The organism is Pseudoalteromonas sp. CNC9-20 (assembly GCF_022347875.1).
Classification (GTDB): domain Bacteria; phylum Pseudomonadota; class Gammaproteobacteria; order Enterobacterales; family Alteromonadaceae; genus Pseudoalteromonas; species Pseudoalteromonas ruthenica.
Genome location: NZ_JAKRFS010000003.1, coordinates 57,672 through 173,014, shown reverse-complemented (window position 1 = coordinate 173,014; position 115,343 = coordinate 57,672). Strand labels below are relative to the sequence as shown.

Genomic DNA, 115,343 nt, shown 5'->3' with positions numbered 1-115,343 from the left:
AAAACAAATTGAATGGCGTAGTGAGTGAGCAGTCCGGAGTTTTCCGACAGCCAGTTTGTTATTGCTTCCATTAGCGCTCCTAATTATATGCTGATAGCCCATGACACCTTACAACTTTATGCTTTGTACCTATGCGCCGTAAAGTACCTAATCTATTATTTTCTCAAGCTGAACCTAAACGCCAACTGAACATTAGTGCAACTCAAGCAATAATAAGCCTAGCATATGCTTTTTGTGCTGTAATACTCCGTGGTTAAGCGGCTTTCATTGTGTTCACTGAACAAATTTGCAGCGAATGAATAATTATCTTAAATTTACACTTCACAAGGTGGCGGAAACTATGTATTATGCGCGCCACACATCACGAGGTGATGTATCCCCTTTGTGGCGGCTGTAGCTCAGTTGGTAGAGCCCTGGATTGTGATTCCGGTTGTCGTGGGTTCAAGTCCCATCAGTCGCCCCATTCTTTTCTTTCTTATTTTTATTCCTTATTTAAATCAAACAGCTATCAGCCCGTTTTTATTCCGTATTACGCCAATATTGTGCCTAATAGCTTGCTTTGCAAGGCTGAAGCCTTGCCTACTACACATCTTTCTGAACCTGTGGGTTGGGCTTTAGCCCAATCACGAGCTTTGCAAGGCTGAAGCCTTGCCGACAACACACCGACCGGCATCTGTAGGTTGGGCTTTAGCCCAATAACACCTTCACCCCAACACAGGCAACCTTGTAACTCTCGAGCTATAATTAAATGTCCACCATATTCAAAGGAGCTGAATATGCCTTATAGTGATTTATTAAAAGGACGTTATTCGCAAATTCACCGCGAGTATTTTATTACTTTTTGTTGTTACAAACGCACACCATTTTTTGCCTCTGCGAAACTAGCACAGCTATTTTGCACCACGATTACAACGAATGAGCAGGCTTGCGGCTGCCAATGGTTAACCTGGGTCTTAATGCCAGACCACTTCCATGGGCTTGTGTTGCTGCACCATAGCGATCTTAGCGCTTGTATACGGCACCTAAAAGGTTGCACCGCAGCCATGGTTAATCGTCAATTACAGCGTCGCGGTAAAGTTTGGCAAAGCGGGTTTTATGATCACGCTTTGCGTGAGGATGAGCAGCGCATTCACATAGCCAGGTACATCGTTGCCAACCCATTGCGAAAAGGGATTGTCTCTAGTGTGCGATTATACCCGTACTGGAATTCGATTTATTTATAGGTTGCAAGGCTGAAGCCTTGCCTACAACAAACCTACCTGCACCTGTAGGTTGGGCTTTAGCCCAATCTCGATCTTTGCAAGGCTGAAGCCTTGCCTACAACACATCTGCCTGAAATTGTGGGTTAGGCTTTAGCCCAATCTCGTGCTTTGCAAGGCTGAAGCCTTGTCTACAACACATCTGGCGGAACCTGTAGGTTGGGCTTTAGCCCAATCCCGTGCTTTGCAAGGCTTCAGCCTTGCCTACAGTAATTTGAGGTTAGGCGCGTTCGATGTCGAAACTAAGCACTTCGCGAATATGCTTTTTGCCGCAGGCAATCATCACGAGACGATCCACTCCGAGAGCGACTCCGGCACATTGTGGTAGGCCGGCATCCAATGCTGCTAACAAGCTTTCATCCAAGGCTACGGGCTCAAGACCTTTGGCAATACGTTTGTTGTTATCATTGGCAAAGCGCTGGCGCTGTTCATTGGCGTCGGTCAGCTCATTAAAGCCATTAGCGAGCTCTTGCCCTTGGTAATACAGCTCAAAACGCCCGGCAACGCGTGGGTCTTGCTCATGAAGACGCGCTAGTGCCGCTTGCGAGGCCGGAAAGTGATACACAAAACACGGCTGTTGCTGGCCAATCGTCGGCTCTATCACCATGCAAAATAGCAGCTGTAATAGGGTATCAGCATCTTCTTCATTCGCGGCGATATCGGCAAAGCCATGAATGCTTGCAAGCTGCTTCAATTCACGCAAACTTGCCGTTAACGGATCCACACCCAGCACCTGTATAAACACCTGCTGATAGCTTATATATTGGGCTTTTTCACAATCCAGTAGCTGTTGCATCAATTCGTCGATTTCAGCCATAAGGTCAAACTCATCAAAGCCTGGACGATACCACTCAAGCATAGTGAACTCAGGGTTATGATGACGGCCATTTTCCTCGTTACGAAAGGCTTTACAGATTTGGAAAATAGCCCCACTGCCTGCTGCAAGAAGGCGCTTCATCGCATATTCGGGAGAGGTTTGTAAATACAGTGGCAAGCCCTCGGCATAGCCTTGGCCCACAAACCGTGTGACAAAGCTATGTAAGTGTTCATCAGTCACTGACGCCTTACTTAGCGACGGGGTATCCACCTCCATCACATCACGTTGATAAAAGAACTGCCTAATCTGCTGAATGAGCTTAGCGCGCTGCTGCAAAGTATGAATATCGGCACTGGGCTGCCACATCACAAAAATCTCCCATAAAAAATCCCAGCGCGGCTGCCCGGGCTGGGATATACACGTATAAGGTGCTTATTTTACGCGACCCACGTACTCAGCTGAGCGGGTATCAACCTTGATCACTTCACCAATTTGGATGAACAAAGGAACACGTACCACGGCACCGGTACTTAAAGTAGCAGGCTTGCCACCGGTACCAGCCGTGTCGCCTTTTAGGCCTGGATCGGTTTCAGTTACTTCAAGTTCAACGAAGTTGGGTGGCGTTACTGCAATCGGGTTGCCGTCCCATAAAGTAATGGTGCACACATCGTTTTCTACAAGCCATTTTACGTTGTCGCCTACAGCTTTTTCATCAGCAGCGATTTGCTCAAAGGTTTCGTTGTTCATGAAGTGCCAGAATTCGCCATCTGTGTATAGATAAGCTAGGTCGGTATCCATTACATCAGCCGCTTCCACACTTTCGCCTGACTTAAAGGTTTTCTCTAATACCTTACCTGAGATCAGTTTGCGGATACGAACGCGGTTAAATGCCTGGCCTTTACCCGGCTTAACCACTTCGTTTTCTAGGATGCTGCAAGGCTCACCATCCAACATAAATTTTAGGCCACCCTTGAATTCGTTGGTGCTATAATTCGCCATCTTGTCCTCTAATAACCGTTTTTCGAGTAATTAATCCGTCAATGATACAAAGAATCGAAGTAAATTTGCATAAAAACTGGCAAAAAGAATTAGCCGATGTAGTCACTCGCCCCGAAGAACTGCTGAGTATGTTGGATTTACCCCCCGATGCGTATCAACCAGATAGTGAGGCCAAAAGCTTATTTAATCTACGAGTACCGCGCCCCTTTATCGCCAAAATGGCCAAGGGTGACGCCCGCGACCCCTTGTTATTACAAGTGCTGCCACGACGACAAGAGTTTCAGCAACACTCGCAGTACAGTGTCGACCCGTTGCAAGAACAAGATAACAACGAGCCGGGTTTATTGCACAAATACCGCTCCCGTGTCTTGTTGATGTTTAAAACCGCGTGCGCAATCAACTGCCGATATTGTTTTCGTCGCCATTTCCCGTACCAAGATAACCAACTCAATAAAGCCGCTTTGGCAGATAAACTAACCTACATTGGTAATCATTCAGAGATCAATGAAGTGATCCTCAGCGGTGGCGACCCGCTCATGGCAAAAGACGAAGCACTGGCATGGTTTTTAGATAAGCTAGAGCAACTCCCCAACATTAAGCGTTTACGCATTCACTCGCGCTTGCCGGTGACCATCCCGGCACGCATTACCGAGCAGTTATGTCAGCGTTTTGCCCAATCGCCCTTACAAATAGTCTTTGTGCACCATATTAATCATGCCAACGAGGTCGATGAGGTTTTTAGCCACGCCTGTAAAAAGCTGACCCAAGCGGGAGTAACGCAGTTGAATCAAGCGGTGTTATTGAAAGAGGTCAATGCCAATGCGGCTGCGCAAATCGCCTTAAGTGAGAGCTTATTTGCCGCCGGGATACTCCCCTACTACCTGCACCAATTAGACAAAGTGCAAGGCGCCGCACATTTTGAGGTAAGCGATGATGAAGCCCGCACTATCATGACAGAGGTACTTAGCGAACTGCCTGGCTTTTTAGTGCCAAAGTTGGTGCGTGAGGTCGGTGGCGAACGCAGTAAAACCCCCATTGATCTGCATTTAGAGCCATAAAAAAACCCGCTTAACGCGGGTTGCTTGGGGTTCATTTACGACGCGCTGCCTTGCTATTACACGTGGATATTAATGTTATTACCCAAGGTTGCCGTAGTCGAGGCGGCTGGGCTCTGCGCTGCTTTGGTCACATTACCTGCTGACTCAATCAACGCCAATGCAGCCTGGCCATCGGCTTGCTGTCGTTTCTTAGCAAGGGCCGCGCTATAAACCTCGGCGCCTTGATCGGCTCCACTCATGGCGGGAAGTGAACTTCCTGATATATTCATAACGCTACCTGACATTTTAAATGAATCCACGTACCATATCGGCCATCTGCTCTAAAGCTTTAGAAAAAAATGCACGCAATTATCGAAAAGTTAAACGAAAACCTTAAACTCGCCTATCGTCAGGCCTTAGACGCCGATCAAAAACTGGATCAGCTACAAAAAGAAGGCCATGGTAAGTTTCAAGCCTTGTTCAATCGCGACGCGGGATTCGACTTTGAAGCAAAGCGCTTTAAACCCTATGTATTAGACGTGGCCGCCGATGTCGAGGCACTTTCCCAAGCCGAGCAACTTGATGAACAAAAGTTGAAACAAACCGTGGTTAAACTGCAACATATACTCACTTTGCTGGCGACTTTTAAAGACCAGTAAAGTCCTGTTTAAAACAAGGATGTTAAAATGCAATTACCTCACTCGCTGACTTGGGTTGGCTTTGATTTAGACGGCACTTTAGTCAATACCGCTGCCGATATCTGCGCCGCCATTAATACCACGCTGGAGCATTACCAAGTCGGTCAAGTCACCGTGGACGACGTGCAAACTTGGATAGGCAACGGTATTGATAAAGCCACCGAGCGCGCCTTAGCAAAAGTGGGCGCCACGCATATTGATGTTAGCGCGGCGGCGGCGAAAGTCAGTGCTGCTTACAACCAATGTGTGACCGATTCCTCGACTTTATATGTTGATGCCAAAGCGACCCTACAAGCACTGCAGCAGCAAGGGTTAAAGTTATTACTTGTCACTAATAAAAATGAAAGCCACACTCATGCTCTGGTAAATGCACTGGGCGTTGCCGATTACTTTGATGCCATTGTCTGTGGTGACACTCTGCCCCAGCGCAAGCCAGACCCAGCCATGCTGTTTAGTGCCTTAAATAATCTCAGTCTTGATATTAGCGAAGGCGTGTATGTGGGAGATTCAAAAAATGATGTGGCAACCGCCAGAAGCGCCGGCTGCCCGGTGATCTGCGTTAATTATGGCTACAACCACGGGTTAGATATTGCCGATGCTAATCCGGATAAAATCATCACCCGCCTTGGAGAGGTCGAAACATTGCTCGCGGCGCGTTAAGCGCCTTTTGCCTTCACCCACCGCTCAGGGAGTATGCCCCCGCGTTGGCGCAATGCAAGTACAACCACCGCGAGCGTTGCCGCCACCAATAGCACCTTCAATGCCAGCGAAAATTGTAATATCACCACCGTTGAGCACACCTCAACGAATATCAACGCATAAATAAAGCGTAATACGTACTTTTCGTTGATTTTACTCATTACATACCCTCCTAGCGGTGCGCCTATGGCGACCACGGGAGCGGCGAAAAACCACGGTTCAAAGGCCACATGAGCGCCGCTTAGCTGCCCTTGTAAAATGAGCAGTACACTGCCAGTCACAGAAAGTATCGCCATAAAACACACTGTGGTTGGGATCAGTGCTTTGGCATCGAACTTTTGCCGCAATACCAGGTAGAAAAACAGCAAGGTATCGGCTCCGGCGCCAATATATGCCGAGAGTAACCCGCCCAGTGTGGCGATAAGATACAGCGACCAGCTGTTTCGCCACTGCAGCAACCGCGTATCACAGCGCTGCATCAATAAGTAACTACAAGCCAATAGCAAGAAACTAAAGGTGATCTTAAGTGGTTCACCGTCAACCGATAATGAAAACCCACACGCTAAACCAAATAAAGCAAAGGGCATTAATCGCGCCAGCAGTGACCAATATATGCGGACCCCGCGAGAAACAAAAAAAATGGTGGCAAAGGTCATTCCCACAGACTGAATCGCCAATGAGAAGACCTTTGCGCTGTGTGCTTCAAACCCGAATAACTTAGTGAAGACCGGAAAAGCAACAGCTCCGCCACCTAAGGGCGTCGCACCTGCGACAAAGGATCCTAATACCATAGTCAACGATGTTCCCCAGTTATGCACAGCATCAGTGACACTGAACTGCGTCGCAAATGCTGAACTCCACGCTATAAAAAATAGCGTCAGTAAAGTGGGGTAAAGATAAGCTCTTTTCATCGTTATTGGTTGCTCGTTACAAAATATGAACACGCTTAAGGTGTCGCGTTAACCCTTCACCTTGAAAGCGGTGGCGACCATGCAACATGGCATGGTTATCCACCAGCAAGTAATCGCCTTGTGTCCACTGATGGGCGTAGAAGCTATCGCTGCCATATAGGTGAGCTATCAGCTCACGCAAAAAAGCGTCACCTTGCGACGAGGACATGCCCTGCACCTGGGTCTCCACTGGATTAACGGCCATATTATCCTCATTGAAGGGTTCAATAAAGCGCATTCGCTGACGTTTAGTCGCTGGATGCGGGCTAATCAGTGGCTCCTCAATAGCCCCACCATAATGCGCTTTTTTCTCAGCAAAATAGCGGATCACCTTGTCTTGATACTGCTGCAACTGCTGGGGTGAACAGCTCTCAAGCAACCTACAGGTATTCACAAAGGTGGTTTCACCGCCACCACTCATGGCACTACTTTGTAGACACTGAAAGAAGTTAAATCGCGGCGTTGCCCCTGCAAAGGCACCATCCCAATGCAGCTCAACCTTTCCTTGACTAAAAATATGATTTTGCGGCTGTTGGTTTATTTTTAAATCCAGCACATAGCCAAAATCCCACGCCAGCAGCGGCCCCAGCTTTTTCGCAAAGGCCACCATTTGCTCATCGCTGCTGGGGTCAAAGCCACGCAGCAGCACCATACCTTGGTTCAAGATCACTTGCTCAAGTTCGGCAATGTTTAAATGTGCTAGTTTCTTAGCACCGCTTTCTCGTGCGTCAATCGTGAAGCACGCCGGTGAGACCTGTTCGCTGATCATAACTGTGGCTCTCTGTGCATACGCTCATAGTGGCTGGCTTGGCCATTAATGAACACTAAGACACAACCCAGCTGCTCGGCTTGCTCCCGAGGCATCAAACTGTGCTCGTCGCCATCTTTAACGAGTACCGAGTGCCAAGGCGTGGTCCACACGTCGTTTTGCGATACCAGTGAAATGCCGATTTTCTCAGAAACCAGATACTGCGGGTGAATCGATAATCGCAGCGCCTGAGGCAACTCCTGTTTCAACAATCGCCCCCACGCATTACTGCGCTGAATAACACGGTAAGCGGCGGTTTTAGCAACCTTTTGCAGCGCTGTGCGGCTATGTTGAGAAAACTTTTCGATACCCGAGAAATCTTCTAACATGAAACGGGTAATGCCCTTGTACATGGTGCTGGCTTCTTTCTCTGTTTTAATGCGCTGACGCAGAGATTTTAGCGTTTCACCGTATTCAATCATCAGCTCCTCACGCAATACCGCGAAGTCATTGACCTTGTCATATACATCTTCGAGGTTAAAGAAGTCGAAATAATCTGGATAATGTTGATTGGCAAAACGACGCAAGCCGTTTACATACTCACTGACATGGGCGTCGCTGACATGGATAATATCGGCGAAAACGCGCCCATCCGAGCAAATTGTTACTTTTGCACCTGGCTCATAAACCTCTTCAATTTGCTGACATAATTGCACCAGCCGCTCAAATGCAAAAAACTCTCCTTTATCTGGCAGATAGCCCAAGGTTTTGTTGCGATTGGGTGATTTTGCAGGAAAGGCTGGCAGCACCATATTGATGGGCTGCTGGCGGTGAACAAAATCCAACACCTTTTCATAATGACCGGCTATTTGCTCGTCAAACGCCACATCTTGCTCAATCGGTAGCAGCCGCCGCTGGGCAAAAATGAGTTCTAAAATAGCCCGCGCAGTGGCATCCGCCGTGTGTGCATTAACCCTGTTGTTGTTTGCTAAATTTTCCATTTTTGTGCTCTTTGTTCTGTCAGTATCAGTGTTTAAATAATTCCATCGCGTGGGTAAGCGATAGCTTGTCATTAATTGCTGCTTCGACCACTAGCGGCATTTTTTCTTCATCAAAGTCCATACGCTGAATTTCACACAGACTGCGTAAGAACCCTAAATAAGTGACTTCCAATAAGGCCTTATCGAGTTCGGCTATGGCCATCTCGTCTAACATGACGCCTCGGCTATGGGCGTGTTTCATGCGGCACTTGGTGAGCTCTATATCAAAGAAGTGACCGCGATTAAGGCGATACTCTTGGCCTTGGATCAGCTGGATAAACTCATCTTTAAGTTCATGAATGCGGGAAATCGCCGCCCCTTGCACCATGGCCAGCGCTTTTTCATTCAGCTGCTCTTGGCTCATTTCACTCATGCTCGGGCAATAACCAAAATGGCGCGCCATGGACGAAGGTAAAATAAAGCCGAACCAATGCATTAATAAGGCTTCAAAATGCGTGCGGTGCACCTCGTAGCTGCCGTGGTAGTTCCCGGTAATATGCAGCATAAAGCTCTCAAACCAGCCTAAGAGGTAGGCATTGAAGGCCTTGGTTTTGCCTGCAAACATGGCCTCGTTACCGGCTAAATCCGCCTCTATAAGTTCACCGATCATACGATTAGCATCGGTCAAATAGGCCGAGCCCGGCGATAACAAGGGGTCTAAAAAGGCCGATGACATGCCGGTGAGGAACCAACGATCAGTTGAGAACGACTGCTTGGCCCGCCGTGATAGCCGCTTCATGGCTTTGTAATCCTGCAATTCGAAGTGGCTGCCCAGAATTTCCTGCATACATTTATGCGAGCGTAAAAATTCCACGAAGTCGTCACTGGTTCTCACATTTAAGCTGACATCGGTATTTTTAGCGGTTACACCGATACTGACTGTGTGCTCATCCAATGGAATGAGCCATAACCAATACCCTTTATACATAAAGTGGTTGGTCGCTAATGCGCGGGTGGTAAAGTTGGTACGTGCACGCCACTGCTCACTGCCCAGGCTATCGAGTGGCGTGGTAAACTTAAACCGCGCCCAAGCTGAGCTCACAGAATGGCGATGATCTTGCGACTCGATTAAATCCAGCTTTTTACCCAGCGGCGCAGCAAACCCGGCGGCATCGACTAAATAACGACAGCGAAAGGATTTGTCTGCGGTTTTCACGCTGTGACCATGCTCGCCATCGAGTTCGATATCGCTGACCGTCTCACCCAGTAAAACGTCCACACCAATATCTCGGTTAAAGCGCACTAGGTCGTTATCAAACTTAGCGCGATCAATTTGGTGCGCCGGAATACCGTGATACCAGGTGCGCCCGAGCTCACTCATTTCCTCGACATTGAGATCACGGTCGACGCTGTCGAAGAAAAATCGCAAACCATGTTTGTACAAATGGTTGGTGTCTAGGTAAAAGCCCAGTTGCAGATCACTGGCGGCATAATCCCAAAACGATTCTAAGGTTGATTCCCCGACCCAAGAATTAAATGACTTTTTGCGCTCTAACACGGTGACCGATAGCTCGGGGTGTTTTAGTTTTAATTGTCGTGCTAAGCAACCACCAGCCATTGAACCACCGATGATCACAACATCACTATACTGACTTACCATACATGCTCCTTACAGGTAATAGGTCAATCTTACTTCTATAAAGTCATCATCTCGGTAGAGGTAAAGCGGCTGCTGTGGCTGTTGTTCAACAAACATCCGGGCCTCAATATCAAGACTCAACTGACTATGAATACGGGTTTCGAACTCACCCTTAATGGCGATGGAATCGCCGCCATTATCGATAAGGGCTCCCAATAACAAGGTGGTGGCATCGGTGTCGTTCCAAGCGAGGCGAGAGCCTACAAAGCTGCTATTACGATATATTTGATTTTCCCGAGCCTCGGCGTCGGTGTCGCGGTGCAGCTCCAGCAACAGACTGAGATCTTTACTGCTGCCCGCCACCCCATAAAAGTAATATTCTCCCCCTAGGGTATAAGCCCAGCTATTCCCACCGTAATCATGGTTGCGGTGCACCGCTTCGAGCTTACCGAGCCAACGCTCACTGGTGTATTGCGCATCAAGGCCCCATTGCTGCAAGGCGCTGTAAATGGCTTGTCCTTGGCCTTGCCCGGTGATTTCAAAGGCTGGGGTTTTATCTAAACCGTGGAAGAAATAAGCACCGACATCCCAATCATCGAGCACCGTGGCATAGCGCAGCGCCAGTGATTCCCGAGTGTGCTCAGATAAACCGACGAAGCGCTCTTGGCTAATGGCCACTGGCAATGAAAAGCGCTCATCGGGTTGGCTGTAATCGCGGGAGCGAAACCAAGGCATAGATAGCAGCGATAAGGTGCTGTTTTCGGTGAAGTAATCAACCTGCACCAGTAGTTCGCCAAGTTTCTCTTCGCCTTCAAAGTTACGTGCAGGAATACGTTGATTGACAATATCCACCAAATGACGAGACTCGGCGACGCCCCAAAATACCGTGTTCATACCGGCGCTTAGCTGCCAGTTATAGAAGGTTTTCTGTAAGTAAGCCTCTTGTAAATCCCATTCAGGCAGGGCGCTATTGGTCGCGGCCACAGTCACCACCGGCTTTATATGTGCTTGTATACCCGAGGCGCGGGAGCGGTAATCAAGCTCAAGCCATAGCCTTGGGTCCCAAGCAAAGTTATGCGTTTGCTGGACCCGAGCACTATCGCCGTTGTACTGCCGGGCGCCGAGCTCTACCGCAGGCGTTATTTGCCATTGACCATACACGCAAGGCGCAAACACACAGAGCAATAGCCACCACTTCCTGAACATCACTACATCCTTACTTCAATGACGATTTAACAAAATCGCGATTACTTAAGCGCACAGAGAAATCGTAATCAGAGAACACCAAGGTGGTTTTTTTACCGCTTTGATGGTTTTCCATATGCATGGTTTGTGGTCGCCAGAATTTGTCTTGATAGTGCTGATAATCAGACAAGGTCAGGGTTTTAAGATGGGCTTCTTTACGGTCGTAAAAGTCGATTTTGCGCACTTGGTAATGGCTTAAGTCAATTAAGGCGCGCTGGCGGGTATAGCCAGAATTTTCATACTTGGGAATACGATCGACCACCGCACAGGTGAACTCACCGCATTGCTGCTCATTAATATAGCGATATTCGTACTTATTGAGCTCTTGGGCGGTAAAATCTTCAAAAGCAAACTCACTGCCCACAAAGGGGCCCGATTTATTCGCCGAGGAAATGCGCTTTACGCGTTTTAGCGCAGGAAGATAAAGCCATTGATCGTCTGGCTCTAGTATTTGCGCATGCGATAACAGCTTGGTGTCTTGTACATCGGCCGGGGAGTTAAAGACAATAAGGCTTTTATCGCCTTTATTTTCGTCGGCCACTTCTTTGGTGAGCATGCTTAAGCTGCGGCTCGATTTACGCCCGCTGGCATCTTCAAGGTGCATCATGACATCGACACGACTCACGCCAAAGCCGCGATCGGAGCGGTCACTTTGTGCCGCAATTTCATAGCCTCGTTGTTGCGCATCACTGGAAGCTGCGGCAGCCCAAACTGGGGTGATAAATGTGACTGCCGATAGCACGGCAAAAGCACTAGGAATTAATGGCTTCATGCGGGTTCTCCTTAATAGCTGAAAGACTCGGTTGAGATGAGGTAGACGGGCGTGCCACAAGCATGAGCAGCGCCGGGAGTAATAAGAAATCAATGATCAGTGCCATCACAATGGCCAGCGCCGTTAACATGCCCATTTGCGCGTTGATCATAAAGGTGGAGTAAGCCAGCACCATAAAGCCGCCCGCTAAAATTAAGGTGGTTACGAAGATGGCCTCTCCGACAGTGGTAAACGCATATTCAATGGCCGCTTGCGGCGTAAGGCCGCGCTCTCGCCGAGCTCTTAGGTACTTGCTGAGGAAGTGCACGGTGTTATCGACAATGATCCCTAACGAAGTTGAGGTCACTGTGGCTGCCGCAACCCCCACTTGCCCCACTAACAGTGCCCATACGCCAAAGGTGAACAACATCGGAATGGTATTGGGGATCAAGCTTAAGAAGCCATACTTAAGGCTACGTAAGGTAAGGATCATAATCAGGCAAATCGCGATGATGGCAATGGCATTACCACTGAGCATGCTTTGTGCGTTACGTTGGAAAATATGTGAAAACATTACCGTAGCGCCAGTGGCTTTGGCATGCATCGCCGCTGGCGTGTTGCTTTGCAGCCAGCCTTCAGCGCGCTCAATAAAGGCCTGAATTTCTGCAGTAGACAAGTTATCCAGCGTCAGGCTTAACCGTGAAGCCGATTTATCCATACTGACGCGGTCAGTTAAATCGAGGCCAAAGGGCAGTGACATCTCGTACAGCAACAGATACTGCGCCGCCAACTGGCGATTATCAGGCAAGCGATATAGCGCCTCGTTATCCTGATGCATATTCTTATTTAAGCGTTTAATAATGTCGGTGTAGCTATACACATGGACTACTTCTGGCTGTTGACGTAACCATGTGGTGAAATCTGCCAGTCCCTGCTGGTACTCGGGTTTACTGACGCCGCCACTTTCACCACTTTGAATGTCAAACTCCACTACATAAATGCCTGTTAAGTGCTCCATGGTGAAGTCGGTATCGCGACGAAACTCAACACGCTGATCAAAGTAGTTTACGAACTCGTCATTGAGCTCAATTTGCGGAATAGCCAAGCCACAGCCAATGCTCAGTAGCACTGTCGCAGCAATAATCATTCGATACTTTTTCGCGACCTGATTACCAAAACGCCCTAACCACACATTCAGCCCGTTGCGCTTTTTCTTATAGGTTTTCTTATCCGGCAAAATAGCCAGTAAACAAGGCAGGAATACCAGTGAGAGCAACCAAGCAGCGGCGATGCCCATAGCAGTGATATTCCCTAAATCAGCAAATGGCGGCGCATCAGACATATTTAAGGTTAAAAAACCAACGATGGTGGTGATACTGGTAATGGACACGGCAACAAAATTGACCCGTAAGCTCTCTTTAATTGCAGCGAGCTTGTCCATGCCCTCTCTTCGCGCGCTAGCGTAAGACAACAGCACATGGATGCTATCGGCAATGGCCAAAGTGAGAATAATGGTCGGTGCGGTGATGGATATAGGCGTAAGCTCTATGCCGATATAGCCAGTTAGGCCCATGGCCGCAGCGCTGGCAAGGATCACTACGCCCACCGCAGCAATGGTACCGGGAATACTGCGCAGGCTCATATACATCACCACGATGAGCACTAGGTACATAATCGGCGTGAGGGTTTGCGCATCGGTTTGCCCAGCCTCACTAAAGGCGTTGTTGAGCATAGAAATGCCACTAATAGCAAAGGTAAGCTCAGGGTGCTGCTGCTTCATTTGCGCCACTAAATCACGCACATAATTCACCGCTTTTGGCACTTCCGCCAAAGACTCCCCTGGATATTGCACGGTAATATTAATACCCGAGGTGCGGCCATTGTTGGCAATCAACCGATTGGCCAGTAGCGGTTCATCAAGGGCTATGCGTGCTTTTTCTTGCAACGCTGGCCAAGATAATTGCTCGGCATTTTTGATCAGATCGGCGACGATAAGGTCGTCTTGCTCAGCATAGGTATGTTGGAAATTAGTGATAGAGTCGACACGACTCGCAAAAGGGGTTTTCCACGCCTGTTCGGTGAGCTGCTCCACCACCTTCGCATGATTAGGCGTTAACCCTTGACTTTGCTCGTCGTGCACGACGATCAGAATGTTGTCATTTTTACTGTATTTGTCTTGGAAGTTCTCAAAGGCAACGAGCTCTGGGTTCTCAGGGCTGAAAAACGCCCGGTAGTCGTTCGAGAAAGTGAGCCCTTTAGCTCCTATTGCCAGTGCGATGCAAATCAGCACACTGACAATAAGCAATAGCCAAGGGTAGCGTGTCACGCACTGCCCCCACCGCAGGGCTAAGTTGCTAATAAAGTGGTTCATTATCACTCCTTATAACAGAACACACATTCTGATAATAGTAAAAAATAACGCCTCAAGTGAGGCTCTTTATTTTCATAATAGCACAGTACCTTATTCGGGTTCAGCCATCATGTCGAATATAGTCGTCAAATATTGCCGTAATGTGTCACGATGAAAATCACTGCGAGCCATCACTGCTACGCCTTGCAACACACCGAGTAAGCACACGCTTAAATCAAATGCACTGAGCTCCTGGCGTACTTCGCTACGTGCTTGAGCTCGCTCAATAAAATGCTGAAACTGTGCGGTCAGCTTGGCATAAATATCACGCACAATGCTGTTCACATCCATATCTGTTTCACCAATCTCGGTAGCTGTATTGCAAATAAGACAGCCATTAGCGCCATGCTCAGCAATGTTCTCGCTGTACATGGAGAAAAAACAGCGTAGGTCTTCAAGCTCACCATCACTTTGCGCAATGCGCTTTAACCCTGGGCTAATTTTGCTGAGGGAATACTCTTGCAAACACCGTTTGAACAGTTCTTTCTTATTACCAAATTCTTGGTAAAAACCATACCTACTCACACCTGTTGCTTTAACCAACTGCTCCATTGATGTATCGCGGTAACCTTGGCGCCAAAACATAATAGTTGCCTTGCGCAGGGCTTCACTTACATCAAATTCTCTGGTTCGTGCCATAGGTTGTTCTCTGCTTAGCGTTTTTAAGAATGTACATTCTGAAATAGAAAAGATCAAGTTAAGATCAAAAAGAAAAAGCGCCCATTGGGCGCCTAACTTTGCCTTAATTAAATAGTGCTAGTCGCTAGCGATAGGCTTTCTTCGGCTCGATACCCAGCTCAGGCAACAAGGTTTTCTCAAACCACGAGCTTATCAAGCGAAAATCATAATAGTTGGCTTCGTTGGCTCGAGGTGAGCGAATGCGATCCATAAACTGCATGTCTTTTAAATCCGCTTCCCCTTCACTGACCACGTTACCCTCGGCATCGGTGACCGAGTAAGTAAAGTTAATCTTAGGCATGTAAATAGGTTTAATCACGCGGATCTCATTCATCCCAAAGCGCACATCGCCGGCCAAATCGAGGTTGGTGATCTCAGCGTTAAACACATACCCTTCAGGCAGATTTTCTGCTTCTCTACTAAAGTGCTTATTAAAGTTTTTAACCAGTCGCTTGTGAAACGGTCCTTTTACTTCATTAGCTGGACGCGCATCGGTGTAATCGTCTAAGTCATGCCATTTGATTTTTGCTTCGCCAGCATAGCTACTAAGGGATGTAACTAATGCCGCGATTGCCAAACTGTAGCTCAGTGATTTCATCATACTCTCCAATTGCGTACGTCTATCTACTATAGACCGCTTGTTGTGTTGTTTGATTACTAAAACACCGCCAAGTTCGTAACAATTAGTAATCATTAATAACTATTTGTAGCCTGTGTACCCAATCGAGTCAACGCCCAGCAACTAACCCCTCTGAGTTTAACAGTTTGCCTCGTCGAATCTCTCATTTAGCAGCAGCGACTTTTTATTGCTTGAGTCTAACGTTCGCTACTTTTTGAGCGCCCAACCAATAGGGGTTTCTAAGCCAATACTCGTTGCCGCTTTCAGCTTTCTCTCAGTACGCCAGAAGAACGAATGTTGCTGTCAGGGCCTAGTTTGGGATGAAATTCAGCAACCACGAAAAAACCCAGCCGAAGCTGGGTTTTTATTAAGCGAGATAGCTTGAGGGATGATTACATCATGCCGCCCATGCCACCCATTCCGCCCATGCCACCCATATCAGGTGCAGCTGGTGCGTCGTCTTTAGGTAGTTCAGCAACCATCGCTTCTGTGGTGATCATTAAACCGGCTACCGAAGCTGCGAACTGCAATGCAGAGCGTGTTACTTTCGTTGGGTCAAGGATACCCATCTCTAGCATGTCGCTGTACTCGCCTGTTGCCGCGTTGTAACCGTAGTTACCTTCACCACCTTTGACTGCGTTAACAACCACTGATGCTTCATCACCAGCGTTAGAAACGATTTGGCGAAGTGGCGCTTCCATAGCGCGTAGGGCTACATTGATACCATGATTTTGGTCTTCGTTGTCAGCGGTAAGTGAAGCAATCTTAGTTGCCACACGAACCAGCGCTACACCACCACCAGGTACAACACCCTCTTCAACCGCAGCACGCGTTGCGTGTAACGCATCTTCTACGCGGTCTTTCTTCTCTTTCATTTCAACTTCGGTCGCAGCGCCGACTTTGATTACCGCAACACCGCCAGCTAGTTTCGCCATGCGCTCTTGTAGTTTCTCTTTATCGTAATCAGACGTCGCTTCTTCGATTTGCGCTTTGATTTGACCAACACGGCCATCAATCGCTTCTTGCTCACCAGCACCATCAATAATGGTGGTGTCATCTTTGGTGATTACTACGCGCTTCGCTGTACCTAAGTCTTCTAGTGTCGCTTTTTCAAGCTCAAGACCGATTTCTTCAGAAATCACCGTACCACCGGTTAGGATGGCGATGTCTTGTAGCATCGCTTTACGACGGTCACCAAAACCAGGCGCTTTAACCGCAGCTACTTTAACGATGCCACGCATGTTGTTAACAACCAGTGTTGCCAGTGCCTCACCTTCTAGATCTTCAGCAACAATCAGCAATGGCTTGCTAGTTTTCGCTACCGCTTCTAGGGTAGGTAGAAGCTCACGGATGTTTGATACTTTTTTGTCGACCAATAGGATGTGTGGGTTATCTAGTTCAACAACACCTTTTTCTGAGTTATTGATGAAGTAAGGAGAAAGATAACCACGGTCGAACTGCATACCTTCAACAACATCCAGTTCATTCTGTAGTGATTGACCTTCTTCAACAGTGATAACACCAGACTCACGGCCTACTTTTTCCATTGCTTCAGCAATGATTTCACCAATTTCTTTGTCAGAGTTGGCTGAGATAGTACCCACCTGAGCAATGGCTTTGTTATCTGCACAAGGCACAGAAAGGGTTTTCAATTCCTCTACTGCAGCGGTAACGGCTTTGTCGATACCGCGCTTAAGGTCCATTGGATTCATACCCGCAGCAACAGCTTTAAGGCCTTCGTTAACAATTGACTGTGCTAGTACGGTTGCAGTCGTGGTACCGTCACCGGCAGCGTCATTCGCTTTTGAGGCTACTTCTTTAACCATCTGCGCGCCCATGTTCTCGAACTTGTCTTCAAGCTCAATTTCTTTCGCTACAGAAACACCATCTTTAGTGATTGTGGGTGAGCCAAAAGACTTATCTAGAACAACGTTACGGCCTTTAGGACCTAAAGTTACTTTTACTGCATCTGCTAATACATTTACGCCTTTAAGCATTTTAGTGCGGGCGTCATTTGCAAAACGTACTTCTTTTGCTGCCATTGTTTCTTTCCTCTAAATTCTGTTTAAACCAAGTGTGTCAACATCAAGGGGTGAGTTAGCTCACGATACCTAGGATGTTGTCTTCACGCATAATTAGGTACTCTTGACCGTCGATTTTTTCAGTCTTCTCAACGTAAGAGCCGAACAACACAGTGTCGCCCGCTTTTACTTCCAATGCGCGTACTTCGCCGCTATCCAATACTCGGCCGTTACCTACTGCCACTACTTCACCTCGCGATGATTTTTCAGCCGCAGAACCAGTCAGCACGATACCGCCAGCAGACTTGGTTTCTTCTTCTAGACGCTTAACGATCACGCGATCATGTAAAGGACGAATGTTCATTTGTTTGTTTCTCCTAACAGTTTCTGAACAACTACAGAAAAGTCATTAAAATTTAGTTGCCATATCTAATGGGGGTCGAGGTTTTAAAACCCAAGAGTAAAAATTAAAATTTTTTACTCTTTTCGTTCATATTCACCTTCGATGGTGGTGTGCTCTTCGCGACGCTCACTGTGTTGATGCTGTTGGTGGCTGTGAAATTCAGCACTGAAGGTGCTTTGCCCCATACCTTGGCTCATGCGCACTTGCGCCTGAGAAGCAAAGGTTGCGGCCATTTTATTGCGCACTGCTGGCGTCAGTAATAAGAAGCCGAATACGTCGGTCACTATACCGGGCGTCAACAACAGAACGCCAGCAATGATGACACAGATACCAGTAAACATTTGTTTTGCCGGCATTTGCCCTTGTGCCATTTGCACCTGCGCCTCACGCATTGCACCAACGCCTTGTTGCTTCACCAGCTTAGCGCCCAAAATCGCGGTAACGATAATTAAGGCAATGGTGGCAACGCCGCCAATCACCTCGCTTAATTGAATCAATAGCGCGATTTCAATGATTGGAACAATGATAAATAGTAAAAAAAGTGCTCTGAACATAACGGCTCTCATAAAAGTCGATGAAATAGAATTGAGGTTGATAAGGTCAGATTTCAAGTCATCTGTTGTCGCTCTATGGGCTTTGCCCTTGCTATCAGCTAGTATGGGGGTTAGAAACGGGACTCACAAAAAGGTTCAGTATGACTACTCACTACCGGCTTATCTTTACAACTTGTGCAAATAAACAAGAAGCACGCGCGATGGCAGAACAATTGGTGCAGTTAAAACTCGCCGCCTGTGTCAACATTCTTCCCGAAGTAGAGTCAATCTACATGTGGCAAGGAGAAGTGACCAGCGAAAACGAGACCAAACTGCTAATTAAAACCAAGTCTGAGAAAATGAACCAGGTGATCCAAACCATTAAACAGCTACATAGTTATGAAGTGCCTGAAATTCAGGTTGTTGATGTGGCCACCGGAAACCTGGCGTATTTTAATTGGATGGATGAGGTATTAAATTAATGCGTTATGTGCTGTTTTTGCTCACCTTAGCGTTTAGCTCGCTAAGTTGGGCGAACAACTCCGTTTTAAATAGCTTATTAGAGCCCTCTAAAAGCACTTTTCTCCCCGTTGAGCAGGCATTTAAGCTCGACTTTGACCAACAAGGCGACACCTTATTTGTAGGCTGGGATATTGAGCCAGGTTATTACCTCTACAAACACAAGTTAGAGTTCGTCGGTAAGGGCGCCACCATCACTCCACCCAGTGACCTTCCCCAAGGGGACATGATTGAAGACGAGTTTTTCGGTCGCACTGAGGTCTATTTTGATAGTGTGAGTATTATTTCCAAACTCAGTGATGTGGGTGATAATGCCAGTGTCAAAGTACGCTATCAGGGCTGCGCCGAAGCAGGCCTTTGCTACCCCCCTGAAGTGGTGGAAATTCCGCTTACGGCCCTTGCTACCAGCACGGCGACTACCGCTGCGCCAACCAGCGAGGTCCCGGTTAACAAAGCCACCAGTGATGAGGGTGAACAATCACTCACTGAGCGTTTAGCCAGCCAAAGCTTGGTCACGAATTTAGTATTCTTTTTTGTTGTCGGTATCGGCCTGGCGTTTACACCTTGTGTGTTCCCCATGTTCCCGATTCTTTCTAGCTTAATCGCTGGGCAGAAAAACCTCTCTACGAAAAAAGCCTTTAGCCTGTCGTTTGTTTATGTACAGGGCATGGCCGTTACCTACGCGCTACTAGGTTTAGTGGTTGCCTATTTCGGCGGGCATATTCAAGGCTATTTACAGCACCCCTATGTATTAATCAGCTTTAGTTTGCTGTTTGTATTGCTGGCGCTATCGATGTTTGGGCTTTACGAAATTCGTTTACCCCAAAGTTTGATGAGCCGCCTAACAGAAGTCAGTAATAAGCAAAAAGGCGGAAACTACACCGGCGTATTCTTGATGGGCGTGCTCAGCGGCCTGATTGCCTCGCCGTGCACCACTGCACCACTTTCTGCAGCGCTACTTTATGTGGCTCAAAGCGGCGATTTTGTGGTTGGTGGCTTGACCTTATATGCCTTAAGCCTAGGTATGGGCCTACCACTGCTGCTATTAGGCACCTCGGGCGGGAAATTACTCCCCAAGGCCGGTGGCTGGATGGAGCAAGTAAAAACCTTGTTTGGCTTTTTAATGTTGTTTGTGCCACTTATCTTGTTAGAGCGTATTTTACCTTTCGAGGTGATCTTGCTAATGGCCGGCTTGTTGGCAATTGCTACCGCTATCTACTTACATTATTGGCAAAGCGGTCAAAACCAAGGGAAAGGAAAAACGACTCTATGGAGTTTTGCCATGCTGCTGTTTGTTGGTGGCTTAATGCTGGTACAAAACTACATTTGGCCTAAGCCACAGAGTAACAGCACGGCTGCGACAGTTTCCTCTAACGAAAAGCATGGTGAATTTGTACATGTAGCTAATTTAGCAGAGCTGGAAACCTTGATTGCTCAAACCGATGGCTTGGTGATGGTTGATCTCTATGCCGAGTGGTGTGTGGCATGTAAAGAGTTTGAGAAGTACACATTCCCGAAAGACAACGTGCAACAGCAGTTTGAGCATTTCACTTTGGTACAGGTCGACCTCACCGAAAGTAATGACACCACCATTGAATTAATGGAGCACTACACCGTTTTTGGTCTACCAAGTATTTTGTTTTTTGATAACAGCAACGAAGAATTACCTGAGCTGAGAGTCACCGGTTTTATGGGGGCAGATGAGTTTGCTTCCCACCTACAAGCAGTACGTGACGCAGCACAGTAATCCTTTTTACTGATTAATGCAGGGTGAGCCTCACCACCCTGCTCACTTTCCCCGCACTAGTAAACCCCACCTAGCCAGACCTGGTTAACAAGGTCATTAGACCAGTATTTTGCTGCTATTTACGTCGAACTCTCTATAATAGTCGGCAAACGTGAGAAAAGTTTGCTATTTGCTACTTTTGCCCTTAAGTTAAATACTATTATTTGTACAATCACTTAAAACTCACACGATAAAGGATTTTAGTCGCATTATGGCTGCAAAGTTTAAGATTTTAGTTATTAACGGTCCTAACCTAAACATGTTAGGTAAGCGTGAGCCGGATAAATATGGCGTAAAAACACTGGCGCAGATCACCGGTGAACTAAATGATGCAGCAGCGGCCTTAAATGTTGAGCTGGCGCACTTTCAAAGTAACAGCGAAGCAGCATTAATAGAGCACATTCACGACGCGTGGCAGCAATTTGATAGCATTATTATAAACCCTGCCGCATTCACCCACACCAGTGTGGCCCTGCGTGATGCTCTACTCAGTGTTGATATTCCTTTCTTTGAAGTTCACCTCAGCAACATTCATCAACGCGAACCCTTCCGTCACCACTCTTACTTTTCTGACGTGGCACAAGGGGTTATCTGCGGTTTTGGTGCAATGGGTTACCACTTCGCGCTTCAAGCAGCGGTCAATCGGTTGCAGAATTCGAATTAAAAACTAACTAACAGGCGGGTTTTTCATGGACATTCGCAAAATAAAGAAATTAATTGAACTAGTTGAAGAGTCTGGCATTGCTGAGCTTGAGATCACCGAAGGTGAAGAGTCGGTACGTATTAACCGTCATAGCCAAGCTCCTGCGATGCCACAGCATTACGCCTTGGCGCCACAAGCGGCTCCTGCTCCTGCAGCCCCGGCGGCTGCTCCAGCAAGTGATGCACCAGCAGCGAGCGATGCACCTGCTCGCCCTAGCGGCCATGAAGTAACCTCACCTATGGTTGGTACATTCTACGCGGCCTCTTCACCAGAAGCCGCTGCTTATGTTGAGGTAGGTAGTAAAGTTAACGTAGGCGACACTTTGTGCATCGTTGAAGCGATGAAGATGATGAACCAGATTGAAGCTGACAAAGCCGGTACGGTTAAAGCAATCTTGGTTGAGAATGGCGAGCCTGTTGAGTTCGACCAACCTCTTTTCATCATCGAATAATCGCGCAACTCAAACAAGGCACTAACTATGTTAGATAAAGTTGTTATCGCAAACCGAGGTGAAATTGCACTTCGTGTTCTGCGCGCCTGTAAAGAGCTAGGTATAAAAACGGTTGCCGTGCATTCTACCGCCGACCGTGACCTGAAACACGTGCTCCTTGCAGATGAAACTATTTGTATTGGTAAGCCACCTGCTACCGAAAGCTACTTAGATATCCCCCGTATTATTGCTGCGGCGGAAGTCACCGATGCAGTCGCTATTCACCCAGGTTATGGTTTCCTATCGGAAAACGCTGATTTTGCCGACCAAGTTGAGCAAAGTGGCTTCGTATTTATTGGTCCTAAAGGCGACACCATTCGTCTTATGGGTGACAAAGTATCGGCCATTGAAGCGATGCGTAAAGCCGGCGTTCCTTGTGTACCCGGTTCTGATGGTCCGCTCACTAACGACACCGAACGTAATATGCAAATTGCTAAGCGCATCGGTTACCCAGTGATCATCAAAGCCGCTGGCGGCGGTGGTGGCCGTGGTATGCGCGTAGTACGCAGCGAGAAAGAGCTGGTCGACTCCATCGCCCTTACTCAGCAAGAAGCCAAGCAGTTCTTTGGTAACGGCATGGTTTATATGGAGAAGTTCCTAGAAAACCCACGCCATATCGAAGTGCAAGTATTGGCAGACGGGCAAGGCAACGCAATTCACCTAGGTGAGCGTGATTGCTCGATGCAACGCCGCCACCAAAAAGTAGTTGAAGAAGCACCTGCACCGGGTATCACCGCAGAAATGCGTAAGTACATTGGCGATCGCTGTACTCGCGCGTGTATCGAAATTGGTTATCGCGGCGCGGGCACCTTCGAATTCCTATATGAAAACGGTGAGTTCTACTTTATCGAGATGAATACCCGTATTCAGGTAGAGCACCCTGTAACAGAAATGGTAACAGGCATTGACCTAATCAAAGAGCAGTTAAAAATTGCTGCTGGTCAGCCATTATCAATCACTCAGGAAGATGTGCAAATCCGTGGTCACGCTATTGAGTGCCGTATTAATGCGGAAGACCCAAAAACCTTTATCCCATCACCAGGTAAGATCACCCGCTTCCACCCAGCCGGTGGTTTGGGAATTCGCTGGGATAGCCACATTTATGCGGACTACACTGTACCGCCACATTATGACTCAATGATTGGTAAGCTTATTTGTTACGGTGAAAACCGTGACGTTGCCATTGCTCGCTCGCGCAACGCGCTCAACGAGTTGGTTATCGACGGCATTAAAACCAATACCGAGCTTCATAAACTGATTTTATCGGACGAGAACTTCAAAAATGGTGGCACTAATATCCACTATTTAGAGAAGAAACTTGGCCTATAGAGCTAAATGTTAAGCAAAGCCAAAGCCGACCTACGTCGGCTTTTTTTGTGCCTACAAACCCTAAATCTACTTTTTGTAAGTAGCGCGCACTCACCCACCGTCTTAAAAGTTCAGAGCGAGTCGTTTACGAGGTTACAGCTCAAGCTACGCTCTTAGGTTAATTAGTAAGCGATTGATTTCGAGCGGCAAAATAATCACCCCACAGCTAGTGACAAGGCCCACAAAAGTTTTTATACTGCTCGGCGCTTGTCAGGATACTGATACCTTTATCAGTGGCACGCAAATGGCCCTATAGCTCAGTTGGTTAGAGCGCACGACTCATAATCGTTAGGTCCCTGGTTCGAGTCCAGGTGGGGCCACCATTCTTTCTACTCTTCCTTGTTATTAACTACTAACCGAATCCCTTCGGTGCTACCTCTGTGCTACTTTGATTCTACACCATTATGTACTGGAACTATATTTCCAAATCTAAAACTCCGAATAGCAACAAGTTACTATTTAAGGCGGTCTAATCCATCGAGGTTGAGTAAGCTCTTAAAGTCCAAACGAAAAAACTGCCTAGAATTCGTAAAACCGAATTGACTCAAGGCGCTCATAAATCTGTCTTTTAGTTCGGTGGCACTCTCTACTCCCGCAACTTTTGCCAGCTTTTCAAAGTGTTTATGCTGTGCAGCTCTCACAAAGACAGGTAATCGCTCATGATGGGAAATGTAGTGCAATGTTCCTGGGTACCAATATACTTCACTCAACATAGCGACAAGAAATGTCACAGCTTCCGCCTGTACAATGTCATGAAACTTTAAATCATCCCTATCGGCTTGGATTTTGAAGAGCTCTCCGCTAGGGGAGCAGAGATTTTCACCGGGCCTCAAAACATCTTGCAATAATTCAGAGCTACCGTGAAAGCAACTAAAATCATCAAAATCTAGATTTGAGTAACCGGGAGATTGAGGTAGTAAATAATGTGATGAGTACAACTCCCTCAATAAGTCATAGCGCCCAAGTTGAATCAATGCAGCTACGACATATAGAAACATTTCATAGACGAACACCGAGTGGGCTTCAAACCACTTTTCATTCCATGATGTAAGGCTATTTGGTTTACTTTTCATTTCCAATAACCCTTCCAACATTTCTAGCAAGGATTCACTAAGTTCTAAGTCTGAAGTTATTCCCCCTTCTAAGAGAAGCCAATCACATATGTAATCTCTTATGACCTTTAACTTTATACAATCATTCAATACCTTTTGACCTAAGTCTTCCTCATCCGGCCTTTCCCTCACTCGTAGCTCATCCACATAAGTAAGACAAGAGCGAAGGAAATCAGCTCTATAAATTTTAATTCCTTTCTTTTCTTGAAGTACGGCTTGTCTAAGCGATTCAAATTTCGCTCGGGGTTCATTTGCAGGTAACGCAGTATCATGCTTTATGTATGACGGTATAGAACCCTTTTTTGGTTTAACATGAAGAGGTTTGTTATACAGTAAGCGAATTAACTGTTCCCAGTTTTCGTTAACGGACTCTGGTGTCGAAAAGTCTAGGCCAATCCTAGCGTTCATAAAAGCTGGAGTTATCGGTTCGCCACTTCCATCAAATTCACATAATATTGGTATGAACTTACTCTGCTTTACTCGCTTATAAACTTCACTAGAAATAATAGTGGACTCAGTTCCCACCCCTTTCTCTCTAGCATTGGCTCTTTCTGTATATTTTGAGTCGCAAACAACCAGAACATGAGTGATACTAGGGTCTGTGACCATGCTTTCCATAAAAGCGTATTTTTCATCTCCCTCGTTCAAGTCGTAAATATCTAAAATCACGTCTATCCCGTCATGCAGTAGCCTGTCAGCCCAATACTTAACCATCTCCTGATGATGTGTACTAGACCAACTATACGAAATAAAAACTTTTGGTAATCCGTTTTCTTGCTCAGCCATTTGTATGTCCCTTTCTTTTATTTTTGAGCTTATCAAATACTCTCTCACAACTTTGCTACATAGTCAGTAATCGGCGCTCTAAACTTATTTCTCACCTATGATTAATGTAATAATTATTGGAACTAAGTTTAATGCAACTATTGTTGTCCCTACTCGAAGAGGTAGGGACGACTAACAGAGTCGCTCCGCTCAAAGCCGCTGCTCATGATGCCTTGAGCCCAATTACCCGACCTAAAAGTCAAAAGGCCAGTCGAGGGAAATGCATCCACCAGGTAAATTAGCTACTTGCAATCAGTGATCGATGTGTTAATTTAAATATGAAACTGCTCTCAATGAGCAAACAAGAAAATGGGCGTCTCCCAACTGCCCTCAACACGTCAAGAGGGGCTACAACCGTAGCTGTCAGGCTCAACAGAGCCACATTAATAATCACCAAAACCACTATAGTCTGCGCCTTGAATCGACAGACTCAGAGCCGCTTTGCTTGTTTGCTTTAGATCAGTCAGCCCATGTGTCTTATGACAACTTGTCTAGTTACGTACTAGCCAAGTGGCTTTAAAACTTACCTATATTGGCTTGTGCCCCCTGATCTTCGGTTTTGGTTTTCTATCTTCCACTTTTATTCTTGAGGAATTGATATGAGCCAGTTGGGATATTCACTGAACCAGTTAAACATTACGCATAAAGAGAGCAGCCATAGCACTCGGCAAAATAGAAAGAACATTTTTAACCTTATTGCAAAGCAGCTTCACGGTTTCGGCTTTAAACTCAAAGACCCTAAAGGCCTAAAGCCAAAACACGTCACTGCCCTGGTAAAGCATTGGCAAGAACAAAAACTTGCAAATAAAACCATTAAGAACCGTATGTCTGCAATACGGTGGTAGGCGGATAAAATCGGCAAGCGTAATGTGGTAGCCAGAACCAACGATGAGTACGGCATCGACAAAGTGCGAAATAGCCCCCTGGGCAAGTCCAAAGAATTAGACATGGAGAAGCATGCTCAGATTGGCTGCCCTTATGTGAAGCTTTCCTTACGCCTTCAGCAAGAGTTCGGGCTACGCCGAGAAGAAGCGATCAAGTTCAACGTCAGCTACGCGGACCAAGGCAATCATATCCGCTTAAAAGGCTCATGGACTAAGGGCGGTAAACCCCGCACCTTGCCAATTCTTAAAGAATCACAGCGATCTCTTTTAGATGAAATCCGGTCTTTTACACGCTCATCATTAATTCACGCTACAGACCGCTATGTTGACCAAATGCGCCGCTATGAGCGCGAAACTAATAAGGTAGGCCTTAGCAAAAATCACGGCCTTCGCCATCACTATGCTCGCCAACGATACTTAGAGCTAACCGGCTGGCAATGCCCAGCGAACGGCGGTCCACGCCGTATGCATTTGGTAGGTAAAGAACGAGACATTGATTACAACGCACGCATGCAAATTAGCCAAGAGCTAGGGCATGAAAGGTTTAGTATTACGTATACGTACCTAGGGAGCTAAGCTAAACTTCTCGTTCATTTACTTACCGCAACCTTATTTAGACACAATGCGCTTCTCAAAAAGCGCACTTACAAAAAGTTAATCAAATTAAAAAGTAAACTTGATTAACTTTATGATTACCTATATAGTTAAAACTATCTGTTGAATTGGACATCAGATAACACCTAGCTATCGATGTGACTGCCTTCTGACCTACTCCTAAAGAGGAAAGTTATAATGACAGACTTGGCAGTCCAAAATGCTGTGGAAAATTTACGAAAGGCGCTGGAAGTAAGCAAGTTTCATAACGATCAAATACTTGAACAATTAATCCAAAAAGCTATCAGCGAACTTGAATCAATTGAAAACGAAAGTTCCAATCTCACTGGCGATGGCGTTGGAGTACAACTTGTTTTGAGTATCCTAAAGCTCATTGAGCTACTGGGCACCGGGGACTAACACAGCAGCTTCCTTAAAATGGCTAACCACTATTTTAAACTCGCTCTTTCGCAACAAAGGAGGTGAACTATTAGAATTTTGCGCTATCAGTCGCCACTAATTTACTGTAAGTCTTTAGCACAGAACTAAAGTTAGCCGTACCACCATGTTTAAATTTGAGGAAAAATAACGAGTAAGTTAATCATAATTCGGTTTTTAATGTTAATTAAGTTGTTGTTTTTATTTTACGAGTCTACTTCTAATGAAAATTAATAAAGAATTGCTCTCTGTATAATCAACATCGATTTCATGTCAGGAGAGTGGTCACTGTCCTGTCAAAATTCGTAGAAAACTGACTTATCTCGGATTTAAGGTGTTTACTATGACGCATATGACTAGAAGCAAATTTTTGGGCTTAACAATGTCGTTAGACAGTTATCACGTTTGTTTATCATTCGACTGTATCTTGCATCGAATTTTAACTAATGAGGACTGCAACTGCTTTGTTTCTAAAGTTTCTTTTACCTCTTGGGTTTCAGCAACCGCGAGCAAGCTGAGTCATTTCGTCACGTCCAATATCAATAATAATGAACTAACTCTTTTAAATATGTCAGTAGTATTTATAAGTGCAGCTCGCCTATGGTCGACACATGTCAGCCATATATCCCGCTTTCGGCTTACCTATAGATAAATTTTTTAATATTACTTTTAGGAATAGGAAATGAACAACACAGATCAATTATTAATAGGTTTTAAATTCAAAGGCTTGAGGTTGGCAAATGACTTAACGCCTAGTGAAGTAGCCGCTGAGCTTGATATCTCAAAAACATATTTATCATTAATAGAAAATGGCAAGAAAGTCCCTTCACAAAAGGTTATTAATAAAGCCGCTTTGCTTTTTAATATTTCAGTCGAATCCTTTCAAACAAGTTCAAGTGCAATAGACGACCTGACAAAGCTGGCTGATGAAGCTTCGTTGGCTGATGTAATAACAGCTTTTGAATTAATACTTAGCAAAAAAAGCAAGTAAGTCACATAACAATCTGAGCATTTTTGGGTTAAATAATATCCACCCTCGTTTACTCATCGAAATGTACTGAATATTTTGTAGCTAGTAACCTCCAATATCTACGAGCTTCGCCCTATAAAAATCCACTGTTTCCCATAGATTACTAAGACCTGCATTAGAGGCACCGCTTGCGAGCACACAAAGATTCAGGCTTACTTTGCAGCTATCTTCGCCGCGACAAGAGAAGCAAGGTTGGCAATCTCCGGCGCATCCAAAGAAACGATTATGGATGAACTAGACTTAAGTTATGAAGACAGCAGCATCAAAGAGTTCAATTCAGGCCTCATCTGGGCTTAACTGCAAACGTTAAAGCTAAAGAGATACAAAGAGGAACAAGGCTATAAGTAAGCCCCAAAATTAGGCATGCCTAATTCTACCCGATAACACACCAACCGAAGGATACAGCAACATGCTACCGTTAATCGTCAGCAATATCATGATCTTGTCGCTTATTTTGTTTTTCTGGTTGCTGTTTCGAAGAACGAAATTGCGTAATAATTAGAAAGGCAGTCTAAGCTATTACCCGATTTGACATGTAAAATTGAGCTCTATCCCTGCCCTTCAATTGCTCAAAAAAAGCTCCGGAAAAGTCAGGGGGGTTTTTCTGAGACAACGGTAAATTCATTCCCATAATAGTAAGGCATTCCATGTATTAGTAAACGGAGTGCTTTATGCCGAAAATCAAACCTCAATTTTATACAGCAGATGAAATTGCAGAAGCTCTATGCTGCTCTAAGCAAACCTTATACAACAAGCTAAGTGAGAATAGACAAGCGAAAGCGTGTCATGCACTGCCTCTTTATTAAGCAAGGGGGTAAAACACTGTTCCCTATCTCAGAGTTCCACCATTGGATTGAAACGCAACCTTTAATTCGTAGCGGGGAGGTTCATAACTAATGGCCCTATCCCATAACAGCATAGAAATAATTACAAAGTGCCCTATTGAAGAGCGCACCATTGGTTCATATCCTGCCTTTTTGATCGACCCATGTATCTTGCCTCTTAAAAAGCTTGAGGTATGTACTGTCGAAGGCTTTGGTAAATACAAAACAGTGACGTTGAGCAGTCCTCAAATCTTGCCCCATGGGCACTATGCAAGGTTGATTATTGCTCACCTAACAACACAGATCAGTAGGAGACCTGAGCTCCCCTCTTACGTCATAGCCAAATCTGTAAGTGACCTATTTCAGCAGATAACAGGACAAGACAGTATATCCGGTGGCACATACGCTAATTTTTTACTCTCTCTCGAAAGAGTCTTTGATACAACATTTGCAGTTGTTCCTACAAACAAATCAAAAGATAAAATGCGAAGAAGGGGCTTCTTCGTTGAAGCAGATAGCTTGCTCAACAGTGAGTATGGCATTGGTCACTTCAAAGCAAAGTACAAACAGGTTCTCTATACCCCATCGAGCAGCTTTAAAGCGCTGATAGCCGATGATAAAAGCATTATTCCCATTGATTTGAGATTTCTTCAACTTGCTCGAGCGAAAGACATTGTTCTGGCCCACGATCTATACCTGTACCTGATACGACGAGGTTATGGACGTGAAAGAGTTGGTTTTGTCCCTTGGGTGACTCTTCACAAAGACGTCTTTCCCTATCTTGAAGGGCTAGCTCTGAGTAGGTTCAAACGGCGCTTTTTGCACGCTTTAGACTTCATTCTCGACAGCCATCCTCGCTCAGGCATTAGTGTAGATAAAAAGGGCAAAGGTATCGTCATTCCACCCAATAACTACCTACTTCGCGGCCGAGGAGGCTAGCGTATAGCTGCTTACAAATTATGTATAAGTAGTTGCTAGTAATGTCACTGGGGGACAAAAGTTTGTCACTGGCGAACAAATTTATGTCACTGAAAACCAAATGTTTGTCACTGGCGTGCAAAAGTTTGTCACTGAAGGACAGCACCTCCAATGCAGCCCTTTGGTATCAAGGCCTCTAGCTCCCTGCTTAATATCTTAAATTCTCAATATCCAAAATTCTTATTATTAGGGGCACCTAACTGTGAATAACAAAGCTTATAAGTATAAAAAATACATGAAGAAATTCGATCATTTAAAAGGCACCCAACTCCACGAGGCTGTAGGAATGGCTTTGTATCTAATTATTGATATTAAGAGACCTTTAAGATTTGCTCTATCATGCGCAAGTAAGAAGCATGATGTAAAGCCTATTAAGCGAATAGAAGACCTCGTTCGAATCGCCCTTCCCGATGACTTCTTCGAACAAAGGCAAAGAGCAAATGCACCAAAACAAAAAACTTGAAGAGGCTGCGGTGAGGCATAAAGCGTTAAGAGAAATGGAAGCACTTGCCGAGTCTCATCTCAAAGATTTCTTTGGTGAAGAGTTATGAACACAAAGAGTATGTAATTGCGTCTAAACCGAACCCACCGCCATATAAATGCACCAACAAGCTTGTATTGATAGCTTTCAACTGCTAATTTTTAGTCATCGGTGGAAAATTTAAGTTTCCCTCGATTTGTCGATGCATAAAAAAACTCACGGCAGATATTGATGGTGATTTCTTTATCTGTATAATATTCGACCCAATTGAATCACAGAATAGGTTCTTAATATGACTTTTGAGAAGTTGGCAAAACTTGCAGGATGCAAAGAGGCTGATAAAAGAGTGGCTCTAGGTTTCAATAACCGTCAAAACGAACGCGACAAGGCCTACTCAGAAAAAGCTCGCAACCAGGCCCCTACCGACAAATTTTTTTCTCGTAGTTATAACCTTTAATCATCTCTGTGGATGAGAAGGCAGCTGCCAAGCTGCCTTTTTTGATGGAACAAAAATGCAGTCAGACTTCCTCCTTTGTGAATTTGCCAAAGAAACTTTGAGTAATTTGGTAAAAGAACGCTTCGGTTCAGAATTTCCCGACATTAATTCAAAATACCAGATTAAATACCTCTATCGATATCTTTCAGACTTTGGTGCTAAGACGATATTGCTTGAACCTGACTATGTAGATCGAGACTTTTTGGAAGATTATTCAAGGTACTATGTAAAATGCTTTAATCAGTATGGTGACCGTTGCGCAAGGCTACACTTCTTTTCTAAAGATATAAATCACCCTGATTTTCAGTCTTACCTCAGCCACTATTCTGACGAAAAACACCGAGCACTTCAGGATGCATATATTGGCTTTATCGTCGTAAAACCATTACCCAAAACCTTTATTGGTAAATCCTGCTTGAGGTTATATCCTAGCTTTAATGATAACGACCACAAAAAAGCTCTTAGTCACAGGTACAAAGTCAATTTATTCGGTCTTAACTTGCATGTAGATACTGTCGCATTCCAAGAGCAAGATAAGGTTGTCTCAGCATGCGCAACAACTTCGATTTGGACTGCACTCCAGGCACTAGATAAAAATGATTTACGAACCGTGCCTTCGTCCAGCGAAATCACACTGTCAGCGATAAACCATGTCGTAGATTCTCACAATAGCTTTCCCAATAAGGGGCTGACCAATAAACAAATTCTTCGTTCTTTAGATATACAAAAGCTGAGAAACCATAAATTTAATATTGATACTAGGTCCAGTACTGAATCTGATAACTTTTTCAATATTGTAAAAAGTTATTTAAATAGCGACCTCCCTATAATTCTTGGAGCTGATGTGTATTGGAAAGAAGAGCACGCTCAGCTAATAAGTGAAGGGCGAGGTCACGCTGTCACAATTCTTGGGTACAAGGAACTTAAAAGTAATAATTACCTATATATTCATGATGATAGGATTGGTCCTTTCGCCAGAATGCGAATAGTTACTAACCATAAAGAAGTTACCTCACTCATTGAAGGAAAAACCGAAGCACCTATTGAGTGGGGTCTCATGTTAGAAGAAAAAGATGAACAAGGTAATTGGCAAGATGCCGAACAGATCCTTATCCCTGATAGTCTAATTGTCCCGAATTATAGAAAGATCAGAATTCCCTCTGAGTATATTGCTAATACATGCAACTCTATCATTCATGAATATACCCATTACTACAAAGAGCTTGGGGAAGACTGCCCTTCGGTGACATTCGATATACAGCTAATTAGCTCTGCTATTTATAAAAGCGGTCTAATTGAAACGCCTAATGTCGCTAATAAAGAAGCAATATTGTGCAAGCCTTTGGCTAAATACATTTGGAGAGCGAAATTTCAAAGTGAAGGGCTACCTTTATTTGATATTCTATTCGACTCCACTGAAATTCCACAGGGAGATGCAATCGCAGGAATTTCAATATACGATCAAAGCGGCTTTGACGCTATTACTCGACCCCTCAAGAACATTCTTGAGTATGAACCCCTACATGAAGATTATTCGGGCAAAGACTTTCTTGTTCCCCTAATACGTTCATTTCAACCGGCAAAGGACAATTACTTTGCTTATCTGGACAAGCAATTCGGTAAACCAAGGGCACCAAAACGCATTAATAAACAAGAAATTTCAGATGGCCAACTACATAGCCAAGTTGGGATTAGTTATTATGGGAAACAAGAGAAATGTCTATCAGATGACTTTCCTGAATTACTTAATGGCGTACAGGATGAATTCAGGATTTGGGTAATATCTCTAGATGGTGCTCTATTGATTGGAGAGGAAATTGACAGACGGGGACACCCAACCCTAACAGGGTTTAAGTCAGCTCGTATCGGTGGGGAACTTCATTACAAAAACGAAAAATGGATTATTAACTCTAAATCAGGTCGATATAGCGCGGACTACGAAAATGGAAATGAGTTATTAGCCAATGCCAGAAATAAGTTCTTAGAGATCTACTCTGGCCTTTGCCCTTCTAAGATTGTGATTGACGAATTCCATCCGAAATAACATTCCGGAACCGTAACGTAAGGCACTATATCCAGTGCCTTACAAATTAAATAATCTCAGCCAATAACGCCAATTTATTTTCCTTAGAAAGCCCCGTAAGTAAGTGTTTAAGCCTTTCTATTTCTGTTAACTCCCCTATGCCTTTAGCCACTGAATAGGAAAAAATTCGATCTGTCACATGCTGTGCTGGCTCTCTAAGCTCCTCAGCTGTTAATATCGTATACCCAGCGGTTACATCACTTTGATCAGTTAAGTGGTTTAGCAAGCGCTTAAGGCGGTATCCTGACACACCATTGCTCTCGGCAATAGACGTAAACGTGCGGCGCAGATCGTGAAGCGTAATTTGAACATCGGCCAGTTCGCATATCTTAGCGAGTGTCTTCTTAGGTTCAGTAAGCCACCCTTTGCCAGTTGCTTTACCAAAGACGTAAGGAGAGACTTTATATTCCTTACGGCGTTCAAAGATTTCAATCAGCTTGGTCGTCATAGGGAATTCAACGTCTTCACCATTCTTGGTGTCTTTCAGAAGGTATAGCTTGTCCTCCATAAAAACCTGCGACCAAGGTAGTTGTAAAAGCTCCATCTTCCTTAAGCCGGTAAACGTTACAAACTCGATGTAATCGCAAAACACGACTCGGTCGTTTTGGCGATACATTTTGGCTTCGTCCCGAACCTTGTTGAGTGCTTCCAAAAATGGCTTGAGTTGAGAGCGGCGTAAACGGGTTGTCTTGCGTTTCACCTTGTTCCACATGCGCTTTTCTGAAAGCACATCTACAGGGTTATCAGGGAATAATGAACGCCCTTCTGATGACTTGTATTCTGCCTTGGCAAAGTTGTACAGCGCGCGCATAACGCGCATGGTGAGGTCGGCCTGAGCGCGGCTTTGCTCGGTGATTTTGCGGTGGCGCTTTAAAATCATAGTCTGGTTAATATCTGCCAAACGCTTTGAGTGCCAATCTGATAGATAACAATTCATCGTCTGCTCATAACCACGCACCGTAATGGGCTTTAGGCTACGAGCTCTGAGAAATGCATTAAAAGCCTCGATTAGAGTGACTGACGCAGCCCTAAACTGGCGCTTGGTGTCATTAGGGTTAATACCATCGGCAATATCGGCCATCACTTTACACGCCATACGGCGAGCTGCATCTAGACTAAGTGATGGAAAGTATCCGAGTGTTACTGAAACAGGATTCACTCGCCCAGGTATCTTTTTATAAACGCGAAATGATTTCCTGCCCGCTTTGGTGATATCCAAAACAAGACCTGGTAAGAAGCTATCGAAATATCGAATGCGCTTATTGGTTGAAGTCAGCTTTTCGAGCTGCTGTTCTGTGAAGCGAAATTTAGTGTCTGCCATGCGGTGCTACCTCTGTGCTACTTTGAGCGCAAAAATTAACGCTCTGAATTACATAAAGATTTATGCACCAGAGGCAGCCTTTATATCAATAACCCCATGAATTATTTAGTAATTAACAAGTTAAAAAAGTAAGTCATGGTAATTGTCCATATTGGGACTCATAATCGTTAGGTCCCTGGTTCGAGTCCAGGTGGGGCCACCATTTTTACTACTCTTTCTTATAGAAAACACCCTTAGCTACTTAAAGTCTATTCTTACTCCAAAGCGACTGGAGACTGAATTTACACTTCCCTTTCTACGCCTTTTAGCCGGAAGTTTTGACCTAGTGCTCTAGAAAGTTTACATTTCCTAAATACGGAAATACCGCTGAGTTATGGATGGCTCATGTCCCCTGACACTCTTTCGCTTGCGCTGCCACTCTCAGTGATAGATAGAAAAGGAATCCCCTATGTTTGGCATATTCAAAAAACAACAAGTCGATCTATGCTCCAAAGTACAGGGACAATTATTTATCAGCGGTCACCCCGCGAAGGGGATTCATGTTCACCGCATCCTCACTTATTCAGGTGAACAAGAGTTTTCAGATAGCACGGTCACTGATTCCGAAGGTTGTTTCTCGCTTCCAAAATACAGCATTCTATCTCGCAAGCCCAACAAGCTGTTTTTTGAGAGCTTTGTTCACCAATATATTTATGCTGAATATAAAGGAGAAGAACTTTTAATTTGGTTTGCAGAGCAAGGCGGTAGAATTGAACAGGCATCTTTCGCTAAAAAGTTATCGACTATTAATTGCGATTTAAATGACGATGAAGTGCAGTTTCAATTTAATAGTGGAATGCCGAAGACTCTTTTCTGTGCCAATAGCCGTGGCCGTTGGAATAAAGATTTTAAGATCATAAAAGTAGTAGGGTCTTAGCTAAGTTTAAAAAGAACATGGGTGGCTATAAAACCTGCTCTAAGGCAATCAAATTCTTATACTAACCTTCGAACCTCATAGTGGATATGATTAGCATCTTTAGAAAACATAAAATAGTTCTTTGCTCTAGGGTCTCTGGGCAACTACTTATTAATGGCCTGCCTGCAAATAAGGTTCGCGTGCGCCGCATTCTCACTTATTCAGGTGAACAAGAGTTTTCAGATAGCACGGTCACTGATTCCGAAGGTTGTTTCTCGCTTGCAAAGTACAGCATTCTATCTCGCAAGCCCAACAAGCCGTTTTTCGATAGTTTTACCCACCAGTATATTTATGCTGAGTTTGATGGAAATAAACCGCTAATATGGTTTGCCAAACACCGGGGCAAAGACGAACTAGATTCTTTTGCTAAAAAGCTGGGTAATATTATCGGCGATCTAACGGATCCAGAAGTACAATTTGAGTTTGATAGTGGTGTATCTCAGGTGAAGTACTTCGCTAATAGTAGGTGTCGCTGGGACGCTGACTTCAAAGTACTTGAGGTATTTCAGGATTAACTAAGGCATCAAGTAGCCACCTATCAGCAATAGCTTAAAGATATTGTGCGCCGACCCCTAGGGTGTGCTCATTCACTTCTTCCATACATTTGCCTGCCAGCTTAGATAACTAATCAGAATGACCTTGGCGAGGGTCCCTGTTAAGAAACAGATAACTTCACTTTATACCTATCCACGTTCCTGTAGCCACTGCATAAAATGCTGTGCCGCCGCTGTTTTATCTGTACTTCCCTGATAAAAATAGACTCCCTGCTCGCTGGGCACTGGCTGCCACCGACTTTGTACTAACAGCCCCTGCTGCACTGCGTCTTGGGCAAAGGTCTGCGGTAAAAACGCGTAACCACGCCCGGCTATCGCCTGCTGCAAAATAAGAAACTCGAGATCGTAGTATTGGCGGTCAAAGTCCTGCTCATTCAGATTATTATTGGCAATAAATTGTTGCCAAGGTGGCTCGGTTAAGCCTTTTTGTTTCCATGTGGGAATAAACACCTGAGACTCATCCGCTTTATGCGGCGCTTGGTAGAGCCCATAACTCGCTTGGCTCACACGTTGCGATGCCGGCACAGTGCTGGTGTCACCAAAGCGCAGGCTTATCTCATTACTTAGCTCCTGCCCGGTAACGGCTATCTGCTCTGAAGTGATGAGCTGATAGGCCAACTCGCCCTGCTGTGCGCGGTAGTGCTCTATGCGCGGCATCAACCACGTGGCTATGGCGCTGGTTGTATGAATAAGCAGGCGACTTTGCTGACGTTTAAGCTGCATGAGGCCTTGTTCAATATCATCCATAGCGCCGTGAATATGGCTGTATAACTGCTCACCGGCGGCGCTTAACTGAACTTGCTGCGCAGTGCGAATGAATAGCTTACTGCCTAGCCACTGCTCTAAATTACGTACTTGGTGTGAGACAGCGGTGGCACTGACATTGAGCTCTGCGGCGGCGAGCTTAAAGCTTTTCTTACGCGCCGCGACGGCAAAGGTTTTAACCGCATTTAAAGAAGGCAGCATCACGCTATCTCCAAGAGTAAATAAGCATTGAGTATACGTGAATAGAGCACCACAAGTAGATGAGTTTATCTCATCCATAGCTGAGTTTTATCCGTTTGCGCCACAGTGCTTCAAAAGCCCATAGTAATCACTCCCCCAACAACCGGAGTTAATTATGAAGCTACTACGTATTGATGCCAGCGCTCGCGCCGCCGATCAGAAAAACCCGAGTTACCGCTCGATATCTCGACAAATGGCCGACCATTTCATTAGTCAATTACCACAGCAGGCGGTGCATATTATCCGCAGAGACGTGGGCAAACACCCTCCCAGTGCCATTAGCGAATTTTGGATTGAGGCCTGTTTCACCGCTGACGAGCAAAGAAGTTATTCTCATCAACAGGCACTGCTTGAATCGGACACCTTAATCACCGAATTAGCGGCAAGCTCGGTTATTGTCTTAGCTACCCCGATGTATAACTATGGGATGCCCAGTGCATTAAAAGCCTGGGTTGATCAGGTGATCAGAATTAATAAAACCTTCGATTTTGATGCCACGCGGGGTGATTCGCCCCTGCGTCCACTGTTACGAGGGAAAACGCTTATTTTGTGTTGGTCATGTGGCGAGTATGGCCTTGCGCCTGGTGAGCATAAAGCCGCCATGAACCACTTAGTGCCGCATCTGAAAACGGTGGCGCATTATCTAGGTGTAGAGCGCTTTATTGATGTGCAAATACAAGGGCAAGAATTTGCTGATGAGCGTCACCAGCAATCTCGAGAGCAGGCATTTTCGCGCCTTAGTGAGCTTGCTCAGCAGCTCACTGCGCAATGACTTAAAAACGCGTAAGGTCGGCTGCTAGCGATTTTTTGGGCTTTTCAACCACACGGTGAATTTCTTGCCCCTCATCTAGAACAATAAACGTGGGTGTGTACTTAAGATTAAAACGTTGAGCCACACCCGCCTTATCCTGCTTTTGGTAGTCCACGGCAACGAACGACACCTGGGCGAGCTCAACTTCGCTGTGCTTTAGCAATTTAAGCAGTTTAGGGACTTCCCGCTCACTGTCGTGACACCAGGTGCCTAGTAACACCACTAACTCCTTACCAGCTAACTTAGCCATTGCTTGCAAGTCTTGCTCTGTGGGTTGGTAGTCTTGGTAATGCTGTTGAAAAGCGGGATAGTCAATTAGCAACTGCTCGCCACTCATCGCCCCTTGCTGTATTTGCTGGGCTTGCAGGGGCGTTACCATCAACAAAGCACACAGCAGGGCGCAACTAACTCTTAGAAATACTTTCATTTATCCTCCGGCGTCATAGCAAAACATTAAATGATAATGATTTACATTTATTCACCTTTCTTTATAATGGCTCGCGTATCTAATTCAGTTCCAAAGCGTCTAGCAGTTTCACAATCCTGTAAGCGCTTCTTTATTCATCAAAATAACGGATTTATTTTATGTGCTCTTTTAGATTTTCCCTACCTTTTTTAAGTCTTTTACTTTCGTTCAGCTCCATCAATTGCGCCTTAGCCAGCGCTAAAGACGATACCCGTCATATCGAGGTCCTCACGGTAACCGGACAAAAACTCAATAACAGAGACTATCGCGTTGAGTCTTTAAATTCCGCCACCGGGCTGGATTTGAACCACCTTGATACCCCACAATCTGCCATTGCTATTAACCAGCAGCGTATGCAAGACCAACAGTTAACCAGTCCAGTTGAGGCGATTGGTGCTGTCACCGGGATCAGTATTCGCGAGGCGGATAATGGCAAGTTTTCCATTCGAGCGCGCGGTATTGGCGTCAACAGTATTTTATACGATGGTATTGCAACCACCTACGACACCCGTTTCAACTATGGAGATAACTTAACCGATACAGCAATTTATGAACGCGTTGACGTGGTACGCGGTGCCACTGGATTAATGTTAGGAGCCGGTAACCCTTCTGCGGCTATCAACCTTATCCGCAAACGCCCAACCGAGGTCGCTCAGGTTAATGTCTCTGCTTCACTGGGCTCATGGGACTACCAAAGAGCAACCGTTGATGCCTCTGGGGCACTGAGCCAACAAGGGGGAGTTCGTGGTCGAGTTGTTGCTGCCTACAGCGATCGTGAATCTTTCCAATCGCGCTTTGCACAAAGCCAAACCACTTTATACGGCGCAGTTGAAACCGATATTGGTCGCGCTAGCTTATTACGAGTAAGTGCTGACTATCAATATACCGACCCAGAAGGAACCATGTCTGGAGGGATGCCGATATTTTATAGCGATGGTAGTCGCACGCAATACGACCGTGGCACTTCAACGGCACAACCTTGGTCATCATCAAAAACCCAAGCGCTTAATTCGGTGGTGACGTTTGAGCATCACTTCAATTCACATTGGCAACTCTCAGCCAGCTATATATATGGCGATAACGACTTAGAGTACGATGTCTGGTGGGTACGCGGAAACCCCGATCGGGAAAGCAATGAGGGCATGGTCCCCGGCTCAGTTAACTTTATTGACGCCGAACGAACGCAGCACACAGGCGACATCGAGCTACTGGGCCAGTTTGACTGGCTAGGCCAATCGCATCAGCTGCTTGTGGGTTGGAATCAGCAAAAGCAAGAATTTGCCACGCCTTACTACCCAGCAATCAACGCCCCAACCCAGGTCGGTGATTTTCGCCAAGATGATTATGCATTCCCTGCGCCGCAGTGGGCTGACACCGCCGCTTACGGCTCGTATGGTGAGACCGAGCAACAGTCAGCCTATGTGGCTGCACAGTTGAAACCAACGGCATCATTGTCGGTAATTAGCGGTGTGCGCTTAAACCAATGGCAAACCGATACCGATAATTTCGGCCGGGCGCATGATTACTCACTAAACGACGAACTCACTTACTATTTAGGGCTGTCTTACGCGCTCACCGATAACTGGGTTATTTATGCCAACAGCGCTGATATTTTCTCACCACAAAGCTTAATTGGCGAGCAAGGCCAATATCTCGACCCGGTGCAAGGAGAAAACCTCGAGTTGGGTATTAAAGCCACCTTGTTCAACGACAAGCTCGATGTTGCTTTTTCAGCCTTTCAAATCGACCAAGATAATGTTGGTGAATACACTGGCGAGACCATTCCAGGCACCACGCAGCGTATTTATAAAGGCATTGACGGCACCCGCACTAAAGGCGTAGAGCTCGAACTTAACGGTGCTATCACCGAAAATTGGCAAGTGTATCTGGGGTATACTCATGCAGAGGGCGAAACACCAGAAGGCGAGATATTAAACTCAACCAACCCAGAAGATCAGATTAAAGTCTTTTCTACCTATGATTTTTCCGGCGCCCTAGCTGGCTTAACCCTCGGTGGTGGCATTAACTGGCAAAGCGAAACCTTTGATGAAGTTTCCAACCCAGTGACCGGCCCAGTAGAAGTAGGTCAAGGTGGCTACGGTATCGCCAATATCATGGCTCGTTATGCTGTTTCTGAGCAACTTACGCTCAGCATTAACCTCGATAATCTCTTTGATAAACGCTACTACAATCAAATAGGTTTCTACGATCAATACCGCTACGGCGCGCCACGCAACTTTAAAGCCTCAGTGCGCTATCAGTTCTAAACCCTTATCGAATGTTCTTGGTGCGCTGCCTTGCAGTGCACCACTTTGCCCTACTCCCTACACCACTGTGGTGATAACACGTTGCAAGTGCACGACTTTTCGGGTCACGACCGTGAATTTACGCTAAACTTAGGCGTGATAGTGACTGTACTTGGTGTATAACAACTAAACCCTAGAGGCTCAGCACGGGTGCATCCTTTTTTTGATGCGCGCCAACTAACTTTGGGAGAGGCAATGCAAGGTATTGACGAAACATTACTGTCACAGCTAGAAGCTGGATTTAAGCTGCCTGTTAAGCCCGCCGCATTAGAGCAGCTGCAAGCGGAGTTAAACCGCAACGATCCCAGTATTGATGTTGTTAGTGAGCTTATTGCCACCGACGTGGCGATGTCAGCTACCGTGCTTCGCGTGGTAAATTCACCCAATTTTGGTAAAGAAAAGGAAATCACCGATATTAACTACGCGGTGATTCTCTTAGGCCTCAATACTATTAGCCATATTGTCTCCCGCTATTTGCTCAAACAAGTATTTCGGCAACAAGGGTGCTGTATTTCCCTGGCGCGGTTTTGGGATACCTCAACCGAGATCTCACGCTTATGCGTTTACATCGGCCAAAGCTTAACGCGAAGCTTGCCTGCTGATAATTTACAAACATTGGGGTTATTTCATGATATCGGCATTCCCGTGATGGCGATGAATTATCCTGATTACGTGAACGTACTAAACGAAGCCAACGACAACGTCCATGCATCGTTGACTCAGCTTGAAGATAAACGCTATCCCTGTAATCACGCCATCCTTGGTTTTTACATGGCCCATTCTTGGCATTTACCGAAAGTGCTGTGCAATACCGTGCTTCGCCATCATGATTTAGACTTTTTAGATGAACACCAAAGCAGTGAAGAAGAGCGCTTGTACTACGCCATTTTAAAGGTGGCAGAAAACATTGCTCATACCCACAAACGCTTTCGTAGCATTAATAATTGGTCCAGTATTGAAAGCCAAGTATTAGCCACTCTGGGGTGGCAACAAAATGAATATCAAGCCCGTTTGGAAGCTGGAGAGTCACTACTGATATTTAATGCCAATTGAGCATGCTACACTTTGGGCAAACAGCACAATAAGGACGACACATGCTTGAATGCCACAGCGACAAACCCATTACGCTGATTGTGGGCTCTAAAAACCCAGTAAAGATCAATGCCGCCAAAGCCGCCCTTGCCACCTACTTCCCGGATAGAGACATTATTTGCCAAGGTGTGGACGCTCCCTCAGGAGTTGCCGATCAACCTTTAGGTGAGGCGCAAACCCTGCTTGGTGCGCACAACCGCATTCGTTATTGCCAAGCGCATTATCAAGGTGATTATTACATGGCTATGGAAGGCGGCGCCGCGCAGTTCGACTACGGGGCGGCCACTTTTGCCTTTGTGGTTATCGCTCATGGCGACGAGCACAGTGTCGGACGTAGCTGCAATTTGCCGCTGCCAAAGCACTTATACCAAAAACTAGAGCAAGGCCAAGAGCTTGGCAATGTGATGGATGAGGCTTTTGCAACCAAGAATATTAAACAGCAAGGCGGTGCTATTGGCTTGTTAACCCAAGGCCACGCCACCCGTCAAAGCAGTTACCAACAGGCCTTGTTACTGGCAATGGCGCCTTTTAATCACAGTGAGTTATTTGCGAGTACACGTTAATTATGCGCTACCCTTGGATTCTTTTTGATGCCGATGAAACCCTGTTCCACTTTGATGCTAAAGCGGGCTTAACACACATGTTTGCCCGCTATGAAGTGGACTTTGCTGATGCTGATTATCGCACCTTCGAAGCCGTAAATCGGCCATTATGGGTGGCATATCAGGACAACACCATCACTGCGCAGCAGTTACAGGAACGCCGCTTCGAGCAATGGTCAGAGCGCCTAGGCGTGAGTGCTCGAGAGCTAAACTTACGATTTATGGAAGCGATGGCAGAAATTTGCCAACCCCTGCCCGGTGCAATCGAGCTGCTTAACGCGCTACAAGGTAAAGCGAAGCTGGGCATTATCACCAACGGTTTTACTGAACTACAAAGCGCCCGATTAGAAAAAACCGGCTTAAAAGGCGCTTTTGAGTGGTTGGTTATTTCTGAGCAAGTCGGCTATGCCAAACCTCATATGGCGGTATTTGACCATGCCTTCGCGCTAATGGGTCACCCACCAAAAGAGCAGATACTGATGGTTGGCGATACGCTGGAATCGGACATTGTTGGCGGCATCAATGCGGGCATCGATACTTGCTGGCTAAATCGCCATGAGAAACAGGCTCCTGAGCATATGACCCCAACCTATGAAGTAAAGTCGCTGTGCCAGCTAAGAACGTTGCTACTGTAACGCCGAGCCTACCAATATAAAAAATGCCAGCACATGGCTGGCATTCACACACGGGAATATTTCTAATGGAATAGAAATTAGTTACTTCCAAGAGGTCATCTTGTGACCTTTGAGGGCATAGAACAGGAAGAATACATAGCTAGGTAACATCACCCAATACGCATTTTGCTGTCCTTCTGCGGAAATTGTTGAACCGGTTGCTAAACTCAAAAACACTGGGCCGAACGCCCCACCAGCAATCCCCATTACTAATAGGCCTGAGCCAACGCTAGTCAGTTTGCCTAAGCCCGATAATGCCAGTGGCCAAATTGCTGGCCATACCACAGCATTAGCTAGACCACACAAAGCGAGCATCAGTACCGTGTCTGGTAGTGCAGGCCCACCAAAAGGCACTAACAATGCTTGCGCTAACACTGTAGAGTCGCGACTCACTGAGGTAATACCAATCACCAAGGCAAAGCCGAGAATTGCTGAGCCACTGAGTGCGGCTTGCTGGGAAATAACGCGCGGAATAAGAATAATCCCGAGAATATAACCCGCCACCATGCACACCATAGTGTAAGAGGTCATCACCCCGTAGTTTTCCACGCCGAGAGCGAGTGCATAAGAGCCAATAGTATCACCGGCGATCACCTCAACTGCGACGTACAAGAACAGGGCCATCACGCCCAGAGCCAAGTTCGGGTGCGCTAATGCGGCTTTAACCTGACCTTTACCACCTGCTTGCTCTTCATCATCGACCAACTCAGGCAGCGGAGAATATTTAACAGCTAACGCCAACGCACCGATAAACAGTGCCATGCCAACGTAAGGCCATACTAAGCTGTTAGCCATGGCATCAATATCATCTTGGCTGAGCTCTTTGCCCACTAAACCGGTAAAGTTGCTAATAATCAGTGCGGTAAACACCATAGGCGCAAACACCCCTGCACCTTTATTTAAAATGCCCATAATACTTACACGTGCTGCCGCTGACTCTTCAGGGCCAATGCGCACGACATAAGGGTTAACGGCTGTTTGCAGCAAGGTTTGCCCTATCCCCATCACCAATTGGGCAAATAAGAACAATGCAAACACTTGGGTTTTGGCGGCCGGAATGTATAAGAACCCCGCGACCATCATGGTTGCCATACCCAGTGCCATGCCATTTTTATAGCCGATTTTCTTGATCACCAGTGCTGAGGGCACAGCCGTAAAAGTAACCGCGATATAGAAAGAAAATAGAATAAGCGAGGCCTGAAACGGCGTCAGCTTCAAAATTTGTTGGAGGTAAGGCATCAATGAGCCATTGAGCCATGTTGCGAACCCTAGAATAAAAAACAGGGTCGCGACAATGGCCATAGGCACAAAGTTGCTTTGCTTTTTAGTTGTTGACACTGTTGCTTCCATAAACTCTTCTCGTTGTCGATATAGATAACATCAAAACTAAGCAGATCATATAGTTATCTCTACCGTTTCGATGGAAGCTGACTTCAAAGCCAGCATATAAGTAAGCGCACAAGCTCACCGAATATAAATATTATTGTTATAGCCGCGCTTTTTTCACAGCACGTTAGGATAAAACTAACGCCTAGTTCACAAAAATGACAGCGCTGCCATAAACTGTACGTCAAAAGCGTTTATTTTACCAGCAAGAATTTTGTAAGCCTGATAAAGGGCTATATAACAAAGAGTTGGCTTAATTATGCCGGGTTACAAAGGTTATGAACCGGCGCTTTGCGCTATCTATATGCAATGAGTGGAGGGATACAAAAAAGGCATCGCCTCGCAGCCATGCCTTTTTATGTATGCGGTGATTAACGCACGCTAGTGGTGCGACTGATTTGATTATTCACCCGTGAGCGCAGTAACACCTCAGCGTTCGCACTGACAGTGACCGACTGCTTATAAGGCTGCCAAGTGCTGCCGTTATCTAGGCTGTATTCGATGCTTAGCCCAGGGTAGGCGCTGTTAGCCACCAACTTACCCTGCTCAATCACACCGCCAGGCACCGGTAAGTGCAAGGTAATGCCATCACGATCGAGCTTGTACAGCTCCTTTATTGCTAAGGCACTGGCAAAGCGCTGCCAATCCTGCTGGCGTGCGCGAGAATCGGGTTGCTCTCCTTCCCACTTCGCTTTGTGCCATGCACGTTCAGCGACCGCAAGCATACGGGGGAAAACCATGGCTAAGACTTGTTCTTCGGTACGGATCGTTTCAGACCATACCTGCCCTTGCATTCCCAACACATTTTCAGGCTTTTCCAAGGCTGGCATCGGTCGCCCCACCAAGGCTTCGAGATTATCTATTTTATCGCGGGCGCGGGTATAATCAGCATTGGCATAAAGGTCGTCAGGCATATAACCAAACACTTTCTCGGTATCGGTGTAGCGCGTTGCCCAGTAATATCCGCGCTCTTGTGGGTGCGCTTCATAAGGGTGGTCAAAATATAAGTGTGTGCCATGGGAGAGGATCACTTGATAACCGGCGTTAGCCAAGCGATAGGCACGATCGGCGACGCCCCATTCCCAAATATTGTCCCAGGCGTTGGTAAAGAATACCTCGTTGGGGTATTCATCGCGGTTAAACGGGTTGACCTTGTCGTACATAATGCCGTCTTCCCACACCCCAGGGGCAATGCCGCGCTTATGCAGCAACTGCGCCACCCGCTGAGTAAAGTAGGGTTTTAAATCAGCCACTCCGGCCACCCCATTGTTGGCTTCGGCAAATAGCGCTTGGCATGCGGGAGAGCCGATCCAAGAGCCAGCTCCAACTTCATCACCGCCGATGTGCAAGTAGCGAAGTTTAGTCCCCGCTTCACGGTACATTTGCTGTAACTCATAAGTGACTTTATCCATAAATGCATAGGTTGAGTCCAAGCACACATTCATTGAGTTATCGGTGTAATTTTGCACCGTGATATAGCTGGAGGTGTCTTTTGGGTCACTGAGCAGATAGCGGGTGGCGGCACTTAAATCAACCTGACTAAATTCTTGAGTATCGGGTTGTGGGTTAGTTAGAGAGCCTTGAGCGTATTGCTCTGCCTGCTGCTTAAGGCGACGATAACGCGCTTCCATCGCTTTAATAGAGGCACGAGCATGGCCGGGCCCCTCAATTTCTGGGATGATCTCAATATGGCGGGCTTTGGCAAACTGCAATAGCTCGATAAAGTCGGCGCGACTTAAGTAGCCATTGCCAGAGCCTGACTTAAATGGCCCCGTGCCCAACTGCGTAAGCAAACAGCGATTTTCTTGTAGGTCAAAACAACGATACGCGCCAATTTCAGTAAGCTCGGGTAAACCAGGAATTTCTAAGCGCCATCCCTCATCTTCGGAAAAATGCCAATGTAAGCGGTTCATTTTATAGCGCGCCATTTGCTCTACGAGCTTGAACATCGCTGCCTTACCATGATAATTACGGCCATTGTCGTAGTGCATGCCACGCCAGCCATAACGGGGATTATCGCGCACTTCAAGGTTCGGTAATGTTGCCTCTCCAGTCGCTGGTAACAGCGCCAACAAACTCTGCATACCATAAAAAGCACCGGCATTATCGTGGCCCACGATGCGGATAATGTCGTCATCAATTTCCAGGTAATACCCTTCGGGCTCACCTACTTGAGCATCCACGCTGAGCTTAATAACTTTATCTTCGCCAGCATTAAGGTGGTCGGCCTGAGCGCTGAGGTTCAAGCCATATTTGGCTTTAAGATCCGCAGTGAAGAGCGCAACTTCCGAGCTTAACTGTCCGGCAAAGCTGATACTCCAGCTCTCGTCTAACACCGCACTGCCACGATGGTAATCCACCTCTTGTGGCCTAGGAATAATCCGTTTAACTGCTTGTTCAGCATCGACCTTGGTTAAACCTTGGTTACGCTCAAAACGCACCTTTGCATCAACCAAGATGGTTTTATCTTCGGGGTTGTTGTAACGGCGGAGCTGCTTGGGCTCACTAAAAGGGGTAACGAAGTCACTAAAGTCCTCGCTGTCGGTATTAGCAAAAATGGCAGGCTTAGTATCCTTAGCAACAACAAAGGCACGGGGCATAAAGTCACTGTAAGCGACTATCCATACACTGGCTTCAAATGGGATCACTAGGGTTTCACCACTGGCTAAACCGGCAAAGTCACTGGTGGGGATTAATCGATGTAAGTCGCCATTAACATGCTCAATACGCAGCCCTTTAACGCTTTGCTCCTTCATTTTGCGCACGTTATGCAAGTAGATTTGCCAATCTCCCTGGCCTGCCGGCAGCGCCACATCGGAGCGGTTAGTCAGGGTAATGCTGCCAAGAAAGCTGCTGTCTTTGTTGTGGAAGTTGTCTTCTACCGCGAACATAAACTCGGTATTCGCAGCAAACTGGTTAACTTGCTCTTGGCTCAGCTGAGCCTGAGCCGCAATGGGGAGCATTAAGGCGGCGATAAGGCGTTTTCTAAACATGGTGACTCATTCCTTCCCTTGTTGGTGTTATTGTTTTTTTGGCTGATTATCGACCATCATATAAAATTCACAATGACAGCGCTATCATTTATCGACTATTTACATCCGCTGATAAAACACAAAGGCGGCCGAAGCCGCCTTTATCAATTAATACAATCTGCCTGCTAGGGTATCAATATCCCGCCGCATGACCGTCTTTTCTGGTTTCAGAGGCGCCGTAATAAACTCCGTTTTCCGGGTCACGCATAATCGCTTGATAGCCTCCGAATGGCCCCACTGCGCCTTGCAGGGTATGACCTTTTTTCATTAGCTGACGCTGCGTTTCCATACTAAAGCCAGTTTCGAGTGATACATAGCCGCCGTCGGTCATCACTTCATCGGTGGGCTGGCTGGAGCCCGTATGTAAGATCCGAGGCGCATCGCCCGCTTCTTGCAAGTTCATACCAAAATCAATCATATTGATGAGGATTTGCGCGTGCATTTGTGGCTGTGTTGCCCCTCCCATCACCCCATAACTCATGTACGGTTCGCCATCTTTGGTCACAAAGGCAGGAATAATGGTATGGAACGGACGCTTGCCGGGTTGGTACTGATTAAAATGCCCGGGCTGCAACGAGAATAACTCTCCTCGGTTTTGCAGTACAAAACCCAGCTTTTCGGGGGTCATGCCTGAGCCCATACCGCGATAATTACTTTGAATGAGCGACACCATGTTACCGTCTTTGTCTGCGGTCGTGAGGTAAATAGTATCCCCCTCTACCGGCCCAGCTTGATCGCGCTTCGCCGCTTTATTGGGGTCAATCAACTTGCGTCGCTCGTCGGCATAGTCTTTAGAGATCAGCCGTTGCACAGGAATGTCATTAAACGCAGGGTCAGCATAATATTTAGCGCGATCAGCAAAGGCTAACTTCTTCGCCTCGACAAAAGTATGAATATACTGCGCACTATCAAAGCCCATGGCGGCAATATCATAGTCTTCAAGAATATTAAGGATTTGCTGTGCCGCGATCCCCTGACCATTCGGCGGCAACTCCCATAGCGTATGACCACGATAGGTGCTGGCCACCGGCTCGACCCATTCGCTAGTATGGTTCGCTAAATCTTCATAGCGCAAATAGCCACCGTGGGCTTGCATATAACGGTCTATTTCTTTGGCGATTTTGCCCTTATAAAACGCATCACGCCCGCCCATGGCTAGCTGTTTATAGGTATTAGCCAATGCCGGGTTTTTAAATATCTCGCCTTTTTTTGGCATTTCACCATCAGCCATAAAGACTTCTTGGAAACCCGGGTATTGAGCCCGCGCTGACACACTGCGCTGCATGTAATAGGCAATCAATTCACTGACCGGAAAGCCGTTTTCTGCATACTCAATGCTCGGCTTTAGAATTTTTGCCATGCTCAGCGAGCCAAACTTTTTATGTAGCTCAAACCAGCCATCGACAGCACCGGGCACAGAAACCGGTAAAGGCCCATAGCTGGGGATTTTACCTTCCTCAGCGGTGAGTTTCTTTAGTTCCTCGAAACTCAAGCCTTGAGGCGAGCGCCCTGAGGCATTCAAACCATAAAGTTTGTCATCCTCAGCTGAATACACAATGGCAAATAAGTCGCCGCCGACTCCGCACCCTGTGGGCTCGACTAGGCCAAGCGTGGCATTGGCAGCAATCGCAGCATCAATAGCATTACCGCCTTGTTTGAGAATATCTAAGGCCACCTGTGTGGCCAGCGGTTGGGAAGTTGCTGCCATTCCTTGCGTTGCAATCACTTCCGAACGGCTGGCAAAGCTATGGCCGGTAATACGATCATAAGCCTGGGCCACCCCAGATAATACACTGAGCGAAATCCCTGCTGCGCATAGTCCTAATGTTATTCGCTTCATACTCTACTCTGTTGTTTTTTTAGTCGCATAATTAACTTAGTGATAAATCGACAGTGAAGCAATGTCTTTGCGGTCGCCAACATAAAAAAGCCCAGCAATTGCTGGGCCTTGTAGCGATTAATGGAAATTACCAAATCTTAACGCGATCTTCGGGTTTGATGTACATCTGATCCCCTTCTTTGACGTCAAAGGCCTCGTAGAATTCAGGCATGTTTGGCAATACACCAATCACACGGTAGTGACTTGGGGCGTGAGGGTCAGTCATCAAACGGTTGCGTAGCTCTTCATCACGATACTTACGACGCCAAATTTGTGCCCAGCCCATGAAGAAACGCTGCTCACCCGTGAAACCATCCAACTCTGGCGCTGGTTGGCCATTTAATGACAGCTGATAAGCCTTGTAGGCCACGGTTAGGCCGCCTAGGTCACCAATGTTTTCGCCCAGTGTTAGCTCGCCGTTGACGCTGGCATCTTCAAACGGAGCGAAACCGTTAAACTGCTCCACTAATTTCTTACCGCGCTGTTCAAACTGCGCTAAATCCTGCTCACTCCACCAGTTACGTAGGTTTCCATCACCATCATACTTAGCACCTTGGTCATCAAAGCCATGGCCTAGTTCGTGGCCGATCACCGCACCAATCGCACCGTAGTTGACGGCGTCATCCGCTTCTAGGTTGAAAAATGGCGGTTGTAAAATAGCTGCTGGGAAGACAATTTCGTTATTCACCGGGTTGTAATAGGCATTAACGGTCTGTGGCGTCATGTGCCACTCAGAACGATCAACCGGCTTACCTAGTTTCTCGCGCATTTCGTTATACGCCCACTCGCTGTAGCGAATAAAGTTACCCGCTAGGTCATCTGCTTTAATTTCCAGTGCCGAGTAATCTTTCCACTTATCTGGGTAACCGATTTTCGGAGTGAATTTATTTAGTTTTTCTTTGGCGGCCACTTTGGTTTCAGCGCTCATCCACTCTAAGCCGTCAATCGCTTGGTCAAAGCCTTTGATCAGGTTCTCTACCAGCTCCTCCATACGCGCTTTCGCTTCTGGCGGGAAGTTGTCTTTGACATAGACCTTACCGAGCATTTCGCCTAATACGGCATTGGCAGAGTCCACCGCCTTTTTCCAGCGCGGTTTTTGCTCTTCTACGCCACGTAATGTGGTGCTGTAGAATGCGAATTTACGATCGACAAAGTCTTTACTTAACTCATCGGCATAGTTGCTCACAAAGTGGAAAGTCAGGTAATCCTGCCAAGTACCCAGCTCAGTTTCTGCGAAGATGCTGCCAAAGTCCTCAAAGTAAGACGGTTGGCGAATGATCACTTCTTTGCTGTCGATGTCCGATTGCGCTAAGAACTGCGCAAAATCGAATTCACCCGTTAACTCACTGGCCTCGGCTACAGTCATCTTATTATATGATTTGGTCGCATCACGGCTTTGCACTCGGCTCCACTGGGCTTTGGCAAGCTTACTCTCTAATGCAACGATGTCCTGCGCCGCTTGCTGAGCATCTTCAACACCCGCTTTAGTCAGCATATCTGTGATGTAAGTAATATATTCATCACGAATAGTGGCGAACTTTTCTTCATCTTTTAGGTAATAATCACGATCTGGTAGACCTAGGCCTGATTGCGATACATAAAGCGCATATTGGCTAGAGTTCTTGGCATCATTGTTAACATACCAAGCGAATGGCGTGGTACCACCTTGAATGCGAATGTCGGCCATCAGCGATACTAACTCTGACTTATCGCTCACGGCGGCAATGTTCTCTAAGTACGGCTTTAATGGCGTAATACCTTTTTCTTCAAGCGCATCAGTATTCATGTAGCTGGTATAAAATGCGCCTAGCTTTTGCTCATCACTGCCCGCTTTAGCGTCGCTATTTTTAGCTGCTGCTTCAATCACTTCTTTAAGCGCTGCTTGCGACTGATCATATAAAGCGGTGAATGAGCCGTAGTTAGATTTATCACCGGGAATCTCGGTGCGCTCAAGCCACTTGCCGTTAACGTGATAGTAGAAGTCATCTTGTGCACGCACGTTACTATCGATATTTTCAATCTCAATACCTGAACCCAGCTGCTGCGATTTTTTTGTTTCTTGTTTTGCAACTGTTTCTGCTTGTTGATTGTTACTGCTTGACTGTGTTGGCTGCTCACTGCAACCAGTCAAACCTAATGCTAAGGCCGTAGCCGCAGCAACTAAGGTTACTTTATACATGTTGTTGTCCCGATTAGATTAATAGAGTTATTATTCCGACTACGCCATATTAACCTGAACATTTGCTAAACACAGGCGCAGTTTGTAACAATTTATGACTGTTCCAGTAGCTTGTTGATGATCGCTACATTCGCCTCAGGAAAGGCGTAGTCGTTTAAGGCTGCGATATCCACCCAAGCCCCTTGCTGCCCTTCGGCACCATGTGGTTCGCCACTGAAATCGGCGACGATATGAATATGCAGACACACATGCTTATCGCCGTAGTCATGCTCGATGCGCATAAACTCTTCGGTGCTGTGCACACGGATTGCCACTTCCTCGTGTAGTTCCCGGCTCAGTGCTTGGGCAACTGATTCACCCGCTTCAATTTTGCCCCCGGGGAATTCCCACAGCCCGCCCTGGTGCTTATCTTCTGGGCGCTTACAAATATAGGTTTGCGATTCGCGTTTAATAATACCTACGGCAACGTCAACCTGCTTCATAGTACAACTCCATAAACAAAAAGCGGCAATATGCCGCTTTTTAAAACCATTATTTTAACTGTGCTATTAGCTTAATTTGCCACAGCACTGCTTATACTTTTTACCTGAACCACAAGGACAGGGAGAGTTACGGCCCACCTTTGGCTCACTACGAGAAGCCACAGCTGCCTGCGGCGCATCGCCACCGACTTGCTCAGCATCAGCATGTTGATACTGACGAGGAACTTCTTCCGATTTACGGTGCTGCTCTTCGACTTTCTCTACGTCTTCTTCGGCACGCACTTGTACCTTGCTTAGAATATTAACTACGTCAATCTTGAGGTTCTCTAACATAGCAGAGAACAACTCAAACGATTCACGCTTGTATTCTTGCTTCGGATTCTTCTGCGCGTAGCCACGTAAATGAATGCCTTGGCGTAAGTGGTCCATCGCGGCAAGGTGATCTTTCCAGTGCTGATCCAGGCTTTGCAGCATGACCGCTTTTTCAAATTGGCGAAGCACTTGTGCGCCGACCATTTCTTCTTTCGCTTTATAAGCGTTGGCCGCCTCATCAACAATACGATCACGCAGTTTTTCTTCAAACAGCTTGTTATCGTCGGCCAGCCACTGCTGAATAGGTAACTCGAGCAGGAAGTCAGCTTTTAGACGCTCTTCCAGACCGGGTACATCCCACATTTCTGACAATGATTGCGGCGGAATGTATTGATCAATCACGCCATTAACCACGTCATGGCGGATAGCGGTAATAGTCTCAGAGATATCCCCTTCTTCAAGCAACTCGTTACGCTGAGCGTAAACGACGCGACGTTGGTCATTAGCCACATCATCGTACTCAAGTAGTTGCTTACGAATATCAAAGTTACGGGCCTCAACTTTACGCTGCGCATTTTCAATAGCACGGTTAACCCATGGATGCTCGATAGCTTCGCCACGCTGCATACCCAGCTTGCGCATCATGTTAGTCATGCGTTCGCCGGCAAAGATACGCATCAGTGCATCTTCCATTGATAGGTAGAAACGGCTTGAACCCGCATCCCCCTGACGACCAGAACGACCACGTAGCTGGTTATCGATACGGCGAGACTCATGGCGTTCAGTACCAATAATATGCAAGCCACCGGCAGCGATAACGGCATCATGGCGCTCTTGCCACTTAGCCTTGATGTCGGCGATTTGCTCTTCACTTGGGTTATCAAGCTTATCGATATCACTTTGCCAGTTACCACCGAGCACGATATCGGTACCACGACCGGCCATGTTAGTCGCAATTGTTACTGTGCCAGGCAGACCTGCATCAGCGACGATGTCGGCTTCTTGAGCGTGGAATTTGGCATTCAATACGTTGTGCTGAATTTTCTCTTTACGCAAATATTGCGACAGATACTCAGAACTCTCAATTGAAATTGTCCCCACGAGTACCGGTTGGCCACGCTCTTGGCAGTCTTTAATATCTGCTAAGATGGCTTCGTACTTTTCGTCTTGAGTCAGGTAAACCAAATCAGCACGATCGTCGCGGATCATCGGTTTGTTGGTAGGGATAACAACCGTATCTAGGCCATAAATTTGTTGGAATTCGAACGCTTCGGTATCAGCGGTACCCGTCATACCGGCCAAGGTTTCATAAATGCGGAAGTAGTTCTGGAAGGTGATCGATGCCAGCGTCTGGTTCTCGTTTTGGATTTTCACCCCTTCTTTGGCTTCAACCGCTTGGTGTAAGCCCTCAGACCAGCGACGCCCTTCCATAGTACGACCGGTGTGCTCATCAACAATAATAACCTCATTGTCTTTGACCACGTAATCAACATCTTTCTGATACAGCTTATGAGCTCTAAGAGCCGCATAAACATGGCTCAGTAGGGTGATGCTACCAGCTGAGTACAACGAGTCACCTTCTTCGATTAGACCCCGTTGCGTCAATAGTTCTTCAACTTTAACTTGGCCGCGCTCGGTCAGGTGAACTTGCTTGCCTTTTTCGTCGATAGTGAAATCACCATCGCCTTCAACACCCTCTTCGTCTTCTTTTTCTTGCAGTTCGAGCTCAGGCACAATCTTATTGATTTGCGTATATAGCTCTGAGCTATCCTCTGCCGGGCCAGAAATAATCAGCGGGGTACGCGCTTCGTCAATAAGGATTGAATCCACTTCATCGACAACAGCGAAGTTGAGTGGTCGTTGCACACGCTCATCAATGCTGAAAGCCATGTTGTCGCGCAAATAGTCGAAACCAAACTCATTGTTAGTACCGTAGGTAATATCTGCACTGTAGGCTTCTTTTTTCTGCATCGGCATCATGCCAGGCACGTTACAGCCAACCGATAAACCTAAGAACTCGAACAGCGGGCGGTTGGTTTCCGCGTCTCGCTTAGCAAGGTAATCATTCACGGTAATAACGTGCACACCTTTACCGGTCAAGCCATTTAAGTAGGCTGGCAACGTTGCCGTCAGGGTTTTACCTTCACCGGTACGCATTTCTGCGATACGGCCCTGGTGTAATACCATGCCGCCAATTAGCTGCACGTCGAAGTGGCGCATGCCATAAACACGCTTAGAAGCCTCGCGCACAACAGCAAAGGCTTCTGGAAGAAGGTCATCTAGACTGGTGCCATTATCGTAACGTTCGCGAAACTCGGCGGTTTTCGCCTTTAACTCGTCATCACTGAGCGACTCTAGTTGGCTCTCTAACGCATTTATTAAAGCGACCGTTTTGCGTAGGTTTTTTATTGTGCGGTCATTGCGGCTACCAAAAACCTTGGTAAATAATTTAGTGATCATGATTTAACCGTTACATTCTCATCTGCATTAAGCGCTCTGGGTCAAACCCGAGTCACTTGCTTACTTAATATCATCCATTTATACAGCACCAGCGTGACATTAGAAGCACTTGGCGTGGACAAACTAAAATGTGACTGCTTGAGCGGTGTACTTTTGAGCGACATCATAACAAACTCAATGAATTGCAGCACCTAATAATACCAATTCCATTTATCCTGTTGGCCGCAGTAGTTTACAGCATTAGAAATTAATGGCATTGGTATTATCGCTGGCCTATCATAGCGTTCATAGAGATCTTTGCAATCATCCGAATGACTGGCTGCCCACCGCTTGCAATAAAGAAGTGATTCTCAGGGCTCAAGCATTCTCTAGAGGTGGTGACGATTTAGGCGAATTCAAGAGGCACCTTAGATTTATGGCGAAAGATAGGTATGCACCCAAACAACTTGACGAAGTTTTGGGCCAGTTGAGCCCGCGTATGGGGTCACGTATTGCCGGCTATAGCGCTAAAAGCCAACAGCTCAGCCAGCAACAGACCGTGCTGCGTGAAGTGATCGGTGAAAATCTAGCGAAGAAATGTCGTGTTGCTAATATTCGTGATGATGCGCTCATCATTGAAGCACAAAGTGCCACCATTGCGTTAAAACTCAATTACGTAAAGATGGATATCCTTTCCGCCTTTCGCCAACAAGGCTTAGCGCAACTTTGCCAAGTAAAAATTCAAACCTCTCCCGATGCCGCGAGACGTTTAACTCCTCAGTCGCAGACCGGCAGCAACAAAGCAACCGCGCCGAAGAAGCGGGCCATGAGCGAGCAAAGCGCTGAGTATTTGGAACATGTGGCCGAGAATGCTCCTCCCTCGTTACAGGAGAAATTACGGCGCTTGGCGCTACACGGCAGACAAAAAAAATGACGCTCAACGGCGTCATTTTTTTATCAGTATTTTTTAAGCTGTTTGCAGCTCGAGTGCCGGAGCAGGCATCGATACGGTGTCTTCGAATGTTGCCCATTCCCACGCTGACTCGGTAGCCATAATCTTACGCAGTAGCTTATTATTCAGGTCATGCCCTGATTTATAAGCTGTCAGCTTACCGAGGATGTTGTGGCCGGTCATAAACATATCACCCACACAATCGAGGATCTTATGTTTTACGAACTCATCGTCATAACGCAAGCCATTCGGATTCAATACTTTAAAATCATCCAATACCACTGCATTATCCATACTACCGCCAAGGGCTAGGTTGTTGGCATGCATGTATTCAATGTCTTTCATAAATCCGAAAGTACGCGCGCGGCTGATTTGTTCAATGAAGTTTTGCGCCGTAATATCAAGACCGATACGCTGACGGCTTTCATTGATAGCTGGGTGGTCGAAAGCAATTTCAAAGTCGATATGGAAACCATCATAAGGCTCAATCTCGGCCCATTTGTCGCCCTCTTCAACGCGTACCTTTTCTTTCACGCGAATAAAGCGCTTAGCAACATTTTGCTCGGCTAAACCACCTTTTTGTAGTAGATAGATGAACGGCAACGCACTGCCGTCCATAATAGGTACTTCTGCACTATCTAACTCAACTATTAAGTTGTCGATACCTAACGCCGCAACCGCAGCGATAAGGTGTTCAGTAGTCGATAAACGAACGCCGTCTTTGTTTGTTAAACAGGTACACAATTGCGTATCACCCACCGCTTCCGGGGTTGTCTCGAAATCCACAACCGGATCAAGGTCCACGCGACGAAATACTATCCCAGTATTTGCGCTCGCAGGTCGGAGAGTTAAGGAAACCTTCTCACCTTTGTGAAGCCCAACACCCGTGGCTTTGACTACTTCTGCAATCGTACGCTGTTTAATCATAGGCTTTCGCTCACTCTTTAAACTAAAGTCAGACGGCGGATTCTACCACACATCGCTGCTGTTAACAAATCAGTTTATTTTCTGTACTAATCAGCCTGCTTACGCAAGAACGCTGGGATGTCGAAGTAATCGCCACCGTCTTCTTGTTTCTTGCTGCCAGCGCTATTGCCGCTGCCTTTGTGGCTTTCTTGGCTCGGCGTTGCCGCCGGGCTAGCACTGCTATTATCGACTTTAGGCTGCTCTTCTACCGGCTTGGACTCTTCGCTAGCGCTTTGAGTTCCCTGCGAAGCAAAACTTGGCACAAACATAGACGTGCTCTGGTTGTTGCTCGTGCTAGAAGTTACATCTGAGCCTGAAGCTCGCTTGAAGCCATTGTCGACAACACCGAACTGTGGACGACGATCACCACCGAGACCCGTTGCAACAACGGTTACGCGCAGTTCATCGCTCATTTCCATATCAATTGCGGTACCGACAACCACGGTGGCATTTTCAGATGCCAAGGCTTTAACGTGATTACCAACGATTTCGAATTCTTCGATTGATAAGTCCATACCGGCAGTAATATTGACCAAGATGCCTTTTGCACCCGTTAGATCCACGTCTTCAAGGAGCGGGCTTGAAATCGCCGCTTCGGCAGCTTCTTGTGCTCGATCAGGACCTGACGCTGAGGCTGAGCCCATCATCGCCGTGCCCATGGCTGACATCACCGTACGTACGTCAGCAAAGTCGACGTTGATCAATCCTGCGCGGGTGATCAGCTCGGCAATACCTTGTACCGCACCATAAAGTACGTCATTCGCCTTAGCGAAAGCGTCTAATAAGGTTGTGCCTTTACCGAGCACTTTAAGCAATTTGTTATTTGGAATAGTAATCAATGAATCAACAATTTCCGCCAATTCACCGATGCCATGTTCCGCTGCTGCTGCACGCTTCTTGCCTTCAAAATCAAACGGGCGGGTAACCACAGCTACAGTTAGAATACCGAGCTCTTTAGCTAAACGCGCCACCACTGGGGCTGCACCCGTGCCCGTACCGCCGCCCATACCGGCTGCGATAAATACCATATCAGCGCCTTCTAGTGCGCTTTTAATGGTTTCTGCATCTTCTTCGGCGCTTTTCTTACCAATATCTGGATTGGCACCAGCACCTAAACCTGAGGTGATCTGCGTACCTAGCTGAACCGTAACGTCAGCTGATGATTTACGCAGTGCTTGCGCATCGGTGTTCGCGGTAATAAATTTTACCCCTTCGATGTGCTGTTGCACCATGTGTTCAACGGCGTTACCACCGCCGCCACCGACACCTATTACTTTGATAACAGCTTCTTCGCTGTGTTCTTCCATCATATCAAACATGTTAACTCTCCGACTTGAGCACTAAAACTCGCCTTGGAACCACTTCGTGATTCGGTTCCACCAGTTACCCTCGTCTGCTTTCGCTTTTGTTGCGTTGATCGACTGCATGGTCCGACCATATTGTAACAAACCTACAGCGGTTGCAAATGAGGGATCGTTTACATAGTCGGTCAATCCGCTTATCCCTATCGGACTGCCGATACGTACCGGCATCTGGAAAATGTCTTCAGCCACTTCCAGGGCACCGGCCATCTTCGAACTACCGCCGGTAATAACCAATCCTGCGGCAATTTGATCTTCTAAGCCTGAGCGCCGAATTTCTTCAAGCGCCAGTTCAAATAATTCTCTAAAACGCGGCTCCACTACCTCTGATAAGGTGTGGCGCGACATAATGCGTGCTGGGCGACCGCCTACGCTAGGTACCTCGATTTGCTCTTCGTTGCTGGCCATTTGGCTGCTCGCGCAGGCGTGTTGCACTTTAATCGCTTCCGCATGTGAAATTGGCGTACGGAAAATTTTCGCGATATCACCAGTCACCTGATTTCCAGCGACTGGGATCACTGCGGAGTGGCGTAGCGCGCCATTAATGTAGATAGTGATATCCATGGTGCCACCACCGATATCTAACACCGCAACACCCAGTTCTTTCTCATCATCAGTGAGTACTGAGTAGCATGATGCAAGGGCATTAAAGATAAGCTGATCGACTTGTAAGCCACAACGCTCAACACATTTCTCAATGTTTTTGGCCATGTCATTTGAGCAAGTAATAATATGCGCCTTAGCTTCCATGCGCACACCACTCATACCCAACGGGTTTTTAATGCCTTCTTGCATATCAATGCTGTATTCCTGCGGCAATGCATGCAACATTTTGCGCTCAGCAGAAATAGGCACTGAACGGGCGATATGAATGACGTTATCGATGTCCTCGTCGGTGACCTCGGTGTTATTAATCGCCACAACACCGGTTTCATTCTGACATTGAATATGCTTACCAGAAATACCTAAATACACTGAGCTGATACGGCAATCAGCCATGAGCTCAGCTTCATCGATGGCACGACGAATAGACTCGGAAACAAGGTTGAGATCGTTCACCCCCCCTTTATCCATGCCATGCGAAACCTGGCGGCCGACGCCGACTATGCTGAGCTTATTGTCATCGGTGATCTCACCGACGGTGGCAACTACTTTTGCAGTGCCCACATCTAAACCGATCACAAGGTTACGTTCTACTGACTTGGTCATGCCTTACTCTTTTGTTCTTCTTCCGTTACATCCAGCGGCTTAAACTGCACCGCAAGGCCGGTATCATATCGTAAATCGACAACATCTACTCGCACATCTTGACGTTTTTTCAAGTGTGGATAGACATCAATAAATCGCTGCACCCGCTTAGCTTTCTCTTCACGCCCTAAGTTCAAGCGAATGCCGTTATCTAGCCATAATTGCCAGGCAAAGCGCTCCGAAAGCGCCAAGCTCGTAAGGTTAAGGCCGTTAACAGCAAACAACTCTTTAAAGCGCACAAACGTTTGCCACGCCTCTCCTTCGCTGCCCTCGGGGCCAAATAGGCTAGGCAGTTGGGTATTCACCTTGTTGGTGGGGGCAGAAAAAACCTGCCCTTTAGTATTGAGCAGCATGTCATCGTTCCAATAAGCAACGGGATGATGTTCAACCACATACACCTGCAAAGTGTCTGGCCATTGCTTGCGCACCGAGGCGCTGGCTACCCAAGGCAGTTCAGTCACTAATTGCTGAACATGCTTTACATCAAGCTCAAAAAAGCTATCCAGATCGGCTTGCTTAATGGCGGTAATAATATCTCGCTCTTCGGTGTAATGTGGCTCGCCCAGTACCTGCAGTTGCTTAAGTCGCGCGTCTTTATCTTGGACCAACCAATCGGAGAAATTAAAGGTCAGTTTAATCACCACAAATAGCACCAACAGAAAGAAACTCACACCAAAGAGTAGCGACCAGTTGGTACGCTCTTTTAAGTTGGTAAGCTTCTCTCTCAATTCACTCATTTACAGGGTCTGCTCCAAAATGCGTTGTACTAACTCTGAAAATTCAATACCTTGCGCTTTGGCGGCCATGGGTACTAGGGATTTCTCTGTCATCCCTGGCACGGTATTCACTTCTAGCAAATAAAACTCGCCGTCATCACCTTGCATTGCATCAACCCGTCCCCATCCTTTGGCACCAACAAGATTAAATGCATGAAGCGCCATCTCTTGTAACTGTGCTGTTTGCTCAGCACTGATATCAGCAGGGCAAAAGTATTCAGTGGTGCTGGATTGATATTTGGCTTGGTAGTCGTAAAAGCCACTGGGAGTGCGCATTTCAATCACAGGTAAGGCCTTATCAGCCAAAATCGACACAGTAAATTCGCGGCCACTTAACCATTGCTCCACCAGCACTTGATCATCAAACTGAAAAGCGTCTTGCAATGCTTGCTTTAGCTGCTGTGCGGTATGCGCTTCAGCCATACCAATACTGGACCCTTCATGAGAGGGCTTAACCATCACGTGACCCAGTTGTGCCATTATCGCCTGGCTGTCGTAGGCACTGTTTTTATCGACCACAACATAAGGAGAGGTACGCAGTCCCGCTACCTGGAATAAGTGTTTGCAGCGCACTTTATCCATAGCCAACGCGGAGCCCAATACTCCCGACCCGGTGTAAGGCAAGCCCATAAATTCCAGAGCGCCTTGTAAGGTGCCATCTTCTCCGCCGCGACCATGGAGGGCAATAAAAACCCGTGCGAATTGGCCTTGCATGAGTTCGTGTAGAGGTTGATGTGCGGGGTCAAACTGGTGAGCATCAACACCCGCTTGGACAAGCGCGTTGTGTACTGCATTACCTGATTTTAGCGATACTTCGCGCTCAGCCGACGAGCCCCCAAGTAGAACGGCTACCTTACCGAAATCTCGACTCATGACGACACCTGCTCAAGTTGGTTTATTTGTAGCTCAGTGGCCGCCAGCTTCTTCACTAGCTGACCAATATTGCCTGCTCCTTGAGTGATCACTAAGTCATCATCAGCCAAGGTGGTCGCCAGAACACGGGCCAACTCGTTGTGATCAGCCACATGCAATGGCTCTTTACCACGCTGGCGCAAACTGCGACACAAACTCTTAGAATCAGCACCCACAATAGGCTCTTCACCGGCAGCATAAACATCGAGCAAAATCAGCTGATCGACATCACTCAATACCTTAACAAAATCTTCGTATAAATCGCGGGTACGGCTATAACGGTGTGGTTGGTAAATCATCACCAAGCGTTTTTGCGACCAGCCGTCACGCGCCGCTTTAATAGTGGCTGCGACTTCACTCGGGTGATGGCCATAATCGTCAATAAGCATGACTTTGCCACGCTCGTTAGTGAACTCACCATAATGCTGGAAACGACGACCGATGCCCTCAAACTTCTGCAGCGCACTGAGAATAGCGCTATCACTAATGCCTTCATCCTTTGCTACAGCAATCGCGGCGGTGGCGTTTAAGGCATTGTGTTTGCCGGGCATATTTAAGGTCACGTCGAGACGCTCACCCTGTTTTGACAGTACCGTGAACGAGCAGGTGCTGGCATTTTGGCTAAAGTCAGTGAGCCGATAGTCAGCATCACAGTGTTCGCCATAGGTTGTCACCTGACGAGAAAAGCGGGGAATCAGCTCTTTAGCGACTTCAGAATCAATACACACCACGGCAAGACCATAAAATGGCAAGTTGTGTATGAAATCCACATAGGTGTCTTTCATTTTTTCGAGGCTGCCATCATAGGTATCCATGTGATCTTCTTCCACATTGGTGATCACCGATACCATCGGCTGCAAGTGTAAAAATGAAGCGTCACTTTCATCGGCTTCGGCAATTAAATAACGACTGTCACCGACCTTTGCGTTACTGCCGGCACTATTGAGTAATCCGCCGATTATAAAGGTGGGATCGAGCTTGGCCTCAGCAAAAATACTGGCTACTAAGCTCGTCGTGGTAGTTTTGCCATGAGTACCAGCAATGGCAATACCATGGCGAAAACGCATCAACTCAGCGAGCATCTCAGCGCGACGCACAATAGGAATACGGGCACTTCGAGCAGCGATAATTTCAGGGTTTTGCTCATCAATAGCACTGGAAACCACCACTACCGACGCATCTTTAACATTGTTTTGGTCGTGCCCAATAAACACTTCTGCGCCGACTTTAATCAGCCGCTCAGTCATTGCACTTTGGGCTATATCCGAACCGGTAATACGATATCCTTCGTAAGCCAGCACTTCGGCGATGCCGCCCATACCAGCACCGCCTATGCCAATAAAGTGAATTGTCTCAACGCGGCGCATCGCTGGTCGTTGGCCGTTATCTTGTTGCTTGCCCAATTTCGGGGCTGTGCTCATTGCCTGTGTCATTAACTATACTGCTCACATTGTTTGGCAACCTGTGCGGTTGCATCGAGCTTGGCGAGCGCTTTCGCGCGTTTGCCCATCTCGGTCATTAATTCTGGTTGCTGCAAAAATGGCATCAACAGCTGTTGCACAGAGCTGTGATTAAAGTCGCTCTGTTGCATACATAATGCTGCTTCACCTTGCACCAAATACTCTGCATTGGCGGTTTGATGGTCATCCACAGCATGTGGAAACGGCACAAACAGCGCCATCCGCCCAGCGGCTGCAACTTCACTGACTGTCAGCGCTCCAGCGCGACAAACAATCACATCAGCCCATACCAATGCTGCGTCCATATCATCAATAAATTCAGTTACTTTCGCTTCAAGTCCTAGCTCATCATACTGCTGCTGTACATGCGCTGAGCGCGCCTTACCGGTTTGGTGCCACACGGCAAGAGGATGACTCTGGTTAAGCTCAGCAAAAGCACCAGGCAACACGTCATTCAACACTTTCGCTCCCAAAGAGCCGCCCACGACTAACATGTTAACTGGTGAGTCAACCTGCTTAGGTTCAATATGCATCAATGACTGGCGCACCGGATTACCCAGCACTTTGAAATCATCATTGGCTAAAGCCCCGGGGAAGGCCCCAAGCGTTTGTGTGGCAATTTTAGCGAGCAGTTTATTGCTCATGCCAGCGACCGCATTTTGCTCATGGATAATTAAAGGGATGCCTAAACTTTTTGCCGCCAAACCAACGGGGCCAGTTACATAGCCGCCCATAGTCAGCACCACATTAGGGCGACGCTGCTTGAGAATATGACGCGCTTTAAAAAACGCTTTCAAAATCATCAGTGGCGCTTTGAACAGTCGCATTAAGCCGTTCCCGCGCACGCCTTGAACATCGATAAAATCAATCTCGATGCCGTTTTTAGGGACTACTTCGGCTTCCATGCGGTCGTCGGTTCCGACCCAAGATACCTGCCAATCGCGCGCTATTAAGTATTGGGCTACGGCAATGCCCGGAAAGATATGTCCACCAGTTCCACCTGCAGCCACTACCATACGTTTACTCATGCTGCCCCCTGAACTGCTGAAGTTGAGCCACTGACACTTCGGCGATTACCACGCGGTGTTGCTTGCTTAGTAGCCATTTTCGTTTCAAAATCCACTCGCAGTAACACGCCCGCCGCAATGGCCATCACTAAAAAACTAGACCCCCCGTACGAGATAAAGGGTAAGGTAAGGCCTTTGGTTGGCAAAATTCCGGCGCTGGCACCAACGTTCACCATGCTTTGAAAAGCAAACCAAATACCAATTCCTAAAGCTAAATAACCCTCATATTCCTTATTCGCTTTGAGGGCGCGCTGGCCGATAAGCAGAGCGCGAAATACCAAGGTTCCCAACAGTACGAGAATGGTTAATACACCTATAAAGCCTAATTCTTCCGCTACCACGGCGAATATAAAGTCATTGTGAGCGTGTGGCATGTATTGCAGTTTTTGCACGCTGTTGCCTAGCCCTTGGCCTAGCCATCCACCCTGCCCATAAGCCATCAACGACTGAACCAATTGATAACCTTTGCCAAAGGGATCTTCCCACGGCTCCAAGAAACCCACCACACGAGCCCAGCGGTATGGCTCAAAAACAATAAGAGCGATGACTAAACCTATGCCAGAGAGCATAAGCGCGAAAAACTGCCATAGTTTCGCGCCGGCAAGAAAAAGTAGCCCGACCGTGGTGACAAACATCACCACCACGGTGCCTAAATCCGGCTGCAACAAAATCAATCCGGCGTAGACAATGAACACACTAATGGGTTTAACAAAGCCTTTTAAGTTCTCCTGTACTTCGTCGCGTTTACGCACGAGGTAGCCAGCTAAGTAGCTAAAAAAGAATAGCTTCGCTACTTCAGAAGCTTGGATATTAATCGGCCCCATGGGGATCCACCGCTTCGATCCATTGATTTCATTGCCGACAATTAATACCAGCACTAATAAACCTAAACCTAACAGCAGCAAATAAGGGTTGGCCACTTTCCACCATTGCATTTTTACGCTGATGGCAACAATGAATAGCACAAAGCCTAAGGCCACAAACACAGCTTGGCGGATCATGATATGGTAAGGGTTATCGTACAGGCGCTCCGCTTCCGGCATCGAGGCGCTGGTCACCATTACAAAGCCTACGCCAATGAGACATAGCAACGCGTAGATAAGTGGCACATCATAAAGTTGCCCTGAAGGTTTTAGATGGAATAAGTCTTTAATCTTTTCCCAACTCATGATGACCCCTCCAACACCTGTTGAATAAAGTCATTACCCCGGGCCATGTAATTGCTGTACATATCTAAACTGGCGCAAGCCGGTGCAAGCAACACAATATCGCCAGCCTGCGCGCAGGCTTTTGCCTTTTGCACCGCTTCACCCATGCCACTAACGCGATGACTGCCTGGTTTGAGCGCGGCAATGGCATCACCGTCTTTACCGAAGCAGATGAGTTCAGCGACTTGTTCGGCCAAAGTTTCTCTCAGTGGTGTCAGATCCGCGCCTTTGGCATCACCACCAGCAAGTAAAATCAATCGCCCGGGCTCAGCGGCTAACCCTTTAATTGCAGCCAATGTAGCTCCGACATTGGTAGCTTTTGAGTCGTTGAAATAGCGCACATCATTTAAGGTAGTAACATACTGACAGCGGTGGTCTAAGCCTTTAAATTCTGACAATGCACGCTCAAACACACCGATATCAAAGTGAAAATCATGACACAACGCCATCACTGCAAGCACATTGAGTTGGTTATGGCTGCCCGGTAACACCGTTTTACGGCAAGGCAATAAAGGCGAGTTACGGTATGCGAAATAGCTCTCGCCCTGATGTTGCATGATATGGTAGTCAGCATCATGCAACGCAAAGCTCAGCGGTTGTGATGCATGCTCTGGGTAGGTATCTGTGTCACCACGATTGTAAACAGCTAACTGACAATCTTGATAAATACGCTGCTTGGCGCGGATGTAATCAGCCATGCCTGCGTAGCGGTCAAGATGATCTTCACACAAATTCAAGATGCATGCTGACTTCGCGGCTAAGCTGGTTGTTGTCTCTAACTGAAAGCTCGACAGCTCTAACACATACGCATCCATATCTTGCGCTAGCAAATCAAGTACTGCGGTGCCAATGTTGCCACCTAAGCCCACCTGTAAGCCGCCGCACTCGAGCACTTTAGCTAACAGCGAAACCACCGTGGACTTACCATTTGAACCTGTCACTGCAAGCACAGGTTTGTTATTAAGACGAGCAAAAAGCTCGACATCGCCGATCACTTCAACACCTTCGGCAATTGCTTGGCGCACTTGTGGTGTACTGAGAGCGATGCCTGGGGCGATAATAATGACATCAAACTGCGTCAGTTCGGCTTTGTCAAAATCGCCAAAACGACGTTCTAAGTGCGGCACGTGAGAGTCGAGCCACAATTGTGTTGGTACCTGTTGACGAGAATCAATAAGCACAGGGTGAAGATTATGAGCATGCAGAAAACGCACCGTGCCCAGACCAGATATACCCAGTCCGAGCACCGCGATACGTTTATTTTTAAGCGTGTCTAAATAGCTCATTACCTAATCTTCAATGTCGCCAAACCGGCCAAAACTAATACAATGGAAATTATCCAAAAGCGCACGATGACGCGCGGTTCTGGCCAACCTTTTAATTCGTAATGGTGATGAATGGGGGCCATCCGGAAAATACGCTCACCGCGCAGCTTGTAAGAGCCTACCTGTAAGATCACTGACAACGCCTCCATCACAAAGACCCCGCCCATAATTACCAATACCAACTCTTGGCGTACCAACACGGCAATAATGCCCAGTGCTCCGCCTAGCGCCAAGGAACCAACATCGCCCATAAAGACTTGAGCTGGATAGGTGTTGAACCATAAAAAGCCTAACCCAGCGCCAACAATGGCGGTGCACACCACCACCAGCTCACTGGTCAGCGGTAAATGAGGGATATGCAGGTAGCTGGAAAAGTTCGCATGACCGGTAACATAAGCGATGATTGCCAACGCTGAGGCGACCAAAATAGTCGGCACGATAGCTAACCCATCAAGGCCGTCGGTGAGGTTGACCGCATTAGATGTACCGACTAAAACGAAGTAGGTCATTACAATGTAGAACAGCCCTAGCTGAGGCATCACTTCTTTGAAAAACGGCACTATCAGCGCGGTTTCCGCTGCTTGCTGAGAGCTGGCATAAAGCGCAAACGCGACGACTAAGGCAATGACTGATTGCCAAAAATACTTCCACTTAGCGATTAACCCTTTAGGGTCTTTGCGAATCACTTTACGGTAATCATCAATAAACCCAACGATCCCCAACGAGCCAATGACAAACAACGTTGCCCACACGTATTTATTGCTTAAATCGGCCCACAGCAAAGTGCTGGTAAAAATAGCACCCAGAATGAGTAGTCCACCCATGGTGGGTGTGCCGGATTTACTTAGATGAGATTGTGGACCGTCATCACGCACGGTTTGACCGATTTGCATACGCTGGAGCGCCACGATCAATTTCGGCCCAAAGTACAACGACATCAACAATGCCGTTAAAATTCCTAAAATGGCTCGCAACGTCAAATATGAAAAGACATTAAATCCACTATAAAATTGGGTCAGGTATTCAGCCAGCCACACTAACATTACTTCTCTCCCTCGCTGGCTAACTGCTTGCCATGCGCCACTAAATCTTCCACTAAAAGCTCCATGCGTGAACTGCGCGATCCTTTCACGACTACCGTTGTTTTTTGTTGTGTCTGTCGTAAGTCTTTGAGCATTTGCTCAAGGAGTTGATCACGCCCAGAAAAGTGGCGTTCGGCTTGTTCATAGACATCACTGGCGTAACGGCTCAATACGCCCAGAGAATAAACGGCTTCAATACCGCGTTGTTTTGCATACTCACCCACTTGTTGATGATAATCACGGGCATCTTCACCGAGCTCATTCATATCACCCAAAGCCAGTACACGGTGGCCTTGAACGTCAGCGAGTAGGTCAATAGCGGCTTGCACCGATTTGACGTTGGCATTGTAACTATCATCAATGACTGTGAGCTGACTTGATACCTCAATCAGATTAACGCGGCCATGGGCTTGATGCATGGTCTTAAGACCGCTGGCAACCTCTTGTAAGGAGCAGCCGACACTGGTCGTTAATGCTGCAGCAATCAAGACATTGGTGACATTATGTTTACCGGGAATAGCAAGCTCAACAGCGACTTTTTCTTTGCTGTTACACAGCGTAAACGACGCCCGGGCCAAAGCATCAAGATGAATATCTTCTGCCCATACATCCAGTTGCTGACTCATGGAAAACTGCTTCACTTTGCGTGAGCCCAAATCGTCTAGCCACTGCTGTTTAAATTCGCTATCAGCATTAATGACTGCTACGCCTTGCTCGCCGAGACCAGAAAAAATTTCGCCTTTCGCGGTGGCCACTCCTTGTAACGAGCCAAAGCCCTCAAGGTGTGCCTCAGCAACATTACACACTACAGCCACATCGGGTTTAGTTAATGATGTGGTGTAGGCAATTTCGCCGAGATGATTCGCGCCCAACTCAATAACGGCGTACTGATGTTTTGGCGCTAGACGCATTAAGGTTAATGGCACACCAATATCGTTGTTAAAATTGCCTTTTGTCGCCAGCACTTCACCTTTTTGTGCCAATATTGCCGCACACATTTCTTTCACTGTGGTTTTACCCACGCTCCCTGTGATAGCGATAGTTTTAGGGGCGACTTGAGCTTTTACCGCAGCACCGATTTGCCCTAAAGCTAATCGTGTATCAGCCACAATCAGTTGCGGCAAAGTACTATCTACTGGGTGTTCAACAATGAGCGCAACGGCCCCTTGTTGCTCGGCCACATCAATAAACTGATGGCCGTCAAAATTCGGCCCTTTAAGTGCTAAAAACACTTCCCCTGCACATAAGCTACGCGTATCGGTATTAATATTTTCGACAGCGCAATTCTCGCCCTGGTAGGCACACCCTAAGGTGTCGCTAAGCCAGTTTAAATCCATGGCAATCATTATTTACCTCCTTGTTGATGCAATAACTGCTGCACCACAGTGCGGTCGCAAAACGCGAGTGTCTGCTCGCCAATGATTTGATAGTCTTCATGGCCTTTGCCGGCGATGAGCACAATGTCCTCACTGCCCGCTTGTGTAATCGCCAAGGCGATTGCCTTCGCTCTGTCCACTTCATAATGAGCTTCAATATTGGCACTGAAACCGCTTTTAATATCATCGAGTATGGTGTGTGGGTCTTCGCTGCGTGGATTATCGCTGGTCACCACCACGCGGTCAGCGTACTTTTGTGCCGCCTTGGCCATTAATGGCCGCTTACCTTTATCGCGGTCACCGCCACAACCAAACACACAGGTCACTTTACCAGGTGCGTGTTGACGCAAGGCTTGTAATGCGAGCTCTAAAGCATCTGGGGTATGGGCATAATCCACCACACAGGTTGGCTGCTGTGGTGCACTATATGCTTGCATACGCCCAGCGATAGGCATCAAAGTTTTACAGCCAGCCAATAACGCAGGCAGCGGATAACCTAGGCCAAGCAATGTTGCCAGTGCAGCGCACACATTATAAAGGTTAAACTCACCGAACAGTGGCAGCTCTATTTGCCCTTCTCCCCAACTACTGCTGATCTGCGCGCGTAAACCGCTAGGTAAAAACTGAACATTGCTAAAATACACATAGCGACCGAGCTCAGGGGGCAAGGTTTTACGGCCGTATACAACCAAGTCATCAAATGGATATTTTTCTAGCCACCCCTGGGCAACCGCATCGTCTTGGTTAAGCACCACCATTTTCGCATTACAATCACGCATGAGGATCAGCTTGGCATCAGCGTAACTTTGCATATCGCCATGGTAATCTAAGTGATCGCGAGACAAGTTGGTAAACACAGCAGCGCGAAAATGGCTATTAGCAACACGGCCCTGAATAAGGCCATGTGAGGAGACTTCCATTGCCACTAACTGTTTTTGTTGTTGTTTTAACTTGGCGAAAATCTGTTGTAGCTCAACACTGCTCGGCGTGGTGTTGCTCAACGCATTCATCTGCTGGGCATCGCCCCAGCCCAACGTGCCGATTATGGCACTGCTGCGCTCACAGTACTGCGCTAAAGTAGCAATAAATGAGGTGGTAGACGATTTCCCATTGGTGCCAGTTACGCCAACCAGATCAAAGGCATTACTTGGCTCGCCGTAAAATTGCGCCGCCAACTGCGAAAGACGCAGGCTCAGCTCATCCACGACAATAATGCGCTCATCATCACTGTTAAGTTGACAACGGCTATCGGCAATAACCGCATTCGCTCCTGCGGCAATGGCTTGTTTAGCAAATTGTCCGCCATCCAGTTGATGGCCTTTAATAGCTACAAAGACATCGCCGCGATTGACGCGGCGGCTATCGAGCTGCAACTCATTGACCAACTCAATGTCGGTATCTATGCCCCAAGGTGCGAGTACTTCGCGAAGATTACGCATCTCCACCTCCTTCTTCTGCAAGGTTAGCGACGGGCTCTAAATCAGGTGCTACATTCAAAATACGCAGCGCATTGGACATGATCTCAGCAAATACAGGGCCGGCTGTAGCACCGCCATAGTAAACATCGCCGCCGGGTTCGTTAACCATTACCACAACCGCTAATCGCGGATCGCTGACCGGACCAAGGCCGGCAAAATACCCCACGTATTCATCGCCATAGCCACCCGCAACCGCTTTTTTAGAAGTTCCTGTTTTAGCCGCTACACGATAACCATCCACTTTCACTTTCGAGGCCGTGCCGCCTTTTTCAAAGACGCTTTCCATCATCTCAACTACCGCATTCACGTCTTTTTCTTTAAAGACGCGTTCACCTTGCAAAGGTTGTGGTTGTTTTAAAATCGTCAGTGGCCGAGAAATACCGCCCGAACCCAAGGTGGCATAGAAGCGCGCGAGCTGCGCGGTACTAACAGAAATGGCATAACCAAAGGATAAGGTCGCGATTTCGAAATCTGACCAGCGGCGATTTGGGTAGAATAAGCCGCTGCTTTCGCCCACCATGCCAGTGCCGGTATCACTGCCAAAACCAACACGCTCAAATAAACCGACAAAATAGTCTTTAGGGAGATCTTGGGTGATCTTCGCCACCCCCATATTGCTTGATACTTTGAGTATTTCTCGCAGTGACATCTCACCCCGGTTATGGGTATCTTGCACTAGACTGCCACCCACACGCATCCACCCTGGATAAGTATCTATAGTGTCGTTCGCTTGGATGTTTCCATAGTCTAAACCAGCTAACACTGACAAAGGTTTAATGGTTGAACCCGGCTCAAATAAATCGGTAATAGCGCGGTTACGGCGCTTATGTGGTGCTGCATCTTCTAAATTATTGGGATTGAACGAGGGACTGTTAACCATGGCTAAAATTTCGCCGGTTTTTACATCCACCACCATGGCCGAACCTGATGTTGCTTTGTAGGTGAGCACGGCTGATTTCAGCGCCTTATATGCGATAACTTGAATACGTTGATCAATCGATAACTCGATATTTTCTGGCTCCACGCGCTGGCGCTCGTCAAGCACCGCTACTTCGCGGCCACGCGCATCCTTACGAATAGTGCGTCGTCCTTCAGTGCCCGTGAGTGCTTCATCATAGAGTTTCTCAATGCCCTCGATGCCATGCCCATCAATATTGGTAAAGCCCAATACATGAGCGGTGATCTCTCCCGCTGGGTAATAACGTTTAGACTCATCTAGCAGATGTACGCCTGGCAGGTTGAGTTCATCAATATAATTGGCAACCGCAGGGGTTACTTGGCGTTTTAAATAGACGAAGCGGCGGTCTTTATCGCCGGTAAGGCGCTTATCGACATGGGCACGTCCTAAACGCAATACATCAGCCAGTTCACGCCAACGCATATCTTGTTTGTAGAAGGCTTGTTTTAAATCTTTTAAGTGGGCGGGTCTGTCCAAGACATCTTGCGGGTCTTGGCCCTGCTTTTTGGTATGACTCACTACCTTCTTGCGCAGGTACTTATCAATCGCCTTAGGGTCAGCGTAAACACTCACAACAGGTACGCTGACCGCCAACTCTTTGCCTTGACGGTCAAAAATCATACCGCGTTGCACTTGAAGCTTCTCTACTCGCACGGTGCGTTTGGCGTTCTCGCTACGCGCTTTATCCGGCTCTATCACTTGCAAATAAGCGGCACGTGCAACTAAGGTGACAAACACCATAAGCACAGCACCGCAGACCAGCATAAACCGCCAGGTGATAAGGTTGTTACCATTGTTTTTACGCTTTGCAGCTCTCATGGGACTATTACCACTTCCTCGTCTTCACTGGTGGGGCGCTTCATATCCAACTGCTCTTTCGCTATTTGCTCGATGCGGGCATGTTGAGAATAAAACTCTTCTTCAACTAATAAGTAACGCCAGTTCAAATCTAATTCGTCCCGCTCTTGTAATAAGCGGTCTTGAGCGATCAATTTTGCTCGCGACAAATGAGTGACTTGTACTATAGCCAAGGCACTGATAAGAATAAGAAAAAGCAGCCCCAATGTGATCTTATTGTCAAATAGTCCCCGCAAGATCTCTAACAAGAGATTTGGATGGCGATTTAGTTGTTGTTGGCTCATCCCAATCTCTCAGCTACACGAAGGACGGAGCTGCGCGCACGGCTGTTGCGAGCGATTTCTTCCTCGCTCGGCTTAATGGCTTTGCCTACTGCCTTGAGCGTTAACTGTTGTTTTAATTGCTCATCGGTTAACGGCAGACCTCTAGGCATTGCCTCTCCCTTGCTCTGCTTTTTAATAAACTGTTTTACAATGCGATCCTCTAAGGAGTGGAAAGAAATCACCACTAATCGCCCACCCGGTTTCAGTACTTTCAGAGCAGCTTGTAATGCCGTCTGAATTTCCTCTAACTCACTATTGATATAAATGCGAATAGCTTGGAATGTACGCGTTGCTGGGTGCTTATGTTTGTCTTTAACAGGCACCGCCTCATCAATCAGCTTGGCTAATTGCGCGGTTGAATTAATGTCAGTGTGGGCGCGAGTCTCGATTATTTTGGTTGCGATACGCCGAGCAAACTTTTCCTCACCGTACTTTTTAAACACGAAGACCATGTCCTCTAACTCTGCTTCTGCCAGCCACTGCGCAGCACTTCGCCCTTGAGAGGGGTCCATACGCATATCTAAGGGGCCGTCTTTCATAAAGCTAAAGCCACGTCCGGCATCATCTAGCTGAGGTGACGACACGCCAATATCGAGCAAAATACCATCGACCTTGCCGGTAAGTCCCTGTGCTTCGGCGACTTCATCAAGACGAGAGAAACGACTGTGGGCAATATTAAAACGCGGGTCATCAGCAAAGCGTTGTGCCGCAGCGATAGCACTCGGGTCTTGATCGATGGCTTGCAAGCGCCCCTGCTCACCAAGACGAGCGAGTATTTCGCCAGAGTGCCCACCACGGCCAAAAGTCCCGTCGATATAAATACCATCAGGTTTAATGGCCAGGGCCTCTATTGTCTCCGTCATTAACACGGATATATGTTGAAAGTCTTCGCTCATGCGTGTGTTCGCGCCTTTTAGAGTTAGAATGAAAAATCAGCGAGATCTTCATCCTGTTCAAATTCTTGTCCTAGTTCGATAGCAATGTCATCTTGCATTTGCTGCTGCCAACGCGCCTCATCCCAAATTTCAAACTTATTCAGTTGCCCCACGAGTACGATTTTCTTACCTAGTTGCGCATAGTCGCGTAGATGAGGAGCTAATAGCACACGGCCATTTTTATCAACTTGGTAATCCATCGCGTTCCCTAGTAGCAAGCGCTGCATGCGTTTCGCTCTGGGCTTAATGTTCGACAAACTCGCTAAGCGTTGTTCGATGACTTGCCATTCACTCAGGGGATACAGCAATAAACAGGGATCACTTAAATTGATAGTGCAGATAATTTCGCCGCCATTATCCGCAAGCAGCTGATTCCGATACTTTGTTGGTATCGCAAATCGGCCCTTGTCATCAAGGCTGAGTGTGCTGGCGCCGCGAAACATAAATAAAATGCCGTCCAAGTGTTGCTGTTTTGGTTTTCGGTAATAGTGCAGATCCACATTGATCCACTAAAACCCACATTTTCCCACTGAACTACAGTCTAGGGCTTGACAAGCCTTTTTGTCAAGCAATGAAAAATCCAATAACCTCTTGCAAAGCTAGATAATATGCGGGTTTTAAGGAAGTCTATGAATTCGGTGGGAAAATGTGGATCATACTTTTACCTAGGGAATAAATGTTCATTTTTTATTCATTCCACGTGGTACCGTGATCTTCACTGTGTAAATTTTACTGCCTGAGTGCGTAAGTATTTAGTCTTACCCTCTCAATTTTATCTGCGTATGTTTTTAAGCTACTGATTTTGTTGACTTCTAATACTTGGAATGAGAGTTGCGTTAAAAACTGTGAACTGTCAGATAAAGGAGATACACCATGGCAAATGCTAATACTAAGACTGCTGAACAAACGCAAAGCAATTCAGCTCACACACCCACAGCTCCAACTACTGAAAGCGCCTCTAAAGCCGCCCACGCTGCGGTAGACCAAGTGGCTCAGAAAGCGGCCACGGCGGAAGACTATGTGCGCAAACATGCTAGTGAGTCTGCCGAGACTCTACACGAGAAACGCGAAGCGTTAGAAGCGAGTTTGAAAAGCTCTGTGAGTCGCAGTCGCCGCTTTGCGCAAGAAAATCCATTGCTATGTGCGGGATTGGCATTCGCGGCAGGCATGGCCGTTACCGCTCTTATTCGCCGTAAATAATCATGGCTGAAGAGCATCATGACTCGGCTGCTGAGAACGAGCAGCATGATGAGCAATCTGCGTCTTTGACGCGGGTTGCTCAATTATTTCAAGATTACGCGCAGCGCTGGGGTGAACAAATACAGTGCATCTTTGAGCTCGCTGCCACTGAAGCTAAAATAAGTGCCAAAGCGCTATTATTAACTTTGGGTTTGATTGTCGCCATTGCTATGACCGCATTGGTAATTTGGTTAACTGTTGTTGGCGCCGCCGCCACGGTGCTGTACTGGTTAACACAATCGATGGCTCTGAGTATCTGTGGCTCATTAGCGGCGCAACTACTTCTGCTGTGGTGGCTAATTCGGCAAATGAAGCTTGCCTTGGCGCAAGTGAGCTTTGAACGCACCATTGCAGTAAGCAAGAAACCTTCATCTTCACAGGAGCAAACCGATGCTGACCCGTCTGATCCTGAAAAAACAGACTGAATATGCTGATTTACTGGCCGAGCAAGGGCAGATTCGTAAGCAGCTTATCGCTTTGGACAAACAGCAGCTACATTATCAAGGTGGTAAGTTGATGAGCCACCCCAAAGGTGTGGCTACGGCATTTTCTGCTGGCAGTCTTACAGAGCTGCTAACCAGCCGCCCTTCTTTAAAATGGCTGCGACTGGCTCAGCTTTTAATTTAGCCCATAAAGCGACGGTTGTGCGGACGACTAAAATCTAAATCAGGCCCCTTAGGCACTACTTGAGTCGGATTAATCATGGTGTGACTAAAGTAATAATGACGTTTAATGTGCGCCATGTTGAGTGTTTCAGCCACGCCCTTAACTTGGTATAAGTCACGCAAATAATTCGCTAAATTATCATAGCTCTCTATGGTGCGCTTATTACACTTAAAGTGGCCAAAGTAAACGGCATCGAACCGTATCAAGGTCGTAAATAACCGCCAATCTGCTTCAGTGAGCTCGCTGCCCACCAGATAACGCTGACCTGCCAGTCTTCTTTCTACTTTTTCCAGAGCGCTAAATAGCGTATCAAAGGCCTGTTCGTAGGCTTGCTGTGTAGTGGCAAACCCCGTTCGATATACGCCGTTGTTGATACCGTGGTAAACCAGCTCGTTAATCGCGTCGATATCCTTGCGTAAGTGCTCAGGATAAAAGTTCAGCGTGTTGCCAGTCAGATGGTTGAAGGCCTCATTAAACATCCGGATAATTTCCGCTGATTCATTACTCACGATACAGTTTTGTTGCTTATCCCACAGCACAGGAACAGTGACACGACCGCTGTATGTAGGATTATTGCGCGTGTACAACTGATGCATATAGTGGTAGCCAAATAATGAATCACCCGAGCTACCCTTAGCTTGATCGAAAGTCCATCCTTGCGACAGCATATCTGGGCTCACTACCGACACATCAATATAGTCTTCAAGGCCTTTTAAGGTGCGGAAAATAAGCGTTCGATGCGCCCATGGACAGGCTAAACTCACATATAAATGATAACGCCCCTTCTGCGCTTTAAACCCTTCCCGGCCACTTGGTCCAGCACTGCCATCAGCGGTGACCCAGTTACGTAACTGCGCACTTTCTCGCTGAAATTCACCTTTGCTACTATCAGTGTCGTACCACTTGTCTTGCCACTTTCCATTCACGAGTAAACCCATAAAGGTAGCCTCCTATTGTGATAATTGTCCGAATTGCCCGTTTTGATAATCGCGGATAGCATCCTGTAACTGGGCTTGTGTATTCATAACGAATGGACCCATGTGTGCGATCGGTTGGTGCAACGGTTCGCCCCGCAGCAGTAGTAACCCACTGGGTTGATCCGTGGTTGCAATGATGGCACAGTCGCCATCAAGCACCAGCAACTGTCCCGCCTGATACCTTTGCCCTGCAGCAGTAATTGAACCAGTGTGTATATAGGCTAGCACCCGCTCACAGCCCATCGCCGGCATCTCTAGTTGCGCCTTTGATTCGATGTTGATATCAGCAATGGCGCCGTTGCAAGCTAGGTTGCTCAGAGGTGACTGCACTTGTTCAGCGTTAAGAGTCCAAGCTCCTGCCAAGGCTTTTAAATGCACTCCTTGGCTACTTATTTGCGGCAAGCCACTTTGCGCTGAGTCCTGATATTGTGGCGCATTCATTTTGTCTTTGGCATCCATATTGAGCCAAATCTGAAAACCGTGCAGGCCTTCACTATCAGCCAGAGGCATTTCACTATGGATGACTCCTTTACCTGTACTCATCCATTGCACATCACCGGCGCGAACAGCTTTACGGTTGCCAAGATGATCGCGATGTTCAAAACCACCTTTAATAAGATAAGTAAACGTTTCAATGCCGCGATGGGGATGCGCGGGAAACCCTGCCATATAATCGTCACTATGGTCTGATTTAAGCTCATCAAGCATTAAAAAGGGATCTAGATAACGACCGTCGAAACCTGGTACGCGGCGGATCTTAACGCCCGCCCCATCTTCAGCAGGCTGGGCATTGAGTACTTTAATAACATTCATGGTGCACCTTTAGACTTACGCTGATAACTCGCGTTATGAAACGACATAGGTTCAGTGTAGTGTGCGTTTATGGATAGAGTAACCGGAAATATTAGCGTGCTAGATGCTAATTTTTAGCATACTGATTGAATGACCTCGCTCAAGTGTTGCAACGGCGATTGACCAATCATCGCTAGCTTAAAGCGAGGTTTGAATAAATTCTTACCCTCGTCAGTTTTACTCACTACACTGATAGTACAGTAATAACGGTTGTCGCTAGCATGGGTGTGAGGGGGGATACGCATGGCTGAAATTACCTTTTACGGTGCGGCACAAGAAGTGACCGGCTCATGTCACTTGGTTTCGTCTCCAGCGCTTGGCGCGGTACTACTAGACTGTGGCCTACACCAAGGAATGAAAGCAAAAACGGAGGCGGTACGTGAGCAATTTCCTTTCAATCCCTATTCCCTGGATGCAGTTATTTTATCTCATGCCCACTTAGATCATTGTGGACGTTTGCCGTTATTGGTTCATGATGGTTTTAACGGTGATATCTATTGCACTGAGGCAACGGCCCAGTTGCTGCCAATTATGTTGTTTGATGCACTTAGCCTGTATGAGAACGACTTAATGCGCGAGAATCGTAAGCTCAAACGAAAAGGTCAGTGTGAATTGACGCCACAGTACACTAAAGCTGATGTCCTGCATGTGCTCGCTCTATTAAAACCCACTGCCTATCAACAGCAGAGAAAATTAGCCGACAACGCCTCTGTGTGTTTCTACGACGCAGGCCACATACTCGGCTCAGCGATTGTAGAATTGAAATTTGATGAGCATAGCCGTCAAAAAACTTTAATTTTTTCTGGAGATCTAGGCAATAAAGATACCTTGTTGATGAAGGATCCCACATGCTTGACGCGGGCCGACTTAGTGGTCATGGAAGGCACCTATGGCGACCGTGAACACCGCACTCAAGGCGATACCTTAGCTCAGTTTAAAGATATTTTGCACCGCGCATACACTAAAGGCGGTAATGTCATGATCCCAGCCTTTGCCGTAGGACGAACACAAGAGCTATTACTTTATTTGGGTAAGTTACAGCTCGCTGGGGAGCTTGACGATTGGCACATATTTTTAGACAGCCCAATGGCCATAGAGGTCACTCAGATTTATGACCAATGGTTGCCAACCTTGGATTGTGAGGGCGTAAAAGCGCTATGTACCGGCGAACAAACCCTACTCAAGCACTTTCTCAGCACGCTGCACCTTATGGTGTCGCCAGAAGAGTCGATGTCAATCAACAAGATCACCAATGGCGCACTGATCATCGCTGGCAGCGGTATGTGCACGGGTGGGCGCATCACTCACCACTTTAAGCACCGTATCTGGGAGAGTCGCAACACCCTTATTTTTGTCGGCTATCAGGCCCAAGGCACCTTGGGGCGTAGGCTGGTTGAAGAGGCAGAACATATCAGGATGTTTGGTGAACAATTCGCTGTCAAAGCCAATGTTGAAACCTTAGGTGGGTTTTCCGCGCATGCAGGGCAACAGGAATTGAGTGATTGGATTGGACATTTTCAGCTGCCACTACAACTCGCATTAGTGCATGGTGAGCCCGGTGCCTTAGCCACACTTAAAGAAAAATTGCGCTGCGATCATGGGATAGAGGCAGAGATACCTGTGTATGGGCAAACCATCAAGTTCTGATGCAATTGGCAGCTTCAGGTAAAGCACTATCAGTTAGTCGCTAATAAAGAACCCTGCGCGCCACAAGGTGTACCTCTGTCCGCCAACATGGCTGAAAGAGTTAAATATTACTAAGGAAAGGTTCCAAAAACCGCTTGATGATTCAAGCGGGCATGGAATTATTTGAGTCAGCCTATAAGCCGGGTTCTGTTCACTCCCGAAGGAGATCGATAATCATTCGTCTAGGCCATAAATTGCTCTATGGCTCAAGCAACCTACCCGGTTCCGATGTGGGCCACACCATGAGGAACCCTATTTGGTCTTGCTCCGGGTGGAGTTTACCTTGCAACCAACTGTTACCAGTGGCCCGGTGCGCTCTTACCGCACCCTTTCACCCTTACCGGTCCCGAAGGACTTAGGCGGTTTTCTCTCTGCTGCACTTGTCGTAGGCTCACGCCCCCCAGCCGTTAGCTGGCACCCTGCCCTGTGGAGCCCGGACTTTCCTCCCCCTGATCATTTTCGTCACAGGCAGCGATTATCCGGCTGACTCAGGGGCGCCATTATACGCATGCCAAGTAATTTGCCCAGCACTTTATTGCTTTTGCGCTATCACGGCCTTATACAGTGCATTTTTCTTTTGTCCGAGATAGTCAGCAGCCACACCGCAAGCTTGCTTCAGTGGCATGTGCTCTTCCAGTAAGGCAATCAAACGCAGTGCTTCTTCACTTACGGCACTGGCCTTATTCGGTTTCCCTGGCAACATCAACACGATTTCACCCTTTTGTCGCGCGGGGTCCTGCTGTAAAAACTGTTGTAACTCAGTGACCGTACCACTGAAGAAGGTCTCGAAGCTTTTCGTTAACTCTTTAGCAAGCACGACTTGAGCTTGCTCTCCTAGCGCGGCACTTAAATCCTCTAAGCTCGCCATAATACGGTGCGTACTTTCGTAAATAATGCTAGTCATGCCTGAGTTATACGCGTCACTGAAAAAGCTTTGTCTGGCTTTGGATTTTGCTGGAGCAAAACCAATAAATTGGAATTGGTCGGTGGGTAATCCGGAGCAACTCAGCGCCGCAATAGCTGCGCATGCGCCGGGAATTGGGGTTACTTGAGCCCCTTGTTCACGGCATAAACTCACTAAGGCATAACCAGGATCGCTTATCAGTGGTGTTCCGGCGTCGCTCACCAGCGCTACGTTTTGCCCTTGTTGTAGCCAAGTGAGTACCTGCTGTGCCTTTTGTTTTTCGTTATGATCATGCAAGGCAAAGGTACGCTTACTGAGTCCCAGGTGCGACAGCAGCTTGGCAGTGTGGCGCGTGTCTTCAGCAGCGATTAAGTCGACGTCACTTAGGGTTTTGATAGCACGCTGGCTGATGTCATCCAAGTTACCAATGGGTGTGGCAACAATAAACAAGGTACCTTGGTCTTGGGGGTCGGTTGAAATATCCGCATTGGACATTGAGCTCTCCTGCATCAGTCAGTAAGATAAGCGAATCACACTAAGGCCAATTGGAATACAAAGACTGTGCGACTCAAATCGATTGCTTTTATGCTGTTATTGTCAGGCTTATCGGCCTGCAGCACAACACAAAAGCCACAAGAAAGTGAAAATCTTACAACTAACGTGAGTGAGCCTGAGCCGATTCAGACACTCAGTGCACAGCAGTTATACCAACAAGCTCAAAATAGCGAAGGCGCCACTCGCGTACAGTTACTTAACCGCACTCAAAATCAGGCTATTAATGAGCAAAATTGGTCGCTACTATTGCAAGCCAGCGACACCCTGTTACGCAGCCACCCTGAGCAACAAATTCAAGCGGTGTTATTAAAGTCTTACGCGCAAGCGCAAATGGGCGAACCACAACGTGCTTTGCAAACCTCACGCTCAGTGCAATCGCAATTGCAAACGCCAGAGCATTTCTACTGGCATCAGTTAGTGCAAGGCACCGCCTACGTGCGAATGCAAATGCCACAACAAAGCGCACCATTTTTATTACGTGCTTCAGAAACCGCAAACCGCTATCAAATAGAAGCATCACAGTTAAACCCCATTTTGTGGCGGTCTTTACAATCTTTGAGCCCGCAACAGCTAACAAAGTATGACTCCGGCTCAGCTATCGCTAAAGGCTGGGTACAACTTGCTAAAATAAAACAACTTTATTTGGGCTCTCCAGTTGAGTTACATCAAGCTTCCAATAACTGGCAACGCCGCTATCCAGGACACCCCGCGAGCTTTGCCCTAGACGAAAAAGTGGCTGAGCTGATGAAAGTTGAGCCCTATAACGCCACTAAATTAGCTGTTATTTTACCTTTAAGTGGCGCTAATAAGGGCCTGGGTGAAGCCGTGAAGTCAGGTGTATTGGCGGCCCTAGATAACTATCAATTCGAAGACATTTATTTCATTGATGCAAATTTAGAAAATCAGCAACTAACGCAGCAGCTCAATGACAAGCAAATCGATTTCGCCTTAGGGCCATTACTGAAAAGCAACATTAACCGCTTTGAACAGCACAACCTGCTAGAGGGAATACCCAGCATATACCTGAACCGCAGCGACATCGAACGCCAGTCTTTACAGCATTATTATTTTGCTCTGGCCCCGGAGCACGAATTAGATCAGGCCTTAGCACACTTTATGGCTAAAGGCTTTGAAAAGCCGCTGATCTTGGCCCCAAATGAGCGCTCAGGACAAAGATTGAGTGAGCACTTTAGCAGTCAGTGGCAACGTTATAATGAGCAGCCACCACTTGTGGGGTTATTCGATGACAATAAAGAGATGGAAAAAGTCATCACTGAGTTACTTGAAGTCGACGATAGCGAAGCACGCATAGACGCCATCGAGGGCATTTTTAAGCGCAACGTAAAGAGTGAAACCCGTTCTCGTCGCGACATAGATGTGGTTTATCTACTCGCTAATGCCACGCAAACTCGGCTATTAAAACCCTATCTTGATGTTAACGTGAGCACCTTCGTTGAGCGCATTCCCCTGTATGCAAGCTCCAAAAGCCACAGCACGCGCATTGATAGCACCGATAAACGTGACTTAAATGGCTTATACTTCACTGAGTTACCGTGGATGCTACCGACAAAGGGGTTAGCTAACCTGAATACTCGGCAGCTCAGAGAACGCTTTGATAGCCTCTGGCCTGACGTTGCCGACATTGAGCAGCGTCTATTTGCCATGGGCTATGATGCGATTTCACTGATCCCGCAATTGCGACAGCTCAGTATGCTGCCAGGAAAAAGCCAAACCGGTCTTACTGGAGAGCTAAGTGTAATAAGTAACGGCGAGATTGTTCGCCATTTAGCGTGGGCACGCTATCAGTCAAGAAGCATTAACAAAGTGAGTCTTGAGCACCTCGATCCCACACCGCTTTTCATGAAGAAGCAATTTGAGGAATCGAGTAATGTCATGGCTCCCGAAAGCGTGGCGCAATAGCCGAGAAAAAGGCCAGCACTTTGAGTTGCTGGCACAGAAATACCTAACTCAGCAAGGGCTGACGCCGGTGGCGCGCAATTACCATTGTCGCTATGGCGAACTGGACCTGATAATGAAAGAAGGTCAGGTGTGGGTATTTGTTGAAGTAAAGTTTCGTCGCCACAGTAGTTATGGCGGGGCTCTGCATGCGCTTAGCCACACCAAGCAACAGCGACTACAAAGAACCATTGCACACTATGTGCAACAAAAGGGCTTAGCAGGCTGCGTATTGCGTGCTGATTTTGTCGCAATACAAGGTGAGAAAGAGCCAGAGTTTCACTGGATAAAGAACGTATTATAAATGCAGGAACAAGTTAAAGCACTTTTTACCGAAAGCATTCAGGCGCAAATTGCCGCAGGGGAAGTTTTACCTAGCGTGCTTGAAACCGCTTCGTTGAGTATTGCACAGACATTGATTAACGGCCGCAAATTATTATGTTGTGGCGCTGCAAGTTGCCATATGCTCAGCGACCATTTTGCCGCTCTGTTGGTGAACCATTTTGAGACCGAGCGCCCGTGTTTACCTGCGGTATCACTTTCATCGCATGCACTGAATTTAAGCCCGGCTGGCTCATCACAACCCAGCCGCGATATCTTTGCTAGGCAGATTAAAGCGCTCGGCGAGCAAGGGGATTTATTACTTGCCATTGCTATTAATGGCAATGAAAAGAATGTCGTCAGCGCCGTAGAAGCCGCTTTGACTAAAGACATGACCGTTATCGTGTTAGTCGGCGATGATGGCGGCGAGCTGGCGGGACTGCTCAGTGCAAGTGACGTCGAGATTCGCGTACCAGCTAAGCGTCCAAGCCGTATTTTGGAATCTCATTTAGTCAACATACACTGTTTGACAGAACTTGTTGATATGACCCTATTCCCACAGGAAGAAAGCTAATGAATAAGAACCTTATAGCTATTTTAGTTGGTACTGTGCTTTTGCAAGGCTGCGCCGCAGCCGTAGTCGCCGGCACCGCTGGCGCAGTCACAGCAGCCAACGATCGCCGCACTATAGGCAGTCAGATAGATGACAATAATATTGAAATAAAAACCACCATGGCGATTAAAGAGGCGTTAGGCGAAAATGCCAACGCCAACGTGTCTGTCGTCAGCTATAACGGTATTGTATTACTGCTAGGGCAAGTGCCGAGTGAACAGTATAAAACCACTGTACAACGCGCAGCAGAGCGCATCGATGGCACGCGAAAGCTTCATAACCAATTACGTATTGGCTCCCCTACCAGCATCACCACACAAAGCCACGATACCTGGCTAACATCAAAGGTAAAAACCCAGTTGCTGGCAGCTGAGGATGTCAGTGGCAACAATATTAAAGTAGTCACGGAAAATGGTGAGGTCTTTTTAATGGGGCTGGTAGCAGACGTGGAAGCAAACAAAGCGGTCAATATCGCTCGCAATATTTCAGGCGTGGAGCGCGTCATTAAAGTATTCGAATACATGTAAAAACGTGAGCGTCTATTATCGGGTTACTTAACTCGCATTTTCGTTATCAACGCACACAAAAAAGCCACTTCGTTTGAAGTGGCTTTTTGCTATCTAACTCGTGCTTAAATCGAGTCTTCTACCATGATCTTCGGAGTAACAAAGATCAGTAGCTCTCGTTTCTCATTACGCTCACTGGTTGAGCGGAATAAGTAACCTAGGTAAGGAATGTCACCCAACAAAGGTACTTTACTGGCAGAGTTAATAATTTGCTGCTGGTAAATACCACCAAGCACCACTGTTTGACCATTTTCTACTAACACCTGCGTCTCAATACGTTGTGTATCGATTGCTGTCGCAGGGCCAGTTGGCGTGTCTACGGTGTCGCCTCGTGTATCCTGGGTAATAGCAAGATCGAGAATCACTTTGTTATCTGGCGTGATATGAGGCGTAACTTCTAAGCTCAACACCGCTTTTTTGAAGGTTACGGTAGTGGCACCACTTGAGGCGGCCTGAACATAAGGAATTTCCGTACCTTGTTCAATTCGTGCCTTTTTCTGGTTAGCCGTTGTGATTCGCGGGCTAGCAATGATTTCACCTTTGTTCTCTTGCTCTAGCGCTGTAAGCTCGAGGTCAATTAAAGTACCATCAGCTAATTTCGCTACATGCATACCAATGCTTCCCGCAGGGTTAGCGATAGGCAAGTTAACATTTAAACGATCGCCAATACTTGGACGCTGACCGTTAGCAATAGCATTGGCACCATCAAGATTACCAGAAATACCGTCACTGTCTTGCTGGTCACTGAAACCCCAACGAATACCTAAGTCTTCTTGAACATTGTCACGAACGGTGACCATGCGCGACTCAATGACAACCTGCTTAACTGGCACATCGAGGTTTTCAATCATACGACGCACGTTTTCAATACTTTTCGCCGTATCTTTGATAAGCAACGTATTGGTACGTTCATCAACAGACACACTACCACGCTGAGAAATAATGCTGTTTACATCCGTTTTCAGTAGGTCTGCAAAGGTTTGCGCCTTAGCATAGTTAAGCTGAATATACTCACTGTAAAGCGGCTCCAAGTCTTCAACTTGCTGTTTGGCCTTAAGCTCTTTTGCTTCTCGCGCTGCAAGTTCTTCGGTCGGTGCAACCATTAAAATGGAACCATCCATACGCTTATCTAAGCCTTTAACTCGCAGCACAATGTCTAACGCTTGGTCCCAAGGTACACCATCTAAACGAAGAGTAATGTTACCTGCGACGGAGTCACTAACAACGAGGTTAAAGCCGTTATAGTCAGCGATGATTTGCAATACTGCTCGAATTGAGATGTCCTGGAAGTTCAAAGACATTGGGCGGCCTTGGTATTCCTTACCATTGCCCAAGAAGCTACGCTTCGACTCATCTTTTTCAACAGTGATAGTAAAGATGTTGTCTAGCTGCTGATAGTTGTAATCAAAGGCATCTGTGGTATCGATAACGATACGACTGTTGGAACCATCTTTGAAGGTTTCAATCATGCTCACGACAGTACCAAAGTCCATAACATCGAGTTGATACAACAGATCATCGATAATGTCCGTATTATGGAATTCAACAACAATCTTACCCGCTTGCTCTCTTACGTCGATAGCCGCCATATTCTCTTGCAAGAATACCAGCACCCGAGCTTCGCCTTTCTCGCCACGACGAAAATCTAACGCTTGAATACGGTTGATGTAGCTTGTGCCTTCATCTTCTTCTGCAATTGTTTGTGCAGCATCTTGCGTAGGGTTGTCAGAAACGTGCAAGTAGAACAGGTTTTTATCGATACGGGTTTGATAAATCTTTAAGTGATCAAGATAAACCGTCACTTTAAAGCCGTCGTTTACGAACTCACTGGTGACTTTTTCAACACCCGCCTTATTGATTAAGACCTCTTCAAGGCTCTGTTCATAATCGGCTTCGTCAAAAAACAGTTCAATTCGCGCTGGCTCACTGAATACCTGAATCTGCGGTTCGATGTAGATCTCTTCGTCAAAAACGAACTCGATCTCAGTTTCACCTTCCAGCAAAGGGTTATAGCGAACGTCGTACAACAGCGGCACTGCGGTCGCAAAACTCGACATAAATAGGGTCGCAAAAGCGAGTACCAAAGAGTAAATACGATTCATATTGAATCCGTGTTTTTGCATTGTGCTTTTACCTTGATTTTTATGAACTGGAATCATCGCCTGCCTCCAACATCTCTAGCTTGGTCAGGCGTTCTTTCCAACATCCTGCTCCATCAGGGATTAACTCTAATAATTCTATATAGTTACTGCGTACTTGTGTCACTTTACCGTGATACAAGCCAACATAGTTGCCGCGTGATACACGGTGCAATGTTGCATCCGACGCTTTCACTAACGCCCACGTTTGCTCACCTGAGCCTAAAGTTCCCTTCATTGATAAGTTATCCAATGGATAACGCTCCAGCGGTTCCTTTTTACGCTGTGGATCGGGGTGCAAACAGTTTTGCACTTGTATCAATTTATCTTGAATAACTTCCGGGCGCGGTGCCACAAATGGGCTACGCAAGCTCGAAGCATCATAAGCAAAGTGTTCAAACTGCGCGACTTCGGGGATAGGCTCAACATTAGGTTGAGTGCTGGCTTTTACCCGGTTAATAAATTCACGCTGTTCGGTTGTATCATCAAAACAACCGCTCAATAACACCGCCACGGTGGTAATTGTGAGGAGTTTTTTCATTATTCTGCCCCCTCATAGCGATAAGTTTTAGCAACCACACTGAATACCAGCTGGTCATCACCCGTCGCTTCAATTTCAAAGTCGTGCAAGCTGATAATACGAGGTAGCTGAGCTACTTTGCCAACAAACTCGCCAAACTCGTGATAACTTCCCTCTACTTCGATTTTGATCGGAAGCTCGGTGTAGAACTCTTTCTTAATCTCGGGAAGCCAACCTATTTTTACGAAGGTCAGGCCACTTGTTGTCCCTACATAAGAAAGGTCATCAAGTAATCCTGGGGTTTCGTTCGACGTTGGTAGCTTCTTCAACAACTGCGAGAACTTTTCTTCCATTTCCTGCATTTGTTGCTTGTAGATTTCTAATCTACTTGCCACGGCGTACTTGGTACGGTAAGTGCTGCGTAACTCAGACTCTTTTTGCTGAGCTTGCTCGTAAGAGGTTATTTCGTCAGCAACCAATAGTTTATAGCTGAAAAACAACACCAATGCTGCAGCAATCACACAAACAATTGCTTTTACGGCTACCGGCCAATCCCCGATATTATCGAGTTCCAGCTCATTCCAATCGATATCGTTGAGGGATTTAAGATCTATACTCATTCTTGTGCCTCGCCAATTTCATCGAAAGACTTCACATTGAATTGCATATTGAAATCGCTAAGTAATCGTGACTGCTCTTCACCGGCAACAATGCCTTGCAATGAGGCATTTTCAAGCAGGTATGAACTCTCCACCTGACGGATCATAGTCGATAAACGGTTGTTTGACTCACTTTTACCCGTTACTTGAATCGCATCACCGCGACGCTCTAAGGTGGTGAAGTAAACACCTGAAGGTACAATTTTCGCCACTTCATCCATTATTTGGGTACCGAGGTTTCGGTTACTTTGCAGCTCTTCAATTAGACGCATGCGCTGTTGCAAGCTTTCTTTCTTCTTATCTAGCTCACGAATTTCTGCGATGCGCCTATCTAAAATCTGAATTTCCCGGCTCAGGAAGTTGTTACGAACGTTCTGCCCATCTTTGAGTGCGCTGTAGAATGAACTTAAAGCAAACATTGACGCAAAAGCGGCGACTAAGACAACAACTAGAATAGTTACAAAACGTTGTTGTGCTTCTTTACGCGCGGCCTCACGCCAGGGCAATAAATTTATATGTGGCATGCTGAGAAACTCCTCAATGCAAGACCCGCAGCAACAGCGAACTGTGCCTTATGCTTTTGCATTAGCTCTTGGTCCACTTTGGAACCAATCTCCATGCTCGCAAATGGGTCAACGACAACAGTGTGGATCCCTAACTCGTCGATTAATAGTCTATCTAATCCTTCGATCATTGCCGTTCCACCAGAGAGAACAATGTAATCCACTTGGTCTTTCCCGCTGGTCGTAAGGAACATTTGCACGGCTCGACGCACTTGCTGTAGCAATGAGGTCTGGAACGGCGCAAGTACCTCAAACGTGTAGTTTGGCGGCAAATCGCTGGTGCACTTGGCGCGCTCAGCTTCGTCAAAGTTTTTATTGTAGTAGGAGACAATAGTGTTAGTGTACTGCTCGCCACCGAAGACTTGGTCCCGGGTGTAGATGGTTTCACCCTTTTGCACCACACTCACTAGCGTCATCACCGCGCCGATATCCACAAGCGCCACAACTTTATCTTTCGCATCTTCTGGTAGTGCAGCATAGCTCACATCCAAGCTACGTGATAACGCGTACGTTTCAACATCAACCACCTTAGTATCAAAGCCACCGGCCTCAACGGCGCCGGAACGAGCTTCAACACTCTCGGTGCGCGCAGCAGAGAGTAAAACATTAACCTTGGATGGATCAGCTTCATTTATTTCCAACTTTTCAAAGTCGATACTGACTTCATCAAGTGGATAAGGAATTAAGCTGTCAGCCTCAATTTCGATTTGTGACTCTAGTTCAGAGTCACTCAGAGACACATCCATGTAGATCATCTTAGTGATCACTGTTTGACCAGAAACTGCAACAATGGCATGGCTAACAGACTTTGGAATGCGCCGTCTAAGTTTTGCAATAACTCGTCCAATCGCCTCAATGTCTTGAATGTTACGCTCGGCCATAGCCCCTTTAGGCATGGGCTCTATAGCAACAGCATCAAGGCGATAACCCTGCTCATGCTGTGTTAATAACACCGCTTTTACAGAGTGCGAGCCAATATCTATACCGACCATAGCAGGCACAGACTTTTTAAGAAGTCGATTTAACATAAGAGCAACGTGAAACCTTTTTTTATAATTATAATAGACTTATAAATTATCGATGAAAAAATTTTATTCACTATTCAATCAAGATATACTACCAATCTCTTCGCTCAATTGGGAGTCCAAACAGGGAAATATCCGTGAAAATATTCAAAAAATTTTTACAAATCCTTTGCATATGTGTCCTCTTGGGCTGCATCGTACTAGCTGGGCTGTACCTTTACGTCAGATCTGACATCCCCAGTGTGGCGGTGCTCAAGGACGTAAAATTGCAGACTCCAATGCAAGTATTTACCCGAGATGGAAAACTTATCAACCAGTTTGGTGAAAAACGGCGAATTCCCGTAAAAATCAGCGAAGTACCTCAGCCTATGCTGAATGCATTCCTGGCCACTGAAGATAATCGTTTCTACGATCACTACGGTATCGACCCTATCGGTATTGTCCGAAGTGCAATCGTTCTTATCTCGACTGGTGAAAAGCGCCAAGGCGCAAGTACCATCACCATGCAGCTGGCACGAAACTTCTTTCTTACTCGGGAAAAAGCATACATCCGAAAAGTGAAAGAAATATTTATCGCATTGCATATTGAGCAATTATTAACCAAAGACGAAATCTTCGAGCTCTATCTCAACAAAATTGAGCTTGGTAATCGTGCCTTTGGCATCGGTGCTGCAGCACAAGTGTACTATGGAAAGCCTCTACAAGAGCTTGATTTAGCCCAAATGGCTATGATTGCGGGCCTACCTAAGGCGCCTTCTGCACTTAACCCCATCCGCAACCCTGAGCGTGCTAAAAATCGCCGTAACGTGGTGTTAGGCCGGATGTTAGATGAGGGCTATATCACTCAGGCTGAGTTTGATGAGGCAACTAACAAACCGATTACCGCCCGTTTCCACGGCGCCGAGATAGAGCTTTATGCGCCTTATATTTCTGAGATGGTGCGCGCTGAGTTAGTTGCTCAGTATGGCGAGGAGCAAGCCTATAATTCAGGTATGCGGGTTTACACCTCGGTAGAGTCAAAAGTGCAGCAAGCAGCTCAGCAAGCATTGCGTGATAATCTATATGCTTATGATATGCGCCATGGTTATCGCGGCCCCGAGGCCGTGCTATGGGATAGCGAAACCGAAGCTCCTCTTGACGAACCACAGTTAATTGCCCACTTACAGGGCCTTAACCCACTCGCCGACTTACATGGTGCAGTGGTGATGAGCGTGGACGAACAATCCGTTGAAGTACTTAATGAATTAGGTGAACGGTTCACCATAGAGTGGGACGGATTAAAATGGGCGCGCAAATTTATTACCCAGTCTCGTCAAAGTTACGCTCCGAAGAGTGCGGCCGATATTCTCTCTGCAGGTGCACAGATTTGGTATCGTTTCGACAATGATGGCCGCCCGCTGTTAGCGCAAGTTCCCGAAGCATCCAGTGCACTGGTCTCTATTGACCCTAAAGACGGCCGCATAAAGGCGATTGTCGGTGGCTACAGCTTTGAACAAAGCCAGTACAACCGAGCGGTTCAGGCAAAGCGCCAAGTTGGCTCTAACATCAAGCCCTTCATTTACTCAGCGGCGTTAGAGCATGGTTACTCCTTAGCAACCATTATTAACGATGCGCCGATAAACCACTGGGATAAAAGCCAAGGTGTTGCTTGGCGACCCAAGAATAGCCCAGCTAAATATGTCGGCCCGATCCGTGTTAGACGTGCCTTAGCGCAGTCAAAAAACGTGGTTTCAGTCAGGTTGCTGCGCGGCGTAGGTGTAGACCCTGCCGCTGAACACTTACTCAAGTTTGGTTTTCATGATGAAGATATTCCGCGCAATGAAACCCTGGCGCTGGGGAGTGCTTCATTAACACCTTTAGAATTAGCTCGCGGTATGAGCGCTTTCGCAAATGGTGGGCATTTAGTTGAGCCTTACTTTATTACCGAAATACAAAGCGCCGAAGGCGAAGTGCTAATGCAAGCTCGCCCCCATAAGGCCTGCTCTGAAGAGCAAAAGCGCAGTAATGAAATGTTTGCAGAGTTGGCAATGCTTGAGCCCAGCGGCGCCAGTGAGGGTACCCCCGACAACACTGACAGCACAGAGACTACTGATACCCAGTTACCGCAATGCGCACCTCGGGTTATTTCTAAACAGAATGCCTTCTTAATTGCCGATGCGATGACCAGTGCAATTTGGGGCGGTGGCAGCTGGAAGCATGGCACCGGCTGGAATGGCACTGGCTGGCGCGCGACGCGGTTAAAGCGCCGTGATTTATCAGGTAAAACCGGCACCACCAACAACTCGGTCGATACCTGGTTTAGTGGCTTTAACGCCAATGTTATGACCACAGTATGGGTTGGCTTCGATAACCCAGGTAATCCGCTAGGACGTACCAGTTACAACAACAACTTAGGGAAAGGACAAACCTTTGGTGCCGAATCTGGTGCAAAAACAGCGCAACCGGCTTGGATTGATTACATGCGTGTGGCCCTTGAAGATGAGCCTGCGGCCCCTATCGAGCCACCCGAAGGACTGGAATCAGTACGCATTGATCTAAAATCAGGATTATTAAGTCATCAAAACGACCACACCAGCCGCTTTGAATACTTTATAAAAGGGACTGCCCCCACTAAGTATGTGGAAAAAGCGCCGCCGGTGATCTTCGAAACTCAAGGGCAGGATGAACCTGAGCTGCCCACTGAAGACGAACTCTTCTAAATAAAAAAGCCAAGCAATAATGCTTGGCTTTTTTATTACCCTGTTACCGCATTAACTAAGACTCTCAATAAGCCAGTAGAGATCTGAGTGGACACCCGCTGCGGTGACCTCTTTCCCTGCACCTGGGCCTTGAATAACCAAGGCATTCTGCGCATACCAGCGACTGTTGATGACAAAGATATTGTCGCCCGGACTTAATCCCGCTAACGGGTTGGATTGTGCCACTGCAACAAGACCCACTTGGGCTTTTACCTTGCCATCAACAATGCGTAAGTCAGCGTTGTACCTCAGTACCTTTTGCTCTTTTTGCGCCTGCTGTGCGTGGGTGCCAACAAAGTCATCAAGTAAGGCAATGTTATCCAGAAAATCTTGCCAGCTCCCTTGTGCTAAAGACTCTGGCATCAGCGGGCTTAGCTCAATATCGTCAATGTCCAACTGCAAACCCAACTCGCGTGCGAGGATCAACAGCTTACGTTGTACATCTCGGCCGGATAAATCTTCACGCGGATCGGGCTCGGTAAAGCCTAACTTTTGCGCCGCAAAAAGCAGCTCAGAAAAAGCTTGGCTGCCATCATAGTGACTGCATAGCCATGATAGCGTCCCAGAAAACACACCTTGAATACGGGTGATCTCATCGCCACTGCGCTGCAAATCGGCTAATGCAAAGTTAATGGGTAGCCCAGCGCCAACACTGGTGTTATAACGCCATTTGAGATTGCGCTCTGCCAGCTCGTTACGTAACGACTGATACCAACTATGTGGCGCTGTTCCGGCATACTTGTTGGCACTGATCAAATGACAGTTAGCACGCACAAAATCAGGGTATAGACCACTGAATGACTCACTGGCGGTTATATCAATGACCACCTTGTGTTCGTAATCAAGCTCATTGAGGCGTTCGCACAACTGCTCGCTTTGATAGGGAACCGCTTGTTCTAACCATTGACCTTGCCAGTTCTGCGGGTCTAACCCACAGGGGTCAAATAACATGCTGCGACTTCGCAGTAGACCAACCAGTTTTACCTCAAAGTGCTGCTCTAAACGCGCTAACTGCTGCGTAAACTGTTGTAAAAACACACTGCCCACATTTCCAAGGCCGGCGACAATCACGGCAATTTGCTGGTGTGCACCAATTAAAGTGCGGTGTACCTTGCCTAAACTATCGGCATCAATGATTTGATCGGTCAGTACCAAGGCGTAGTCTTGATCGCAGTGGCTAAAGCGGATAGTTAAGTTAAGTTGCTCTAAGCATGCCAGCATTTCTTGGTAGCCTTGCTGAGTATACTGGTTTGGGCTGACTAAGGCGCACCCATTGAGGTTTGACTCAACGAGTTGTCCACGCTCTCCCAGCTCACGGGAGATAAGAGTGCTATGGGCGCTGGGTACAATCAAAAAGTCTACCCCCTGCTGCTGAAAGTGGCCTATGGTGTGCTGTATAAGCTGGCTTAAGGTTGCCAGTTCATCCACTTTAAGGCTCGACACACGATATAGGTCAACGCCCTCTATGGTGGTCAAAAAACGTTTATGCTTACAGTAACCTTCGCGGACAATCTCAGTGCCACTGGCACCGCTGTCATAGGAGCTGCGCACCGATAGCTTGATGGCGCTACCTTGCAAAGGCGACAGCGTTTTTGCATGCAATACCGGATTACCTAACTGGGCCAGGCGGTTGGCTTGGCCACGACAAATTTTTTGATACTTTAAGGCATCGGCTACTTTACGTGGGTCGGTGCTGAAAACCCCCTGCGTATCGGTCCATATACAAACTTGTTTGGCGTTGACATAACGGGCCAATAAGGTGGCGCTGTAGTCACTGCCATTGCGTCCCAAGGTGACTGTTTGCTGGTTGCTATCGGCGGCAATAAACCCCGTTACAACGTTGATTTTATCCCTGGCAATATGGCGCTCGCAGAGCTTTTCATTGTCCAAATGCAGTAGTTGCCCTTGGTGCACACACAGTAGCTGCCGCGCATCAAGATCTTGCGCAGCATAGCCTAACTGCTGCAAATAGGTCGCGAGCAAGCGGGCCGACCACAGTTCACCATGGGCTAATAAGGACGCCTCATCTAAGGTGTTTGTCTGCAATTGCTCAGCTATGCGCTGAAGCTCACTATTAAGCTGTGATTGCAGAGCGTGTGCCTGGTGCGCTGCTAATAGCTCATCAATAAGCTCATGCTGATGGGTGCGTAGCAACTGCAAGACATCATGATAGCCATGGCTATCGTGCTGTTGGTAGGCCTGCCACAACTTCACTAGCGTATCCGTGGTTTTGCCCGCCGCAGAGACCACTACCACGTCACCGAGTTGGCTGTTGCCGATAATAATATTGGCGACCGCATGGTAACGCGCCGCGTTGCTGAGACTCGAACCACCAAACTTATGTACAACCTGAGTCATAGTATCCTCTTATTTGCTTGCTAACGCGTTAAAAGGCGGCATCTAAGTCATCGATAAGATCTTGTTTATCTTCAATACCTACAGAAATCCGGATAAGCGTGTCGCCGACCCCAGCCTCAAGTCGTGCGGCTTTATCCATGCCCGCATGAGTCATGGTCGCCGGGTGACAAATAAGGCTTTCCACCCCGCCCAACGATTCCGCTAAGGTAAACTGCGTTACTGAAGTAAGGAATTTTGCACTGTCTTGCAGCTGACCTTTAATATCAAAGCTCACCATACCTCCAAAGCCCTGTTGCTGCGCCTTCGCCAGGTCGTGTTGTGGGTGCGAACTCAACCCTGGATAGTAAACAGACTGCACACTAGGATGCTGTTCAAGGTATTGAGCAATCGCCAAGGCATTTTCTTCATGCTGCTTAAGGCGCACTTTCAAGGTACGCAAACCACGCAGGGTGAGATAGCTATCGAAAGCGGCGCCGGTAATGCCAATATTATTAGCCCACCATGCCAGCTCTTCACCCAACTCTTTGGTTTTGGTGATCACCGCACCACCGACCACATCGGAGTGACCATTGATATATTTAGTGGTCGAGTGCACCACCACATCACAACCCAATAACAATGGGTTCTGTAAGGCGGGAGATAAAAACGTGTTGTCGGCTGCAACCAGCGCACCGATGCTCTGCGCGGCATCGCACACTGCGCGGATATCCGTGAGTCGCAAAATGGGATTACTGGGCGTTTCAATCCACACCAGTTTGGGTTTGGCGGCCACTAAGCGTTGGTAACAGTTTGATTGAGTGAAATCGATAACCTCAACCTTGAGCAACCCCCGTTTAGCTAAAGATGTAAATAAGCGATAACTGCCGCCATAACAATCATGGGGGATCACTAGGGTGTCATTGGGTGTCAGTAGCTGCGTCACTAGATGCACTGCGGCCATACCTGTCGCGGTGATAATTCCGTGCTCTCCCCCTTCTAGTTGCGCTAAGGTCTGCGCCAAAATATCCCGATTGGGATTACCACTACGACCATAATCATATTCGCGTTTGCTATCAAAATCGGCAAAGGAATAGGTGGTCGATAAATGAATGGGTGGCACCACCGCACCATGGTGCTTATCGGCATCAATACCATGGCGCACGGCGATGGTGTCTTTTTTTAGTTGTGACATATTTGCCCCCAATCAAGAAAATGGATGTTTAGACGTCCAAAAGGTTAAATTAACACAATTTAGAAGTCAAAACATTTATACGTCTAAATAGCTATTTTATGAATATTTGACTATCCTTACCAACGCGATAAAATTTCGCCCTTATTGATGCCTAAGTGACCAAAAATAAGACGCAAATTATGGCCAAGTGGAATGGTGAATACATTCACCCTTATGCGGAGCATGGAAAAAAAGCCCAACAGGTAAAGAAAATTACCGTTTCCATCCCGCTCAATGTTTTAAAAGTATTAACCGATGAACGTACTCGCCGCCAGGTGAATAATCTTCGTCACGCCACCAACAGTGAGTTGCTGTGTGAAGCATTTCTACATGCCTTTACTGGTCAACCGCTGCCAAATGACGAAGATCTCCGAAAAGATAATCCGGAGAAGGTACCTGAAGAGGTGAGAAAAATTATGGAAGAAATGGGTGTGGAAGTGCCTGTTATCGGAGAGGACTAACAAAGACAAGCAAGTTTAACTAACCCCTGAGCATTAGGCCTCATTGCAGGAGCTAGCTTAGTGTTGTTCATACATGTCGCAAGTCAGCCTGTATGAAAAGCGGTTAGTGAAGCTATTACTCTTTGCAAGCCATAAAAAAACCCAAGCACTAAGCTTGGGTTTTCTTTTTCTAGCGCTGAGTAGTAAAGTGATTACTCAGCCATATAATTCGCTGGCATATCAATTTGCGCAACACCTGAGTCCACAGCCGCCTGCGCCACGGCTTTCGCTACGCGTGGCAATAATCGTGGATCCATGGGCTTGGGAATAATGTATTGCGCGCCAAACTCTAATTCGCTCACTCCAGATGCCGTTAACACTGACTCAGGTACTGGCTCCTTGGCGATGCTGCGAATAGCCTCTACAGCGGCAATTTTCATCTCATCATTGATAGCGGTGGCACGCACGTCCAGTGCACCACGGAAAATAAATGGGAAACACAGTACGTTATTCACCTGGTTCGGGTAGTCAGAGCGCCCAGTGGCCATAATTAAGTCTTTGCGCGCACTGTGTGCCACATCCGGCTTAATTTCTGGGTCTGGGTTAGAACAGGCAAAAATGACCGGCTTGTCGGCCATCAATTTAAGGTCTTCAGCTGAGAGCAAATCTGGGCCAGAAACACCAACGAACACATCGGCATCAGCAATAACGTCTTGCAAGGTACGCTTATCGGTGTTGTTAGCAAATAATTGCTTATATTCATTTAAGTCATCCCGACGCGTGTGGATCACCCCTTTACGGTCAAGCATGTAAATATGCTCGCGCTGGGCGCCACACTTAATAAGCAGTTCCATACATGCAACTGCCGCTGCGCCAGCCCCCAAACACACGATCAGAGCATCACGAATATCTTTACCTTGAATTTCTAAAGCGTTTAGCATGCCTGCGGCCGTGACGATAGCAGTGCCGTGTTGATCATCATGAAATACTGGCACATTACAGCGTTCAATGAGCGCTTGCTCGATTTCGAAGCACTCTGGGGCTTTAATATCTTCGAGGTTAATACCGCCAAAGGTATCGGCAATATTTTCTACAGTGTTAATAAAGTCTTCCGTGGTGCGATGCTTCACCTCGATATCGATGGAATCAAGATTAGCAAAACGCTTAAACAGTAGTGCCTTGCCTTCCATGACCGGCTTAGACGCTAACGGCCCTAAGTTACCCAACCCTAAAATGGCACTGCCATTAGAGATCACAGCAACCATATTGCCTTTGGCCGTGTATTTATAAGCATTGTTAGCATCGGCAGCGATTTCACGCACCGGCTCTGCAACACCTGGGCTGTAGGCTAAAGCGAGATCGTTAACGGTCTCGGCGCTTTTGGTGAGTTCAATGCTAATTTTTCCTGGAACGGGGTTAGCGTGGTAATCGAGGGCTTTTTCACGAAAGTCAGACATGAACGAGTATCCTGCTAGAAATGTATGTGAGAGTTCAGCTAGTTAAGGCAAACCATACCGCTTTTCTAAATATATTCAAGCAATATCAGGTCTATCCTGTTGTACGAAATTAAAGGGTTTTAAGCCCAAATTCATGCACATTATCTAAAGCTTTATGTGTAAATTTTGATATTCCATGCACTATAGGGACTTATGCATGCATAAAAAACCACCTAAAGCCATGCATAATGCTATATCCGAATAACTTAATATAACTAAAAAGAATACCGATCGGATAACGAATCTTATTGTTCGCTAATAACAAAGTAAGTGAATTTTAGTGAACTTTAGCGTCATTATTGTGCTTTTTTGTCACTTTAAATGAGCTAGAGCTTAAGGTGAAATGGCTAGTATGAATAATGGGGATGGATAAAAATCATAGACACAAAAAAAGCACCCGAAGGTGCTTTTCTCGACAAGCAAAGATTACTTCTTGCTGCTAAGCGCACCGAAGCGCTTATTGAAGCGATCTACACGACCACCTGTATCAAGGATCTTTTGCTTACCAGTGTAGAATGGGTGACACTCTGAACATACGTCTAGGTGAATGTCTTTACACAGGGTAGAGCTTGTCTGGAATTTGTTGCCACAAGAGCACGTTGCGTTGATTGCTTCGTACTTAGGGTGAATACCTTCTTTCATGGGGGTTACCTCTAAATAGGCCGTATCGCTCTCCAAACCCGAAGTTTGGCACCATACGCGTTAGTTTCAATGTGCCAAAGCATGGATATAACCCGCTCAGCACCCTTAAGGCCGCGTATTTTATTTGACTCCCGATTAATGTTCAAGCTTTAATTGCGGCTATTCACTGCGCCATGAATTTAGTACATTAGCGCTATATTCTAGTTCTTGGGGCCTGATTTTTGTTGCCATCATCTCGCGATTCCAACAGCCACAGTAGCAACGCGACCCCGTGCTACGTTGAAGTAGCACTTAAGGTGCCCTTACACCGTAGCTTCGACTATTTATTACCCACCGAGTTGTGCTCTCGTGCCGTGACTGTAGGGGTGAGGGTCAGTGTTCCTTTTGGTTCGCGTGTCCTGACCGGTATGGTATTAAAGGTAAAAGCCAGCACAGAGATGCCGGAAGATAAAGTCAAAGCCGTTAAAGCCGTGCTCGATAGCACAGCCATTATTGATGACAGTCACCTACAATTATTGCAATTTACTGCTCGCTATTATCATTATCCATTAGGTGAAACCGTCTTTACCGCTTTGCCAAAAGCGCTGCGTGAAGGCGCCGATATTGATAAAACCAGCATTAATTACCTGCAACTCACCGAGCAAGGGCAACAGCAGCCGACACTGCGGGCGAAAAAGCAACAAGCCTTGCTTAAGCAGCTGGCTGAATCAGGGAAATCGCCCACCACGGAAATTAAAGCTCTGGGCTACTCCAAAGCCACCATTGATGCCCTCATTAATAAAGAACTAATAACCCAAGCAGTTGAATTTGATAGTCAATGGCGCGAGCAGCCATTGCAGGTGGCCAACAAACCAAGGTTAAACAGCGAACAAGCCATCGCCTGCACTGCCATTAACCAATCCCCTGGCTTTGCCGCTTTTTTACTTGAGGGGGTCACAGGCAGCGGCAAAACCGAGGTGTATCTGCAGTGCTTAGAGGAGGTTTTGCAACAGGGCAAACAAGCCTTAGTCTTGGTCCCTGAAATAGGCCTAACACCACAGACGGTAAACCGCTTTCGCCGCCGCTTCCCCAATACGCCAATTATGCTTTGGCACTCAGCGTTGACAGATAATGAGCGTTTGCAAACCTGGCGGTTTTGCCAAAAAGGTAGCTGTGCCATAGTGATCGGCACACGTTCGGCGATTTTTATGCCGTTTTTACGCTTAGGCATGATTATTGTTGATGAGGAGCATGACGCCTCATTCAAACAGCAAGACACCCTACGCTATCACGCCCGTGATTTGGCCGCTTACCGTGCGCAACAGCAAAACATTCCCTTAGTTCTAGGCAGCGCGACCCCTGCCCTGGAAACACTCAACCGTGCATTGTCCGATAAGTACCAATTGCTCAGTCTCACTCAACGGGCACAAACCAGCAGTGACAATCAATTTGAACTCATAGACATTAAAGGTCAGCACCTTGAGGCTGGACTCAGCCATAGCGCCCTTGCCTATATCAAGCGTGAGCTGGCGAGACAAAAGCAAGTGATGGTGTTTTTGAACCGTCGCGGCTTTTCCCCTTCGCTCATTTGCCATGAGTGCGGCTGGCTCAGCGACTGCTCGCGTTGTAGCACCAGCGCGACCTACCACAAGGCCATGCGTCGTTTGGTGTGCCATCATTGTGGCGAGCAAAGTGCACCGCCCATGCAATGCCCGGATTGTGGTAGCACACAAATAAACCCGGTGGGGCTGGGCACCGAGCAATTGCAAGAAGCACTAAGCGAGCAATTTCCCGACACACCCATCAGCCGTATCGACCGAGATTCAACACGACGTAAAGGCAGTTTGGAGGAAGAACTGGCTGCCATCAATCGCGGCGGCGCACGCTTATTGGTGGGCACACAAATGCTAGCCAAAGGCCACCACTTTGCCGATGTCAGCCTAGTCATTATTCTTGATGTCGACGCCGGGTTATACTCATGTGATTTCCGTGCCACCGAACACTTAGCACAACTAGTGACTCAAGTAGCAGGACGCGCAGGGCGCAGTGGCGAACCAGGCACCGTGTTGCTGCAAACTCACTTCCCAGAGCACCCACTATTGCAAGATTTAGTCAATAATGGTTACCAACACTTTGCCCGTTATGCTTTGCAAGAGCGCCATGAAACAGAAATGCCACCGTTTTCGCACTTAGCCCTGCTAAGGGCGGAAGCGCATGATTTATCGCTACTGTTGCGCTTTTTATCGGATTTAGTTCCCGCAGCCCCCGTGCCTAAGATACAATTGCTGGGTCCGATTCCCGCACCGCTCGAACGAGTCGCTGGCAAATACCGTTATCAATTGCATATTCAAGGGCAAGATAGAGGCGCGCTACACGGCTTTTTGGCGCAACTAATGAACTACCTCGGTAGTAATAAGCTGGCACAAAAAGTACGCTGGAATTTAGACGTTGATCCCATAGACATGATGTAAAGAGAACACAAAAACAATTATGGCGCAGCACGACTATATAAATCGCAAACGACCTCAGCGTGGTAAGAACAAAAAAGCCCCAGCAAAAAAGCCTCTGCCGCTTGTGCTTATTGCTTTGGCCATTTTGTTACTCGCCGGCTTCGCTTACGGCCTCTGGTATATAAAAACCAATGCTGATCCCGAGGCTGTTGAGCAAGTTAAGCAGAAACCAAGCGCCTCCAAGCCAGAAATTAAAAAACCGCAAACGCCCGAATTTATCAACGAAATAAAGCAAGCCGAGATAGAGGTTGAGGTCAAAGAAATTGAGCAAAAAGGCCCTTATCAAATGCAATGCGGGTCATTTAGAACCTATGCGCAGGCGGAAACGCTCAAGGCCAAAATAGCCTTTGTCGGGCTAGTATCAGAAATCAGGCGCACTGAAGGCAGTAATGGCGTCTGGTTTAGAGTACGGTTAGGCCCCTATCCGACTAAGCGCGGCGCAGAGAGCGATAAGAACAAGCTTAAGCGTCAGGCAAAAATCATGGGCTGTGGCATCTGGTTGTGGAATTAGGCAAAGCGAAAGCCGTTATCGCCATGTAAATAACCAAGCAGGCACAGCAAATCACATAAAGGGATTGCAAGTTTACCTTGAAATCCCTTTTTCATGCCCATATTTCCTCGCTATTAGACAGTTACAAACACCCAGACTGGGTATAAGGACACACATGACCACAATCGTTTCTGTACGCCGTGAAGGCAAGGTTGTTATTGGCGGCGATGGCCAAGTTTCGCTCGGCAACACGGTAATGAAGGGCAACGCGCGTAAAGTGCGTCGTCTTTTCAACGGTAAAGTGATCGCCGGGTTTGCAGGCGGTACAGCCGATGCGTTTACCCTTTTTGAGCGTTTTGAAAGTAAATTAGAGATGCACCAAGGGCATTTAACCAAAGCCGCTGTAGAGATGGCCAAAGATTGGCGCAGTGACAGAGCCTTAAGGCGACTCGAAGCCATTCTTGCTGTTGCTGATGAAACCACCTCACTGATTATTACTGGTAATGGCGATGTGGTACAGCCTGAACATGACCTAATTGCGATTGGTAGCGGCGGCAACTTTGCCCAATCAGCCGCAATTGCATTACTAGAAAACACCGAGCTTGGTGCGCGTGAAATCGTTGAACGCAGCTTAAAAATCGCTGGCGATATCTGCGTATTTACCAACAACCACCAAACTATCGAAGAATTGTAAAAGGAGCTGCCATGTCAGCTATGACTCCCAGAGAAATCGTTCACGAGCTTGATCAACACATTATTGGTCAGAGCAATGCTAAGAAAGCAGTGGCTATCGCCCTGCGCAACCGTTGGCGCCGTATGCAGCTTGACGAGAGCCTGCGCCCGGAAGTAACACCGAAAAATATCCTTATGATCGGCCCAACCGGTGTGGGTAAAACTGAAATAGCACGCCGATTAGCCAAACTTGCTAATGCTCCTTTTTTAAAAGTAGAAGCGACTAAGTTCACTGAAGTTGGCTATGTTGGCAAAGAAGTAGAGACTATTATCCGCGATCTCGTCGACATTGCCATTAAGATGGTTCGTGAGCAGCAGGCGAAGAAACACCACTTCCGTGCTGAGGAAGCTGCAGAAGAACGTATTTTAGACGCATTATTGCCACCAGCTAAAGACACCTGGGGCGAGTCACAACCGAGTGAAAATAGCAGTACCCGCCAAAGTTTCCGTAAGAAATTACGTGAAGGTCAGCTCGATGATAAAGAAATTGAAATCGATGTTGCTGAGCAAGCGCCTAATGTTGAAATCATGTCACCGCCCGGCATGGAAGAAATGACCAACCAGCTACAGAGCATGTTCCAAAACATGTCCGGCGGCAAAACCAAAAAGCGCAAGTTGAAGATTAAAGAAGCCTTTAAACTACTTGTTGAGGAAGAAGCCGCCAAACTGGTTAACCCCGAAGATGTTAAAGAGCTCGCTATTGAAGCCGTTGAGCAGCACGGTATTGTGTTCTTGGATGAAGTAGACAAAATTTGTAAGCGCGGTGAAGCAAATGGCCCAGATGTAAGCCGTGAAGGAGTACAACGTGACCTGCTGCCGCTTATCGAAGGTTCAAGTGTGAGCACCAAGCACGGTATGGTGAAAACTGACCATATTCTATTTATTGCTTCTGGCGCGTTCCAAATGGCCAAACCCTCAGATTTAATCCCTGAACTACAAGGCCGTTTACCGATCCGAGTTGAGTTGGACGCCCTCAGCGCCGATGACTTTAAGCGCATTTTGACTGAGCCGCATGCTTCGTTAACAGAGCAACAAATCGCGCTTATGAATACCGAAGAAGTCACCATCGAGTTCACCGATGATGCCATTGACAGCATTGCTCAAGCAGCATGGCAAGTGAATGAAAAAACAGAAAATATTGGTGCTCGTCGACTACACACAGTCATGGAGCGATTGATGGAAGAAATATCCTTCGATGCTTCCGATAAGGCAGGCTCACGTCTTACCATTGACGGCGAGTACGTCAATCAGCACTTGGGCAACTTGGTGCAAGACGAAGACCTAAGCCGCTTTATTTTATAACGGCATGGGCTTGGGCAACTCCACCCAAGCCCTTTTTACTGAGGCTGGTTTATGTTGATAACAACCTTACACTATCATCAGCGTTCAAAAACCTTAGACATTCACTTTGACAATGGCGATAGCGCCGAGCTCAGTGCTGAATTCCTGCGTGTACACTCCCCTTCTGCCGAAGTACAAGGCCACCATCAAAGCGAGCCAAACCTCGTTACCAACAAACGGGATGTTGGTATCAACAAAATCGAACCTGTTGGCCACTATGCCGTGCGCTTAATTTTTGATGATGGCCATCTCAGTGGCTTATACAGCTTTCGCTACTTAGCCGAACTGACCAGCAACAAAGATAATCTCTGGCAGAGTTATTTGGCGCGACTTAAAGCTGCGAATGCCCAGCGTGATGCAAGTATTGCGATTAAGGTGACGCCTTAAGCTAAGTGCATTGCCATCACCACCTAGGGTGGGTGAGTACAGAAAAGGGGCTCCCGCCCCCTTTTTATTATGTTACTGTCTTCGGCTTTTTCTAAACCTTGTATTTAGCCACGGCATCGTGCAACACCCGAGCCTGCTCTGCTACTTCCTCACTGGTATGGGCATTATTACTTGCATGGCCGCTGGCTTGCTCAGCAATATCACGAATACGCACCACGTTTTGATTCACTTCAGAGGCAACCTGTGATTGCTGTTCAATGGCCACCGCGATTTGCGTACTCATTTCCATTATGGTTTCAATTTCTTGGGTAATTGAGCTCAGTAAGTCGCCAGCACGAGAAGCTTGCTCTGCACTCTCACCTCCTTGGTCGCGACACTGTTGCATAATACTCACAACTTGTTGGGTCCGCTGTTGCAGGCCGGAAATAATATTTTCTATCTCTTGTGTGGAATCTTGTGTACGTTGCGCCAATGAACGTACTTCATCCGCAACCACCGCAAAGCCACGGCCTTGCTCACCTGCCCGTGCAGCTTCTATGGCAGCGTTCAACGCTAGGAGGTTGGTTTGCTCAGCGATACCGCGAATAACATCCAGTACTGAACCAATGGTGTCAGCATCTTTTTCTAAATCACCAACCACCCCAGAGGCATTGCCAAGCGAGTCTGAGAGCTGGGCAATACGAGATACGGTGGCATCCACTTCCTGACGCCCTTGAGAAGCACTTTCATTAGTTGTTTGCGCTCGTTTTGCAGCTTCCTCTGTGTTGCCAGAGATGTCATGAATGGTTGCCTGCATCTCGGTAGCCGCTGTGGCCACCATATCAGCTTCTTGCAACTGCTCTTGTACGCCAGTACTGGTTGATGCGGTGGTGCTAGCTAAGTCTTCTGTTGCGGCGTTCAATGTCGCTAGGGCGTTATTCACATCAAAAATCAGCCCTCTAAAACCGGCGGTGAGGTTATTGATATTACTGGTCAGCGTAGCAATTTCGTCATTGCCATGGGTGTCAATTTGAATACTTAAATCATTGGTCTCACGAATACGGGTAATAGCACTGACCGCTCTATCAATTGGCTGAATAATAGCGCGACTGGTCATTGTCAGCAGCGCCGCCACCAAGATTGCAGCAATCACTAAAATTGTCAGAGCGGTGATCTGAGTCACTCGCATCTCTTGCTCTATCATCTCTTTCGTGGCGCCCAGCACTTGGCGAGCATACTTGTCACTTTGCTCAACAGACTGGCGTAATTGCCCCAGCGCGCCAGACTCTAAATCAACGCCCAAGCGTTGTTGCGCATCAACCAAGCTTTTAAATTTACTGCGATAGTCATCAAGGAGGGTGATTAACTTGGTGCGATAAGGCGCATCAAACCCCGCGCTTTGCACTTTGTTTTTCAGCGCGCTGAAATGGGTGTCAAACTTCCCTAGATACTTCACATCAAGGCGCAACATAAAATCTTTTTCAGCCCGGCGAAGTTGTAACATCAGTGCCAGCATTTCAAAGTTTTGTCGCTCTTTAAGAAGAGTTTCGACTTCATGTACGGCGCTGCGTAGAGCGCCGTAAAGAGCATCTTTCGGGTGCAAGCCGATTTCGCGCTGTAAAGCCTCGACGTTGTTAAAGTCATCACGATACTGCTGCGCCTGTGAGGCGAAATTATCAATCAGCTGAGTATCACCATCGAGGGTCACAAACTGCTCGCGCAGCTTCGCTACCCGCGCTTCAAGCGCTTGATATTCACTGGCAAACTCATCCAATGATTGTTCTTGCTTGTAAAATAGAAAGTTTTTCTCATGCTTACGTAAGGTAAGCTCATGAACATTGAGCTCTTCAGCATTTTCCAGTGTGGAGTTAAGTAACCCCATTATGCGGGCTTCATAGATAATTACAGCGAATAACACCAGCAAAGCTGTTGCTACGACTGCGCCATTTAACTGTAAACGACGTTTAATCGTGAGCTTTTTCATAAAGTTCATGGTTTTGACCTTCTAAGTAACTGCAGCGCCATTATCTTCAAATTTTAGCCGCCATATATGATATGTCGCAAAAAATTTGTCGATTTTTCTTAAAATCAAGGCAGTTATATCTTAATCAAGCAACCAGAACCAACAAAAATTACAACACGTTGTGCCACAACTGCTCATTTAAGCCTTTACGCTGATGCCACTGCCCCTGTACTAACCAATCGACCAAAGGCGCAGGATCTTGAGGATAGTTAATCCGAGAGTGGGTCGCAATATTGACCCAGTCTTCGAGCGCATCTTGGTCAAGATAGTGCATCACTTGCGCCCGCTGCATTTGCTGCAACGTCAACGCATTTGAGTATTGCTCGAATTGACCGTTCAGGGGTTTAAGCAAGAGCTTCTTACCCAATGTAAGCGCTTCACTGGCAAGTTCAAAACCGGCATTGGCTATAACTCCGCTCGCACTTGCCAAATCACGCAGGAAGTTTGCCCGAGACGGGCGGCGCAAATGAATATGAGCAAGTGACTGGTCTTGCGCGTGTGGGTGATAACAGTAAAACTCTTTGCCAGGGAAATCTTTGAGATAATGTATGACCTCCTCCAGTTCCTCAAAAGGCAGGTACACCAATACCTTGTTATCAACATACTCACTATCAACCGCAGTGCCATGCTCAATAAACGGGGGAATAATAGAATCGTCAAAAGGCTGCCAATGCACTCCGAGATAAACATCCGCTGGAGCGAAGTTGCGGATCATTGCTTTGGTAAAGAGGTTATCGCCAGTCACTGGTACGTGAGGTGATAAAAATGCAGCTTGATGGCTCATGCCAATAACAGGAATTTTTTGCCGACGCCCAGCCCACGCGGTAACAGGCTCAAAGTCATTAAAGATTAAATCATAATGGCGTAAGTTGAGTTCACGAATATCACTGATAAATTCTCGTATTTTCGCTTGTTTAACCGTTTTAAAACCATTGACTCGCCCCCGCTCGGTGACAAAGGTAAGCCCTGTTCGCGTCTGAAAGTCGGCAAACTCCTGCATATCAAAATAGTCAGCTTTGCTGCGCCCAGAAAATAAGTAATCCACTTCAATACCTGCCTTGGCAAATGCCTTGGCCATGACCCGAGCGCGTGTGGTGTGGCCATTCCCTGTGCCCTGAACGCCATAAAGAATTCTCATAAAGTCCCTGTAATAATAAGTGCTAACAGTGCACAGCCGTAACCCATCAACGAGCCGATAACGACATCAAGGGGATAATGCACCCCGAGCAACACCCGCGATAACGCTACCAAGCTTGCCCACGCATAAAGAAATATAGCTAGTGGTGGATAGAAGTGGCTGACTACAGTCGCAAAGACCCACGCCGCTGCGCTGTGCCCTGAAGGCAAGCTAAATTTGTCGCTTGGGCGAATATGCGCATGGCTTATCACGCCATCACAGGGCCTTACACGCTGAAACAGGTTTTTCGTAGCGTAGTACACTGGTCTCTCTATTAGGTAAGCCACCAGCAGTACCATCACTAACGTCTGTTGCTGCGCGGTACTAAATGCCACTAAATACAGTGCAAAGGCCCCATATAAAATGCCGTCTCCTGAGCGTGATGTCATGCGAATGCAGTGATGTAACCAGCGTCGGTAACGCGGGCGAAATATCACCTTAAACAGTGCCCTGTCTATGCGATCTATGTGCGATAAGATCATTCGCTTTCACCTAACTAGCTGACTTACTTTGACTATAGTGAGCGAAAATAACAATTACATGACGTTTTTTAGACACTAATATGTCGTCTCACGATGACCTTGCGCTTCGCTTGCTAAGCCCCATAACCTAGGTATACTTGATGCAAAAGTGCCCGTAGGAGAGCCCAATGGAATACAGTACTTCTGAACTTTGCGACCATTTTGCCGATGTAGTTGATGTGCTTGAACCCATGTTTATTAATTTTGGTGGTCAAAGTGCATTTTGCGGCCGTATAAGAACGGTGAAATGTTTTGAGAGTAGCCAACTGCTGCGTGAGGTACTGCAACAAGATGGTACTGACTGTGTGCTGCTTGTTGATGGTGGCGGTTCTACTCGCCGCGCGCTGGTAGACATTGAGCTTGCAGAACTGGCCGTCGAGAATAATTGGGAAGGGATCATCGTATATGGTGCGGTACGCCATGTTGATGAGCTTGAAGAACTGGAGCTAGGCATCCAAGCGATTGCCTCAATTCCTGTGGGCGCAGACAACCTCGCTCCGGGTGAAGAAGGAATTCCAGTTAACTTTGCCGGGGTCTCTTTCTACGAAGATGATTATATTTATGCCGATAGTACCGGCATTATATTGTCCGCCGAGGAGCTAGAGCTAGAGTACATCGAAGACGAAGAACTTGATGTATTAGAGGATTAATCCACTATATGAACCATGCAGTCACTATTTATGATGAGCAGAGCTTACAAGGCATAGTGGCTGCTCGCTCCGGCGAACAGCGTGTGTGGCAGGCGATGGCCTTGCTCGATACGCGTTTGGAGTTCAGTCAAGCCCTCAAAGATGCTTATGCCTTTGGCATACGTTACGTTATTCTTGGTATTCCAGAAGATATAGGCCCTCGGGCAAACTTAGGTAAAGGCGGTGCTCAACAAGGTTTTCGCGCTTTTTTATCAAAGTTTTTAAACCTTCCTGTCAATGAATTTACCCCCGTACAAGATACACTCCTGCTAGGGGAAATAGACTGCCAAGCGCTGCAGCTGCAAAGCCAGGCTTTGGATAATCTTGATCCAGACGACACCGTACGCCTGCGGGCCTTGTGTGAGAATATAGATCAGTTAGTCGAGCCTGTAGTGGCAGCTATTCTAGCGGCCGGACTAACCCCGATAGTAATAGGTGGCGGTCACAATAATTGTTACCCGTTACTGAGCGCAAGCAGCAAGCATTTCGGCTGCGCCATCAATGCGCTCAATCTAGACCCACACGGTGATTTTCGTGCACTTGAGGGACGCCACAGTGGCAATGGTTTTCACTACGCGGCACGCCGGGGATATTTACAGGGCTACCATGTCATTGCTCTGGATGAACAGAAAAATAACCAAGATATATTAGCCGCACTGCATGAACATCACGCCAGCTATACCAGTTATCATGCTCTTAAAGTAGCCACGACCACATCAATAGCAGAGTCGGTGAATAGCGCCCTACACAGCTTTACTCTTAATAGCCCACTGGCCATAGAGTTGGATGTCGATGCCATTACCTGCGCGCCAGCCAGTGCGTTTAATCACCGAGGTGTAAGCCTTAGCGAAGCTGAGCAATATGTCTTTTGCGCTGCACGCACTTCGGCGCTGGCGTACATTCATTTGTGCGAAGCGGCTCCAGAGCAAGACCCCAATGGTTATGACGCTGGTGCGAATGCCGCTGGGCAAATTCTCACTGCCTTAGTTATTGCTTTTTTACGTGCAAGATACCAACGCTAGCTGAAAGATTGCTGGTGACGCCACTGTCGCCCCCACCCTAATAACCCTTCTAATGGTAAAGGCTGGGTAAAAATGAACCCTTGCGCGCCTTGCACATTGAACTCTTTGATATAGCTAAGCTGGGCTTCGGTTTCAATACCTTGGCAAATCACTTGCGCCTTTAGGTGGCGATGCATGTCAATAAGGCCATTGAGTAGCGCTTTGTTGGCGCTGGTGTAATCAACATCTTCGGTCAATGCGGGGTCTACTTTGACGTAACTTAGCTTGAGCTTCGGCAATTTCGCTAAAAATAGCGGCGTTTCGCCAAGGCCATCCAAACAAACGTGAACCCCTACCTGGTGTAACCGAGTTAACAATGACAAAGCGCGATTATCCAGCGACATAAGCACTGGCAGAGGACATTCAACAATTAAATCGCCATGAGCAAGATTATGCTCTCGTACCATACGCTCAGCAAAATCAACAAACTCATCGTGCAGGACTTCTTCACCATACAAGTTAATGCTTATCGGGGTCGGCTGCCCGTCCATTTTTAATGCCAAGGCCATTTCCGCTGCACGTTCAAGCACATGAAATGCCAGCTTATAACCACGTCCTACGGCGCGCAGATCAGCAATAAATTCTTCGGCTTTTAATAACCCTTTTTCTGGGTGCTGCCATCGTAGTAATAATTCTACATACAAGAGCTCTTGTTTGGGCAATCCAATTACAGGCTGAAAATAAAGCACAAAGTCTTGCTCAAAATCGACCTTTTCTAACTCTTTCAGTTGTACTTCGTGGGCTTGCACCTGCTGCTCTAGCTCAGCGCTGTAATGACTAATGCGTTGCTCGGGATAAAAGTCACGCGTTTTAAACGCGCACTGCAACATGTCATCAAGGCTTGATGCTGAACTCGCCCCTTGTACGATAGCGATATGTGGTTTTAGCTCGACGATACCTTGCTGAGAATTGAACGGCCGCTGAGCGGCATCGGCTAGCTGCTGAGCAACTTGCTCATGTACGTGTCGCTCTTGGTCAAAGACCACCACGGTGCCGTAACACAGCGGAGCAACTTGGAAAAGTTGCGCGCTCTGTTGCACTTGTCGTCGCGGCACATTGAGATTTAACACTTGCGGGTGGTCGATGACTTGATTCATCCGCGTTAAAGCTTGCATCAATAATAGCTCAGCGAATTCTTGCCCGAGCTGACGGTTAAGAGGCTCATAGCCTTCTATTTGCACTAAGATCAAGGCGATATCAGCACGATTATTGGCGCTCCAATCTTGATATTGCGCTAACGCTTGCGGCCAAGAAATAATAGGGAGAGAGTGGTTATCAAGTGTATTAGTTTGTTGGTTGGATACAACTTCCGGCTCACTAAAGCTCAGCTCCATATAAGCGCTAAGCTGCAACAACAAAGGGACGATGCATAACCAAGCGCTGTGTAGCTCAAAAGAGAGGTGCGTTGCTATCAGCAAGCTCTGCAATAGCACTAACCCACCCTTGCCAAGCAGTAATCGTTTATTTTGATGCCGGTATACAAGCCAACAACGAACGCCATAAGCGCCTAACAAAATGACGCTGGCGACTTGCCAATAGCCACTGATATAGGCCAGCCCAGCGATTGAGTAGAACATCGCACTTAACCCATCACGGCGCTCACTGACAAGAACAACGCTGACGATTAGCGCCATCATAAACAGTCCGCTAATAAAGGCGCTCAAATGAATGCTGGTGATCATGATTATTATCGTTATTGTTGACGCGGCTGACGCTTGTTAATAAGCCAAGTATAGCCGCTTATAATTTAGCCGCCCATGATCAGAAAGTTTTGCTTAACACTCCCTGAATCCACAGTTGTTTCAAGGGCTTGGTTCCAAATTCGTAACTTAATTGTGCGGGGTGTTCAATGTCCCACAACGCCACATCGGCACGCATCCCTGCTGCAAGCGTACCTCTATCTGCAAGCCCTAACGCTCGTGCCGCATGACATGTCACACCTTGTAATGCTTGCGCTGGTGTTAGTCGAAACAAAGTACAGGCCATATTCATCATTAGCTGCAATGAGCACAACGGGGATGTGCCGGGATTAAAATCAGTGGCAATCGCGATAGGCACATTATAACGGTGCAACAACTCTATCGGTGGATACTGACTCTCTCTAAGGTAATAGAACGCCCCCGGGAGCAACACCGCAACCATACCGCTTTGTGCCATTGCCTTAACCCCTTGTTCGTCAAGGTATTCAAGATGGTCACTCGATAACGCCTGATATTTCGCAGCCAAGGCAGTACCGCCCATATTAGAGAGCTGCTCGGCATGGAGCTTAAGTTTGAAGCCTAAATCCTGCGCCGCCTTAAGCACCCGCTCCGTTTGCGCATGGGAAAAACCAACATGCTCACAAAAAACATCTACCGCACTGGCCAGTTTCTTGGCCGCCACTTCAGGGAGCATCTGCTCACATACCAGGTCGATATAACCATCACTGTCACCTTGATACTCTTTTGGCAATGCATGGGCACCTAAAAATGTGCTCTGAATTGATACTGGATGATGGCTATCAAGTAACTTGGCGACCTCCAGCAGTTTTAGCTCAGCAGCTAGGTTTAAACCATACCCTGATTTTGTCTCTACTGTGGTCACCCCTTCAGCGTAGAGCGCATCAAGACGCTGTTTGGCGCTAACGTACAACTGTTCCGGCTCTGCCGCGCGGGTTGCGCTCACGGTGGTCGCAATCCCCCCCCCTTGCTCAGCAATAGCTTGGTAACTTTCTCCTTGTAAACGGCGCTCAAATTCTCGTGCACGATTACCGGCAAACACCAAGTGAGTATGGCAATCGATGAGCCCTGGAGTCACCCACGCCCCTTTTGCCGAGGTCACAGGAATACTTAATAAATCCAGTTCTGGGAGCTCACTCATCGGCCCAAGCCATTGAATAACCCCCTCACCCATGACCACGGCTCCTTGCTCGATAACACCATAAAGGTCATCACCTTGAGGCTCCATAGTGGCGATATTTACATCTACTATAATGTGATCCGCGTGCATTAGACGTGCTCCTAATGAGTAAATTGCTAAGCTTGTATATACAAGATATTTATGCCATGTTTACATAATAACCAAGGCAGTGCAAAGTGCCGCGATGGTATTGATTAGGAGCCCCCATGTCGTCAGCTAAGTATCATCAAATTAAAGATCATATTTTAACCCAGATCCGCAGCGGACAATGGCAAGAGTTCCAACGTGTGCCATCAGAAAACCAGCTCGCGCAGCAGTTTGCAGTCAGCCGTATGACCGCACGCCGCGCTCTAAGTGAGCTTACCGATGCCGGCATACTCACTCGCACTCAAGGCTTAGGGAGCTTCGTTGCCAGTTTTAAATCACAGTCATCACTGTTGGAGATCCGTAACATCGCCGATGAGGTGCGTGAACGTAACCATAGTTACAGTTGTGCGCCGGTAACCCTAGAGTCCATTGATGCCGTTGCCCCCATCGCTATTGCGCTAGGCGTGGAGCCCGGCGAGCAGGTGTATCACTCAGTATTAGTGCACTTTGAAAATGATGCGCCCCTGCAAGTAGAAGAACGCTTTGTTAACCCGGAGCTGGCACCTAACTACCTGCAACAGGATTTTCATACCCTGACGCCACATGAGTATTTATCTCAAGTTGCCCCTCTGACCGAGGCCCGACATACGGTCGAGGCTATTACTCCAAACCAACAAATGTGTACGTGGTTAAACCTCTATAACGAAGAGCCTTGCTTACAAGTGATCCGTCGCACCTGGTCACAAAGAGGCATTGTTAGCTTCGCTAGGCTTGTATCTCCGGGCAGCAAATATCGCTTGGGTGGCCATTTAACATTCACTAAACGCAGTTAAAAAATTTTATAAAAACCAATTGTATATACAACCTATCAACAGGTGACATTATGACAACACACAGATTAGATAATAGCCGCGTTATTCGCGCCCCGCACGGTGATAAAATCGCCGCTAAAAGCTGGCAAACTGAAGCTGCTAAACGCATGCTAATGAATAACCTCGACCCTGAGGTTGCCGAGCACCCTGAAGCACTGGTTGTGTACGGCGGGATAGGCCGCGCAGCTCGTGACTGGCCTTGTTTTGATGAGATCATTCGCACCCTAGACCGCCTTGAGGACGACCAAACCTTATTGGTGCAATCAGGAAAGCCTGTTGGCGTTTTTACAACCCACAGCAATGCTCCCCGAGTGCTCATCGCGAATTCAAATTTGGTGCCTCATTGGGCTAATTGGGAGCACTTTAACGAGCTCGATAAACAAGGTCTGATGATGTACGGACAAATGACTGCTGGCTCATGGATTTATATTGGCTCTCAGGGCATAGTGCAAGGAACCTATGAAACCTTTGTGGCAATGGCCAAACAGCATTTTGAAGGTCAAGCAAAGGGCCGTTGGATCCTCACCGGCGGCCTAGGAGGCATGGGCGGAGCCCAGCCGTTAGCAGCAACCATGGCAGGCTTTAGTGCCTTAGTCGTTGAGTGTGACCCAAGCCGAATTGAGTTTCGTCTAAAAACCCGCTACCTGGATAAACAAGCCAGTAGCTTAGACGAAGCCTTAGCAATGATTAACAGCGCCTGCGCTCAAGGTGAAGCAATCTCAGTGGGGTTATTAGGTAACGCCGCCGATGTTTACAGCGAGCTGGTTGAGCGTCAAGTTACACCCGATGTGGTCACCGACCAAACCTCCGCTCATGATCCATTAAATGGCTATTTGCCACAGGGATGGACTCTGGAGCAAGCTCATGAGCTGCGCCAGCAAGACCCAGAGCGGGTGGTACGCGAAGCGAAGCAATCCATGGCGGTGCAGGTACGTGCCATGCTCGCCATGCAACACGCAGGCGCCGCTGCCACAGATTATGGCAACAATATTCGCCAAATGGCACAAGATATGGGCGTCAATAACGCCTTCGATTTCCCTGGTTTTGTGCCTGCTTATATTCGCCCACTCTTTTGCCAAGGTATTGGTCCCTTCCGCTGGGTGGCTTTATCGGGCGACCCAGAAGACATTTATAAAACCGATGCCAAGGTGAAAGAGCTTATTGCCGATGATCCGCATCTGCATAATTGGCTCGATATGGCCCGTGAGCGTATTCAATTCCAAGGCCTACCGGCTCGTATTTGTTGGGTAGGGCTCAAAGATCGCGCCCGCTTAGCGCAAGCCTTTAACACCATGGTTAAAAACGGTGAACTAAAAGCGCCGGTTGTCATTGGCCGCGATCACCTTGATTCTGGCTCAGTTGCAAGCCCTAACCGCGAAACAGAAGCGATGCGCGATGGCTCAGATGCGGTATCGGATTGGCCGTTATTAAACGCGTTACTGAACACCGCTGGCGGCGCCACTTGGGTGTCACTACACCATGGTGGTGGCGTAGGCATGGGCTTTAGCCAACATGCTGGGGTAGTCATTGTTGCCGATGGCAGCGATGAAGCACACGACAAACTGGGGAAAGTGCTGTGGAACGACCCCGCTACCGGAGTGATGCGCCATGCTGATGCCGGCTACGATATCGCCATAGACTGCGCTACCGAGCAAGGCTTAGATTTACCTATGGTCAATAAGGAACAGCGCCATGATTAATGTTCACCTGCACCCTGGTCAGCTCGATTTAGCCACTTTGCGCCAAGCGCAGCAACAACCTATCAATATCACCTTAGACGAGAGTGCTTTGAGCGCTATCGCCGCAAGCGCCGCCTGCGTGCAACAAGTGATTAAGGATAAGCGAACCGTTTATGGCATTAATACTGGCTTTGGCTTACTTGCGAACACCAAAATTGCTGAGCCGGAACTAGAACTGCTGCAGCGCTCTATTGTGCTCTCACATGCTGCCGGTATTGGTGAGTTGATGCAAGATAGTACAGTTCGGTTAATGATGTTGTTGAAAATCAACTCGTTATCACGCGGTTTTTCCGGCGTGCGACAATGCGTTATCGATCTCTTAATTGCCCAAGTTAATGCTGGTATTTACCCGTGCATTCCCATTAAGGGCTCGGTGGGCGCATCCGGAGACTTAGCGCCCTTAGCACATATGTGCCTACCGCTATTGGGCGAAGGAGAAGTGCGCTATCAAGGTAATATCTTGCCAGCAGCGCAAGCCTTCGCCAAAGCTAACTTGACCCCCATCACCCTTGCCGCGAAAGAAGGCTTGGCACTACTCAACGGCACCCAAGCGTCGACGGCATTAGCCTTAGAGGGGTTATTTCAGGGCGAGGATTTATGGGCACAAAGTGCGGTTATCGGCGCCATGAGCATTGAGGCGGCGATGGGCTCACGGGCACCTTTTGACGAGCGTATTCACCTCGCCCGAGGCCAACAAGGGCAAATCGACAGCGCCCAAGTTTTTCGGCAACTGCTAGATAAAGAATCAGCCATTAGCCGCGCCCATATCGACTGTGAAAAAGTGCAAGACCCTTACTGCTTACGCTGCCAGCCACAAGTACTAGGGGCCTGCTTAACGCAAATTCGCCAAGCCAGTGAAGTCATTCTAGTCGAGGCCAATGGCGTCACCGATAACCCGCTGGTCTTTGCCGAGCAAGGTGAAATCATTTCCGGGGGCAACTTTCATGCCGAGCCCATCGCCATGGCGGCGGACAATCTCGCCTTAGCGATCAGCGAAATCAGCGCGCTGTCTGAGCGCCGTATCGCCCTACTCATAGATTCGAACTTATCTAAACTACCGCCATTTTTGGTGGAAAACGGAGGCGTAAATTCGGGTTTTATGATAGCCCAAGTCACCGCAGCAGCTTTGGCCTCGGAGAATAAATCCTTAGCCCACCCAGCATCGGTCGATAGCCTACCCACCTCAGCCAACCAAGAAGACCATGTGTCGATGGCCACCTTTGCTGCGCGACGACTGCAAGATATGGCGGAGAATTCTCGCGGTGTACTCGCAGTAGAGTATTTAGCCAGTGCGCAAGGGCTTGATTTTCGCGCTCCGCTAAAAGCGGCCGCCAGTGTTGAGCAAGCCAAGGCCACTTTGCGAGAGCACGTCGCTTACTATGACAAGGACCGGTATTTCGCCCCCGATATTGAGCGCGCTAATCAATTGCTCAAAGAGCGCGCACTATGTACTCTGATTGACGGGATGTTGCCGTCGGCCTAAATGGGTTGCTGATAACTAAACCCTAATTGTTCGATGGCGCTCCCATCGATACGCCGTCTAATGGGCCTCTGATTGGTAAAGGTCGGAGGCTCATTGCCCAAACGCTGACAATGATCACGGTAATATTGCTGTTTCGTAGGGTGCTGTGGATGAACCAAATTGTAAACGCTTTGCGTTTGCTCATAGTGCGACAATAGCTGCAAAATGCCGTCAATCACATCGTCACGGTGCACCATGTTCACCACATCATCGCCATGCGATGACAGCGCTTTACCACTAACAAAACGCCCCGGTTCCCGCTTCGGGCCTATAAGACCTCCTAGACGCAGTGCCCGACCCCCCTGTTGTAACACGCGCTGTTCGGCAGCAAACAA

At 47.2% G+C, this 115,343-nt stretch carries 105 protein-coding genes, 2 tRNA genes, 1 other RNA gene and 1 pseudogene (2 of these 109 cut by a window edge); 47 read left to right on the top strand and 62 right to left on the bottom strand.

Annotation, left to right across the window (positions count from 1 at the left end; genetic code table 11):
• Positions 1–71, bottom strand: the 5' end (the start) of a protein-coding gene (locus tag MHM89_RS07940) for a mechanosensitive ion channel domain-containing protein (protein ID WP_022945993.1). 751 nt of this gene lie to the left of the window's left edge; the window shows 71 of its 822 coding nt (coding positions 1–71); it begins with the start codon at positions 69–71; the stop codon falls past the left edge of the window.
• A gap of 316 nt (positions 72–387) precedes the next feature.
• Here MHM89_RS07940 and MHM89_RS07935 point away from each other — a divergent pair.
• Together MHM89_RS07935 and MHM89_RS07930 are read left to right on the top strand one after the other, a co-directional pair.
• Positions 388–463 (top strand) — tRNA-His (locus MHM89_RS07935).
• Positions 464–776: 313 nt separating this feature from the next.
• Positions 777–1,223, top strand: coding sequence for a transposase (locus MHM89_RS07930; RefSeq protein WP_151173261.1), 447 nt, complete (start codon positions 777–779; stop codon positions 1,221–1,223).
• A gap of 256 nt (positions 1,224–1,479) precedes the next feature.
• On the opposite strand, the gene epmA is transcribed toward MHM89_RS07930, so the two are convergent.
• Complete coding sequence (gene epmA, locus MHM89_RS07925) at positions 1,480–2,442, bottom strand: elongation factor P--(R)-beta-lysine ligase (protein ID WP_239408728.1); 963 nt, start codon at positions 2,440–2,442, stop codon at positions 1,480–1,482.
• A 66-nt stretch (positions 2,443–2,508) separates the two neighbouring features.
• Positions 2,509–3,075 carry an elongation factor P gene (efp, locus tag MHM89_RS07920; RefSeq protein WP_022945989.1) on the bottom strand — a complete coding sequence of 189 codons (567 nt, stop codon included), beginning with the start codon at positions 3,073–3,075 and terminating at the stop codon, positions 2,509–2,511.
• A 41-nt stretch (positions 3,076–3,116) separates the two neighbouring features.
• Between efp and epmB the strand changes: the two genes are divergently transcribed.
• Positions 3,117–4,133, top strand: coding sequence for an EF-P beta-lysylation protein EpmB (gene epmB / locus MHM89_RS07915; protein WP_152440186.1), 1,017 nt, complete (start codon positions 3,117–3,119; stop codon positions 4,131–4,133).
• 56 nt (positions 4,134–4,189) lie between these two features.
• On the opposite strand, the gene MHM89_RS07910 is transcribed toward epmB, so the two are convergent.
• Complete coding sequence (locus tag MHM89_RS07910; RefSeq protein ID WP_130148167.1) at positions 4,190–4,402, bottom strand: hypothetical protein; 213 nt, start codon at positions 4,400–4,402, stop codon at positions 4,190–4,192.
• A gap of 69 nt (positions 4,403–4,471) precedes the next feature.
• On the opposite strand from MHM89_RS07910, the gene MHM89_RS07905 reads away from it, so the two are divergent.
• Positions 4,472–4,771: a hypothetical protein gene (locus MHM89_RS07905; RefSeq protein ID WP_045980396.1), complete on the top strand. Its 300-nt coding sequence runs from the start codon at positions 4,472–4,474 to the stop codon at positions 4,769–4,771.
• Between the two features lie 27 nt (positions 4,772–4,798).
• A complete protein-coding gene (gene gph, locus MHM89_RS07900) occupies positions 4,799–5,470 on the top strand; it encodes a phosphoglycolate phosphatase (RefSeq protein WP_239408554.1) in 672 nt (223 codons plus the stop codon).
• On the opposite strand, the gene MHM89_RS07895 is transcribed toward gph, so the two are convergent.
• The 12 genes from MHM89_RS07895 to MHM89_RS07840 form a co-directional block, all read right to left on the bottom strand.
• Entirely contained in the window at positions 5,467–6,420 is a 954-nt protein-coding gene (locus tag MHM89_RS07895; RefSeq protein WP_239408553.1) for a sulfite exporter TauE/SafE family protein, read from the bottom strand. The two genes, gph and MHM89_RS07895, sit on opposite strands and share 4 nt — an antisense overlap.
• A gap of 16 nt (positions 6,421–6,436) precedes the next feature.
• Positions 6,437–7,228, bottom strand: coding sequence for a TauD/TfdA family dioxygenase (locus MHM89_RS07890; protein WP_239408552.1), 792 nt, complete (start codon positions 7,226–7,228; stop codon positions 6,437–6,439).
• On the bottom strand, positions 7,225–8,208 hold the full coding sequence (locus MHM89_RS07885) for an isocyanide synthase family protein (RefSeq protein WP_045980399.1): 984 nt from the start codon (positions 8,206–8,208) through the stop codon (positions 7,225–7,227). Before MHM89_RS07885 ends, MHM89_RS07890 begins: the two co-directional genes overlap by 4 nt.
• Before the next feature lie 25 nt (positions 8,209–8,233).
• Entirely contained in the window at positions 8,234–9,847 is a 1,614-nt protein-coding gene (locus tag MHM89_RS07880) for an NAD(P)/FAD-dependent oxidoreductase (protein ID WP_022945981.1), read from the bottom strand.
• A 9-nt stretch (positions 9,848–9,856) separates the two neighbouring features.
• On the bottom strand, positions 9,857–11,032 hold the full coding sequence (locus tag MHM89_RS07875; RefSeq protein ID WP_239408551.1) for a hypothetical protein: 1,176 nt from the start codon (positions 11,030–11,032) through the stop codon (positions 9,857–9,859).
• Positions 11,033–11,042: 10 nt separating this feature from the next.
• Complete coding sequence (locus tag MHM89_RS07870; RefSeq protein ID WP_239408550.1) at positions 11,043–11,843, bottom strand: outer membrane lipoprotein-sorting protein; 801 nt, start codon at positions 11,841–11,843, stop codon at positions 11,043–11,045.
• Positions 11,824–14,193 (bottom strand): MMPL family transporter, encoded by a 2,370-nt coding sequence (locus tag MHM89_RS07865; protein ID WP_026111263.1) that lies wholly within the window; start codon positions 14,191–14,193, stop codon positions 11,824–11,826. The genes MHM89_RS07870 and MHM89_RS07865 overlap by 20 nt, the downstream gene beginning before the upstream one ends.
• Before the next feature lie 90 nt (positions 14,194–14,283).
• Positions 14,284–14,871: a TetR/AcrR family transcriptional regulator gene (locus MHM89_RS07860; protein WP_022945979.1), complete on the bottom strand. Its 588-nt coding sequence runs from the start codon at positions 14,869–14,871 to the stop codon at positions 14,284–14,286.
• 124 nt (positions 14,872–14,995) lie between these two features.
• Positions 14,996–15,511 carry a DUF3016 domain-containing protein gene (locus tag MHM89_RS07855; RefSeq protein ID WP_235045758.1) on the bottom strand — a complete coding sequence of 172 codons (516 nt, stop codon included), beginning with the start codon at positions 15,509–15,511 and terminating at the stop codon, positions 14,996–14,998.
• A 410-nt stretch (positions 15,512–15,921) separates the two neighbouring features.
• On the bottom strand, positions 15,922–17,571 hold the full coding sequence (gene groL, locus MHM89_RS07850; RefSeq protein WP_045980403.1) for a chaperonin GroEL: 1,650 nt from the start codon (positions 17,569–17,571) through the stop codon (positions 15,922–15,924).
• Between the two features lie 55 nt (positions 17,572–17,626).
• Positions 17,627–17,914 carry a co-chaperone GroES gene (locus tag MHM89_RS07845; RefSeq protein ID WP_022945976.1) on the bottom strand — a complete coding sequence of 96 codons (288 nt, stop codon included), beginning with the start codon at positions 17,912–17,914 and terminating at the stop codon, positions 17,627–17,629.
• 113 nt (positions 17,915–18,027) lie between these two features.
• The gene (locus MHM89_RS07840) at positions 18,028–18,507 is read right to left on the bottom strand and encodes an FxsA family protein (protein WP_022945975.1); all 480 of its coding nucleotides are present in this window, start codon (positions 18,505–18,507) and stop codon (positions 18,028–18,030) included.
• Between the two features lie 140 nt (positions 18,508–18,647).
• Here MHM89_RS07840 and cutA point away from each other — a divergent pair, with 140 nt between their 5' ends.
• From cutA to MHM89_RS07810, 6 genes are all read left to right on the top strand, one after another.
• Positions 18,648–18,968, top strand: coding sequence for a divalent-cation tolerance protein CutA (cutA, locus tag MHM89_RS07835; protein ID WP_235419212.1), 321 nt, complete (start codon positions 18,648–18,650; stop codon positions 18,966–18,968).
• Complete coding sequence (locus tag MHM89_RS07830; protein ID WP_151173269.1) at positions 18,968–20,752, top strand: protein-disulfide reductase DsbD; 1,785 nt, start codon at positions 18,968–18,970, stop codon at positions 20,750–20,752. Before cutA ends, MHM89_RS07830 begins: the two co-directional genes overlap by 1 nt.
• A 250-nt stretch (positions 20,753–21,002) precedes the next feature.
• The gene (gene aroQ, locus MHM89_RS07825) at positions 21,003–21,455 is read left to right on the top strand and encodes a type II 3-dehydroquinate dehydratase (protein WP_045980406.1); all 453 of its coding nucleotides are present in this window, start codon (positions 21,003–21,005) and stop codon (positions 21,453–21,455) included.
• A 25-nt stretch (positions 21,456–21,480) separates the two neighbouring features.
• On the top strand, positions 21,481–21,945 hold the full coding sequence (gene accB / locus MHM89_RS07820) for an acetyl-CoA carboxylase biotin carboxyl carrier protein (protein WP_045980407.1): 465 nt from the start codon (positions 21,481–21,483) through the stop codon (positions 21,943–21,945).
• Between the two features lie 27 nt (positions 21,946–21,972).
• Complete coding sequence (gene accC / locus MHM89_RS07815) at positions 21,973–23,313, top strand: acetyl-CoA carboxylase biotin carboxylase subunit (RefSeq protein WP_022946050.1); 1,341 nt, start codon at positions 21,973–21,975, stop codon at positions 23,311–23,313.
• A 285-nt stretch (positions 23,314–23,598) separates the two neighbouring features.
• Positions 23,599–23,675: transfer RNA gene (locus tag MHM89_RS07810), tRNA-Ile, on the top strand.
• Between the two features lie 132 nt (positions 23,676–23,807).
• Here the strand turns inward: MHM89_RS07810 and MHM89_RS07805 are convergent.
• Entirely contained in the window at positions 23,808–25,250 is a 1,443-nt protein-coding gene (locus tag MHM89_RS07805; RefSeq protein ID WP_239408549.1) for an SEFIR domain-containing protein, read from the bottom strand.
• 638 nt (positions 25,251–25,888) lie between these two features.
• Here MHM89_RS07805 and MHM89_RS07800 point away from each other — a divergent pair.
• The 8 genes from MHM89_RS07800 to MHM89_RS07765 all read left to right on the top strand — a co-directional run bounded on the left by MHM89_RS07800 (position 25,889) and on the right by MHM89_RS07765 (position 33,058).
• On the top strand, positions 25,889–26,134 hold the full coding sequence (locus MHM89_RS07800; protein ID WP_239408548.1) for a phage integrase N-terminal domain-containing protein: 246 nt from the start codon (positions 25,889–25,891) through the stop codon (positions 26,132–26,134).
• Between the two features lie 24 nt (positions 26,135–26,158).
• Positions 26,159–26,749 (top strand): integrase domain-containing protein, encoded by a 591-nt coding sequence (locus MHM89_RS07795; RefSeq protein ID WP_239408547.1) that lies wholly within the window; start codon positions 26,159–26,161, stop codon positions 26,747–26,749.
• A 216-nt stretch (positions 26,750–26,965) separates the two neighbouring features.
• A complete protein-coding gene (locus MHM89_RS07790) occupies positions 26,966–27,187 on the top strand; it encodes a hypothetical protein (RefSeq protein WP_239408546.1) in 222 nt (73 codons plus the stop codon).
• A gap of 700 nt (positions 27,188–27,887) precedes the next feature.
• Positions 27,888–28,196 (top strand): helix-turn-helix transcriptional regulator, encoded by a 309-nt coding sequence (locus MHM89_RS07785; protein ID WP_239408545.1) that lies wholly within the window; start codon positions 27,888–27,890, stop codon positions 28,194–28,196.
• Between the two features lie 935 nt (positions 28,197–29,131).
• Positions 29,132–29,998, top strand: coding sequence for a hypothetical protein (locus MHM89_RS07780; protein WP_239408544.1), 867 nt, complete (start codon positions 29,132–29,134; stop codon positions 29,996–29,998).
• Positions 29,999–30,447: 449 nt separating this feature from the next.
• On the top strand, positions 30,448–30,588 hold the full coding sequence (locus tag MHM89_RS07775; protein ID WP_239408543.1) for a hypothetical protein: 141 nt from the start codon (positions 30,448–30,450) through the stop codon (positions 30,586–30,588).
• Between the two features lie 222 nt (positions 30,589–30,810).
• Entirely contained in the window at positions 30,811–30,975 is a 165-nt protein-coding gene (locus MHM89_RS07770) for a hypothetical protein (RefSeq protein WP_239408542.1), read from the top strand.
• A 55-nt stretch (positions 30,976–31,030) separates the two neighbouring features.
• Positions 31,031–33,058 carry a hypothetical protein gene (locus MHM89_RS07765; RefSeq protein WP_239408541.1) on the top strand — a complete coding sequence of 676 codons (2,028 nt, stop codon included), beginning with the start codon at positions 31,031–31,033 and terminating at the stop codon, positions 33,056–33,058.
• Positions 33,059–33,104: 46 nt separating this feature from the next.
• On the opposite strand, the gene MHM89_RS07760 is transcribed toward MHM89_RS07765, so the two are convergent.
• Positions 33,105–34,418 (bottom strand): integrase family protein, encoded by a 1,314-nt coding sequence (locus MHM89_RS07760; RefSeq protein WP_239408540.1) that lies wholly within the window; start codon positions 34,416–34,418, stop codon positions 33,105–33,107.
• A gap of 448 nt (positions 34,419–34,866) precedes the next feature.
• Here MHM89_RS07760 and MHM89_RS07755 point away from each other — a divergent pair, with 448 nt between their 5' ends.
• Entirely contained in the window at positions 34,867–35,334 is a 468-nt protein-coding gene (locus tag MHM89_RS07755; RefSeq protein WP_239408539.1) for a DUF6795 domain-containing protein, read from the top strand.
• Positions 35,335–35,420: 86 nt separating this feature from the next.
• Entirely contained in the window at positions 35,421–35,888 is a 468-nt protein-coding gene (locus MHM89_RS07750; RefSeq protein ID WP_343224224.1) for a DUF6795 domain-containing protein, read from the top strand.
• Positions 35,889–36,056: 168 nt separating this feature from the next.
• Here MHM89_RS07750 and MHM89_RS07745 read toward each other — a convergent pair whose 3' ends face one another.
• Positions 36,057–36,893, bottom strand: a complete 837-nt coding sequence (locus tag MHM89_RS07745) for a LysR family transcriptional regulator (RefSeq protein WP_239408537.1) — start codon at positions 36,891–36,893, stop codon at positions 36,057–36,059.
• Between the two features lie 154 nt (positions 36,894–37,047).
• Here MHM89_RS07745 and MHM89_RS07740 point away from each other — a divergent pair, with 154 nt between their 5' ends.
• Positions 37,048–37,704: an NAD(P)H-dependent oxidoreductase gene (locus MHM89_RS07740; protein ID WP_239408536.1), complete on the top strand. Its 657-nt coding sequence runs from the start codon at positions 37,048–37,050 to the stop codon at positions 37,702–37,704.
• Position 37,705: 1 nt separating this feature from the next.
• Here the strand turns inward: MHM89_RS07740 and MHM89_RS07735 are convergent, their stop codons facing one another.
• Positions 37,706–38,170 (bottom strand): thioredoxin family protein, encoded by a 465-nt coding sequence (locus MHM89_RS07735; RefSeq protein ID WP_239408535.1) that lies wholly within the window; start codon positions 38,168–38,170, stop codon positions 37,706–37,708.
• 158 nt (positions 38,171–38,328) lie between these two features.
• Between MHM89_RS07735 and MHM89_RS07730 the strand changes: the two genes are divergently transcribed.
• The 4 genes from MHM89_RS07730 to yjjG all read left to right on the top strand — a co-directional run bounded on the left by MHM89_RS07730 (position 38,329) and on the right by yjjG (position 42,844).
• Positions 38,329–40,476, top strand: a complete 2,148-nt coding sequence (locus MHM89_RS07730; RefSeq protein ID WP_082342151.1) for a TonB-dependent siderophore receptor — start codon at positions 38,329–38,331, stop codon at positions 40,474–40,476.
• A gap of 234 nt (positions 40,477–40,710) precedes the next feature.
• Positions 40,711–41,568 (top strand): HDOD domain-containing protein, encoded by an 858-nt coding sequence (locus MHM89_RS07725; RefSeq protein WP_022946054.1) that lies wholly within the window; start codon positions 40,711–40,713, stop codon positions 41,566–41,568.
• 41 nt (positions 41,569–41,609) lie between these two features.
• The gene (gene yjjX / locus MHM89_RS07720) at positions 41,610–42,170 is read left to right on the top strand and encodes an inosine/xanthosine triphosphatase (protein ID WP_138508601.1); all 561 of its coding nucleotides are present in this window, start codon (positions 41,610–41,612) and stop codon (positions 42,168–42,170) included.
• Positions 42,171–42,172: 2 nt separating this feature from the next.
• The gene (yjjG, locus tag MHM89_RS07715) at positions 42,173–42,844 is read left to right on the top strand and encodes a pyrimidine 5'-nucleotidase (RefSeq protein WP_022946056.1); all 672 of its coding nucleotides are present in this window, start codon (positions 42,173–42,175) and stop codon (positions 42,842–42,844) included.
• Between the two features lie 81 nt (positions 42,845–42,925).
• Here yjjG and MHM89_RS07710 read toward each other — a convergent pair whose 3' ends face one another.
• From MHM89_RS07710 to secA, 6 genes are all read right to left on the bottom strand, one after another.
• A complete protein-coding gene (locus tag MHM89_RS07710) occupies positions 42,926–44,233 on the bottom strand; it encodes a sugar MFS transporter (RefSeq protein ID WP_239408534.1) in 1,308 nt (435 codons plus the stop codon).
• 407 nt (positions 44,234–44,640) lie between these two features.
• Entirely contained in the window at positions 44,641–47,262 is a 2,622-nt protein-coding gene (locus MHM89_RS07705; protein WP_239408533.1) for a family 20 glycosylhydrolase, read from the bottom strand.
• A 172-nt stretch (positions 47,263–47,434) separates the two neighbouring features.
• Positions 47,435–49,141, bottom strand: coding sequence for a gamma-glutamyltransferase (gene ggt / locus MHM89_RS07700; RefSeq protein ID WP_130148133.1), 1,707 nt, complete (start codon positions 49,139–49,141; stop codon positions 47,435–47,437).
• A gap of 127 nt (positions 49,142–49,268) precedes the next feature.
• Entirely contained in the window at positions 49,269–51,359 is a 2,091-nt protein-coding gene (locus MHM89_RS07695) for a M13 family metallopeptidase (protein ID WP_239408532.1), read from the bottom strand.
• Positions 51,360–51,451: 92 nt separating this feature from the next.
• The gene (gene mutT / locus MHM89_RS07690; RefSeq protein WP_130148129.1) at positions 51,452–51,841 is read right to left on the bottom strand and encodes an 8-oxo-dGTP diphosphatase MutT; all 390 of its coding nucleotides are present in this window, start codon (positions 51,839–51,841) and stop codon (positions 51,452–51,454) included.
• A gap of 66 nt (positions 51,842–51,907) precedes the next feature.
• A complete protein-coding gene (gene secA / locus MHM89_RS07685; protein WP_239408531.1) occupies positions 51,908–54,613 on the bottom strand; it encodes a preprotein translocase subunit SecA in 2,706 nt (901 codons plus the stop codon).
• Positions 54,614–54,863: 250 nt separating this feature from the next.
• Between secA and MHM89_RS07680 the strand changes: the two genes are divergently transcribed.
• Positions 54,864–55,526, top strand: a complete 663-nt coding sequence (locus tag MHM89_RS07680; RefSeq protein ID WP_343224222.1) for a DciA family protein — start codon at positions 54,864–54,866, stop codon at positions 55,524–55,526.
• 33 nt (positions 55,527–55,559) lie between these two features.
• On the opposite strand, the gene lpxC is transcribed toward MHM89_RS07680, so the two are convergent.
• The 16 genes from lpxC to mraZ form a co-directional block, all read right to left on the bottom strand.
• On the bottom strand, positions 55,560–56,471 hold the full coding sequence (gene lpxC / locus MHM89_RS07675; protein ID WP_022946065.1) for a UDP-3-O-acyl-N-acetylglucosamine deacetylase: 912 nt from the start codon (positions 56,469–56,471) through the stop codon (positions 55,560–55,562).
• Between the two features lie 86 nt (positions 56,472–56,557).
• Positions 56,558–57,829, bottom strand: coding sequence for a cell division protein FtsZ (gene ftsZ / locus MHM89_RS07670; RefSeq protein WP_022946066.1), 1,272 nt, complete (start codon positions 57,827–57,829; stop codon positions 56,558–56,560).
• Positions 57,830–57,850: 21 nt separating this feature from the next.
• Positions 57,851–59,080 (bottom strand): cell division protein FtsA, encoded by a 1,230-nt coding sequence (gene ftsA / locus MHM89_RS07665; protein WP_022946067.1) that lies wholly within the window; start codon positions 59,078–59,080, stop codon positions 57,851–57,853.
• The gene (locus MHM89_RS07660; RefSeq protein WP_022946068.1) at positions 59,077–59,856 is read right to left on the bottom strand and encodes a cell division protein FtsQ/DivIB; all 780 of its coding nucleotides are present in this window, start codon (positions 59,854–59,856) and stop codon (positions 59,077–59,079) included. Before MHM89_RS07660 ends, ftsA begins: the two co-directional genes overlap by 4 nt.
• Positions 59,857–60,768 carry a D-alanine--D-alanine ligase gene (locus MHM89_RS07655; protein ID WP_045980420.1) on the bottom strand — a complete coding sequence of 304 codons (912 nt, stop codon included), beginning with the start codon at positions 60,766–60,768 and terminating at the stop codon, positions 59,857–59,859.
• Complete coding sequence (murC, locus tag MHM89_RS07650) at positions 60,765–62,228, bottom strand: UDP-N-acetylmuramate--L-alanine ligase (protein ID WP_040643288.1); 1,464 nt, start codon at positions 62,226–62,228, stop codon at positions 60,765–60,767. The genes MHM89_RS07655 and murC overlap by 4 nt, the downstream gene beginning before the upstream one ends.
• Positions 62,229–62,239: 11 nt before the next feature.
• Positions 62,240–63,295, bottom strand: a complete 1,056-nt coding sequence (gene murG / locus MHM89_RS07645; protein WP_239408530.1) for an undecaprenyldiphospho-muramoylpentapeptide beta-N-acetylglucosaminyltransferase — start codon at positions 63,293–63,295, stop codon at positions 62,240–62,242.
• Positions 63,292–64,506 carry a cell division protein FtsW gene (gene ftsW / locus MHM89_RS07640; RefSeq protein ID WP_045980422.1) on the bottom strand — a complete coding sequence of 405 codons (1,215 nt, stop codon included), beginning with the start codon at positions 64,504–64,506 and terminating at the stop codon, positions 63,292–63,294. Before ftsW ends, murG begins: the two co-directional genes overlap by 4 nt.
• A complete protein-coding gene (gene murD, locus MHM89_RS07635) occupies positions 64,500–65,828 on the bottom strand; it encodes a UDP-N-acetylmuramoyl-L-alanine--D-glutamate ligase (RefSeq protein ID WP_239408529.1) in 1,329 nt (442 codons plus the stop codon). The genes ftsW and murD overlap by 7 nt, the downstream gene beginning before the upstream one ends.
• The gene (mraY, locus tag MHM89_RS07630) at positions 65,828–66,910 is read right to left on the bottom strand and encodes a phospho-N-acetylmuramoyl-pentapeptide-transferase (protein ID WP_022946074.1); all 1,083 of its coding nucleotides are present in this window, start codon (positions 66,908–66,910) and stop codon (positions 65,828–65,830) included. Before mraY ends, murD begins: the two co-directional genes overlap by 1 nt.
• A complete protein-coding gene (gene murF, locus MHM89_RS07625) occupies positions 66,910–68,295 on the bottom strand; it encodes a UDP-N-acetylmuramoyl-tripeptide--D-alanyl-D-alanine ligase (protein WP_239408528.1) in 1,386 nt (461 codons plus the stop codon). Before murF ends, mraY begins: the two co-directional genes overlap by 1 nt.
• Positions 68,295–69,764, bottom strand: coding sequence for a UDP-N-acetylmuramoyl-L-alanyl-D-glutamate--2,6-diaminopimelate ligase (gene murE, locus MHM89_RS07620; RefSeq protein WP_239408527.1), 1,470 nt, complete (start codon positions 69,762–69,764; stop codon positions 68,295–68,297). The genes murF and murE overlap by 1 nt, the downstream gene beginning before the upstream one ends.
• Positions 69,757–71,580, bottom strand: coding sequence for a penicillin-binding transpeptidase domain-containing protein (locus MHM89_RS07615; protein ID WP_045980425.1), 1,824 nt, complete (start codon positions 71,578–71,580; stop codon positions 69,757–69,759). The genes murE and MHM89_RS07615 overlap by 8 nt, the downstream gene beginning before the upstream one ends.
• Positions 71,577–71,903, bottom strand: a complete 327-nt coding sequence (gene ftsL / locus MHM89_RS07610; protein WP_022946078.1) for a cell division protein FtsL — start codon at positions 71,901–71,903, stop codon at positions 71,577–71,579. Before ftsL ends, MHM89_RS07615 begins: the two co-directional genes overlap by 4 nt.
• The gene (rsmH, locus tag MHM89_RS07605) at positions 71,900–72,838 is read right to left on the bottom strand and encodes a 16S rRNA (cytosine(1402)-N(4))-methyltransferase RsmH (RefSeq protein WP_022946079.1); all 939 of its coding nucleotides are present in this window, start codon (positions 72,836–72,838) and stop codon (positions 71,900–71,902) included. Before rsmH ends, ftsL begins: the two co-directional genes overlap by 4 nt.
• A gap of 23 nt (positions 72,839–72,861) precedes the next feature.
• Entirely contained in the window at positions 72,862–73,320 is a 459-nt protein-coding gene (gene mraZ / locus MHM89_RS07600) for a division/cell wall cluster transcriptional repressor MraZ (protein WP_045980475.1), read from the bottom strand.
• A gap of 430 nt (positions 73,321–73,750) precedes the next feature.
• Between mraZ and MHM89_RS07595 the strand changes: the two genes are divergently transcribed.
• The 3 genes from MHM89_RS07595 to MHM89_RS07585 are packed head-to-tail and all read left to right on the top strand — an operon-like array spanning position 73,751 to position 74,743.
• A complete protein-coding gene (locus MHM89_RS07595; RefSeq protein ID WP_022946081.1) occupies positions 73,751–74,077 on the top strand; it encodes a hypothetical protein in 327 nt (108 codons plus the stop codon).
• A 2-nt stretch (positions 74,078–74,079) separates the two neighbouring features.
• Entirely contained in the window at positions 74,080–74,541 is a 462-nt protein-coding gene (locus MHM89_RS07590; protein WP_022946082.1) for a hypothetical protein, read from the top strand.
• The gene (locus tag MHM89_RS07585) at positions 74,507–74,743 is read left to right on the top strand and encodes a hypothetical protein (protein ID WP_022946083.1); all 237 of its coding nucleotides are present in this window, start codon (positions 74,507–74,509) and stop codon (positions 74,741–74,743) included. Before MHM89_RS07590 ends, MHM89_RS07585 begins: the two co-directional genes overlap by 35 nt.
• Here the strand turns inward: MHM89_RS07585 and MHM89_RS07580 are convergent.
• The 3 genes from MHM89_RS07580 to MHM89_RS07570 all read right to left on the bottom strand — a co-directional run bounded on the left by MHM89_RS07580 (position 74,740) and on the right by MHM89_RS07570 (position 76,856).
• Positions 74,740–75,720 (bottom strand): glutathione S-transferase family protein, encoded by a 981-nt coding sequence (locus tag MHM89_RS07580; RefSeq protein ID WP_239408526.1) that lies wholly within the window; start codon positions 75,718–75,720, stop codon positions 74,740–74,742. The genes MHM89_RS07585 and MHM89_RS07580 overlap by 4 nt on opposite strands.
• A 12-nt stretch (positions 75,721–75,732) precedes the next feature.
• A complete protein-coding gene (locus MHM89_RS07575; protein ID WP_239408525.1) occupies positions 75,733–76,572 on the bottom strand; it encodes a pirin family protein in 840 nt (279 codons plus the stop codon).
• Between the two features lie 113 nt (positions 76,573–76,685).
• Positions 76,686–76,856, bottom strand: a complete 171-nt coding sequence (locus tag MHM89_RS07570; RefSeq protein WP_239408524.1) for a hypothetical protein — start codon at positions 76,854–76,856, stop codon at positions 76,686–76,688.
• Here MHM89_RS07570 and MHM89_RS07565 point away from each other — a divergent pair.
• Complete coding sequence (locus MHM89_RS07565; RefSeq protein ID WP_239408523.1) at positions 76,855–78,258, top strand: MBL fold metallo-hydrolase; 1,404 nt, start codon at positions 76,855–76,857, stop codon at positions 78,256–78,258. The two genes, MHM89_RS07570 and MHM89_RS07565, sit on opposite strands and share 2 nt — an antisense overlap.
• A gap of 159 nt (positions 78,259–78,417) precedes the next feature.
• On the opposite strand, the gene rnpB is transcribed toward MHM89_RS07565, so the two are convergent.
• Both rnpB and rsmI read right to left on the bottom strand, forming a co-directional pair.
• An RNA gene (gene rnpB / locus MHM89_RS07560) (RNase P RNA component class A) lies at positions 78,418–78,788 on the bottom strand.
• A gap of 41 nt (positions 78,789–78,829) precedes the next feature.
• A complete protein-coding gene (rsmI, locus tag MHM89_RS07555; protein WP_022946088.1) occupies positions 78,830–79,696 on the bottom strand; it encodes a 16S rRNA (cytidine(1402)-2'-O)-methyltransferase in 867 nt (288 codons plus the stop codon).
• Between the two features lie 90 nt (positions 79,697–79,786).
• On the opposite strand from rsmI, the gene MHM89_RS07550 reads away from it, so the two are divergent.
• Genes MHM89_RS07550 through dolP form a run of 4 tightly spaced genes read left to right on the top strand, consistent with a single transcriptional unit; the run spans position 79,787 to position 83,173 of the window.
• Positions 79,787–81,676, top strand: coding sequence for a penicillin-binding protein activator (locus MHM89_RS07550; RefSeq protein WP_239408522.1), 1,890 nt, complete (start codon positions 79,787–79,789; stop codon positions 81,674–81,676).
• A complete protein-coding gene (locus tag MHM89_RS07545; RefSeq protein ID WP_022946090.1) occupies positions 81,645–82,016 on the top strand; it encodes a YraN family protein in 372 nt (123 codons plus the stop codon). Before MHM89_RS07550 ends, MHM89_RS07545 begins: the two co-directional genes overlap by 32 nt.
• Complete coding sequence (locus tag MHM89_RS07540; protein ID WP_022946091.1) at positions 82,017–82,607, top strand: SIS domain-containing protein; 591 nt, start codon at positions 82,017–82,019, stop codon at positions 82,605–82,607.
• Positions 82,607–83,173 carry a division/outer membrane stress-associated lipid-binding lipoprotein gene (dolP, locus tag MHM89_RS07535; RefSeq protein WP_138508621.1) on the top strand — a complete coding sequence of 189 codons (567 nt, stop codon included), beginning with the start codon at positions 82,607–82,609 and terminating at the stop codon, positions 83,171–83,173. Before MHM89_RS07540 ends, dolP begins: the two co-directional genes overlap by 1 nt.
• Positions 83,174–83,277: 104 nt before the next feature.
• Here the strand turns inward: dolP and MHM89_RS07530 are convergent, their stop codons facing one another.
• The 5 genes from MHM89_RS07530 to MHM89_RS07510 are packed head-to-tail and all read right to left on the bottom strand — an operon-like array spanning position 83,278 to position 88,120.
• On the bottom strand, positions 83,278–85,371 hold the full coding sequence (locus MHM89_RS07530; protein WP_022946662.1) for a type IV pilus secretin PilQ family protein: 2,094 nt from the start codon (positions 85,369–85,371) through the stop codon (positions 83,278–83,280).
• On the bottom strand, positions 85,355–85,891 hold the full coding sequence (locus MHM89_RS07525; RefSeq protein WP_022946663.1) for a pilus assembly protein PilP: 537 nt from the start codon (positions 85,889–85,891) through the stop codon (positions 85,355–85,357). The genes MHM89_RS07530 and MHM89_RS07525 overlap by 17 nt, the downstream gene beginning before the upstream one ends.
• The gene (gene pilO / locus MHM89_RS07520; RefSeq protein WP_045980430.1) at positions 85,891–86,490 is read right to left on the bottom strand and encodes a type 4a pilus biogenesis protein PilO; all 600 of its coding nucleotides are present in this window, start codon (positions 86,488–86,490) and stop codon (positions 85,891–85,893) included. Before pilO ends, MHM89_RS07525 begins: the two co-directional genes overlap by 1 nt.
• A complete protein-coding gene (locus MHM89_RS07515) occupies positions 86,487–87,053 on the bottom strand; it encodes a PilN domain-containing protein (RefSeq protein WP_022946665.1) in 567 nt (188 codons plus the stop codon). Before MHM89_RS07515 ends, pilO begins: the two co-directional genes overlap by 4 nt.
• Complete coding sequence (locus MHM89_RS07510; RefSeq protein ID WP_022946666.1) at positions 87,041–88,120, bottom strand: pilus assembly protein PilM; 1,080 nt, start codon at positions 88,118–88,120, stop codon at positions 87,041–87,043. Before MHM89_RS07510 ends, MHM89_RS07515 begins: the two co-directional genes overlap by 13 nt.
• Positions 88,121–88,254: 134 nt before the next feature.
• On the opposite strand from MHM89_RS07510, the gene MHM89_RS07505 reads away from it, so the two are divergent.
• Positions 88,255–90,816: a PBP1A family penicillin-binding protein gene (locus MHM89_RS07505; protein ID WP_239408521.1), complete on the top strand. Its 2,562-nt coding sequence runs from the start codon at positions 88,255–88,257 to the stop codon at positions 90,814–90,816.
• 51 nt (positions 90,817–90,867) lie between these two features.
• On the opposite strand, the gene metL is transcribed toward MHM89_RS07505, so the two are convergent.
• Together metL and metB are read right to left on the bottom strand one after the other, a co-directional pair.
• Entirely contained in the window at positions 90,868–93,213 is a 2,346-nt protein-coding gene (gene metL / locus MHM89_RS07500) for a bifunctional aspartate kinase/homoserine dehydrogenase II (RefSeq protein WP_239408520.1), read from the bottom strand.
• A gap of 40 nt (positions 93,214–93,253) precedes the next feature.
• Positions 93,254–94,384 (bottom strand): annotated as a pseudogene (metB, locus tag MHM89_RS07495) (cystathionine gamma-synthase); the annotation flags it as partial.
• 179 nt (positions 94,385–94,563) lie between these two features.
• Here metB and metJ point away from each other — a divergent pair.
• Positions 94,564–94,884 carry a met regulon transcriptional regulator MetJ gene (metJ, locus tag MHM89_RS07490; RefSeq protein ID WP_022946657.1) on the top strand — a complete coding sequence of 107 codons (321 nt, stop codon included), beginning with the start codon at positions 94,564–94,566 and terminating at the stop codon, positions 94,882–94,884.
• Between the two features lie 191 nt (positions 94,885–95,075).
• Here metJ and MHM89_RS07485 read toward each other — a convergent pair whose 3' ends face one another.
• Positions 95,076–96,320: a malic enzyme-like NAD(P)-binding protein gene (locus MHM89_RS07485; protein ID WP_022946655.1), complete on the bottom strand. Its 1,245-nt coding sequence runs from the start codon at positions 96,318–96,320 to the stop codon at positions 95,076–95,078.
• A gap of 465 nt (positions 96,321–96,785) precedes the next feature.
• Positions 96,786–97,001 carry a 50S ribosomal protein L31 gene (gene rpmE / locus MHM89_RS07480; protein WP_081604468.1) on the bottom strand — a complete coding sequence of 72 codons (216 nt, stop codon included), beginning with the start codon at positions 96,999–97,001 and terminating at the stop codon, positions 96,786–96,788.
• Positions 97,002–97,225: 224 nt separating this feature from the next.
• Here rpmE and priA point away from each other — a divergent pair, with 224 nt between their 5' ends.
• From priA to MHM89_RS07455, 5 genes are all read left to right on the top strand, one after another.
• Positions 97,226–99,451 carry a primosomal protein N' gene (gene priA / locus MHM89_RS07475; RefSeq protein WP_151173748.1) on the top strand — a complete coding sequence of 742 codons (2,226 nt, stop codon included), beginning with the start codon at positions 97,226–97,228 and terminating at the stop codon, positions 99,449–99,451.
• Positions 99,452–99,470: 19 nt separating this feature from the next.
• Complete coding sequence (locus MHM89_RS07470; protein ID WP_022946653.1) at positions 99,471–100,001, top strand: SPOR domain-containing protein; 531 nt, start codon at positions 99,471–99,473, stop codon at positions 99,999–100,001.
• 154 nt (positions 100,002–100,155) lie between these two features.
• Entirely contained in the window at positions 100,156–100,674 is a 519-nt protein-coding gene (gene hslV, locus MHM89_RS07465; protein ID WP_022946651.1) for an ATP-dependent protease subunit HslV, read from the top strand.
• Positions 100,675–100,685: 11 nt separating this feature from the next.
• A complete protein-coding gene (gene hslU, locus MHM89_RS07460) occupies positions 100,686–102,014 on the top strand; it encodes an HslU--HslV peptidase ATPase subunit (protein ID WP_022946650.1) in 1,329 nt (442 codons plus the stop codon).
• 51 nt (positions 102,015–102,065) lie between these two features.
• Positions 102,066–102,440 carry a DUF971 domain-containing protein gene (locus MHM89_RS07455; protein WP_022946649.1) on the top strand — a complete coding sequence of 125 codons (375 nt, stop codon included), beginning with the start codon at positions 102,066–102,068 and terminating at the stop codon, positions 102,438–102,440.
• Positions 102,441–102,531: 91 nt separating this feature from the next.
• Here the strand turns inward: MHM89_RS07455 and MHM89_RS07450 are convergent, their stop codons facing one another.
• The 3 genes from MHM89_RS07450 to MHM89_RS07440 all read right to left on the bottom strand — a co-directional run bounded on the left by MHM89_RS07450 (position 102,532) and on the right by MHM89_RS07440 (position 106,101).
• Positions 102,532–104,412: a methyl-accepting chemotaxis protein gene (locus MHM89_RS07450; protein ID WP_045980435.1), complete on the bottom strand. Its 1,881-nt coding sequence runs from the start codon at positions 104,410–104,412 to the stop codon at positions 102,532–102,534.
• A gap of 139 nt (positions 104,413–104,551) precedes the next feature.
• The gene (locus MHM89_RS07445) at positions 104,552–105,580 is read right to left on the bottom strand and encodes an MJ1255/VC2487 family glycosyltransferase (protein WP_022946647.1); all 1,029 of its coding nucleotides are present in this window, start codon (positions 105,578–105,580) and stop codon (positions 104,552–104,554) included.
• The gene (locus MHM89_RS07440; protein ID WP_022946646.1) at positions 105,577–106,101 is read right to left on the bottom strand and encodes a phosphatase PAP2 family protein; all 525 of its coding nucleotides are present in this window, start codon (positions 106,099–106,101) and stop codon (positions 105,577–105,579) included. The genes MHM89_RS07445 and MHM89_RS07440 overlap by 4 nt, the downstream gene beginning before the upstream one ends.
• 167 nt (positions 106,102–106,268) lie before the next feature.
• Here MHM89_RS07440 and rraA point away from each other — a divergent pair, with 167 nt between their 5' ends.
• Positions 106,269–106,790 (top strand): ribonuclease E activity regulator RraA, encoded by a 522-nt coding sequence (gene rraA, locus MHM89_RS07435; protein WP_022946645.1) that lies wholly within the window; start codon positions 106,269–106,271, stop codon positions 106,788–106,790.
• Positions 106,791–106,798: 8 nt separating this feature from the next.
• Positions 106,799–107,851: a formimidoylglutamase gene (locus tag MHM89_RS07430; RefSeq protein ID WP_239408518.1), complete on the top strand. Its 1,053-nt coding sequence runs from the start codon at positions 106,799–106,801 to the stop codon at positions 107,849–107,851.
• Here the strand turns inward: MHM89_RS07430 and MHM89_RS07425 are convergent.
• A complete protein-coding gene (locus MHM89_RS07425; protein WP_151173296.1) occupies positions 107,848–109,572 on the bottom strand; it encodes an EAL domain-containing protein in 1,725 nt (574 codons plus the stop codon). The two genes, MHM89_RS07430 and MHM89_RS07425, sit on opposite strands and share 4 nt — an antisense overlap.
• 79 nt (positions 109,573–109,651) lie before the next feature.
• A complete protein-coding gene (hutI, locus tag MHM89_RS07420) occupies positions 109,652–110,878 on the bottom strand; it encodes an imidazolonepropionase (protein ID WP_239408517.1) in 1,227 nt (408 codons plus the stop codon).
• 116 nt (positions 110,879–110,994) lie between these two features.
• Here hutI and hutC point away from each other — a divergent pair, with 116 nt between their 5' ends.
• Genes hutC through hutH form a run of 3 tightly spaced genes read left to right on the top strand, consistent with a single transcriptional unit; the run spans position 110,995 to position 114,969 of the window.
• Entirely contained in the window at positions 110,995–111,708 is a 714-nt protein-coding gene (gene hutC / locus MHM89_RS07415) for a histidine utilization repressor (protein WP_045980439.1), read from the top strand.
• 50 nt (positions 111,709–111,758) lie between these two features.
• Positions 111,759–113,447 carry a urocanate hydratase gene (hutU, locus tag MHM89_RS07410; RefSeq protein WP_239385198.1) on the top strand — a complete coding sequence of 563 codons (1,689 nt, stop codon included), beginning with the start codon at positions 111,759–111,761 and terminating at the stop codon, positions 113,445–113,447.
• Positions 113,440–114,969: a histidine ammonia-lyase gene (gene hutH / locus MHM89_RS07405; protein ID WP_239408516.1), complete on the top strand. Its 1,530-nt coding sequence runs from the start codon at positions 113,440–113,442 to the stop codon at positions 114,967–114,969. Before hutU ends, hutH begins: the two co-directional genes overlap by 8 nt.
• Here the strand turns inward: hutH and MHM89_RS07400 are convergent.
• Positions 114,966–115,343 carry the end of an NADP-binding protein gene (locus tag MHM89_RS07400; RefSeq protein ID WP_239408515.1) on the bottom strand. It continues 384 nt past the right edge of the window, so 378 of the gene's 762 nt are visible here — the last part of the coding sequence; the start codon falls outside the window, past its right edge; it ends in the stop codon at positions 114,966–114,968. The two genes, hutH and MHM89_RS07400, sit on opposite strands and share 4 nt — an antisense overlap.

Excerpts from the sequence above, each read along its gene's own strand:
- MHM89_RS07905 (WP_045980396.1), top strand. The coding sequence starts at position 4,472 with ATGCACGCAATTATCGAAAAGTTAAACGAAAACCTTAAACTCGCCTAT.
- MHM89_RS07510 (WP_022946666.1), bottom strand. The coding sequence starts at position 88,120 with ATGTTAAATCGACTTCTTAAAAAGTCTGTGCCTGCTATGGTCGGTATA.
- MHM89_RS07565 (WP_239408523.1), top strand. The coding sequence starts at position 76,855 with ATGGCTGAAATTACCTTTTACGGTGCGGCACAAGAAGTGACCGGCTCA.
- MHM89_RS07550 (WP_239408522.1), top strand. The coding sequence starts at position 79,787 with ATGCTGTTATTGTCAGGCTTATCGGCCTGCAGCACAACACAAAAGCCA.
- MHM89_RS07450 (WP_045980435.1), bottom strand. The coding sequence starts at position 104,412 with ATGAACTTTATGAAAAAGCTCACGATTAAACGTCGTTTACAGTTAAAT.
- MHM89_RS07710 (WP_239408534.1), bottom strand. The coding sequence starts at position 44,233 with ATGGAAGCAACAGTGTCAACAACTAAAAAGCAAAGCAACTTTGTGCCT.
- MHM89_RS07595 (WP_022946081.1), top strand. The coding sequence starts at position 73,751 with ATGGCAAATGCTAATACTAAGACTGCTGAACAAACGCAAAGCAATTCA.
- hslU (WP_022946650.1), top strand. The coding sequence starts at position 100,686 with ATGTCAGCTATGACTCCCAGAGAAATCGTTCACGAGCTTGATCAACAC.
- mutT (WP_130148129.1), bottom strand. The coding sequence starts at position 51,841 with ATGAAGCAGGTTGACGTTGCCGTAGGTATTATTAAACGCGAATCGCAA.
- MHM89_RS07425 (WP_151173296.1), bottom strand. The coding sequence starts at position 109,572 with ATGATCACCAGCATTCATTTGAGCGCCTTTATTAGCGGACTGTTTATG.
- MHM89_RS07745 (WP_239408537.1), bottom strand. The coding sequence starts at position 36,893 with ATGCTGCCTTCTTTAAATGCGGTTAAAACCTTTGCCGTCGCGGCGCGT.
- rraA (WP_022946645.1), top strand. The coding sequence starts at position 106,269 with ATGGAATACAGTACTTCTGAACTTTGCGACCATTTTGCCGATGTAGTT.
- MHM89_RS07760 (WP_239408540.1), bottom strand. The coding sequence starts at position 34,418 with ATGGCAGACACTAAATTTCGCTTCACAGAACAGCAGCTCGAAAAGCTG.
- pilO (WP_045980430.1), bottom strand. The coding sequence starts at position 86,490 with ATGAGTATAGATCTTAAATCCCTCAACGATATCGATTGGAATGAGCTG.
- gph (WP_239408554.1), top strand. The coding sequence starts at position 4,799 with ATGCAATTACCTCACTCGCTGACTTGGGTTGGCTTTGATTTAGACGGC.
- metJ (WP_022946657.1), top strand. The coding sequence starts at position 94,564 with ATGGCCAAGTGGAATGGTGAATACATTCACCCTTATGCGGAGCATGGA.
- MHM89_RS07735 (WP_239408535.1), bottom strand. The coding sequence starts at position 38,170 with ATGAAAGTATTTCTAAGAGTTAGTTGCGCCCTGCTGTGTGCTTTGTTG.
- murF (WP_239408528.1), bottom strand. The coding sequence starts at position 68,295 with ATGATTGCCATGGATTTAAACTGGCTTAGCGACACCTTAGGGTGTGCC.
- murG (WP_239408530.1), bottom strand. The coding sequence starts at position 63,295 with ATGAGTAAACGTATGGTAGTGGCTGCAGGTGGAACTGGTGGACATATC.
- lpxC (WP_022946065.1), bottom strand. The coding sequence starts at position 56,471 with ATGATTAAACAGCGTACGATTGCAGAAGTAGTCAAAGCCACGGGTGTT.
- rpmE (WP_081604468.1), bottom strand. The coding sequence starts at position 97,001 with ATGAAAGAAGGTATTCACCCTAAGTACGAAGCAATCAACGCAACGTGC.
- cutA (WP_235419212.1), top strand. The coding sequence starts at position 18,648 with ATGACTACTCACTACCGGCTTATCTTTACAACTTGTGCAAATAAACAA.
- MHM89_RS07430 (WP_239408518.1), top strand. The coding sequence starts at position 106,799 with ATGAACCATGCAGTCACTATTTATGATGAGCAGAGCTTACAAGGCATA.
- MHM89_RS07590 (WP_022946082.1), top strand. The coding sequence starts at position 74,080 with ATGGCTGAAGAGCATCATGACTCGGCTGCTGAGAACGAGCAGCATGAT.
- MHM89_RS07870 (WP_239408550.1), bottom strand. The coding sequence starts at position 11,843 with ATGAAGCCATTAATTCCTAGTGCTTTTGCCGTGCTATCGGCAGTCACA.
- mraZ (WP_045980475.1), bottom strand. The coding sequence starts at position 73,320 with ATGTTTCGCGGCGCCAGCACACTCAGCCTTGATGACAAGGGCCGATTT.
- MHM89_RS07445 (WP_022946647.1), bottom strand. The coding sequence starts at position 105,580 with ATGAGAATTCTTTATGGCGTTCAGGGCACAGGGAATGGCCACACCACA.
- MHM89_RS07440 (WP_022946646.1), bottom strand. The coding sequence starts at position 106,101 with ATGATCTTATCGCACATAGATCGCATAGACAGGGCACTGTTTAAGGTG.
- MHM89_RS07845 (WP_022945976.1), bottom strand. The coding sequence starts at position 17,914 with ATGAACATTCGTCCTTTACATGATCGCGTGATCGTTAAGCGTCTAGAA.
- rsmI (WP_022946088.1), bottom strand. The coding sequence starts at position 79,696 with ATGTCCAATGCGGATATTTCAACCGACCCCCAAGACCAAGGTACCTTG.
- MHM89_RS07615 (WP_045980425.1), bottom strand. The coding sequence starts at position 71,580 with ATGAGAGCTGCAAAGCGTAAAAACAATGGTAACAACCTTATCACCTGG.
- MHM89_RS07655 (WP_045980420.1), bottom strand. The coding sequence starts at position 60,768 with ATGAGTCGAGATTTCGGTAAGGTAGCCGTTCTACTTGGGGGCTCGTCG.
- efp (WP_022945989.1), bottom strand. The coding sequence starts at position 3,075 with ATGGCGAATTATAGCACCAACGAATTCAAGGGTGGCCTAAAATTTATG.
- ftsA (WP_022946067.1), bottom strand. The coding sequence starts at position 59,080 with ATGACCAAGTCAGTAGAACGTAACCTTGTGATCGGTTTAGATGTGGGC.
- murC (WP_040643288.1), bottom strand. The coding sequence starts at position 62,228 with ATGAGCACAGCCCCGAAATTGGGCAAGCAACAAGATAACGGCCAACGA.
- MHM89_RS07865 (WP_026111263.1), bottom strand. The coding sequence starts at position 14,193 with ATGAACCACTTTATTAGCAACTTAGCCCTGCGGTGGGGGCAGTGCGTG.
- MHM89_RS07705 (WP_239408533.1), bottom strand. The coding sequence starts at position 47,262 with ATGTTTAGAAAACGCCTTATCGCCGCCTTAATGCTCCCCATTGCGGCT.
- MHM89_RS07660 (WP_022946068.1), bottom strand. The coding sequence starts at position 59,856 with ATGAGTGAATTGAGAGAGAAGCTTACCAACTTAAAAGAGCGTACCAAC.
- MHM89_RS07895 (WP_239408553.1), bottom strand. The coding sequence starts at position 6,420 with ATGAAAAGAGCTTATCTTTACCCCACTTTACTGACGCTATTTTTTATA.
- MHM89_RS07695 (WP_239408532.1), bottom strand. The coding sequence starts at position 51,359 with ATGTATAAAGTAACCTTAGTTGCTGCGGCTACGGCCTTAGCATTAGGT.
- MHM89_RS07890 (WP_239408552.1), bottom strand. The coding sequence starts at position 7,228 with ATGATCAGCGAACAGGTCTCACCGGCGTGCTTCACGATTGACGCACGA.
- MHM89_RS07540 (WP_022946091.1), top strand. The coding sequence starts at position 82,017 with ATGCAGGAACAAGTTAAAGCACTTTTTACCGAAAGCATTCAGGCGCAA.
- MHM89_RS07785 (WP_239408545.1), top strand. The coding sequence starts at position 27,888 with ATGAACAACACAGATCAATTATTAATAGGTTTTAAATTCAAAGGCTTG.
- ftsZ (WP_022946066.1), bottom strand. The coding sequence starts at position 57,829 with ATGTTTGATATGATGGAAGAACACAGCGAAGAAGCTGTTATCAAAGTA.
- MHM89_RS07470 (WP_022946653.1), top strand. The coding sequence starts at position 99,471 with ATGGCGCAGCACGACTATATAAATCGCAAACGACCTCAGCGTGGTAAG.
- MHM89_RS07790 (WP_239408546.1), top strand. The coding sequence starts at position 26,966 with ATGACAGACTTGGCAGTCCAAAATGCTGTGGAAAATTTACGAAAGGCG.
- MHM89_RS07875 (WP_239408551.1), bottom strand. The coding sequence starts at position 11,032 with ATGTTCAGGAAGTGGTGGCTATTGCTCTGTGTGTTTGCGCCTTGCGTG.
- MHM89_RS07580 (WP_239408526.1), bottom strand. The coding sequence starts at position 75,720 with ATGGGTTTACTCGTGAATGGAAAGTGGCAAGACAAGTGGTACGACACT.
- MHM89_RS07860 (WP_022945979.1), bottom strand. The coding sequence starts at position 14,871 with ATGGCACGAACCAGAGAATTTGATGTAAGTGAAGCCCTGCGCAAGGCA.
- MHM89_RS07730 (WP_082342151.1), top strand. The coding sequence starts at position 38,329 with ATGTGCTCTTTTAGATTTTCCCTACCTTTTTTAAGTCTTTTACTTTCG.
- metL (WP_239408520.1), bottom strand. The coding sequence starts at position 93,213 with ATGACTCAGGTTGTACATAAGTTTGGTGGTTCGAGTCTCAGCAACGCG.
- MHM89_RS07515 (WP_022946665.1), bottom strand. The coding sequence starts at position 87,053 with ATGCCACATATAAATTTATTGCCCTGGCGTGAGGCCGCGCGTAAAGAA.
- yjjX (WP_138508601.1), top strand. The coding sequence starts at position 41,610 with ATGCTTGAATGCCACAGCGACAAACCCATTACGCTGATTGTGGGCTCT.
- MHM89_RS07545 (WP_022946090.1), top strand. The coding sequence starts at position 81,645 with ATGTCATGGCTCCCGAAAGCGTGGCGCAATAGCCGAGAAAAAGGCCAG.
- MHM89_RS07805 (WP_239408549.1), bottom strand. The coding sequence starts at position 25,250 with ATGGCTGAGCAAGAAAACGGATTACCAAAAGTTTTTATTTCGTATAGT.
- MHM89_RS07570 (WP_239408524.1), bottom strand. The coding sequence starts at position 76,856 with ATGCGTATCCCCCCTCACACCCATGCTAGCGACAACCGTTATTACTGT.
- MHM89_RS07880 (WP_022945981.1), bottom strand. The coding sequence starts at position 9,847 with ATGGTAAGTCAGTATAGTGATGTTGTGATCATCGGTGGTTCAATGGCT.
- aroQ (WP_045980406.1), top strand. The coding sequence starts at position 21,003 with ATGGCTGCAAAGTTTAAGATTTTAGTTATTAACGGTCCTAACCTAAAC.
- MHM89_RS07680 (WP_343224222.1), top strand. The coding sequence starts at position 54,864 with ATGGCATTGGTATTATCGCTGGCCTATCATAGCGTTCATAGAGATCTT.
- MHM89_RS07530 (WP_022946662.1), bottom strand. The coding sequence starts at position 85,371 with ATGATTCCAGTTCATAAAAATCAAGGTAAAAGCACAATGCAAAAACAC.
- accC (WP_022946050.1), top strand. The coding sequence starts at position 21,973 with ATGTTAGATAAAGTTGTTATCGCAAACCGAGGTGAAATTGCACTTCGT.
- MHM89_RS07770 (WP_239408542.1), top strand. The coding sequence starts at position 30,811 with ATGACTTTTGAGAAGTTGGCAAAACTTGCAGGATGCAAAGAGGCTGAT.
- MHM89_RS07885 (WP_045980399.1), bottom strand. The coding sequence starts at position 8,208 with ATGGAAAATTTAGCAAACAACAACAGGGTTAATGCACACACGGCGGAT.
- rsmH (WP_022946079.1), bottom strand. The coding sequence starts at position 72,838 with ATGAGCGAAGACTTTCAACATATATCCGTGTTAATGACGGAGACAATA.
- hutH (WP_239408516.1), top strand. The coding sequence starts at position 113,440 with ATGATTAATGTTCACCTGCACCCTGGTCAGCTCGATTTAGCCACTTTG.
- hutI (WP_239408517.1), bottom strand. The coding sequence starts at position 110,878 with ATGCACGCGGATCACATTATAGTAGATGTAAATATCGCCACTATGGAG.
- epmB (WP_152440186.1), top strand. The coding sequence starts at position 3,117 with ATGATACAAAGAATCGAAGTAAATTTGCATAAAAACTGGCAAAAAGAA.
- MHM89_RS07910 (WP_130148167.1), bottom strand. The coding sequence starts at position 4,402 with ATGAATATATCAGGAAGTTCACTTCCCGCCATGAGTGGAGCCGATCAA.
- MHM89_RS07780 (WP_239408544.1), top strand. The coding sequence starts at position 29,132 with ATGGCCCTATCCCATAACAGCATAGAAATAATTACAAAGTGCCCTATT.
- MHM89_RS07930 (WP_151173261.1), top strand. The coding sequence starts at position 777 with ATGCCTTATAGTGATTTATTAAAAGGACGTTATTCGCAAATTCACCGC.
- MHM89_RS07755 (WP_239408539.1), top strand. The coding sequence starts at position 34,867 with ATGTTTGGCATATTCAAAAAACAACAAGTCGATCTATGCTCCAAAGTA.
- MHM89_RS07725 (WP_022946054.1), top strand. The coding sequence starts at position 40,711 with ATGCAAGGTATTGACGAAACATTACTGTCACAGCTAGAAGCTGGATTT.
- murE (WP_239408527.1), bottom strand. The coding sequence starts at position 69,764 with ATGCGTAATCTTCGCGAAGTACTCGCACCTTGGGGCATAGATACCGAC.
- MHM89_RS07840 (WP_022945975.1), bottom strand. The coding sequence starts at position 18,507 with ATGTTCAGAGCACTTTTTTTACTATTTATCATTGTTCCAATCATTGAA.
- hutU (WP_239385198.1), top strand. The coding sequence starts at position 111,759 with ATGACAACACACAGATTAGATAATAGCCGCGTTATTCGCGCCCCGCAC.
- MHM89_RS07800 (WP_239408548.1), top strand. The coding sequence starts at position 25,889 with ATGAGCCAGTTGGGATATTCACTGAACCAGTTAAACATTACGCATAAA.
- epmA (WP_239408728.1), bottom strand. The coding sequence starts at position 2,442 with ATGTGGCAGCCCAGTGCCGATATTCATACTTTGCAGCAGCGCGCTAAG.
- mraY (WP_022946074.1), bottom strand. The coding sequence starts at position 66,910 with ATGTTAGTGTGGCTGGCTGAATACCTGACCCAATTTTATAGTGGATTT.
- MHM89_RS07775 (WP_239408543.1), top strand. The coding sequence starts at position 30,448 with ATGACTTCTTCGAACAAAGGCAAAGAGCAAATGCACCAAAACAAAAAA.
- MHM89_RS07575 (WP_239408525.1), bottom strand. The coding sequence starts at position 76,572 with ATGAATGTTATTAAAGTACTCAATGCCCAGCCTGCTGAAGATGGGGCG.
- MHM89_RS07485 (WP_022946655.1), bottom strand. The coding sequence starts at position 96,320 with ATGTCTGACTTTCGTGAAAAAGCCCTCGATTACCACGCTAACCCCGTT.
- MHM89_RS07750 (WP_343224224.1), top strand. The coding sequence starts at position 35,421 with ATGATTAGCATCTTTAGAAAACATAAAATAGTTCTTTGCTCTAGGGTC.
- secA (WP_239408531.1), bottom strand. The coding sequence starts at position 54,613 with ATGATCACTAAATTATTTACCAAGGTTTTTGGTAGCCGCAATGACCGC.
- accB (WP_045980407.1), top strand. The coding sequence starts at position 21,481 with ATGGACATTCGCAAAATAAAGAAATTAATTGAACTAGTTGAAGAGTCT.
- MHM89_RS07740 (WP_239408536.1), top strand. The coding sequence starts at position 37,048 with ATGAAGCTACTACGTATTGATGCCAGCGCTCGCGCCGCCGATCAGAAA.
- hutC (WP_045980439.1), top strand. The coding sequence starts at position 110,995 with ATGTCGTCAGCTAAGTATCATCAAATTAAAGATCATATTTTAACCCAG.
- yjjG (WP_022946056.1), top strand. The coding sequence starts at position 42,173 with ATGCGCTACCCTTGGATTCTTTTTGATGCCGATGAAACCCTGTTCCAC.
- murD (WP_239408529.1), bottom strand. The coding sequence starts at position 65,828 with ATGAGCTATTTAGACACGCTTAAAAATAAACGTATCGCGGTGCTCGGA.
- MHM89_RS07830 (WP_151173269.1), top strand. The coding sequence starts at position 18,968 with ATGCGTTATGTGCTGTTTTTGCTCACCTTAGCGTTTAGCTCGCTAAGT.
- MHM89_RS07585 (WP_022946083.1), top strand. The coding sequence starts at position 74,507 with ATGCTGACCCGTCTGATCCTGAAAAAACAGACTGAATATGCTGATTTA.
- hslV (WP_022946651.1), top strand. The coding sequence starts at position 100,156 with ATGACCACAATCGTTTCTGTACGCCGTGAAGGCAAGGTTGTTATTGGC.
- MHM89_RS07525 (WP_022946663.1), bottom strand. The coding sequence starts at position 85,891 with ATGAAAAAACTCCTCACAATTACCACCGTGGCGGTGTTATTGAGCGGT.
- MHM89_RS07455 (WP_022946649.1), top strand. The coding sequence starts at position 102,066 with ATGTTGATAACAACCTTACACTATCATCAGCGTTCAAAAACCTTAGAC.
- ftsL (WP_022946078.1), bottom strand. The coding sequence starts at position 71,903 with ATGAGCCAACAACAACTAAATCGCCATCCAAATCTCTTGTTAGAGATC.
- ggt (WP_130148133.1), bottom strand. The coding sequence starts at position 49,141 with ATGAAGCGAATAACATTAGGACTATGCGCAGCAGGGATTTCGCTCAGT.
- dolP (WP_138508621.1), top strand. The coding sequence starts at position 82,607 with ATGAATAAGAACCTTATAGCTATTTTAGTTGGTACTGTGCTTTTGCAA.
- MHM89_RS07855 (WP_235045758.1), bottom strand. The coding sequence starts at position 15,511 with ATGATGAAATCACTGAGCTACAGTTTGGCAATCGCGGCATTAGTTACA.
- groL (WP_045980403.1), bottom strand. The coding sequence starts at position 17,571 with ATGGCAGCAAAAGAAGTACGTTTTGCAAATGACGCCCGCACTAAAATG.
- MHM89_RS07765 (WP_239408541.1), top strand. The coding sequence starts at position 31,031 with ATGCAGTCAGACTTCCTCCTTTGTGAATTTGCCAAAGAAACTTTGAGT.